The organism is Streptomyces sp. HP-A2021, from assembly GCF_022807935.1.
Lineage (GTDB): Bacteria > Actinomycetota > Actinomycetes > Streptomycetales > Streptomycetaceae > Streptomyces > Streptomyces afghaniensis.
Window position 1 is genome coordinate 4438395 of sequence record NZ_CP094344.1, and the last position, 114724, is coordinate 4553118.

Consider the following 114724-nt stretch of genomic DNA (forward strand, 5'->3'; position numbering starts at 1 on the left):
ACTCTAGCCGCTGCCGGAGAGGGGTCACGCGGCCGACCACGTCCCGGGCGTCCGCCCGCCTCGCCGACGGTTATCCACAGCCTCCGGCGTAGCCCGGGCACGGACTGGTTAGGCTCGAATACGTGAGCAGGCTCCAGGTCGTCAGCGGCAAGGGCGGTACCGGCAAGACCACGGTGGCCGCGGCCCTAGCGCTGGCCCTGGCCACGGAGGGGAAGCGGACGCTTCTCGTCGAGGTCGAGGGCCGCCAGGGAATCGCGCAGCTCTTCGAAACGGAGGCGCTGCCTTATGAGGAACGGAAGATCGCGGTCGCTCCCGGGGGCGGGGAGGTGTACGCGCTGGCCATCGACCCCGAACTGGCCCTTCTGGACTACCTCCAGATGTTCTACAAACTGGGGGGCGCCGGACGGGCCCTGAAGAAGCTCGGGGCGATCGACTTCGCCACCACCATCGCGCCCGGCCTGAGGGACGTACTCCTCACCGGCAAGGCGTGCGAGGCGGTACGGCGGAAGGACAAGAGCGGGCGGTTCGCGTACGACTACGTCGTCATGGACGCCCCGCCCACCGGCCGCATCACGCGCTTCCTCAACGTCAACGACGAGGTCGCCGGCCTCGCCAAGATCGGCCCGATACACAATCAGGCCCAGGCGGTGATGCGGGTGCTGAAGTCGCCGGAGACGGCCGTGCATCTGGTGACGTTGCTGGAGGAGATGCCCGTCCAGGAAACGGTGGACGGCATCGCCGAGCTGCGGTCGGCGCGGCTGCCGGTGGGGCGGATCATCGTGAACATGGTGCGGCCGGAGGTGTTGGACGCGGCCGATCTGGAACTCGTCCGGACGGTCCCGCGTTCCACGGTTGCGCGGTCGCTGTCGTCCGCCGGGCTCGGCGGGGCGCGGCGCGGCGGGCGCGCGGAGCGGCTGGTGGATCCGCTGCTCACGCAGGCCGAGGAGTACGCCGAGCGGTACGCGCTGGAGCACGAGCAGCGCGCGGTGCTCACCGAGCTGGGCCTGCCGCTGCACGAACTGCCGCTGTTCGCCGAGGGCATGGACCTGGCGGGGCTGTACGAGCTGGCCCGCGAGCTGCGCGAGCAGGGCGTGTCATGAGCCGGGCAGGCCGCGGCCCCGGGAACAGCACACAGGCAAGGCCCGTCATGAGTCGGAAGCAGGGGATGTCATGAGTCGTCCGGACCCGGCCCACACCCACGACCCGGCCCGCCATCTGTCCCCCGCGCGCGTCCTCGACGTCGATCCGCTGCTGGCGGACCCGAAGACCCGGATCGTGGTCTGCTGCGGCTCGGGCGGGGTCGGCAAGACCACGACCGCGGCGGCCCTGGGCCTGCGCGCGGCCGAGCGGGGCCGCAAGGTCGTCGTCCTCACCATCGACCCGGCCCGTCGGCTCGCCCAGTCCATGGGCATCGACTCCCTCGACAACACCCCGCGCCGGGTGAAGGGCATCGACGACTCCGCGGGCGGCGAGCTGCACGCGATGATGCTCGACATGAAGCGCACCTTCGACGAGATCGTCGAGGCGCACGCGGATCCCGAGCGGGCCGCCGCGATCCTGGGCAACCCCTTCTACCAGTCGCTCTCGGCGGGCTTCGCGGGCACGCAGGAGTACATGGCGATGGAGAAGCTCGGGCAGCTGCGGGCCCGGGACGAGTGGGACCTGATCGTCGTCGACACCCCGCCGTCCCGCTCGGCGCTGGACTTCCTGGACGCGCCCAAGCGGCTCGGGTCGTTCCTGGACGGGCGGCTGATCCGGCTGCTGACGGCACCGGCGAAGCTGGGCGGCCGCGCCGGGATGAAGTTCCTGAACGTCGGGATGTCGATGATGACCGGCACCCTCGGCAAGCTGCTCGGCGGCCAGCTCCTCAAGGACGTCCAGACCTTCGTGTCCGCGATGGACACGACCTTCGGCGGGTTCCGCACGCGTGCGGACGCCACGTACAAGCTGCTCCAGGCGCCCGGCACGGCGTTCCTCGTGGTCGCGGCCCCGGAGCGGGACGCGCTGCGCGAGGCCGCGTATTTCGTGGAGCGGCTGGCCGCGGAGGACATGCCGCTCGCCGGGCTGGTGCTCAACCGGGTCCACGGCAGCGGCGCCGGCCGGCTGTCGGCCGAGCGGGCGCTCGCCGCCGCGGAAAATCTTGAAGAGCCCCGCATTGTGGATCAGGAGGGCGGGAAAGCAGTACTTCGTAACTCCCTCGACACGTACGACAGTTCAGACTCTCCCGCATCCGAAACACCAGCTCCTGCTGCTGCTGAGGCTTCTGACGGTGGCTCCCCCGCCGAGGACGCCGAGAACACGGAGAACACCGAGCGGTCCGTCGACCAGCTCACGGCAGGCCTGCTGAGGCTGCACGCCGAACGCATGCAGCTGCTCTCCCGTGAGCAGCGCACGCGTGACCGCTTCACCGCGCTCCACCCCGAGGTGGCCGTGACGGAAGTGGGCGCGCTGCCCGGCGATGTGCACGACCTCGCGGGCCTGCGCGACATCGGCGACCGGCTCGCGGCGAACGAGCGCGAGCTTCCCGACCCCGCCGACGACTCCGAGCCGCCCCACGCGGACAGTCGACCCGAGGCGAGTGCCTGAGCACCCCAGCGCGAGTGCATGAGCAAGTGCCTGAGGGCAACCCGGCGATGGCGAAGGGCCCGTCAAGGGCCCTCGGACCTTCGAAGCTCCCGGAGGGAACCCCTCAGCTCACCGCCGCGTAGTTCTCGTAGACCTCGTCGTCGTCGAGGGGCACGATGCCCGTGCCGCGCTCGTACTCCGTACGCGCCGTCTCCAGCAGCCGGCGCCAGGAGGTCACGGTGGGACGCCTGCGCAGCAGTGCGCGGCGCTCCCGCTCCGTCATGCCTCCCCACACGCCGAACTCGACGCGGTTGTCCAGCGCGTCGGCCAGGCACTCCGTGCGCACCGGGCATCCGGTGCACACCGCCTTGGCCCTGTTCTGCGCCGCTCCTTGAACGAACAGTTCATCCGGATCGGTAGTGCGGCAGGCCGCCTGCGCACTCCAGTCGACTACCCAGCCCATACCGGCGCCGTCCTCTCCCGAATCGAGGCTCCCCCACGGCGGCAGCGGCATATTCACCGCCGCCAGTTGAGGACGTTACGGAAGGTGGGCACAGCGCAACACCCCCAGCGGGCCCAATCTTGAATGGTCCGAACGGACTATGGGTAAGCGGCAGATCACCCGGGGGAGTGAGCTGGCGACATACGTAACCTTCCCGGCAAACCAGGACAGTTCGCATGCGTCACAACGGACGCCGTATGACACACAAGGCGGATTCGGACACGACCCCAACAAAAAAGTTGGGGAACACCCGGAACGATTCGGGGTCGCCGGACGTATTGATACGTGGCCTCACTGCTGTGACAGTTGAGAGCAGCTTAGGCCAAGGCCTATACGCCTGTCCGGCGAATGAGAACGTAGGCTGCCCTCATGCCAAAGAAGCGCTCGGGCGGTGGTCTGTCACCCACGCAGCAGGCCGCCAAGTTCCTCGGTGTCAGTGTTCTCGCGGGAGCCGTGCTGGCCGGTATCGCGCTGCCCGCGGTGGGCGCGCTGGGGCTGGCGGCGAAGGGATCGGTCGAGAGCTTCGACGAGCTCCCGGCCAACATGAAGACCCCGCCCCTGAGCCAGCGCACCACGATCCTCGACGCCGACGGCGGCCAGATCGCCACGGTCTACTCGCGCGACCGCACGGTGGTCCCCCTCAAGGACGTCTCGCCGTACATGCAGAAGGCGATCGTCGCGATCGAGGACTCGCGCTTCTACCAGCACGGCGCGGTCGACCTGAAGGGCGTCCTGCGCGCCCTCAACAAGAACGCGCGCAGCGGTGAGGTCGCCCAGGGCGCCTCGACCCTGACGCAGCAGTACGTGAAGAACGTCTTCGTCGAGGAGGCCGGCGACGACCCGACGAAGGTCGCGCAGGCCACCCAGCAGACCATCGGCCGCAAGATCCGCGAACTCAAGTACGCGATCCAGGTCGAGGAGGAGCTCGGGAAGAAGAAGATCCTCGAGAACTACCTGAACATCACGTTCTTCGGCCAGCAGGCCTACGGCGTCGAGGCGGCGGCCCAGCGCTACTTCTCCAAGTCCGCCAAGGACCTGAACGTCCAGGAGGCGGCCCTCCTCGCCGGCATCGTCCAGTCGCCCAGCCGGTACGACCCGGTCAACGACGAGGCGGAGGCCACCAAGCGCCGCAACACCGTGCTCCGGCGCATGGCCGACGTCGGCGACATCTCCCGGGCGCAGGCCGCCGAGGCGATGAAGGCGCCGCTGGGCCTGAAGGTCAGCAAGCCCAAGAACGGCTGCATCACGGCGGTCAAGGGCGCGGGCTTCTTCTGCGACTACGTGCGCGAGGTCTTCCTCAACGACTCGGTCTTCGGCAAGACCAAGGAGGCGCGGGCGAAGGTCTGGAACCAGGGCGGCCTCACCATCCGCACCACCATGGATCCGCAGGCCCAGGACGCGGCACAGCGGTCCATCAAGGACCACGTCTACAAGAGCGACGAGGTGGCCACCGCCGCCTCCCTCGTCCAGCCCGGCACCGGCAAGATCCTCGCCATGGGCCAGTCGCGCCCCTACGGCTTCGGCAAGAACCAGACGCAGATCAACCTCTCCGTCGACCAGTCGATGGGCGGCGGCATGGGCTACCAGCCCGGTTCGACGTTCAAGCCGATCGTGGCCGCCGCGGCCATCGAGGACGGCATGCCGGCGAACAAGGTGTACCCCTCGCCGTACGAGATGCCGTACCCGAGCCCGGTCGCGGCCTGCGACGGCAGGACCTGGAAGAACGATCCGGCCTCCCCCGCCGAGGTCGCCAACGAGAACAGGTCCGAGGTCGGTCCGTACGACATGAAGGAGGCGACCGCAAAGTCGGTCAACACCTACTACGTGCAGATGATCAGCGACATCGGCATCTGCCCGGTGACGTCGATGGCGAAGAAGATGGGCGTCGAGCGGGCCGACGGCGACAAGATGCCCCAGGTGCCCTCCATCGCCCTCGGCACTCAGGAGATGTCGCCGCTGACCATGGCGAACGCGTACGCCACGTTCGCCTCGCGCGGCATGTACTGCACGCCGGTCGCCATCGAGTCGATCAGCCAGCGCGTCGGCGACAGCAAGAAGTCGCTCGAGGTCCCGAAGTCGACCTGCTCGCGCGCGATGTCGGAGAAGACCGCCGACACCATCAACACGCTGCTGCGGGGCGTCGTCGAGGACGGTACGGGCAAGAAGGCCGGCCTGGGCAGCCGCCCCAGCGCCGGTAAGACCGGTACGACGGACGAGCGCTACGCGGCCTGGTTCGTGGGCTACACGCCGAACATGGCCGGTGCCGTCTGGGTCGGCGACCCCGCGCACAAGCGGAAGATGGTCGGCATCACCATCGGCGGCGTCCCGTACGACAAGGTCTTCGGTGGCGAGGTCCCCGGACCCATCTGGGGCGACATGATGACCGGCGCGCTGGAGGGCAAGCCCGTCGAGAACTTCAACACCGTCCACATCCCCGACGGCATCGACCGGGACCGCGGCGACGGAAACGGCGACGACGAAGGCCGCGACGACGGGGACGACGGCGGCAACGACGACGGCGGCTTCATCGGCGGCCTGGTCGGCGGCAACAACGGCGGCGGAGGCGACCAGACCTTCCCGACGCCTTCGTTCTCCATCCCGGAAGGGTTCTTCCGGGGCCAGGGCAACGGGGGCAACGGGAACGGGGGGCGTGGCTGACCCGGCTGGCGCGGCTGCCGCGGCGTCCTGAACGCGGACGGCCCCTTCCCTCCGAACGGTCTTCGTACGGAGGGAAGGGGCCGCGAGTTTCTGTCAGCGCATGGGGTTCAGAGTCGGCTGAAGGCAACGCCCGACCGGTCGGTCAGCCCGCGAGGATCTTCTTCACGGCCGCGGCGACGCGGCCGCCCTCGGCCTGGCCCGCGACCTTCGGGTTCACGATCTTCATGACCGCACCCATGGCCCGCGGCCCCTCCGCCCCGGCCGCCTTCGCCTCCTCGACGGCCTGGGCGACGATCCGGTTCAGCTCGTCGTCGCTGAGCTGCTTCGGCAGGTACGCGGCGAGCACCTCGCCCTCCGCCTTCTCCCGCTCCGCGCTCTCGGCGCGACCACCCTGCGCGAAGGCCTCGGCCGCCTCACGGCGCTTCTTCGCCTCCCGGGTGATCACCTTCTGCACCTCGTCGTCCGAGAGCTCGCGCTTCTCCTTGCCCGCGACCTCCTCCTTGGTGATCGCGGCGAGGGTCAGCCGGAGCGTCGAGGAGCGGAGCTCGTCGCGCTCCTTGATCGCGGCGTTGAGGTCGTCCTGCAGCTTCGACTTGAGCGTGGTCATGGGGTTGATTGTCGCAGGTGCGGGCGGACAATCGCCCCTTGATTTGCGGGGTGCTGGTTCAAAGGGTGGCCGAAGGGCCGGTGACGTCAGGGGATTTCGGGCCGGTGACGTCAGTGCTTTCGGGCCGGTGACGTCACGGGACTTCGGGCACCGCCGGACGGAGGCAACCGGCGCGGTCTGACACGATGGTCGTATGCACGCGCGATACGGAGTCCCCCTGGGAATCGCGGCGGCTGGTGCCGCCGGTCTGTTGTACGCGGCGGGCTTCGAGGCCCGCTCCTTCCGCCTCCGCCGGGTCACGGTCCCGGTCCTGCCCTCGGGCATGCGCCCCCTGCGCGTGTTGCAGGTCTCCGACATCCACATGGTCAGCGGTCAGCGCAAGAAGCAGCGCTGGCTGCGCTCCCTGGCGGGCCTGCGCCCCGACTTCGTGATCAACACGGGTGACAACCTCTCCGACGCGGAGGGCATCCCGGAGGTCCTGGACGCACTCGGCCCCCTGATGGAGTTCCCGGGCGCGTACGTCTTCGGCTCCAACGACTACTACGGCCCGAGGTTCCGCAACCCCGCCCGCTACCTGTGGGAAAAGACGCAGGGCCGCCACGGCCTGAACGGCAACCCGCCGGCCGTCGGCGTGGCGCACATCCCGTGGGAGGACATGCGGGACGCCTTCGACGCGGCGGGCTGGCTGAACCTCACGAACACGCGCGGCACGCTCAAGATCGAGGGCGTCTCGCTGGAGCTGACGGGCCTGGACGACCCGCACATCAAGCGGGACCGCTACGAGCAGGTGGCCGGCGGCCCGTCGGACTCGGCCGACTTCTCCATGGGCGTGGTCCACGCGCCGTACCTGCGCACGCTGGACGCCTTCACGGCCGATGGCTATCCCTTGATCCTGGCCGGCCACACCCACGGCGGCCAGCTGTGCATCCCCTTCTACGGCGCCCTGGTCACCAACTGCGACCTGGACACGGACCGCGTGAAGGGCCTGTCCACGCACACAGCGGAGGGCCGTACGTCGCACCTGCACGTCTCGGCGGGCTGCGGCACGAACCGCTACACACCGGTACGGTTCGCATGCCCGCCGGAGGCGACGCTGCTGACGTTGGTGGGGCGAGAGTAGCGGGTGGACTAGCGGGGGATCTGCGGGCCCGTTAACCCACACAGCCCGCCCGCATCGCCCCCTATGTCCGTTTCTGTCAGCGTGGGGGCATGACCGCCCCGATACCCCGGGACATACCGGATCTCCCCGCGATTCCGGGCAAGCCCGCACTGAAGCCCTCCCCCGTCCCCGCCACGGCCGTCGTCACCCCGGTCCGCCGCCCGGCGGCCGCGGCCTTCCGCCTGCTGGTCGCCCTCACGGCGACCGTGGGCGTGACGCTCGAAGTACTCCTGGGCGACCCGTCCCGGACCCTCGGCTACTTCGCGATCCAGAGCAACATCCTCCTCGCGCTGGTCATGGCCCTCTCGGCCCGCCGCGCGTGGACGGCCAGCCGCCCGCTCCCAGGAGCCGTACTGGGCGCGACCCTGCTCTACGTCGTCATCGCGGCCCTGGTCCACCACCTGCTTCTGATGAACGAGGCGAGCCCCTTCTCCCTCACGGGCGAGGCAGCCGCCCCGACGGGCTGGCAGGCCCTCGCCCACCACACGCTCCACACGGTGACCCCGATCGCGGCGGTACTGGACTGGCTCCTGCTCACGGGCCCCGGCCGCCTGCACCTGCGCCAGGCCAGCACGTGGCTGCTCTACCCCCTGGCGTACCTGGCCTTCTCCCTCATCCGAGGCGAGCTGCTCCTCCCGGGCACCTCCGACCGCTACCTCTACCCCTTCCTGGACGTCGACCAGGACGGCTACAAGAAGGTCCTCGGCAACGCCCTCCTCCTGGGCCTCTCCTTCTACGCCCTGGCAATCCTCCTCGTGGCCCTCGACCACGCCCGCCCGAACCCTCTCCGCTACCCCTGGAAAACCGGATTTCGTCTCTAGCCACCAGTGGGCTAAAGTAAACGTCGTCGCCGCGACAGCAGCGACATCGGGGTGTAGCGCAGCTTGGCAGCGCGCTTCGTTCGGGACGAAGAGGTCGTGGGTTCAAATCCCGCCACCCCGACAGTGAGTACCAGGTCAGGGGCCTGATCCAGTGAGTGGATCAGGCCCCTGACGGGTTTCTGGAGATCGTTTTGGCCAGGTCGCGTCGCAGGTGCACGTGTGCTGTTCTGGAAGCAGCCGCAGGAGACAACACCGATGCGTCGCAGCCGGACTACCGCCTTCGTACCCACCCGGTCGCCCGCCCCCACCGGAGCGGGCGGGGGGTTGCTGCCCACGCGGGATCTCGCGGCCGCCTGGATCCTCGTCGTCCTGATCGCGGTGCCCGCCTGGGCGCTGACGATCGGACAGGCCCGGGACATGGGGGTCGAGCCCGGCACCATGGGGATGGCGCTGCCCCTGTTCCTGCTGCTCTGGGTGACGATGATGGCGGCCATGATGCTGCCGTCCATGGCACCGGTGGCCCTCACCTGGGTGCGGGGCATCGGACGGCAGTCCTCGGGCTGGACCCGGGCCGCCCGCTCCATCGAGTTCGTGGGCGGATATCTGTTGGTGTGGACGGCCTTCGGACTGCTCGCCTACGCGGCCCTGGCCTTCACCGGCGGCTTGGTGAACGACCATCCGACCACCGGACGCTGGATCGGCTCGATCGCCTTCCTGCTGGCCGGCCTGTACCAACTCGGCCCCCTCAAGCACGTCTGTCTACGGCACTGCCGCGACCCGCTGAGCCATCTGGTGCGCTACGCCGGCTTCCGGCGACCGGCCCGCGACCTGCGGGTGGGCGTCCACCACGGCGCCTACTGTGTCGGCTGCTGCGCCGGACTGATGGTCGTCCTCATTCCGCTCGGCGTGATGAACGTGGCGGCGATGGCCGGACTGGCCTTGGTGATCTTCATGGAGAAACTGTGGTCCCGGGGCTTGCTTCTCACCAGCGTCATGGGCGTCGCCTTCCTCGTCATGGCCCTGCTCGCCCCGTTCCAGGACTGGCTGCTGCCGGGGCTGCAGGGCTCGATGCCGTCAATGGACGGCATGTGATCAGCCCTGTACGTACCGGGTCACTGTTGCCGACGTGGTCCGGTTTCCCGACCGGGACGTGAGGTGCAAGCTGGAGGCGAGGCCACCCTCCCGATCCCGGGAGCGGGCTCGGGATACGCGGTCTCGCCACTCCGAGTGAGCTCTTTCGGGCTCGGCAGGAGGGAAGCGAGATGACAGAAAAGGCCACCACCGTTACGCGCTGGCACCTGGCCGGCGACTGGTTCGACGTGTGCAAGTGCGCCATACCCTGCCCCTGCACGTTCGCGCAGCCCCCGACCTACGGTGACTGCGAAGGCGTACTGGTCTGGCACATCCGGGAAGGCAACTTCGGCGACGTACAGCTCGACGATCTCAACGTCCTGATGCTCGGCTCCTTCGAGGGCAACCCGTGGGCCGGCACGCATACCGATCCGTACGCCGCGGTCTTCCTCGACGAACGCGCCGACGACCAGCAGCGGGCTGCACTCGGGGCCGTTTTCGGCGGTGAGGCGGGCGGATGGCCGGCACAGTTCGGGGAGATGTTCCACCCCGAGATGCGTGGCATGGACATCGCCCCCATCCACGTGGAGATCGACGAGGACCTTGCCACCTGGCGAGCGGAGATCCCAGGCCGTGTCACGGCGACCGCCGAGGCTCTCACCGGCCCGACCACCCCGAACGGCACACGCGTCCAGGTCCACAACGCCCCAGGCGCCGAAGTGGGGCCGGGCCAGATCGCCACGTGGGGCCGGGCCACCGTCGACCGCGCCGACGCATTCGGCTTCTCCTGGGAACGCTCCGGCAAATCGAGCAAGTACTTCCCATTCGACTGGAGCGGCCCTGACTGAAGAGACAGCGGGCGACGCCTCACGCGCAGCGGCGCCCGCGCGCCCTCGGAGCGCGACCTTCTCGATTGGTGTTCCGCTGTGGGAGCGCACCGAGCGCTTCCGCTGGAAGCAAGCGTCGAATTGATCTCGGCACATCTCAACGTCGTCAGGACAGCGCCCCGGCCAGCGTCCCCGCCACTGTGAGCGTGAGGAAGGCCGCGCCCCAGGCCATCGCCCGGCGTGTGCAGCGGTACTTGAGCCGGGCGGTGCGGGACAGGGCCTCCAACTGCGTCACGTCGGAGGAAGAGGAACAGGAGGCCTGGGGAGTGCGTCGGGGGGATACGGCCAGGCCGAGGAGGACGAGGGACGGGGCGCAGGCGGCGCAGCCGGACCAGACCAGGAGTTGTGGGATCACGGCGTACTGGCCCGGCACGATGAGGCCGCCGGCGATCGCGCCGAGCAAGGCGGTCAGGGCCGCGCCCAGTGTCGCCAGCGTCAGTCCGGCCTTGCTGTCGGCCTTCGCGAGTTGCTCGCGGGCCTCGGTCAGGAGGTCTCGGGTGGGTTCCGCCGCGCGGTCGGGCCGCGTCCCGGTCTCGCGAGTCGATGTGGTCATGCCTCCCCCTCGCTGATCAGCGAGATTCCCGGGTACCCGGAAGTGGCTCTTCTAGTACGCGGCGTGGTGACAACTGGTACGCGGGGCTCAGGTGTTCCACGTCTCGTCGTACGGGTCGGACGGTGTCGGCACGGGTCTGGCGCTGGTGACTTCGAGGTACGGGATCGGGCCGTCGTTGACCGGGTCCTTGGTCCGGCGGGGTGTGTAACGGCCGGTGATCTCCAGCCAGGTGTCCGGGCTCAGGACCGGGGGGATGTCGCCGGTCAGGGCGATCTTGACCGGCTGGGCGTCCGCCGCGCAGCAGTTGAGGCCCATGCGGACCAGGTAGGGGGTGCCCGACCGGTCCAGGGTGACGAAGCCGGTGATCTTCAGGTCGCGGTCGCGGAGGGAGCGGCCGTCGTCGTACACCGCTCGGCCCGCGTAGTCGGCCACGCCGAGGCGGAGGGGTCCGCCGGCGGGGAGGTCCGGGAAGCCGAAGGGCTTCGTCAGGGCCGTGCCCGTGTGGGCCGCGCTGTAGGAGCCGAGGGCCGGCGGGGAGACCAGGATCAGGGCGAGGACGGGGAGGGTGAGGAGCCAGGAGATACGGGGCTCGTGGTGGTGGTGTTGCTGTTGCTCGCGTGCCCGGCGGCGTTCGTACCAGAGCGTCGCCACCGCTGTCGCGATCAGCACCACGCCCGCCAGCAGCACCAGCGGGCGCAGGCCCGCCTTGACGTAGCGCAGGTAGAGGTCGGTCAGGCCGGCGTGCAGGAGTGTCGCGCCGAGCAGGAAGAGGAGGGCCGTCTGGGCCAGGCGGTTCACAGCAGGACCGTTCCGGTCAGGGCCGACACGACGACGGCCAGGGCGAACGTCGCGGGGGCGAAGCGCAGGGCGAAGGCCCGGCCGAAGGTGCCCGCCTGCATCGCGAAGAGCTTCAGGTCGATCATCGGCCCCACGACCAGGAACGTCAGACGGGCCGTCAGCGAGAACTGGGTCAGGGACGCCGCCACGAACGCGTCCGCCTCCGAGCAGATGGACAGCAGGACGGCGAGCACCGCGAGGGCCAGCACCGAGAACACCGGGTTCCCGGCCGCCGCGCGCAGCCACTCCTCCGGCACGACCGCCTTCAGCGTCGCCGCGGCCATCGCACCGATCACCAGGAAACCACCCGCGTGCGTCACGTCGTGGCGCACCGAACCCCAGAAGGCCGCTCCCTTGCCCTGCCCCTCGTACGTCGGTCTGTCCGGCGGGCGCAGCCAGTCCGTGCGGCCGACGCGGTGCCAGAGCCAGCCCATCGCGCAGGCCACCAGCAGGCTCGCGACGAAGCGGGCCAGCACCATCTCCGGGTCGCCGGGGAAGGCCACGGCCGTCGCCGTCAGCACGATCGGGTTGATGGCGGGCGCCGAGAGGAGGAACGCCAGCGCCGCCGCCGGTGTGACCCCGCGGCGGACCAGCGCCCCCGCCACCGGCACCGACGCGCACTCGCAGCCCGGCAGGACCGCGCCCGCCACGCCCGCGACCGGGACGGCCAGGGCCGGGCGCTTCGGCAGGGCCCGGGCGAAGAAGGACGGCGGCACGAACACCGCGATCGCCGCCGACAGCAGCACGCCGAGCACCAGGAACGGCAGCGCCTGGACCATGACCGCGACGAACACCGTCATCCAGCTCTGCATCACCGGTGCGGACAGGGCCCCGCGGATCGGGCCCTGGAGCATCACCGCCGTGAGCAGGAAGAGAGTGAGCAGGAGGGGGGAGTTGAAGTGGCGGGCCTCGTCGGGGCTCGGTTGGCGGGCGTCGTCCGGGCTCGGGTGGCGGGCGTCGTCCGGGCCTGGGCCCTTGTCGGCGACCGGTTCGGTGGTCTCGTGTCCGACCGTCTCGTCGGTCTCCTGCGGGGCGGGGTTCGTGGTGGCCACGGGCCCGGTACCTCCGGTCGTGCGCACGGGCATTGCCTCCCCTTCTGTACGGCCGGGCCACGCCGGGCGTTCAGCCACCGCTGTTCCCTTCTGGAACCGGCCGTCCCGGTGAGGCAGTCTTCTCCCTTGTGGGGAGCGTTCCGAACCAAGGTCTGCCAGGTGATCCGGCCACGCACATGATCGTGTGCGGGGACGACGGGCTCGCGCACCGGCTGGCCGCCGAACTGCGAGGTGTGTACGGCGAGCAGGTCACGCTCGTGGTGCCGCCCTCGGGGCGCCGGGTGCGGCAGCCGGTGGTCGGCCGGGCCCGGGCCGCCTCGGCGGCCCTGCTCGACCGGGTCAGCGCGGCCGTCAACCGCACGGGCACGGCCGGCGCCGAACCGGCCGCGAACGAGCAGATCGTGGAGACCCCCGAGGTCACCGAGGCCGTACTCACCGACGTGGGCGCCGACCGGGCGGCCGCCCTGGCGCTCGTGTACGACGACGACGAGACCAACATCCGCGCCGCACTCACCGCCCGCCGGCTCAACCCCCGCCTCAGGCTCGTACTGCGGCTGTACAACCGGCGGTTGGGCCAGCACATCGAGGAACTGCTCGACCAGACGGCGGCGGTGGCCTCCGGCACGGGGCCGGGCACGGGCGGTGGACTGGACGCGTCGACGACCGTGCTGTCCGACGCCGACACGGCCGCTCCCGCGCTGGCCGCGACCGCCCTCGTCGGCACCAGCAAGGTCGTCCAGACCGAAGGGCTCGTCCTGCGTGCCGTGGAGCGGCAGCCGCCGCGGCCGGGCGAGGTGGCCGACCCCGGCCTGTGCACCCTGGCGCTGCTGTCCGCGACCAGCAACGACCCGGCCGGGGCGGACGGTTCGGAGGGCAGCGGGGAGCAGGGGCCGCAACTGCTGCCGGACGAGACGGCGGTGGCGTCGGCGACCGGGCGCGGGACCGTCGTCCTGGAGCAGGTGTCGTACTCCGGGCCGTCCCTGCCGACCGGGCGGGGCGGTGTGCCGCCGTTCGCCTCGCTGTTCTCACGCCGGCTGCGGTGGTCGCTGGCCGGTCTCGTGGGGTGTGTGCTCGCGCTCGCCGTCGCGTTGATGTTCGTGACCGGGGAGCATCCGCTGTACGCCACGTACGTCACGCTCCTCGACCTGTTCGGCATCAACGATCCCGCGTACCACAAGTCGACCGGGCGGCAGGTGCTGCAACTGCTGTCCGGGCTGGTCGGGTTGCTGCTGCTGCCGGTGCTGCTGGCCGCGGTGCTGGAGGCACTGGGCACGTTCCGCAGCGCGTCGGCGCTGCGGAAGCCGCCACGGGGGCTCGGCGGGCATGTGGTGCTGCTCGGGCTCGGCAAGATCGGCACGCGGGTGCTGACGCGGCTGCGGGAACTGCACATTCCCGTGGTGTGCGTCGAGTCCGATCCGGAGGCCAGGGGGATGGCCACGGCGCGGCGGCTGCGGGTGCCGGTGGTGCTCGGGGACGTCACGCAGGAGGGGGTGCTGGAGGCCGCGAAGATCCATCGGGCGCATGCGCTGCTGGCGTTGACCAGTGCGGACACGACGAATCTGGAGGCCGCGCTGTACGCCCGGTCCGTGCGGCCCGATCTGCGGGTCGTGCTGCGGCTGTACGACGACGACTTCGCGACCGCGGTGTACCGGACGCTGCGGGCCGCGCATCCCTTCGCCCTCACGCGGAGCCGGAGTGTGTCCCATCTGGCCGCGCCCGCGTTCGCCGGGGCGATGATGGGGCGGCAGATTCTGGGGGCGATTCCGGTCGAGCGGCGGGTGTTGCTGTTCGCGGAGGTGGATGTGGCCGGGCATCCGCAGTTGGAGGGGCGGACGGTGGGGCAGGCGTTCCGGGCGGGGGCCTGGCGGGTGCTGGCGCTCAACACGGCACCTCCTGGGGGGCGGCGGGGCGAGGGTGAGAGTCCGGAGGAGGAAGGGGCGCCGGCTTCGGGGCTGGTGTGGGATCTGCCTCCTACGTATGTGCTGGGGGCCGGTGATCGGGTGGTGCTGGCGGCTACGCGGCGGGGGTTGGCGGAGTTGCTGGGGCGGAGGCGGCGGGAGCGGGCGGGGGCGTGATCGCCGAGCGGTGGGCGAGGCGCGGAGTTGCGCAGCCCGGCGTTATGAGGTGCTCGGCGTCGGGGCTGGAGCCGGGGCGTGGCGCAACCCGGCGCAGCGGGGTGCCGCCCGCGCCCACCCGTGCCGCCCCAGCGGCACGACTGCCCGCGGGCTGGGACGGCTACGCACGGCGGGCGGCGCGGTTACTTCTTCAGGTGCCTCTCCGCGAACTCCAGTTCCAGCCTCACCTGCTTGATCCGTTCGTCCACCACCAGTGAGCCGTGCCCGGCGTCGTAGCGGTACACCTCGTGGACCGCGCCCCTCGCCTCCAGGCGCTTGACGTAGTTCTCGATCTGGCGGATCGGGCAGCGCGGGTCGTTGACGCCGGCCGAGATGTAGACCGGGGCCTTGACCCGGTCGACGTAGGTGAGGGGAGAGGAGGCCTCGAAGCGGTCGGGGACCTCCTCGGGGGTGCCGCCGAGGAGCGTGCGGTCCATCGCCTTCAGCGCTTCCATCTCGTCGTGGTACGCCGTGACGTAGTCGGCGACGGGGACCGCCGCGATGCCCAGGGACCACGCGTCGGGCTGGACGCCGAGGCCGAGGAGGGTGAGGTAGCCGCCCCAGGAACCGCCGGTCAGGACGAGGCGGTCGGGGTCCGCGAGGCCGGAGGTGACGGCCCATTCGCGGACCGCGGCGATGTCCTCCAGTTCGATGAGGCCCACGCGGTGCTTCAGGGCGTCCGTCCAGGCACGGCCGTAGCCCGTGGAGCCGCGGTAGTTGACACGGATCACCGCGTAGCCGTGGTCGACCCACGCCGCCGGGCCCGCCGCGAAGGAGTCGCTGTCGTGCCAGGTCGGGCCGCCGTGGATGTCGAAGACCGTGGGCAGCGGGCCGCTGCTGCCCTCGGGCTTCTGGACGAGTGCGTGGATGCGGCCGCCGGGGCCCTCCACCCACACGTCCTCCACCGGCACCGAGCCGGGCGACTTCATGCCGGGCGGGTCGAGCACGACACCGCCGGACGTGGAACGGACCGCCGACGGCTCGGCGGCCGAGGACCACAGGTACTCCACGCTGCCGTCGGGCCGGGCCGTGGCTCCGGACACCGTGCCGGGAGGGGTCGGGATCTCGGTCAGGGCGCGGCTCGCCAGGTCGTAGCGGAACAGCTCGCTTCGGGCCTCGAAGCTGTGCGCGATGAGCAGGCCGGTGCCGTCCGGGTACCACTCGGCGCTGACGTCGCCCGGCAGCTCCAGCGCCAGGTCCGTCTCCTCGCCGGAGGCGACGTCCCAGACCAGCGGCTCCCAGCGGCCCCGGCGCTGGTGGCCGATGAGGAGGCGGGTGTCGCCGTCGACGGGAGCGAAGCCGAGGACCTCCAGGCCGAGCTCGCGCGTACCGCCCTCGGTGTCGTCGAGGTCGGCGACCGGGGTGCCGTCGGTGCGCAGGACGCGCAGGGCGGAGTGCATGGCGTCGCCGTGCTCGGTGTGCTCGATGGCGATGAGCGAGCCGTCGTGGGAGAGGTCGCCGACACCGGCCGACTCGCGGTGGCGGTAGATCTCCACCGGCTCCTCGCCCGTGCGGACCAGGTGGATCGTCGTGCCGTCCTCGTCGGTCGAGCGGCCGATGACCGCCGTACGCCCGTCACGGCCGAGGGCGAGGCCCGCCGGGTAGGAGGCGTCCAGGCCCTCGGCGGCGAGCTCGTCCGCGCCGCCAGCGAAGGGCTGGCGGCGCCAGACGCCGAACTCGTCGCCGTCCTTGTCGTCGAACCACCAGATCCAGGCGCCGTCCGGGGACAGCACGCCGTCCGTCGTGCCGTTCGGCCGGTCCGTCACCTGGCGCTGCTCGCCCGTCTTCCGGTCCCAGGCGTACAGCTCGTACGTCCCCGTCGCGTTCGACACGAACAGGGAGCGGTCCGGCGCGTCCTCCGCCCAGTCGGGCAGGGACACCCGGGGCGCCCGGAAGCGCTTCTCCCAGTCCGGCATCCGCTCCTGCTGTGCCGCCCGTACCTCTTGCTCCTGCTGGTCCCGCTGATCCCGCGCGTCGGATCCGTTGCTCTCAGTCATGGCCCCATACTGCCCGCCCTCACCGACAATTCGCTGGCGAGGTCCTCAGCCTGTGGATAACCTCCACCGGTCCCCCTTCCCAGCAGGTCAGGAGACACCCCCTATGTACTCCCCCGCCCCGGCCGACTGGCACGAGGCCAACCGCGCCCACTGGGACGAGCGTGTCCCGCTGCACGCCGCGGGCGACTTCTACGACCTCGACTCCTTCCGCGCCGGCCAGGACCCCTTGCGCGACTTCGAACTCGCCGAGGTCGGCGACGTCTCCGGCCGCTCGCTGCTGCACCTCCAGTGCCATATCGGCCTCGACACCCTGTCTTGGGCCCGGCACGGCGCCGACCGCGTCGTCGGCCTCGACTTCTCCGAACCGGCGGTCGGCATCGCCCGCGACCTCGCCCGCGATCTCGGCCTCGGCCAGGACCGGGCCGCCTTCGTCGCGGCGGACGTGTACGACGCGGCCACCGCGGTTCCGGACCCGTCGTACGACATCGTCTACACCGGCGTCGGCGCGCTGTGCTGGCTGCCCGACATCGGGCGCTGGGCCGAGACGGCGGCCTCGCTGGTGGCACCCGGCGGGTTCCTGTACCTGTCCGAGTTCCACCCGCTCACCGACGTCCTCGACGACGAGACCGGCTCGCGGATCACGTACGACTACTTCGCCCGTGACGCCTGGATCGAGGAGAGGCCGGGGTCGTACGCGGCCGAGGGCACCGAGTTCGTCCACAACCGGCGCGTGGAGTGGCAGCACCCGGTCGGCGAGGTCGTCTCGGCGCTGGCGGCGGCCGGGCTGCGCATCGAGTTCCTGCACGAGCACGACGTCTCGCTGTTCCGGCGGTTCGGGTGCTTCGAGCGGCGGGACGGCTACTTCCGCTATCCGGCGGACCGGCCTCGGATCCCGCTGATGTACTCCGTCCGGGCCCGCAAGGACTGACGGCCGACCCCGCGGGCCGGGTCCGCCCGGCTGCCCCGTACCGTAAGGGTGTGTACCGGTTTCTGCTGACGCCCCGATGGTGGGGGATCAACGTCTTCGTGCTGTTGTCCATCCCCTTCTGCATCTTCATGGGGTCCTGGCAGCTGGGCCGGTTCGAGGACCGGGTGCAGGACCACCGCACGGCGACCGAGCAGGTTTCCGAGGCGCGGCACGAGGCGCCCCGGCCGCTCGGCGAGATGCTGCCGGTGACCAAGGCGACGTCCGGCAAGCTGGTCACCGCGACCGGCCGCTACGGCAAGCAGCTGCTGGTGCCCGGCCGGGAGCTCGACGGCAAGCAGGGCTTCTACGTCCTGACGCTGCTGCGTACCGACTCGGGCGAGGCGCTGCCGGTGGTACGGGGCTGGCTGCCCGGGGCCGCCGACGCCGCGAAGGCGCCCGCCGCGCCCACGGGTGAGGTCACGGTCACCGGGGCGCTCCAGGCGTCCGAGACGCCGGGTGACAACGGCGTCAGTGCGCAGGGCGGTCTGCCGTCCGGGCAGACCGGGGCGATCAGCGCGGCGTCCCTGGTGAATCTGGTGCCGTACGACGTGTACGACGCGTGGGTCACGTTGGCGAAGGGTGACTCGGGGATGAAGGCGGTGCCGGCGAGTGCGCCGCCGGACACGGGGCTGGACCTGAAGGCGTTCCAGAACCTCGGTTACACCGCCGAGTGGTTCGCCTTCGTGGGGTTCGTGATCTTCATGTGGTTCCGGTTGCTGCGGCGGGAAATCGAGTTCGCGCGGGATGCGGAGCTGGGGCTGGTGGCGGAAGAGGAGCAGCCTGTCGCTGCGGACGCCGGAGCGAAGTGACTCGGCGTCGCCGCTGAGGGCGGGTGGGTCCGCAGCCCGGCGGAGCGGGGTGCCGCTGCGCCCACCCGTGCCGCCCCTAGCGGCACGATTGCCCGCAGCGAGGCAGCTACGCGGCTACGACGCCGCCAGTACGCCCGTCCAGTAGACCGTGCCCGCGCACGCGTTGGTCACCGTCACCGAGGTCGCGCCCGAGCCGGTCGCCGGGGTGTACGTCACCGTCACGCTGCCGTCGGCCGTGCCGTCCTCCGTGGCCAGTTGCGGGGCCGTGCCCGTGTCGCCGCCGGTGGAGGTGCCGCCCGTGGTGCCGCTGTCCGGCGTCGGTGTGGGGTCGGGAGTGGGGTCGCCGGGGTCGCCCGGGTCGCCGCCGGGGGTGGGGCAGGTCTCCGTGGGGACCCACGCGAACTTCACGTCGTAGGCGACGCCCGGCGCGAGCACCAGCTGGGCGGCCTCCAGGGACGGGTCGGGGAGGCCGGCCGCCGCGTCCCCGGCCGTGTGCCGGACCGAACCGATCTTGGTGGCGTCGGCCGAACCCTGCGCCAGCGCGCTCACGTCGCCGGGGCCGGTGACCGTACAGCTCGCCGCGGAGACGTTGGTGACACGGAACGAGCCGTAGACCGCGCCGGTGGAGTCGGGGGCGACGCTGCTGCCGGAGGCGGGGCCGAGCTGGGCGGCGGTGCACGCCGGGATGCCGGCGGCGGTGGTGGAGGACGGGCCGACGCCCTGGGACGCGCCGGTCGAGGCGCCGCCGGTGGCCTTGCCTTCCTTCTCCTTCTCCTTCTTGTCGCCCTTGCCCTTGCCCTCGGTCTTGCCGGGGGAGCTGCCCGCGGTGCTCTCGCCGCCGTCCGGGCCCTTGCCCTGGCTGGAGCCGCCCTGGGTCTCGGAGGCGTGGCCGGCGACCGACGGGTTGGCGTCGGAGCCGGTGGAGTTGGAGACGTGCACCAGGGCGGGGATGGCCGTGCCGATGAACAGCGCGGCGGCGGCCATGCCGACGACGGCCTGCCGCTTGCGGGCCCGGCGCTGGGGCACCGCCTTCCGCAGATAGTCCAGGGTGCCGTCGCGCGGCTCCACCTCCTGCACCACCTGGTGCAGCATCGTGCGCAGGTCCAGCTCGTCCGAGTCGAACCCCTCGGGGCTCTGGTCGTCCAGGCCGTGGTTCACAGTTCCGTTCCCAGCGTGCGATTGCTTCGGATCTTGCCCGTGCAGCCTTGTCGGCTCGTGCCACTCGAAAGGTTCGTGCCGGTCGCGCCCGTCGCGGGGCACGCCGTTGCCGTCGCTCATGCCGGCGCCTCCATGGCCAGCCGGAGCGCCGCGATGCCGCGCGAGCCGTAGGCCTTGACCGAGCCCAGGGATATGCCGAGGGTCTCGGCGACCTGGGCCTCCGTCATGTCCGCGAAGTAGCGCAGCACCAGCACCTCGCGCTGGCGGCGCTGGAGGCCCTTCATCGCCTTGATGAGGGAGTCGCGCTCCAACTGGTCGTAGGCGCCTTCCTCGGCGCTCGCCATGTCGGGCATGGGCTTCGACAGCAGCTTGAGGCCGAGGATGCGGCGGCGCAGCGCGGAGCGCGACAGGTTGACGACCGTCTGCCGCAGGTAGGCCAGGGTCTTCTCGGGGTCGCGGACGCGCTTGCGGGCCGAGTGGACACGGATGAAGGCCTCCTGGACGACGTCCTCGCAGGAGGCCGTGTCGTCGAGGAGGAGGGCGGCGAGACCGAGCAGCGAGCGGTAGTGCGCCCGGTAGGTCTCGGTGAGGTGGTCGACGGTGGTCCCGGCCGCGACACCGTCCTCGGCGCCGTCACGCTGGTTCGGGATGCGGGCCGGCCGCGCTGCGGGCACGGGCGCGATCACCGGCATGCCACCGGCGGTACCGGGCATGCGGGGTCGTAGAGCCGCCGGACGGGGCGGTCGGAGGACCGTGCCGCGTGCCGCGCTGAAGTCGAGTACCTCTGCCACGTCTGTTGGACACGCTCCCCCCCGTGAGGGTTGTACGTGCCGGGCATCACTTTCACGCCGACCTTGGCCGTCGACGGTCTACCCGCGTCAGGCAGCACAACCGGTGGTGCCTCAAATGCCCTCATGCGTCCCGCTCTTCCCCTATGTCCATTTGTGAACGGGCGTCCCCACGCCCGGTTCCAGGCGTCCCCACGCCTGAATGCACGTCCCGCGGCCCGGAAGGGCGACCGCAAAGACGCTCCCCGCCCTCCGCGTGGTTGCGGAGGGCGGGGAGGTAAATCCTCGGATGCCGATGGGGTCCGGGACAAGTGGTCCGGACCATCGATCGGCTCACATGTCGTACACAGATCCTACAAACCGCCTATGACAGGCGGCGGGGGTTTCGGCGTGGCGAAACTTCCCGAAAACCCGGCGGCCACCACGCCGGCCCGTCGCGAAGGCCGACGACCACCCATCCGGCACACCACGAAAGATCGACGAGGCGTCGGCCCGGAGCGGTACGCGCTCGCGGAGGAGAGCCTGGCCGGCGGTCCGGCCCGGCTGGTGAACTCGGTGCCCGAGCAGGACGTTGGCCCGAGGACCGGGAGCCGGGCCGACGGCCATCACATCGGCCCGCCACGAAAGCCGGTGACCGCCGTCCGGCACGTCACGAAAGCTCGACACCCGCCGCCCGGCACGTCACCAAAGCTCGACACCCGCCATCCGCACGGCACCAAAGCTCAACGCCCGCCGCCCGGCACGTCACCAAAGCTCAACGCCCGCCATCCGGCACGTCACCAAAGCTCAACGCCCGCCGCCCGGCACGTCACCAAAGCTCGACGGCCGCCGCCCGGAACGTCAAGAAAGCTCGGCCGCCACCAGTTCGGCGATCTGGGCGGTGTTGAGCGCGGAGCCCTTGCGCAGGTTGTCCCCGCAGACGAACAGTTCGAGCGCCGTCGGGTCGTCCAGCGCCCGCCGCACCCGGCCTACCCACGTCGGGTCGGTGCCGACCACGTCGGCGGGGGTCGGGAACTCCCCCGCGGCCGGGTTGTCGAACAGCACGACCCCGGGCGCCGTGGCGAGGATCTCGCGGGCCTTGTCGACGGTGACCTCGCCCTCGAAGCGGGCGTGCACGGTCAGCGAGTGCGTGGTGATCACCGGTACGCGCACGCAGGTGACGGCCACGGGCAGGGCGGGCAGCCCGAGGATCTTGCGGGACTCGTCCCGGACCTTCAGCTCCTCCGACGACCAGCCGTCCTCGCGCGGCGACCCGGCCCACGGCACGACGTTCAGCGCGACCGGCTCCGGGAACGGCCCGGTGCCGTCCCCCACGGCCCGCCGTACGTCACCGGGACTGGTCCCCAGCTCCGTGCCGGCGACCAGGGACAACTGCTGCCGCAGCGTCGCCACGCCCGCGCGGCCGGCGCCGCTGACCGCCTGGTACGAGGAGACCACCAGCTCGCGCAGCCCGAACTCGGCGTGCAGCGCGCCCAGGGCGACGATCATGGAGAGCGTCGTGCAGCTGGGGTTGGCGATGATCCCGCGCGGGCGCATCCGCACGGCGTGCGGGTTGACCTCAGGCACCACGAGGGGCACCTCCGGGTCCATCCGGAACGTGCCGGAGTTGTCGACCACCACCGCGCCCTTGGCGGCGGCCAGGGGCGCCCACCGCTCGGCGACCTCGTCGGGGACGTCGAACATGGCGACGTCGACCCCGTCGAAGGCCTCCTCGGTGAGCGCCACGACCTCGGTCTCCTCGCCGCGCACGGACAGCTTGCGGCCGGCCGAGCGCGGGGAGGCGATCAGTCGGATCTCGCCCCAGACGTCCGCCCGCTGGGACAGGATCTGGAGCATGACCGTGCCGACGGCCCCGGTCGCTCCCACGACGGCGAGCGTCGGCCGTCCGGACCGGCCGGGCCCGTCGGCCCGTCGGAGGTCGGCCATCAGCGGCCGGTGCCTCCGTAGACGACGGCCTCGTCGCTGTCGGAGTCGAGCCCGAACGCGGTGTGCACGGCACGGACGGCCTCGGGCACGTCGTCGGCGCGCGTGACGACCGAGATACGGATCTCGGAGGTCGAGATCAGCTCGATGTTCACACCGGCGTCGGACAGCGCCTTGAAGAAGTCGGCCGTGACACCCGGGTTGGTCTTCATCCCGGCGCCGACGAGGGAGATCTTGCCGATCTGGTCGTCGTAGCGCAGGGAGTCGAAGCCGATGGTGCCCTTGTTCTTCTCCAGGGCGTCGATGGCCTTGCGGCCCTCGGCCTTGGGGAGCGTGAAGGAGATGTCCGTCAGCCCCGTGGAGGCGGCGGACACGTTCTGCACGATCATGTCGATGTTGATCTCGGCGTCCGAGATCGTCCGGAAGATCGCGGCCGCCTCGCCCGGCTTGTCCGGCACGCCGACGACCGTGACCTTGGCCTCGGAGGTGTCGTGCGCGACACCGGAGATGATGGCCTGCTCCACCTGCTTGTCCCCTTGCGTAATCGGCTCACTGCTGACCCACGTCCCCTGAAGTCCGCTGAAGCTGGACCGGACGTGGATCGGGATGTCGTACCGGCGGGCGTACTCCACGCAGCGGTGGAGCAGCACCTTCGACCCGGATGCCGCCAGCTCGAGCATGTCCTCGAGGGAGATCCAGTCGATCTTCCGGGCCTTCTTCACCACGCGCGGGTCGGCGGTGAACACGCCGTCGACGTCGGTGTAGATCTCGCACACATCGGCGCCGAGGGCGGCCGCGAGGGCCACCGCGGTGGTGTCGGAGCCGCCGCGGCCGAGCGTGGTGATGTCCTTGGTGTCCTGGCTGACGCCCTGGAAACCCGCCACGATCGCGATGTTGCCCTCGTCCACCGAGGTCTTGATCCGGCCCGGCGTGACGTCGATGATCCGGGCCTTGTTGTGGACCGAGTCGGTGATGACACCTGCCTGGCTGCCGGTGAACGACTGGGCCTCGTGGCCCAGCTTTTTGATCGCCATGGCCAGCAGTGCCATGGAGATCCGCTCTCCGGCGGTCAGCAGCATGTCGAGCTCGCGCCCGGCAGGCATCGGGGAAACCTGCTCGGCGAGATCGATCAGCTCGTCCGTCGTGTCGCCCATCGCGGAAACGACGGCAACCACCTGGTTGCCGTTCTGCTTCGCTTCCACGATCCGCTTGGCGACGCGCTTGATGCCCTCGGCATCGGCTACGGAGGAGCCTCCGTACTTCTGCACGACAAGGCCCACGTGCGCTCCTCGCTCAATCCGTCTCTATCCGCTCATACGCATTCGTACTGCGGTCGGCTCAGTCTAACGAGCGTCCGAAAAACCCCTCCGCGATATCGCATGGTGAGACTTCCCGGGGTACTCGTTCAGGTCTGCTCATGCCCATCTGGGCACAGGCCACGCGAGAAAGTGCCCGGCGTCACAATTGCACGCGCCCGCTCACGGTGGCTCAACTTTCAAGCACTAGGGTTCGCCTGTGCGCGTACTTCTGGTGGAAGACGATGAACCGGTCGCCGAGTCCCTCAGGCGGGGCCTGAAGCGCTACGGCTTCGAGGTGGAGTGGGTCACCACGGGCCGGGCGGCGCTGGACCACACCGGCCCCTACGACGTCGTCCTGCTGGACCTCGGCCTGCCCGACACCGACGGCCTGGACGTCTGCAAGACGCTGCGCGCACGCGGCGACGTCCCGATCATCGTGATCAGCGCCCGCAGCGACGAGACGGACCGGGTGGTGGGCCTGGAGATCGGCGCGGACGACTACGTCTCCAAGCCGTTCGGCGTCCGCGAGGTCATCGCCCGCATCCGGGCCGTCATGCGCCGCGCGCAGCCCCGCACCCCCGCCGCCGGGGCGCCCGGGAGCGGCTCCGACCGCTACGGCCCCCGCCTGACCGTCGACCGCAAGGCGGCCCGGGTGCGGCTCGACGGTGAGGAGGTGGCCCTCGCTCCCAAGGAGTACGACCTGCTGGCCTTCCTCACCGAGGAGCCCGGGGCGCTGATGTCGCGCGAGCAGATCATGGAAGCGGTCTGGGACGCGAACTGGTTCGGGCCCACGAAGACGCTGGACGTGCACGTGGCGGCGCTGCGGCGGAAACTCGCGGGCGCGATCACGATCGAGGCGGTGCGCGGGGTCGGCTTCCGGCTGGAGATCGTCGAGGACGGCGACGGCGACAAGGGCAGCGGCGGCGACGCGAGCACGGACAGCGCCGCCTCATGATCCGCCAGCTCGTCCGCAGCTACATCTTCCTCGTCGCGATCGCCATCGCCCTGTTCACGGTGCCGGTGGCCTTCTCCCTCACCTCCCAGCTGCGGGGCGACACCGAGGGATCCGTGCTGCGCGAGGCCGAGACCATGGCGCTGCTGCTGGCCAACGGCGACTCCACCTCGTGCGAGGCGCTCCAGAAGATGGCCACCGCGTACGCCGCCGAGACGCCCGGCGACGTCCAGGTGACCGGAGCTGCGGGCTGCGCACCGGACCTGCCCCGCCCGAGGCAGGACGCGGCCCTGACAGCGGCCCTCGACCGGAACGATGCCACGACCGACTGGGGCTCCTCCTTCATCTGGGGACCCGAGCTGGTGATCACGGTCCCCGCCCAGGCGGCCGCCGAGGACCGGGTCGTCGGTGCCGTGCGCATCGTGTACTCGACGGACGAGATGACCGACCGCCTGTGGACGATCTGGGGCTTCCGGGCGATCCTCGCGGTGCTGGTCCTCGTGGTTGCCGCCCTGCTCGGCGTGGGGGTGGCGCGGCGCCTCACCCGCCCGCTGCGCCAGCTCAACGACATGGCGAGCAAGTTCAGCGACGGCGACCTGACCGCCCGCTCTCCCGTGACGGGCCCGCCGGAGACCCAGACGCTGGCGCGCACCCTCAACCAGGGCGCGGAACGCCTGGACACGCTGGTCGCGGCCCAGCGCATCTTCGTGGCGGACGCCTCGCACCAGCTGCGCACGCCGCTCACGGCCCTGCGGCTGTCCCTGGACAACATCGCGGACGGTGTGGACGACGAGTTCGTACGGGAGGACGTGGAGCAGGCCACCGCCGAGGTCGTCCGGATGAATCGCCTGGTCAACGGCCTGCTGGTGCTGGCTCGGGCCGAGGCGAAGGTGACGGCCGCCGAGCCGCTCCCGCTGCTGGAAATTGTGCGGGAGCGGCTCGCCGTGTGGAGGCCGGCCGCCGACGAGCGCGGAGTCACCGTCGCGCTCAGGGGGAGTATCGACGGCCGGCCGTCTGTACTGTCCGGCCCCGGTCATCTGGACCAGATGCTGGACAACGTGCTCTCCAACGCCCTGGAGGTCTCACCGGACGGCGGGACGATCACCGTGCGGGTGGATCCCCGGGGCGATGTGGTGGGGGTGTCGGTCCTGGACGAGGGACCCGGCATGTCGGACGCCGAGAAGTCCCGCGCCTTCGACCGCTTCTGGCGCGGCCAGGGACTGACCGGGAAGGGCGGCTCCGGTCTCGGTCTCGCCGTCGTCAAGCAACTCGCGACGGACGACGGCGGGACCGTGGCTCTCACGGACGCGCCCGGGGGCGGTCTGTGCGTGACCATCACCCTCCGGTCGGTCAGCTCTCGGGCATCTTCGAGGAGTGGTGGTTGACGATCAGCCACTTGCCGTCGGCCTGCTTCTCGTAGGCGTACGTGTAGCGGGCCTTGACGGTGTTCTTCGCGCCCGTCTGGGGGTCGGTGAGCGCGAACTCGTACACACCGGTGTCGATGGCGGTGTCCCGGTCGAGAACATTGACGACCGACTCGACCTTCGTGCCGGCCGGCTTGTTCTGGAGGAAGTGCTCGAAGTAGTCGACGATCTCGGCTCTGTCCGTACGGACGTTGTTCGAGACGGTCGGCAGCAGGACGGCGTCCTTCGCGTACAGGCCGGCGACCTTGTGCGGGTCGCCGGTCTGCAGCGCCGCGTTCCACTGGTCGAAGAGTCCGAGCACCTGGGCCTTGGTGGCCGTCTTGGCGGACTTCTTCCCGGAGGCGCCGCGCGAGTCGGCTCCGGCGACTCCGGCGCCGACGGCGAAGGTGCCGGCGGCGAGGACGGCGACGGCGGTGGTGACGGCGACGCGCTTGCGTATGGACGGGGCCGCGAGGCGACGGGTCATCTTCATCTCCGGTGAGTTCGAGGGGAGTTGGTGAAGTGCCTCCAGACTCGCGTGTCACCGGTTAGGGGCCGTGCAGCTGTCGTACAGGGGACGGCCAGGACGGGGCCAACTCACTCAGGGTGAGGTGTCCGTCACGTCGAGGAGAGGCGCGAACTCCTCTCGGAGCTGCCGCACATAAGCGGTATCGCCGAGCACGCGTTCCCAGTCGGCGAGCAGGGGGACGAGCACCTGGCGGGCGCGCGCGGGGTCGTCCACCGCCCTCCAGAGGAACCGGACAAACCAGGTGCGGGAGGTCAGGGCGTACCTGTCCGTCGCCCCACGGCTGCGGATGCTGCTCTCCACGAGCTCGGCGTACATGGCCGTGGCGCCCGTGGTGTCACCCACCAGCCGCCTGGTCCATGCCAGTTGGAGCCGGAGCTGGAGGCAAACGGTGCTGTCCCGGCCCGTGGCGGCCACTGCCCTGGGGAGCAGCTGCTCGATGGCCTCGCGGGCCTGCGCCGCGTGCCGGTCGGGATCCTTCGCGGCCGCGTCCGCAAGCGCCGAGGCCCGGGCCGACCAGGCACGCAGAGCCGCGTAGGCGTCTTTGCCCAGCACGCGCTCTGCCTTCTTGGCGTTCCTCTCCGCGAGCGCCAGCCCGTCCCCCAGACGTCCCGCCCCCGAAAGCGCCCGGGCCAGCTCCGTCCTCGCCTCGAAGGTCCGTTCGTCCCGGCGCCCGAACACCCGCCTGTGGTCGGTCACGTTCCGTTCGAGTAACCCGATCTCGCGTTCTTTGTCACCGGCGACCCCGTACGACTGCGCCAGGTCCCTGCGCACACGGAGTGTGACCTCGCCACGAGGGCCGTACACGCGCTGCGCCGCCGCCAGGGCTCTTTTGTGGAACGCGATGGCGCGGGTGACGTCGAGATGGGTGTAGCTGAGCCCGCTCGACTCGAACAGCCAGACCTCGCCCTCCCCATCGTCCTCCGGTGCCACGTGCGAGGCCATCGCGTCGACATGGGTGAGCCACCTGAGCTCAGCGGCCATGTCGCGCGTCTTCGAACCGAGCAGCAGCTTGGCAGCACCGTGGGCGGATTCCACTCCCTCCGCCCGTGTCACCGCCTGCACCAGCCGGTGCACGGAGATCGTGCCGTCGTCGTGCAGCGAGATCATGCTGTACGCCGCCAGCCGCCGGACGGCGTCCGTCACCTCGACCGGGCTGCCCAACGGCTCCAGATACGCCCGCGGAATCCCTTCCGGCGCCCACCAGGCGATGATCCGCAGGATCGCTCCCGCCAGCGGCGTGTCCGAGAGCCGGTCGAGTGTCACACGCCAGACCCGGGCCACCGTGCGCTCACCGTCCGACCCCTCCGCCGACTGCGCGAACACCTCCTCGGGATACTCGGCCAGCAGCTCCCGGTAGCGCCCGGGGGCGATCCCGGCCTCGGCGCAGTAGGCCGCCGCCTGTTCCACGGCCAGGGGCAGACAGCCGAGTTCCCTGCACAGCTCGGTGACGTCCGGGTCCTCACCGTGACCGCTGATACGGCCGAACAGCTCGACGGCCTCGTCCAGTTGGAGGACGTCCAGCGACAGCGGCTCCGCGATGCCGTGCCACCCGGTCGCCCGCCGCGTGGTGATGAGGAAACGGCCGCCTGCCGCTCTGGCCAGGAGTGGCTTGACGTCGTTCGGGGACGTGACGTTGTCGAGCACGACCAGCCAGCCCTCGTGCGCCGCGAGCCACTGCACGGCCCGCTCCCGCAGCGCCTCCCGGGACTGTACGTCCCGCAGGGCGGGCCGCAGGGCGACGGCGAGGTCGGCGAGCCCGGCGTCGAGGTCGGCGGGGGTCTCGGCGTTGATCCACCACACCGGGTTGAAGACGTCGGTACGCCCTGCCGCCCAGCGCGCGGCGAGCGTCGACTTGCCGATGCCGCCCAGCCCGTGAACAGCCTGGACGACCACGCCACCGGTCGATCGCAAGGCCTCGTCGAGCAGGGCGAGTTCCCGGGTCCTCCCGACGAACAGGGCTGCCGCGTCGGGCAGGTTGGCCAGCCCCGGCGGCGCGACGTCGGGCAGGGTGAAGGCCTCCGGCGGCAGGGCGAACGACTTCTCGGTGTACATCCCGACCGCGCCGTCCCCGGAGAGCGCCTGGCGGATGCCGTGCCCGGCGGCGATGGAGCGGTCCCCGGAGGCCTCCGCCGAGGTGCTCATGTATCGCCCGTGGAGGCGGAACCGATGTCACCGCCCGCGGCGATGGAACGCTCGCCGGAGGCGGTGACGTTCCGAGGCTGCGGAGGCGTGGAAGAGGGCGGGGGCGGGGTCGAGGAGTTCGCCGGCGGGGCGGGTGCGGGGGTTCCCGCGCCGTCGCCGGTCGAGACGGTTCCGATGCTCCCGCCGGCGGCGACGGACCTCGTACCGCTCGCGTTCACCGCCGTACCAGAGGTACCAGCACCACCGGACGTACCGGACGTACCCGCCGAGCCCTGGAACCCCGCGTACACCGCGAGCGCCAGGCCGATCAACGCGGCGACGCCGCCGGACACACTGGCCCAGGGATCCGCCGCCTCCACGTCCAGGACGGCGCCGACGACGAGCCCCAGGGCCCCGGCGGCGCAGAGCCCGATGCCCGTCCACATCAATGCCTTCGACTGACCGGTCATACGGCCATCATCGCGCTCGGGGACGGGCTGTGGTGCGAAAAGCCGTGGAGGCGGGGGCGGTTACTTGGCCGGGCGCAGGCCCAGCGGGCCCGCGATCTCCTCCGCCATCACCCTGCCCGCCTCGATCTCCAGGGTGTCGTCGCCCATGTCCTGGTCCGTGTCGAGGCCGTCGAGTTCGGCCAGGGGCTGATTCAGGCGGACGTGGGCGAGGACCGACTGCAGGGCCCGGAGGGTCGCGGAGGCGGTGGAGCCCCAGTTGGAGAAGTAGGAGAACTGCCACCACCACAGGGCCTCCGTGGTGCGGCCCGCCCGGTAGTGGACCATGCCGTGTCGCAGGTCGGTGATGACGTCGGTGAGGTCGTCGGAGATCCGGGCCGGGACCGGAGCCTTGCGCGGCTCGTAGGGGTCGAAGACCTCGGAGTAGACGTCGACGGGGTCGAGGAGGCGGGCCAGGTTCTCGCGGAGTTCGTCGACGTCCGGCTCGGGGCCCGGGTCGGGCTCGTAGCGCTCGTCGGGCACGATGTCCTCGTGCGCGCCGAGACGGCCGCCGGCGAGGAGGAGCTGGGAGACCTCCAGGAGCAGGAAGGGGACCGCCGATTCCGGCTCGTCGCCCTTCGCGATCTCCGTGACGGCGACCAGGAAGCTCTCGACCTGGTCCGCGATCTGGACGGCGAAGTCGTCCGGGTTCTGGTCGGTCGCGTGCAGCGTGGCGTCAGACATCTAGGAGTCGTCTCCCCTCGAAGGCGCGACCGAGGGTCACCTCGTCCGCGTATTCCAGGTCGCCACCCACCGGGAGGCCGCTGGCCAGGCGGGTGACCTTCAGGCCCATGGGCTTGATCATGCGGGCGAGGTACGTGGCGGTCGCCTCGCCTTCGAGATTGGGGTCCGTGGCGAGGATGAGCTCCGTGACCGTGCCGTCGGCCAGGCGGGCCAGGAGTTCCCTGATCCGCAGGTCGTCCGGCCCCACCCCGTCGATCGGGCTGATCGCGCCGCCCAGGACGTGGTACCGGCCCCGGAACTCACGCGTGCGCTCGATCGCCACGACGTCCTTCGGCTCCTCGACCACGCAGATGACGGCGGGATCGCGGCGGGCGTCGCGGCAGATGTTGCACAGCTCCTCCTGCGCGACGTTGCCGCAGGTCGCGCAGAAGCGGACCTTCGCCTTGACCTCCATGAGGGCCTGGGCGAGCCGCCGTACGTCCGTGGGCTCCGCCTGCAGGATGTGGAAGGCGATCCGCTGGGCGCTCTTCGGACCGACGCCGGGCAGCCGCCCCAGCTCGTCGATCAGGTCCTGGACCACGCCTTCGTACAACGGACTGCCTTTCCTGGGTCATCGAGGTCGTTCGCGCCGTACGGCCTTCCCGTACGTACCGTAGTTGTCAGCCGCCTGTCCGAGGAAGGCGGCGGGCGTCTCAGAACGGCAGACCGGGGATGCCGCCGCCGCCCAGACCCTGCGCGAGCGGGCCCAGCTTCTGCTGCTGGAGCGCCTGCGCGTTCTCGTTGGCCGCCTGCACTGCCGCCACGACCAGGTCGGCGAGGGTCTCGGTGTCTTCCGGATCCACCGCCTTCGGGTCGATCTTCAGGTTGCGCAGCTCGCCGGCGCCGGTGACGGTCGCGGTCACGAGTCCGCCGCCCGCCTGGCCGTCGACCTCCGTCTGCGCCAGTTCCTCCTGCGCCTGTGCCAGGTCCTGTTGCATCTTCTGGGCCTGCTGGAGCAGCTGCTGCATATTGGGCTGGCCACCACCGGGGATCACGATCAGCTCCTTGCTCGGTACGGGTTTTCCCGTTCGGCACGAGCCTACGTGGTCGGGCCTGCCGTCGCCCCAGCACTCTTTCGAGTGAGTTCCCCTCGCGCCCTATAACTGATCAAGGAATACTTCCGGGCGGAAAAGCGGCGAAAGCTACATCTCGCCACCCGTTGGGGGGTAGGAAGGGTCCGGCGCGTGTGCGTCATGTGTGTCGCTTGTCACGCAGCGTGGTCAGTTGGGAGTGCCGGGTGGGTCAGCCGGAGATGCAGCCCGAGGGGCCGCCGCAGGACGGACGGGGCGAGAGGGCGGCCCGGCTGGGGCCGGGCGATCTGACCGGGCGGGCCTTTCCGCTCGGGGACTGGGGGGAGCCGGCGGTCCGGCTGGACGAGCTGTACCGGTGGGTGGAGCGCGGGGCGCTGCAGACGGCGGCCTGGTATCTCGAGGACCGGGTGTGGAAGCGGCGGGGCGCGCGGATGCTGCGCTGTGGGGCCGCGGCCGGGGCGGTCACCGGGGTCGCGCTGCCGCTGCTGGATCTGACCGGGGCCGCGGGCGGGATCGCGCCCTGGGGGTGTCTGGCGCTGCTGCTGGGGGTGGCGTGTGTGGCCGTCGACCGGTACTTCGGGGTGACGTCGGGGTGGATGCGGGACGTGGCCACCGCGCAGGCCGTGCAGCGGCGGTTGCAGGCGCTTCAGTTCGACTGGGCGGCGGAGTGCGTGCGGGAGGTTCTGGGGCCGGCGGAGGGCACGGCGAGTGAGGCGGCGGAGCGATGTCTCGGGGTGCTGCGGAGGTTCTCCGAGGATGTGAGTGAGCTGGTGCGCGGGGAGACGGCGGAGTGGGTGGGGGAGTTCCGGAGCGGGGGTGCGCCCGTGGGGTTGCAGGCGGCGGTGTTCCCCGGAGGCGGGCGCGGGGCCGAGGCGGCGGGTTTCAACGGGCGGTTCTCCGTGCCCCCTGCGGGGGGCACGCGGCCGAACATGCCCCGGCAGCGGCCGCCGGAGCCCAGATGACCGGTGGGCCGGGGTTCAGTCCTGCGCGCACAGGGTCAGGCCCTCGGGTGTCCAGCACGGCAGGTGGCCGTGTGTGCGGATGACGTCCTGGCCGTTGCCGCGGGCGAGGTAGGTGAGGAAGCTCGACGCCAGGGAGTCGGCCGGGGGCCGGCCGTAGGTGTAGGCGTACTCGATCTCGCGGTAGGGGTAGTCGCTCGTGCCGTGTTCGATGGCGTCGGCGGAGGCGGGGTCGCCGTCCAGGCGCAGGGAGTGCAGGCCCTTGGCGCGGCCGGCCAGGTTGAGTTCGCTGTAGCCGATGGCGCCCGGCAGGTCGGCGACCGTGGTCAGCACCTGGTCCGTCGAGTCGAGTTCACAGCGGATGACGGCCGCCGTCGGGTCGTCCTTGTGGACGCAGTCGACGGAGGAGTTGGCGATCTCGCCCCGTCCCAGCACCCGGCGCTGGAACACCTGTCTCGTCCCGGAGTTGGCGTCCCGGCTGACCAGGTGCACGGGCAGGTCGGGGCCGCCGAGCTGCCGCCAGTTGCGGATCTCGCCTCGGTAGAGGCGCCGTACGTCGTTCGTGGACAGGTTCGTCAGGCGTACGTCGTCGTTGACCACGAGCGCGAAGACCGACACCGCCACCCTGTTCTCGCGCAGTTCGGGCAGGCCGGCCGGCTTGGGGCCGTCCGACAGGGCGACCACCGGCGGTGAGCCCTGCCCGTCCCGCCCCGCCTGCGCGCCGGCCGCCGCGAGCTCCCGTATCCCGGACGTCGAGCCGTGCGGGTCCACGTCGATGACCGGGTCGCCGCCGCAGTCCCGCTCGTACTTCGCGGCCACCTCGCGCAGCACGGGCGCGAACGCGGTCGAGCCGGTGAGGGTGAGCCTGCCGCCCGCGCAGCCGATCGGGGGCGGGGTGTCGTCCTGGGCGACGACGATCGCCGCCAGGGTGACCACGCACAGCGTGAGCATGATGGTGATCAGCCGGGCGGCCCGGCTGAAAAGCGGTGGTGTGTCGTCCGGGGCGGCGGCGCGGTTGGGGCGCACCTCGCCCTCCCGCAGACCCCCGGTCAGCCGCACCTCCCGGCCCACGTCGCCGCCGGACAGCAGCACGAGGAGTTTGAAGTGGTCGCCGCGGTTGAGCGGGACGCGCGGGATGCGCAGCGTGTTGTCCTCGTAGCCGAAGCCCCGGGCCGCGGTGAAGTGGTCCATGAGGTGCTCGGTGTCGGAGGGCTGGGTGACCGAGACCCCGCGGATGGTGCGGTCGGTGAACACCGCGGTGAGGCCGTGGACTTCGGGGCCCGTGTAGTCGTCGCGGTCGATGGCCAGTGAGCCGTCGTTCTCTATGCGCAGCAGGACCAGGGTCGCGTCCGTCATGTCGGGCGCCTCGTCGAACAGCCCCAGTCTGCGGTTGGCGCGGCCCGAGCGCACGTCGTCGCCGATGGGGTTGTCCATCTGGACGCGGTAGCCGATCCTCTTGCGGCGCGGCACCCGGCGTTCGTACCAGACCATGACGCCCGAGGCGATGATGCCGAGGACGGCCGTCGCCACGGCCACGAGGTTCTCCGCGCTCAGCCACTCCATCGTCGGTGCCCCCGCCGCCGCCCGGACGATTCGATCGTCTGGTCACCGTACGGCCGTGCGAGCGCCTCTCCGGTCTTCGTCGGCCGGAATTCGCCCAACGTTCAACCACCCCGTGCCCACGAGGAGTTGGTCACTGTCTCGTGTACGTCAGCCGCTCCCCGCTGCTGGTGTTCACACGCTGGAGCGTGCCGTCCGGCAGGAGGGTCACCTCGGTGGCCGCGCCCGGGCTGCAGGCGGAGCGCGGCTGCCCGACCTTCACGGTGGACGGGCCGATCCTCAGCGCGCCGTCGGTGCCGGGTTCCGCGGTCAACTGCCCCTCGAACACGCAGTGGTAGGTGCCGCCGCCCTTGGTCGGGCCGTCGGCCACGAGGGACAGGACCGTGTCGCCCGGGTCGCCCTGCTGGATGGTGAGCGAACGGCTGTGCTCACCGTCGGCGTTGTCGATGGTCGTGCTCCAGGTGCCGAGGTACCCGGTCGGGATCGTGCCGTCCGCCGGGGAGGGGGAGATGTCCGGCTGCGAGGTCGTCGGCGACGGGCCCGGGGTGGTCGGGGCCGCGTCCGTGCTGTGCGTGGGGCCGGGCCCGCCGTCGGCCCGGTCGTCGCCGCCCTGCATCAGGGCGTACACCGACCCGCCCGCGGCGAGCGCGACGACCAGGGCGATCACCACGAGCAGCGCGGTGGAACGGCCGTCCCTTCCCCGCTGCGGCTGCGGGGGGCCGTACGGCGGGGTCGTGCCGTACGGCGGCGGGCCGTAGGGCGGGGTGGAGCCGAGGCCGCCGTAGGCCGGGTAGGGCTGGGCGATGCCCGGGGCGCCGGGCTGGGGGTGCTGCTGGGGGTAGCCGTAGGCCGGGTGCGGTTGCGGGGGCATCTGCGGCTGCGCCTGGGACGGGACGCCCGGGAGTTGCCGGGGTGCCGGGGGCGCACTCTGACCGGCGACCATGGTGGGCAGATGGTTCACCGGCGGGCCCTCGCCGGGCAGGCCCGGCGGGGGCGGGCCGGCGGCCGCAGGTGCCGTCGCGGGGGCCGGGGGCAGCGCGGGGCGCGGCGACGACTCGTCGGCGGCGGGGGCGTGTTCGGGGGTGGGGCCGGGGCCGGGGTTCTCGTCAGGGCCGGAACCCCGCTTCTCGGCAGGCGGCGGCTCGGGAGAATCCAATCCCTCGGCGGAGCCTGCTCCCTCCGGATCCTCCGCGTCCAGCAACCGCACCGCGTGCCGCCCGAGCTGGGCGACCAGGCCGCTCGGCAGCCAGGGGTCGAGGGCGCGGCCGTCGGAGACGGTGTCGTCCGCACCCGTGCGTTCCAGGACGCGGTCGAGGGACGGGCGTGCGGCGGGATCCTTGCGCAGGCAGTCGCGGACGAGGTCGGCGATGCCCTCGGGGACGCCCTCCAGGTCCGGTTCCTCCTGGGCGATGCGGAACATCAGGGCGTGCACGCCGCTGTTGGCGGTGCCGAAGGGCAGGGCGCCGGTGGCGGCGTAGGCGAGGACCGAGCCGAGGCAGAAGACGTCGCACGCCGGGGTGATGCGGTCGCCGCGCACCTGCTCGGGCGCCATGAAACCGGGCGATCCGACGAGCGCGCCGGTGCGGGTGAGCCCACCGTCCGTCACGGTCTGCAGGGCCCGGGCGATACCGAAGTCGATGACGCGCGGGCCGTCGATGGTGACCAGGACGTTGGACGGTTTGAGGTCACGGTGGACGATGCCGGCCGCGTGGATGTCCTTGAGCGCGTGCGCGAGCCCGGCCGCGAGGATGCGGACCGTCCGCTCGGGCAGGGCACCGTGGTCGTGTCCGACGACCTGCTGGAGGCTCGGCCCGGCGACGTACCCGGTGGCCACCCAGGGCACCGCCGCCTCGGTGTCCGCGTCCAGCACCGGCGCCGTCCAGTACCCGCCGACCCGCCGCGCGGCCTGCACCTCCTGCCGGAAGCGCTCCCGGAACTCCTCCTGCGCGGCCAGCTCCTCGCGCACCAGTTTCACGGCGACCGTACGGCCCCGCTCCGAGCGGGCCAGATACACGTGCCCCATGCCGCCCGCACCGAGCCGCGCCAGCAGCCGGTAGGCACCGATGCGCTGCGGATCCCCGGGCCCCAGCTTCTCCATCGCTCAGCCGCCTTCCCCCCACACGCGAGCAATAGATCGAGAATAGTGCGGGGCCCGGGCGGGGCAGGCCCGAACGACCCCTACGGTTCCGTAACAGGCGGCCCCACCTCGTCGAGCACCTTCGACAGCCGTTCCAGCATCTGCACCGCCTCCGCCAGGTCCGCCTCTCCGAACGCCTCCGCCAGCCGGTCGGCGAAGGCCGCGTGCCCCGGGTCGATACGGGCGATCGCCGCGCGCCCCTGGCCCGTCGGTGCGAGGAGCTTGGCGCGGCGGTGCGCGGGGTTCGGCCGGTACTCGGCGAGCCCGCGCTCCACCAGCAGGTCGGCGATGCGCTGCACGCTCTGCCGTGTGATGCCCATGGCGCGGGCGATGCCGGAGACGGGCAGCGGCTCGCCCAGGACCGCGCCGAGCACCTGCCACCAGGCGGCGGTGAGCCCCGCGGGCCGGGCCAGTTCCTCCGCCACGGCGAGGAACTGGCCGTTCAGCCGGAACACCCCGAGGGCGCTGCGGCTGAGCAGGTCCTGACGCTCCCGGCTCATGCCGCCCCGGCCTTCTCCAGCACGGCGTACGCCGCCGCGTCGGAGTCGTGGAACAGCCGGTACCAGGCGTCGAGCACCTCGCCCTCGTACACCCCGAGCAGCCGGAAGACCTCCCGGGCGAAGGCGACGGGCTCGGTCGGTCCCGCGGTGACCAGGTTCTGGTCGGTGACCGCGTCGGTCTCGACGTAGCGCTCGCCGCCCGCGTAGCCGGTCGCGGCCAGGTAGAAGGAGACCGCGCTCGTGTGGTCGCGGTCGTCGAGCAGGCCCTCCCGGGCGAGCCCGGCGGTGGCCCCGCAGATCGCGGCGACCGGCACCCCCGCGTCGAGGAACGCCCGGGCCTTGCGGGCGAAGGGCGCGAGGTCGCCGGATGTGTCCCAGAGGTCCGCGCCCGGGAGGATCAGCAGGGAGCTGTCCTCGGGCCGTACGTCGTCCAGGGCCGTGTCGGGCTGGATGCGCAGTCCGCCGATGCTGGTGACCTGGTCCGTGGACGGGCCGACCGTCCGGATCCGGTACCCGGCGCGGGCGAGATGGGCCGTGGCGTGGCCCGTCTCCCAGTCGGCGAGGGTGTCGTAGACGGCGAGATGGACGGGCTTGCGTTCTGCGGTGGCGTTCATGGTTCCTCCTCGGGCCCCTGTGCCATATGACAACATGCTGCCATCTCGACAGCACGCTGTCAATTGATTCCGCCCCGCCTGGACAACCTGTCGCGGAATGCCGCCGACGGCAGACAGGCCGCCGATTTCACCGCCCTCTCCCCCGCACCTACGCTCGCCCGCATGACCCCTCAGCCGAACCCCGAAGCCGGTGCCGCCGTCAAGGCCGCCGACCGTGACCACGTGTTCCACTCCTGGTCCGCTCAGGAGCTCATCGACCCGCTCGCCGTCGCCGGGGCGGAGGGGTCGTACTTCTGGGACTACGACGGCCGGCGCTACCTCGACTTCTCCAGCGGGCTCGTCTACACGAACATCGGCTACCAGCACCCCAGGGTCGTCGCCGCGATCCAGGAGCAGGCGGCGAGGATGACGACCTTCGCGCCCGCCTTCGCGATCGAGGCCCGGTCGGAGGCAGCCCGGCTGATCGCCGAGCGGACGCCGGGCGACCTGGACAAGATCTTCTTCACCAACGGCGGCGCCGACGCCGTCGAGCACGCCATCCGGATGGCCCGGCTGCACACGGGCCGCCCGAAGGTGCTCTCGGCGTACCGCTCGTACCACGGCGGTACGCAGCAGGCCGTGAACATCACCGGCGACCCGCGCCGCTGGGCCTCCGACAGCGGCACCGCCGGGGTCGTGCACTTCTGGGCGCCCTACCTCTACCGCTCCCGCTTCTACGCGGAGACCGAGGAGCAGGAGTGCGCGCGGGCGCTGGAGCACCTGGAGACGACGATCGCCTTCGAGGGGCCCTCGACCGTCGCGGCGATCATCCTGGAGACGATCCCGGGGACGGCCGGGATCATGGTCCCGCCGCCCGGCTATCTCGCCGGGGTGCGGGAGCTGTGCGACAAGTACGGGATCGTCTTCGTCCTGGACGAGGTCATGGCCGGGTTCGGGCGGACCGGTGAGTGGTTCGCGGCCGACCTGTTCGGCGTCACGCCCGACCTGCTGACCTTCGCCAAGGGCGTGAACAGCGGGTACGTGCCGCTGGGCGGGGTCGCGATCTCCGGCGCGATCGCGGAGACCTTCGGGAAGCGGCCGTACCCCGGCGGCCTGACGTACTCCGGGCATCCGCTGGCGTGCGCCGCCGCCGTCGCGACGATCAACGTCATGGCGGAGGAGGGCGTCGTCGAGAACGCGGCCCGGCTCGGCGCGTCCGTCGTCGGTCCGCAGCTGCGCGAGCTGGCCGCGCGCCACCCGAGCGTGGGCGAGGTGCGCGGTGTCGGGATGTTCTGGGCGCTGGAGCTGGTGCGGAACAGGGAGACGCGCGAGCCGCTGGTGCCCTACAACGCGGCCGGGGAGGCGAACGCGCCGATGGCCGCCTTCGCCGCCGCCGCGAAGGGCAGCGGACTGTGGCCGTTCGTGAACATGAACCGGACGCACGTGGTGCCGCCCTGCACCGTCAGCGAGGCGGAGCTGAAGGAGGGCCTCGCGGCCCTGGACGGGGCGCTGTCGGTGGCGGACGAATACACGCGGTAAACAGCTGTCATTCCGCCAGTAGCCGACCACAACCCGTCAGTAGCCGACCACCTCGAACCTCGTTCGAACGCGTAGGGTGGCGTGGCCGTAGACATATACGTGCACGCCACCCGAACGCGACGAGGGAGACGCCCTGACCATGCCCCGCAGCTCCGGCAACGGCGCCGTGACGCGCAGCACCCTGCGACAGCAGATCGCCGACGCGCTTCGTGACGAGGTTCTGGCGGGGCGGCTCCAGCCGGGGCAGGAGTTCACGGTCAAGGAGATCGCCGACCAGTACGGGGTGTCCGCCACGCCGGTCCGGGAGGCGCTGGTCGACCTCTCCGCGCAGGGGCTCCTCGACGCCGACCAGCACCGCGGCTTCCGCGTCCACGAGTACTCGGCCGAGGACTTCCGCGGCATGATCGAGGCCCGCGACCTGGTCATCGAGGGGATGTTCCACGCCCTCACCACCGGGCAGCACGCCTCCGGGCAGCCGGGCGACCCCCGGGTCGCCGCCGTGCTCGCCGGGGTCCGGCGCCGCGGCGAGGAGGCACAGCGGGCCGCCGCGGCCGGCGACCTCACCGTCCTCATCGGCTACGACCTGCGCTTCTGGCGCGAGCTCGCCGCCCTCTTCGGCAACCCCTACCTCGCCGACTTCCTGCACCGGCTGCGCGTGCAGACCTGGGTCTGCGCGGTGCAGCACCTGCGCCGGCTCAGGGACCTGCGGGGCGAGCTGTGGGCCGGCCACACCGAGCTGGTCGACGCCCTGGGCGCCCGCGACACCGCCACCGCCCGGTCGATCATCGCCGGCTACAACGCCCACTCCATCGCCCTGATCGAGCGCCTCGCCTCAGGATGACTGCGTCGCAGCTGTCCGTATGGGTATGGGACATGCACGGCAGGGGCCGCTTTCCGTGCCGCACCGATACCCTTCCCTGACCACCGCGCCACCGACCCACCGAGCTGAGCGAGGAGCCTTCTTTGGCCTGTGACCTGTGGCTGGTACCGCTCGTCGACGTGTTGTGCCACACGCCGGACAACCCGTTCGCCGAGGAACTCGCGCAATACAACAAGGTGCTCGCCGAGGCCGGGCTGCCGCCGGTGCCGGTGTACCAGTACATGCCGGGACTGTCGGGCGACGTCGCCCCGGTGGCGGGCTTCGACTACGACGCGCTGCACTTCCTGCGCCGCGCCTACCTGCTCCAGATGTGCGGCCTGCCGGTGACCCCCGTGGACGAACTCGGCGGCGACTACGAGCAGTTGCTGGAGATGTTCGAGTCGACGGCCCAGCAGTCGCACCTCGTCTGGCACTACGACCACGCGGGCGCGTACGTCCCCGTCGACTTCCCCAGCCCGCTCGCCGACGACGAACTCCTCGCGGGCGGCGGTCCGCTGGGCTCCTCCCACGCCCTGCTGCGGGAACTGGAGCTGGTCGCCCCGGCCATCGGCATCGACCCGGCCAACCCGCCGGCCGCGCCGCAACCGCCGCTCGTGCCCACGGAGCTGGAGGAACCCGCCGTCCCGCCTCCGTACGATCCCAGCCCCTTCGCCCGGGAACGCCACGTCTGGCTCGGTCTGCACGCGGCCGTGACGCGGAGTCTGGCCCAGGGGTCGATGATCGTGTTCAGCTGAGGGTCAGCGCAGCTGGGACAGCCCCTTTTGCAGGTCGTCGCTGTTCATGATCGGGAACACCTCGATCTCGGCACTGAGGTCGGTGAAGAACGGCTCCAGCGCGGGAGGCATCTGGGAGCTTTCCTGCATGTCGAAGACGAGGAAGCAGGTCCTGCGACCGCCCGCCGGGCCGAAGTAGGCCGCCTCCGGCTTGAGCTTCTCCATGGCCTCCTGCATGATCTGCGGCATCTTGCCGCCCCGGATCGCCTCGTTGCCCTTTTCCGTGTCCAGCGTCGCCTTGAGCATCACACGCATGGCTCTCACTCCTTGTGTCCCGTCGGGGTGTGACTGCCGCGTTCGGCAAGCACAGCGTATGACCCGATTTGCCCGATAAGCCTCCTTTGACTGCTCCATCGGGAGCAGACAGCAGAACGTCCCGGCGACCACGAGGGTCGCCGGGACGTAGGACGTATGCCGCTCGGTCCGGCTACAGGAACGAGTTGATCTGGATCGTCTCGTCCCGGCCCGGGCCCACGCCGATCGCGGAGATCGGGGCGCCGGACATCTCCTCCAGCGCCTTGACGTAGCTCTGGGCGTTCTTCGGCAGGTCGGAGAAGGACTTGGCCTTGCTGATGTCCTCGCTCCAGCCCGGCAGCATCTCGTAGACCGGCTTCGCGTGGTGGAAGTCGGTCTGGGAGTACGGAAGCTCCTCGACGCGCTTGCCGTCGATCTCGTACGCCACGCAGACCGGGATCTGCTCCCAGCCGGTGAGGACGTCGAGCTTGGTGAGGAAGAAGTCCGTCAGGCCGTTCACGCGGGTCGCGTAGCGGGCGATCACCGCGTCGAACCAGCCGCAGCGCCGGTCACGGCCGGTGGTGACACCGCGCTCGCCGCCGATCCGGCGCAACGCCTCGCCGTCCTCGTCGAACAGCTCCGTCGGGAACGGGCCCGCGCCGACGCGGGTCGTGTAGGCCTTCAGGATGCCGATGACACGGCTGATCTTCGTCGGGCCGACCCCCGCGCCCGTGCAGGCGCCGCCCGCGGTCGGGTTGGAGGAGGTGACGAAGGGGTACGTGCCGTGGTCGATGTCCAGGAGCGTGCCCTGGCCGCCCTCGAACAGGACGACCTTGTCCTCCTCCAGCGCCTGGTTGATGACCAGGACGGTGTCGGCGACGTACGGCGCGAGCTTGTCGGCGTAGTCCAGCAGCTCCTCGACGACCTGGTCGACGGCGATCGCGCGCCGGTTGTAGAGCTTGGTGAGGATCTGGTTCTTGACGTCGAGGGCCGCCTCGACCTTCTGCGTGAGGATCGACTCGTCGTAGAGGTCCTGCACACGGATACCGACGCGGTTGATCTTGTCGGCGTAGGTCGGGCCGATGCCGCGCCCGGTCGTGCCGATCTTCCGCTTGCCGAGGAAGCGCTCCGTCACCTTGTCGACCGTGACGTTGTACGGCGTGATGATGTGCGCGTTTCCGCTGAGGAGGAGCTTGGAGGTGTCGACACCACGCTCGTTCAGACCGCTCAGCTCGGAGAGCAGGACCGACGGGTCGACGACGACACCGTTACCGATGACCGGCGTGCAGCCGGGGGACAGGATTCCGGAAGGGAGGAGGTGCAGTGCGTACTTCTGGTCTCCGACGACCACCGTGTGGCCGGCGTTGTTGCCGCCCTGGTAGCGCACTACATAGTCCACGGATCCACCGAGCAGGTCGGTGGCCTTTCCCTTGCCTTCGTCACCCCACTGAGCACCGAGCAGCACAAGTGCGGGCACGCGCGTACACCCCTTCCGGGCGGGGCATGTCCATGGTCGAGGGCGAACGCGGAGGTAGCAAGCCGCGTACACCGCGACCGCCGTTGGCCGCCAACCGTCGGACCGGATGCCCCGGAATAGACGAAGCCCCTGGCGCAATAGCGCAAGGGGCTCTTGCACAAAGATGCTACCCGAGGAAGCGAGGCATGGCCGAGGTGGCGACTTCCGCGACGTCCGAGCAGCTGCTGGTGGTGGTCGACCCGGTCGCCCGTCGGTCCGACGGCGAGTCCGTACGGATCGCGAAAGACGTGCTCGGAGCGGGTGCGGCCGTGAAGCTGTGCCTGCCGGAGGGGCCGGAGGAGTTCGCCCGGGCGCTGGCCCGGCGGGGCTCGCGGCGCCCGGTGGTGGTGGGTGACGACCGGGCCCTGATCCGCGCGGTGTCGCTGCTGCACCGGCATCGGGAGCTGGCCGGATGTGCGCTGTCGGTGGTGCCGGTCGGGGGCGCGCTGTCCCTCGCCCGGTCGCTGGGGGTGCCGACGGGGACGGTGGCGGCGGCGCGGGCGGTGCTCGACGGGGTCGAGCGGCGGATGGACCTGATGGTGGACGACAGCGACGGGGTGGTGCTGGGCGCGCTGCGGATACCGCCGGTGACGGCCGACGCTCGGGCGCCGGATACCGAGGACGCGCCGGGCCGCCCCTGGCTGCGGACCTGCCAGTCCCTGGTGCGCACGCTGGTCCCGGCCGCCCGCCCGTCCCGGCTCGCCTCCGCACCGGAGCCCGGCCCCTCCCGGCTGCGGGTCGAGGTCGACGGGGAGACCCTCGTCGACCTGGACCAGCCGGTCGAGGCGGTGTCGGTGTCGCCCTCGGCCTCCGGTGTGGCGGCGGTGGAGGTCCGTCCGGTGTCGGTGGGCGCCGAGGCCTCGCCCTTGTTCGCGGAGGGCCGGACGGTGACGGTGTCGGGGGCCCACTTCCGCTACCGGGCGGACACGGTGGTGTCCGGGCCGGTACGGACCCGGACGTGGGTGGTCCGGGAGGGGGCCTGGGGGCTGACGGTGCCGGCGGCACCGTGAGCCGCACCCGCGCGTCATTCCGGGCCGAACGTCTTCTCCCGGTGCACCCGCCAGCGCTCCATCATCTCCACGATCTCGGCTTCGATGAACTCGAAGAACGCGAGCGTTTCGGCCATGCGGCGGCCGGCCGGGGTGTCGGCGCCGAGGCTGGTGACGCCCTCGCGCAGGGCGCCTTCCCAGCGCTTGATGACGGCCTCGCGGTTGGTCAGTGCCTCGTACCACTGGTTGCCGTGCACGCGGTAGCGCTCGCGGCGCGAACCGGGCTCCCGTTCGCGCGAGACCATGTGCGTCTGGGCCAGGTAGCGCACCGCCCCGGACACCGCCGCGGGACTGATCCGGAGCTGTTCGCCCAGCTCGGCCGAGGTCATCGAGCCCTCGTCCGAGGAGAGGAGCGCGGCGAAGACCCGGGCGGGCATCCGCTGCATCCCGGCCTCGACGAGCTGCGCCGCGAAGGACTCGACGAACCTCGACACGGCCTCCGCGTCCCGCGCGCCCCTGGCTGATTCCGTCATGTGGTTCATCCTATCCACGCTTCATACGCTTCCTTAACTTCACAAATTTCTGAAGGAACCGTACGTTCTGAAACATGACGAAGGCCATCACCGTCTCCGGACTGCACAAGTCCTTCGGACGGACGCACGCACTCGACGGGCTCGACCTGGAGGTCGCCTCCGGCGAGGTCCACGGCTTCCTCGGCCCCAACGGCTCGGGCAAGTCCACCACCATCCGGGTCCTGCTCGGCCTGCTGCGCGCCGACTCGGGCGCCGCACAGGTGCTGGGCCACGACCCCTGGACGGACGCGGTGGAGGCGCACCGCCGTATCGCCTACGTCCCCGGGGACGTGACGCTGTGGCGCAACCTCTCCGGCGGCGAGGTCATCGACCTGTACGGCAGGCTGCGCGGCGGGCTGGACCCCCGGCGCCGGGCGGAGCTGATCGAGCGGTTCGAGCTCGACCCCACCAAGAAGGGCCGCACCTACTCCAAGGGCAACCGGCAGAAGGTCGCCCTGGTCGCCGCGTTCGCCTCGGACGTCGACCTGCTGATCCTGGACGAGCCGACCTCGGGCCTGGACCCGCTGATGGAGGAAGTCTTCCAGCGCTGTGTGGCCGAGGAGCGCGACCGGGGCCGCACGATCCTGCTCTCCTCCCACATCCTGAGCGAGGTCGAGGAGCTGTGCGACCGGGTGAGCATCATCCGCAAGGGCCGCACGGTCGAGAGCGGTTCGCTCGCCGACCTGCGCCACCTGACCCGTACCAGTGTCGTCGCCGAACTCGCGGGCCCGCCCAACGGGCTGGCGAACCTGCCCGGCGTCCACGACCTCGACGTACAGGGGCGCCGGGTCCGGCTCCAGGTCGACACCGACGAGCTGGACGCCGTCCTGCGGTCCCTGAGCGAGTCGGGCGTGCGGTCACTGACGTCCACGCCGCCGACGCTGGAGGAACTGTTCCTGCGGCACTACCAGGACGAGGCGGCTGCCTGATGACGACCTTCGCGCTTCGGGCGAGGCCCGGCAGCTCACGCCAGCTGGCCGGGACGGGCACGCTGCTGCGGTTCGCCCTGCGCCGCGACCGGCTGATGATGCCGGTGTGGATCGCGGTGAACGCCCTGATGGTCCTCTCCATGCCGAACACCCTGGAGAGCCTCTACGGCACCCCGGCCGAACGCGCCGACCTGATCCGGCAGATGGGGACCAACTCCTCGCTGCGCGCGATGGTCGGCCCGGTCTTCGGCGACTCGCTGGGCGCCCTGACGGCCTGGCGGGTCGGCGTCTACGCGGGCGCCCTGGCCGCCGTGATGAGCCTGCTGGTCGTCGTCCGGCACACCCGGGACGAGGAGGAGAGCGGCCGTCAGGAGCTGGTGGCGTCCGGGACGGTGGGCCGCCGGGCCTCCCTGACGGCGGCGCTGCTGGCGGCGGCGGTCGCGAACGGGGTACTCGCGCTGCTGCTCACCGCCGGCCTGGCCGGCCAGGGTACGACCGGGGCACTGGCCCTGGGCCTCGGCATCGCCGGAGTGGGGATGGTCTTCGCCACGATGGCGGCGATCGTCGCCCAGCTCACGGAGAGCGCGCGGCTGGCGCGTGGTCTGACGGCGGCGGTGCTGGGCGCCGCGTTCGTGCTGCGCGCGGCGGGCGACTCGGCGACGGACGACGGCTCGTCCGTCCTGACGTGGGTGTCGCCGCTGGGCTGGCTGGAGAACCTGCGCCCGTACGCGGACGAACGCTGGTGGGTGCTGGCGCTGCTCGCCGGTGCTGTCCTGCTCCAGGGCGCGGTGGCGTACGGGCTGGCCGGCCGCCGGGACATCGGCATGAGCTTCCTGCCCACCCGGCCCGGCCCGGCGACCGGGCGCCTGGGCAGCGCGGGGGCGCTGGCCTGGCGGTTGCAGCGGGGCAGCGTGCTGGGCTGGAGCATCGGTTTCCTCCTCGCCGGGGTCGTCTACGGCGGCATGACCGAGGGCGCGGCCGACCTGGTCGGCGACAACGAGAACGCCCGGCGGATCTTCGAGCGGATGGGCGGCCGGTCCGGCCTGACGGACACGTTCCTGGCCTCGATGACCGGCATGCTCGGCCTGGTCGCGGCGCTGTACATCGTGGCGTCGGTGCTCCGCCCGCACGGCGAGGAGACCTCCGGCCGGGCGGAACCGGTGCTGGCGAACGCGGTCGGGCGACTGCGGTGGGCCGCGGGCCACCTGCTGATCGCCTTCGGCGGTTCGGCGCTCATCATGCTCCTGGCCGGCCTCGGCCTGGCGGCCGGCTACGGCAAGGAGACCGGCCCGATCCTGGGGGCGTGCCTGGTGCAGCTGCCGGCGATCTGGGTGATCGGCGGGGTGGCGGTGCTGCTGCACGGGGTGCTGCCCCGCGCAGCCGCGGCGGCATGGGGCGTGGCCGGGACGGCCCTGCTGATCGGCTGGGTCGGCCCCGCACTGGACGTCCCGCAGGCGGTGCTGGACGTCTCGCCGTTCGGGCATCTGCCGAAGCTGCCGGGCGGATCCATGGAGTGGGGGCCGGTGGTGGTGCTGACCGGGCTGGCCGTGGTGCTGGTGGCGGCGGGGCTGGCGGGGTTGCGCAGGCGGGACATGACCACGTGATCAGTCGACGTACTGCTTGATCAGCCGTGATCCCTCCACTTGATCAGCAGTGATCACCCCACCTCGACCGGCAGCCCCTCCAACCCCCGGATCACGAAGTTCGGCTTGCGTGCGGGCTCGGCGGCCGGTCGCAGCGTCGGTGCCCGCTCCAGCAACGCCCCCATCGACGCCGCCAGTTCGATACGGGCCAGGGGGGCGCCGATGCAGTAGTGGATGCCGGCGCTGAAGGAGATGTGGGGGTTGTCCGGGCGGGTCAGGTCCAGGGCGGACGGGTTCTCGAACACCGTCGGGTCGTGGTTGGCGGAGCCGAAGAGCAGGGCGACCTCCGCGCCGCGGGGGATCGTCGTACCGTCGAGTTCGATCTCGTCCAGGACCCAGCGCTCGAAGAGCTGGAGCGGGGTGTCATAGCGCATGAGTTCCTCGACGGCGGAGGGGATCAGCGTGTGGTCCGCGCGCAGCAGCTCCAGCTGGGCCGGGTTGCGGAACAGGGCGTACCAGCCGTTCACCGTGGCGTTCACCGTGGCCTCGTGGCCGGCGTTGAGGAGGAGGACCGCCGTCGAGATCATCTCCTGCTCGGTGAGGCGGTCGCCCTCGTCGTGGGCCGCGATCAGGCCCGAGATCAGGTCCTCGCCGGGCTCCTTGCGGCGGGCCGCGATCAGTTCGCGCAGGTAGTCGGAGAACTCCACCGACGCCCTGACCGCCTTCGCCGCCGTCTCCTCGGTCGGGTTCAGCTCGTACATTCCGCAGATGTCCGCCGACCAGGGGCGCAGCGGGGCCCGGTCGGACTCCGGGATGCCGAGCATCTCGGCGATCACCGCCACCGGGAGGGGCTCGGCGACGTCCTTCAGCAGGTCGCCGCCGCCCGCTGCGACCAGGGCCGAGGCGAGCTGCTCCGCCAAACCCCGCACATACGGCTTCAGCCGCTCCACCGTGCGCGGTGTGAACGCCTTCGACACCAGGCGCCGGATCCGGGTGTGGTCCGGCGGCTCCAGGTCGAGCATCCCGTGGTCGTTGAGCGTGTGGAACGGCTCCTGCTCCGGCGGGGGCGGCGTGCGGCCGAACTCCTCGTGGGTGAACCGGTGCTGGTACGTCCGGCCCAGGCGCCGGTCGCGCAGCAGCGCCGAGACGTCCGCGTGCTGCGGGACGAGCCACTGGTTCGTGGGCTCGTAGTAGTGCACCCGGCCCCGCGCACGCAGCTCGGCGTAGGCGGGGTACGGGTCGGCGAGGAACGCCGGGTCCCACGGGTCGAACGCGAGGTCGGAAGCAGCTGCCATGGACGGACGCTAGCTCCACATCCCCCTGTCTGACCAGGGACGACCAAGATCGTTAAGCTGGGCGGGCCGCCTGAGCGGCATCTGACTTCTCAAGGAAAGAACGTCATGACACAGCAGCGAGCCAAGCTCCGCACCCGCGTCCCCGCCCGTCTGGCCGCCTCGGCCGTGCTGGCCCTGTCGCTGACCGCCGGCGCGGTCGCGACCACCGCCCCGGCCGCCACCGCCGCCGAGATGCCGTGCAAGCCGCGCGTCTACTACTACGTCTACAAGAGCAGCGGCGTGAACTTCCGCACGGGCCCCGGCACCGGCTACAAGTCCAAGGGCATCCTCCACAAGGACGACTGGGGCAAGAAGGTCGGCACCAAGGGCTCCTGGATCAAGCTGAAGCTGGGCCAGAAGTCCAAGAGCGGCCTGGCCAAGGGCACCACCGGCTGGGTCTCCAAGTCGTACGTGAGCGACTGCACGCCGATGCAGCTGGACTGATCCGGCCCGTCGCCCCCGGCCCGCGGGCCTGCGGGGCGACACCCCGGCTAGCCGGGCGTCACCAGCCGCGCCTCGTACGCGAACACCGCCGCTTGCGTCCGGTCCCTGAGCCCCAGCTTCACCAGGATCCGGCTGACATGCGTCTTGATCGTCGACTCGGCGACCACCAGCCGCTCGGCGATCTCCGCGTTCGACAGGCCCTGCGCGATGAGGACCAGCACCTCCGTCTCCCGGTCGGTGAGGTCGCCGTACGCCGCCTGCGCGGAGGGCATGAGGCGCGGGGTCTCGGAGAGCTTGGAGAACTCGGTGATCAGCCGCCTGGTCACCGACGGGGCCAGGAGGGCCTCACCGGCGGCCACGACCCGCACCCCGTCGGCGAGCTGCCGGGCCGAGGCGTCCTTGAGGAGGAACCCGGAGGCCCCCGCGCGCAGCGCCTGGTAGACGTACTCGTCGAGGTCGAAGGTGGTGAGCACCAGCACCTTGGCCGCTCCGTCGGCGGCGACGATCTCGCGGGTCGCCTCGATGCCGTTCAGCTCGGGCATGCGGATGTCCATCAGCACGACGTCCGGGGCGAGCTCGCGGACCTTCGCCACGGCTTCCCGGCCGTTCACCGCCTCGCCGACGACCTCGATGTCCGGCATCGCGTTCAGCAGGACCGAGAAGCCCTCGCGCACCATCATCTGGTCGTCCGCGATCAGCACGCGAATGGTCATGCGTCGTCCTCGTCCGGCAGGGCGACCGGCAGGAACACCGCCACCTCGTAACCTCCGTCGTCCGTGCCGCCCGCCGTCATCCCGCCGTTCAGCATCGTCACACGCTCCCGCATGCCCGTGATGCCGTGCCCGGCGCCCGGCGAGGGCTTGATCAGGCTGGGGTTGGGCGGCGGGCCGTTGACTATGCGCAGGCCCAGGCCGCCGAGTACGTACCCGATCTCGACGCGGGCACTCGCACCCGGTGCGTGCCGCAGCGTGTTGCTCAGGGCCTCCTGCACGATCCGGTACGCCGACAGCTCCACACCCTGCGGCAGCTCGCGCACCGCGCCGGTCACCACCTTCTCGACGCCCAGACCGGCCTCCCGCACATTGGCCAGCAGCCCCTCCAGGTCGGCGAGCGTGGGCTGCGGGGCGTCCGGCGCCTCGTAGTCCTCGGCGCGGACGACGCCCAGGACGCGGCGCAGCTCGGTCAGGGCCGCCACCGCGTTCTCCCTGATCGTGGCGAAGGCCTTCTCCAGCTCCGGCGGCGGGTTCTCCACCCGGTAGGGCGCGGCCTCCGCCTGGATGGCGACCACCGACATGTGGTGGGCGACCACGTCGTGCAGTTCGCGGGCGATCGTCGTGCGCTCCTCCAGCAGCGTGCGGCGGGAGCGCTCGTGCGCGGTGACCGTCTGCTGCGCGGTGACCTCCTGCTCCGCGTGCCGGCGGATGTGCCAGACGGTGACGGCGAGGAGGACGAACGCGGAGACGACGAGCATGGGGCCGGTGTTGGTGCCGTAACGGCCCGCCGAGCCGAAGAGCGTCTCCGCGAGGATGCCGTAGACCGCGGTCAGCGCCCACATCCAGGCGGCCGTGCGCGGCCTGGTGCGGATGGCCACGACCGTCAGCACCGTCAGGTGGCAGGCGAAGCTGCCCGGCAGCCACGGCCAGCCGCCCCACTGGTCACCGAACGGGAGGGCCAGCGGGGTGGCGGCCATGGACACCCAGAACGCACCGACCGGCCGGGCCATGGTCAGCAGGATCGGGATCACGGCGAGCAGGCCGAGCGCCAGGGCCATGCCCTGGTCGACCGTGGCGATGGCCAGGGTGAGCAGGGCTGCCGCGCAGATCACGGCGTGCGGCGTGAAGGCCGCGTACTCCCGCAGGCGGCCTGGCAGCCTCCTGGTCAGCGGGCCGTCGACGCGCATGCGCGGCAGCAGACGGTAGGCGAAGGCGTCGTGGAGGAGGTCCTGTCGCAGCCCGCGCAGGGCGTCCACGGCCAGCCGGTACTCCGGGCTGCGGGGCTTGTCCTCGCCCGCCGGCGGCGTGATCTGCGGATGAGTCGTCTCGGTCACGTACAGAACGGTATGCGCCCTCCGGGGCGTGGTCGTCCCCAGTGAGAGGGGTTCCACAGCGTCCTTCTCAGGTACTACGGGGCCCCGGGGCCCTCCCTCAGTACCCCGCCGGCCGGACCAGCCCCGACTCGTACGCGAACACCGCCGCCTGCGTCCGGTCCCTCAGACCCAGCTTCACCAGGATCCGGCCCACATGGGTCTTCACCGTCTGCTCGGCGACGAACAGGTGCTTGGAGATCTCCGCGTTCGACAGGCCCTGCGCGATCAGGGCGAGCACCTCCGTCTCGCGCTCGGTCAGGTCACCGATCCGTTCCTTGAGAGGGGCGCGGGGCCGGTCGTCCAGCCGGGAGAACTCGGCGATCAGCTTGCGGGTGATGACCGGGGCGAGCAGCGCGTCGCCGGCCGCGATCACCCGGACCGCCTCGGCGAGCTGCTCCGACGACGCGTCCTTGAGCAGGAACCCGGAGGCTCCGGCGCGCAACGCGTCGTACACGTACTCGTCGAGGTCGAAGGTGGTGAGCACCAGCACCTTGATGTCCGGGTTGGCGGTCGTGATGCGCTCGGTGGCCTCGATGCCGCCGATCCCGGGCATGCGGATGTCCATGAGGACGACGTCCGGGGCGGTCTCGGCGGCCCTCGCGACACCGCCCTCTCCGTCCTTCGCGTCGCCGACGACCTCTATGTCGGGCTGGGTGCCGAGCAGCACGGTGAAGCCCTGCCGGACCATCGCCTGGTCGTCGACGATGAGAACCCGGATGGGTCGGCCGGAGCTGCTCGTCATGAGGTCCTTCCCCGGGGATCGGTGGTGTTCTCGGTGGAGCGGGCGGTGCCCGGGGCGTCGGCGGGCGGGACGTCCGGGAGGAACGCGGTGACCTTGAAGCCGTCCCAGTGCCACGGGTGCGCCGTCATGGTGCCGCCGAGCATCGCGACCCGCTCCCGCATGCCGAGCAGTCCGTGTCCCGCTCCCGTCGACGGCGGTGCGGGTCCGGTCGGCCGGCCGTTGACGACCTCCACCTCCAGCCCGTCCGGCTGATACGTGAGACGGACCGTGGCTCTCGCGCCGGGCGCGTGCCGCAGGACGTTGCTCAGCGCCTCCTGCACGATCCGGTACGCGGACAGCTCCACGCCGGGCGGCAGCGGCCGCCGCTCGCCGTTGATCTCGGTGATGACCTCGCGGCCGGCGGCCCGGGTGTTCTCCACCAGCGCGTCGAGCCGGTCGAGGGTGGGCTGCGGGGCGTGGCCGGCGATGCCGCCGTCCGGGCCGGCGGGCTCCCCCGGCCCGGGGTGCTCCGAGCGCAGCACGCCCAGCACGCGGCGCAGCTCGGTCAGCGCCTCCAGGGCGTTCTCCCGGATGCCGGCGAGGTTCTCCTTGAGCTCGTCGGGCGGGTTCTCCACCAGGTGCGGGGCGACCTGCGCCTGGATGGAGATGACCGACATGTGGTGGGCCACCACGTCGTGCAGCTCCCGGGCTATGCGGCTGCGCTCCTCCAGCAGGGTGCGCCGGGTGCGCTCCTCGGCGGTGAGCGTGGTCTGCTCGACGAGTTGCGCACGGGCCTCGCGGCGGCCGCGCAGGGCTGTGCCGACGACCACGACGACGGTGAACAGGGTGACCGCGAGCACCCCGGTGGGCGAATAGCCGCCCGCGCCCAGCAGCCCCTGGATGACGTAGGTGACGAGCACGGTCAGCGCGAGCGCCTCGACGGACACCCGGGTCCGCACCCGCAGGGCGAGCAGCAACAGCACCGCCATGTGTCCGATGATCCCCGCCGACGTCCAGGGCCAGGTGAAGTCGGGGGCGCCACCGGCCAGCAGCTGGCGACGCACCTCCAGGGCGCACAGCACCATGGCCGTCGTCGAGAGCCACCACGCCGGGATGGGCCGCCACAGCGAGAGCACCACGGCACCGCCCTGCGCCAGCCCGAGCAGGAAGGCGATCTGCGGGCCCACCCCTCCGTTGTCGCCGAGCTGCGCCATCCCGCCGAGGGCGACCCCGAACGCGACCAGGCACAGCACGCCATGGGGAAACCAGCGCAACCACACGGAGGGCGGCAGCGGATCCGCCCGGACCGTCCACAGGTCCTCGCGCAGCACCCGCCGCCAGCTCTCGACGCGCGCCCGCAGCGCGCGGCCCACCCCCGTGTCCGTCACGCGCCCCAGCCTAGACATGGCGTGCTTCCATCGCTGTCCCCCGGTCGGACGGACGGTGCGCCCGCACCACCCGCGACCTGCGGCCCCGGCCGCCCGCGCCCTGCTCGAAGAACCGGAAGGCGGCCCAGCACACGGCGAGGGCCAGCGCGAACACGGGCAGCCAGAGCAGCCGGGCCCCGACCCAGCCGAGGCTGTCGGGCGGCGTGTGCAGGCCCGGGAGGTGCCCCGCGAGGAGGCCGGTGGCCGTCGTGGCCATCAGAGCCGTCTGGTGCCACAGGAAGACGGTCATCGCGGCGAGGTTGACGAGGGCCACCGCCGCCCACGCCACGGGCCGGCGCATCGCCCGCCGCAGCCGCTCGCGCAGCAGCAGGGCGAGACCGCACTGGGCCAGCCCGAAGGTGACGACGGCCAGCGTCGGCGGGTCCAGGTTGGACATGCCCTCGCCCGGGACGCCGACCATCGACGCCGGATAACCCGCCCACGCGACGAGCCCCGCGGTCGCCGCCGCACCGCCGGCCAGCAGGACCCAGCCCGCGTGGCGGCGCTCCAGCTCGCCCCGGGTCCAGGCCGCGCCCAGCGTGTAGGGCACCAGCCAGCCCGCCGCCACGTTCACCCAGCCCAGCCAGGAAGGGCCGCCGAGGCCGAAGCGCAGCAGGTCCACATGCAGGACGACGGCCAGCGGCCAGAGCGGGTGGAGCCGGGTCAGCAGCGGGGTCGCCGCCGTCAGGGCCGCGAACACCACGAGGAACCACAGCGGGGACAGGGCCAGCTTCACCAGCGTCCGGACCGTCCCGAACTCGGCGCCCGACAGCAGCAGGGCGAGCGCGGCGATTGTCCACAGGGTGAGGACGGCGGCGACCGGTGCGAACAGCCGGGTCAGCCGGGCCGTCAGCCAGTGGTGGTACGGGATGCCACGGGCCCGGGCCGAGGCCAGGCCGCGGGTCGCGACATGCCCGCCGACCAGGAAGAACACGGCGAGCGTCTGGAACATCCAGGAGACGGGCGTCAGCCAGGGCATGCGCTGGAGGGGGCTCGCCGTGCGCAGGGTGCCGCTGTCGGCGACCAGGGCCGTGACCAGCCAGTGCCCGAGGACGACGCCGAGGACCGCGGCGGCGCGCAGGGCGTCCACGGCCCGGTCACGGTCGGCCGGGGTGGCCGCGGCGACGCGTTCGGCGCCGCGGCGCACCGCATGCCGGACACCTCGCACTCCGAGTACTTCGCGTACTCCGACGTCAGTCATGGGTCACCGCCTTGGTCTCGCCCAGGACGATCCGGGTCAGGTTGGTCAGGGAGGTCGAGCCGGGTCTGAAGTAGTCGCTGTGGCCGCCGTCGCCGGCCGCGAAGACCCGGGCGCCGAAGGCCGGGGAGACGGGATCGGTGCCGAAGCCGACGGTGGTGCCGAACAGGTCCGCGCTGAGGTGCGGGATGTTCTCCACCCAGTCGTCGCCACCGCGGGCCGCCCAGACGCGGGCGCGGGTGTGCAGGGCGGCCACGGAGTCCGCGCCGGTGCCGGGGCTGCCGACGAACACGATGTCGTCGACGGCGAGCCCGGCGGCGGCCCGGCCGCAGACGACCGAGCCGTACGAGTGGCACAGCAACGAGATGCGCGGTGCGCCGCCCGCTATGGCACGCAGGTCGGCGACGAGCGCGCGCAGCCGCGGCGCCGCCTGCTCCGCCCTGCCGGTCGTGGTGACCGTCGCGCTCACCGTGCCCGGCGTCTCGTAGCCCAGCCAGGCCACGACCGCCGTGCGCGTGCCCGCGGGGGCCTGCCGGACGAGCTGCCCGTACAGGGCGGCGGCTGCCGCGTGGAACCGGCCGTAGGTGTCGAGGCTCGTGTCGGAGCCGGGGACCAGGACGGCGATGCGGTCGGCGCGGGCGAGGTCGCCCAGGACCTCCGCCACCCGGCCGGAGCCCCGGCCGTCGAAACGGAGGAGGTGGCGGGCCGGGGCGGCCAGCTGACGGTCCGTCGCGGCCCGGTCCCGGTCGTGGTGGGCGGCGGCCATGCGGGCCGCTTCGGCGGCGTTGGCACGGTTGGCCGCGTACGCCTCGTCGAGCGTCGACGCGCTGAGGGGTGCGAGGGACGCGGGGGCCGGAGCGGGGATCTCGGGGCGTCCCGCCGCGGAGAGGGGGAACACCACCGCACCCGCGATGAGGGCGGCGAGTGCGGCACGACGCCATCGGTGGGCGCGGCGCCGAGCACCTTCATCCAAGCGGTACTCGGCCGCGAACCCCATGGTCGTCCCCCTCCGCGCACCCGGCCATCGGGTCCGTACGGAAGGGAAGTTACGGATCGGGACTCGTCGTTCGCGTCACACCGGGGAGCTCACTTGCGGCCTGGCTCTCAGGTACTACGGGTATGACCTAAGGGGGAGGCTCGCTCACCACGCCAGTTGCGCGATCTCCTCTACCACCACCGCGCACGCGTCCGCCGCCGGGTCGATGAGCGGGAAGTGCCCCACGTCCTCCAGCAGCGTCACTCCCACCATCTCCCCGGCCTTCGCCGCCGCGTCCGCGTACGACTCGGCGACCGCCTGCGGCACGGTGAGATCCGTGCGGCCCTGGACGAGGGTGGTGGCGATGCCGGTGGGCAGCAACAGCGCCGGGTCCGCGTACGGCTGCCGCTCGGCGAAGTGCTCGTCCCCGCCCAGGAGTTGCCGTACGGCCCCGCCGCACACGTCCAGCTTGTCGGCGACCGCGAGGTTCGCGATCGGAGCGAGGGCGACCACGCCGCGCAGGGCCGTCGGGCTGTCGCTGCGCCAGGGCGAGCCGGCCGGCAGGACGTGCCGGGACGCGGCCCACAGCGCGAGGTGCCCGCCCGCCGAGTGACCGGTGAGGACCGTACGGCGCGGGTCGGCCTGCGGCAGCAGCTCCCGGACGAGCCCGGGAAGGGCGTCCAGCGCCGCCGCGACGTCGTCGAACGTGTCGGGCCAGCGCCCCGCGACGGAGTCGTCGTCACCACCGCGCCGGTACTCGGCGCTGGCCACGGCGAACCCGCGCCGGGCGAGGAAGTCCGCGAACGGGCTGATGTGACGCCGGTCGTAGGGCGCCCGCCAGGCACCGCCGTGCAGCACGAGGACGACCGGGGCGGGCCCGCCCGGGCCGCCCTGCGCGCGCGGGGCGTAGAAGTCGATCACCTGGTCGGGGTGGTCGCCGTAGGCGGCGGTGGCGTCGGGGGCGACGGGCGCGTGGGAGAACGCCGACTTCTCCTCGGCGGCGGCCCGTGCTGCTGCGACGTCGTCCGTCATGCTCCAACCTCTCAGCGATCAAACGTAGATGGCGGACCAGGCGGGGGTCCGGCCGTTGGCCGGGACGGTATCAGGCGCGTGACATGCGCGGACACGGGGATGTCACGCTGGGTGAAGACCGAAACGGCCCCCGCGGCGGCAGGGGCCGTTCGTCACGGGGAACTCATCCCAGCGTCTGAGCCAGCACCCGCGCCGCCCGCTCCACGTCGGCGAAGCCCACGTACAGCGGTGTGAAGCCGAAGCGCAGTACGTCCGGCGCCCGGAAGTCGCCGACCACCCCCTGCTCGACGAGCCGTTTCATCACGTCACCGGCGTCGTCACAGCGCAGGGCGATCTGGCTGCCCCGCTCCGCGTGCGGCACCGGCGTCAGGCACTCGACCCTGCCCTCGGGCACGTACTCCGCCACGCACTCCAGGAAGAAGTCCGTCAGCGCGAGCGACTTGGCCCGCACCGCCTCGACCGGCACCCCGTCCCACACCTCCAGGGCCGCCTCCAGGGCGAGCATGGAGAGGATGTCCGGCGTGCCGACCCGGCCGCGCAGGGCGCCGGGGGCCGGCTCGTACCCGCTGCGCATCCCGAACGGCTCGGCGTGGGAGTTCCAGCCGGGCAGCGGGGAGTCGAAGCGGTCCTGAAGCTCCCGGCGCACGTACAGGTACGCCGGTGAACCCGGACCGCCGTTCAGGTACTTGTAGGTGCAGCCGACCGCGAGGTCCACGCCGTGCTCGTCCAGCCCCACCGGCAGCGCGCCCGCGCTGTGGCACAGGTCCCAGACGGCGTACGCCCCCGCCCCGTGCGCGGCGGCCGTCAGCGCCGGCAGGTCGTGCAGCCGGCCGGTGCGGTAGTCGACGTGGTTGAGGAGCACGGCGGCGGTACGGTCGCCCAGCGCGCCCGGCACGTCCGCCGGTGCCACCGGCCGCAGCGTGCAGCCGGTCATCCGGGCGGCGGACTCGGCGATGTACCCGTCGGTCGGGAAGGTCGTGGCGTCGACGAGGATCTCGTCGCGGCCCTCCCCGGCCATCCGCACCGCCCCCACAAGTGCCTTGAAGACATTGACACTCGTCGAGTCGCCCACCACGATCTGGCCCGGCGCCGCCCCGACCAGCGGGGCGATCCGGTCACCGATCCGCTCGGGCGCCGTCCACCAGCCGCTCTCCTCCCAGGACCGGATGCGCAGCTCGCCCCACTGGCGGCGCACGACGTCCTCGACCCGCCCGGGGACGACGGCCGGCAGCGCGCCGAGCGAGTTGCCGTCGAGGTACACCACGTCGTCGAGAACGAAGGCGTCCCGCTTGCCGCGCAACTCGTCGGCGGCGTCCAGCTTCTCCGCGCGCATCGCGAGTTCAGACATAGGACCGCGCCGTCCACAGCTCGGGGAACACGTGCTTCTGCGCCCGCTTCTCCAGCCAGGCCACTCCGGCGGAGCCTCCCGTGCCGGTCTTGGCGCCCATCGCGCGGCGGGTGGCGACGAGGTGGTCGTTGCGCCAGCGCCACACCAGCTCGGCGACATCCGTCAGCGCCTCGCCGAGCCGGGCGAGGTCGCCGCTCTCGTCACCCGAGTAGACGGCCGTCCAGGCGGCCTCCACCTCCTGGGACGGCTCGTAGCGGAGCGACACGTCACGCCCCAGCACGGCCTGGGGGATGTCGTACCCGCGCCGCGCGAGCAGCCGCACCACCTCGTCGTACAGGCTCGGCTCGTGCAGCGCCTTCTCCAGCTCGGCGTGCACACGCGGCGCGCCCCGGTGCGGGACGAGCATCGACGCGGACTTGTCGCCGAGCAGGAACTCCATCCGCCGGTACATCGCCGACTGGAACCCGGAGCCCTCGCCGAGGGCGGACCGGTACGAGTTGAACTGGGCCGGCGTGAGCTGGCCGAGCGGCTTCCAGGAGGCGTTGAGCGCCTCCAGCTCGCGCACGGACCTCTTCAGCGCGGCGGTCGCGGTGGGGACGTCGTCGCGGCGCAGCGCGTGTGCCGCCGTCTCCCACTCGTGGACGATGACGGTGAACCACAGCTCCATCACCTGGGTCGTGACCAGGAAGACCATCTCTCCGGGGTCGTCGGAGAGGGTGTGCTGGAGGTGGGTGAGCACGTCCGCCTTGACGTAGTCCTCGTAGGGCGTCGTGCCGTGGAAATCGAGATGCGGGGTCTCGGGCTCGTGAGCCTCGTGGGACATCGCTGTCTCCTGCTTTGTAACTCCGGGTAGCGGTCCGCCCCTGCCGATGCCGGCACGGGGGCCCCGGTCCCCACGGGCATACTCCGCAATCGTCCCCCGAAACCGCAAGGCCCGCCCGCTCGGCGGACGGACCTCACGCACACGGACCGCCGTCAGCCCAGGACCTGCGCCGCCTCCGGCGAGGAGTCCTTGAGGAACTGGGAGCAGCGCTCGTACTCCTCCTGCTCGCCGATCGCCTGTGCGGCACGGGCGAGGGCGTGCAGGGCACGCAGGAAGCCGCGGTTCGGCTCGTGCTCCCACGGGACGGGGCCGTGGCCCTTCCAGCCGTTGCGGCGCAGCGCGTCGAGGCCGCGGTGGTAGCCCGTACGGGCGTACGCGTACGACTCGACGGTCGCGCCCCGCTCGAACGCCTCGTCGGCGAGCTGCGCCCAGGCGAGCGAGGAGGTGGGGTGCGCGGCGGCGACGTCGACCGGCGCGGTACCCGACGCGAGCATTTCCCGTGGCCCGGGGTCGTCGGGGAGGTGGGTCGGGGGCGGGCCCCCGAGGAGGTTCTCGTGAATGGACATGGGTCAAGTCTGCCGCAGCCGTGAGCTGCGGGCAGTCGTGCCTCCCTCAGTGCTTTGAAGGCCTGGGAGGTACCCCCGGGGCGGCACGGGTGGGCGCAGCGGCAGCCCGCCCCGCCGGCTGCGCAACGCCCCCGGCCTCAGCACCAACCTCCCGGGCCCCTACGACAACCGCTTCCGCACCGGCTCCCCCTCCAGCGGCGGTGCCGTCACGCCCCCGTGCCTCAGACACTCCGGCCGCTTGCAGCCCGGCGGCGGCCTCCGTACGACCGCCGCCGCGACGACCGCCCCCACCACCAACGCCCCCGCACACCACGCCATCGCCTTTCCGAAGGCGACGTCGAACGCCTCCGGCTCCCGGTACGCCTCCTCCCCCATCCCCGCCAGCAACGGCAGCGCCGCCACCGCCACCAGCCCCGCCGCCCTGGCCGCCGCGTTGTTGATCCCGCTGGCCAGCCCCGCCCGGGCCACGTCCACCGACCCCAGCACGGTCGCCGTCAGCGGCGCCACCAGCGTGACCATGCCCAGCCCGAGCACCATCAGCGCCGGCAGCACATCGGCCACGTACGACGCCCCGGGCCCGACCCGCAGCATCAGCAGCATCCCGGCCGCGCACAGCAGCGGCCCCACCGTCAGCGGGATCCGCGGTCCGATCCGGTCAGCCAGTTCCCCGGACCGCGCGGACAGCAGCAGCATCAGCACGGTCGTGGGCAGCAGCGCCGTACCGGCGGCGAGGGCCGAGTAGCCCACGACCACCTGGAGCTGGAGCGCGGCGAGGAAGAAGAAACCGCCGAGGGCCGCGTACACGCACAGCGTGACGAGGTTGACGGCCGTGAACTGGCGGGACGCGAAGATGTCGGTCGGCATCATCGGATCGGGCCGGCGCCGCTCGACGACCACGAACGCGACGGCCGCGGTCAGCCCGGCCACCGCCGAGACCGCCACCACCGCACCGTCCCCGCCGGCCTCGATCAGCGCGTAGGTCACCAGCGCGAGCGCCAGCGCCCCCAGCACGGCTCCGAGCACGTCGAACCGCCCGTGCACCCGCTGGTCCCCCGACTCGGGCACGTGCCGCAAGGCGACCGGCACGCACAGCAGCGCCAGCGGAACGTTCAGCAGGAACACCCACCGCCAGCCCGGCCCGTCCACCAGCCAGCCGCCGACGAAGGGCCCGACCGCCGCCCCGACCCCGCCGAAGCCGGACCACAGGCCCACCGCGCGGCCCCGGTCGTCGGGGTGGAAGGACGCCTGGATCAGCGCCAGCGACCCCGGTGTGAGCAGGGCGCCGCCCACCCCTTGCAGGGCACGCGCGGCGATCAGCACCCCGGCGTTCGGCGCGATCCCGCACAGCAGGGACGCCACCGCGAACCACACCACGCCGACGACGAACACCTTCCGGCGCCCGAAACGGTCGCCCAGCGCACCGCCCAGCAGGATCAGCCCGGCCAGCGTGACCATGTACGCGTTGACGGTCCACTGCAGGGCGGCCAGGTCCGCGTCGAGGTCACGGCCGATGCGGGGCAGCGCGATGTTGACCACGGTCGAGTCCAGCAGGGCCATGCTGGAGCCGAGGACGGTGGTGAGCAGGATCCACCGGCCCTGGGGCGAGGCGATCCGCACATCGGGCATGCAGGGAGCATACGGAAGAGCCCGGCACCAGGAGAGGTGCCGGGCTCGAACGCGTGGACCGAACCGGACTTACTTGATCTTGGTGCCGGTCGAGCGGAGGTGGCCGCAGGCCTCGACGACGCGCTGGGACATGGAGGCCTCGGCCAGCTTGCCCCAGGTGCGCGGGTCGTAGGTCTTCTTGGAGCCGACCTCGCCGTCGACCTTCAGGACACCGTCGTAGTTGCGGAACATGTGGTCCGCGACCGGACGCGTGAAGGCGTACTGCGTGTCCGTGTCGATGTTCATCTTGACCACGCCGTTCTCCAGCGCGGTGCGGATCTCCTCCTCCGAGGAGCCCGAGCCGCCGTGGAAGACGAAGTCGAACGGGGAGGCCTTGCCGAACTTCGCGGCGACGCCCTCGTTCAGCTCCTTCAGCAGGTCGGGACGGAGGACGACGTTGCCCGGCTTGTACACGCCGTGCACGTTGCCGAAGGACGCGGCGAGCAGGTAGCGGCCCTTCTCGCCCAGGCCCAGGGCCTCGGCGGTGCGGATCGCGTCGTCGACCGTGGTGTAGAGGGAGTCGTTGATCTCGTGGGAGACACCGTCCTCCTCGCCACCGGTCGGGGTGATCTCCACCTCGAGGATGATCTTCGCGGCGCGGGCCTGCTCCAGCAGCTCCTGCGCGATGGAGAGGTTGTCGGCGAGGGTCTCGGCGGAGCCGTCCCACATGTGGGACTGGAACAGGGGGGCCAGACCGGCGTCGACGCGCTTCTTGGAGAGCGCCAGCAGCGGGCGTACGTACCCGTCGAGCTTGTCCTTCGGGCAGTGGTCCGTGTGCAGCGCGATGTTCACCGGGTACTTCTCGGCGACGATGTGCGCGAACTCGGCCAGGGCGACCGCGCCGGTCACCATGTCCTTGCTGTACTGGCCGCCCAGGAACTCGGCGCCACCCGTGGAGATCTGGACGATGCCGTCGCTCTCCGCCTCGGCGAAACCGCGCAGTGCCGCGTGCAGGGTCTGGGTGGAGGTCACGTTGATGGCCGGGTAGGCGAACTTTCCTGCCTTCGCCCGGTCCAGCATCTCGTTGTAGACCTCGGGAGTTGCGATGGGCATGCGTCCGCTCCTTGTATCTGCGGGTTGGCGTACTGCGTTGTCGGCCCTGACCTAGACCTTGGGGTGCGACGTCATCGTCGGCCCCATCTTTCCAGACTTGGCCGGAAGGTCCAGGCCACCGTCCACGCCCTGGTCAGTCGAGGCCCAGCTCGTCCTTCGAGAAGGCGAAGAGGTACGGCACCCCGGCGCCCTCCTGGATCTTCTCCGCGGCGCCGGTCGCCCGGTCGACGATGGTCGCGACGGCGACGACCTCGGCCCCGGCCTCACGCACGGCCTCGACGGCGGTGAGCGGGGAGCCGCCGGTGGTGGAGGTGTCCTCGACGACCAGCACCCGGCGGCCCGCGATGTCCGGGCCCTCGACACGCCGCTGCAGGCCGTGCGCCTTGGCGGCCTTCCGTACGACGAAGGCGTCCAGGCGCTGCCCGCGCGCGGCGGCGGCGTGCAGCATCGCGGCGGCGACCGGATCGGCGCCCATGGTGAGCCCGCCCACCGCGTCGAACTCCAGCTCGGCGGTCAGGTCGAGCAGCACCTGCCCGACCAGCGGCGCGGCCTCGCCGTCGAGGGTGATGCGCCGGAGATCGACGTAGTAGTCGGCCTCCAGACCCGACGACAGGGTCACCTTGCCGTGCACCACGGCCTTGTCCTTGATCTGCTGCAGCAGCGCGCCGCGTACATCCGTCATGCCGCCCAGCTTAGAGGCGGCGCCAGCTCCAGGTCGTGCTGGCCTCCAGCGGCTCCAGGGGCGTGACCAGGCGCGGCGCGGTGTTGAGCCCGTTGGGCGGGCCGGTCTGCGGCTCCACGCACACGGCCGCGTCCTGCTCGTCGTAGACGACGACCCACTCCTGGCGGCTGGTCACCTTCAGCTCCAGCTGCCCGGGCCAGGTGAGGGTCACGTCGACGCCGCCGGGCATCCCGAAGCAGTCGTCCCAGGGGCCGGGCTTCGGCTCGACGCGGTTGCCGGTGGGCAGGTGGTCGTCGCCGCGCTCCTCCTGCCACGCCGGGTCGAAGTCGAGTGTCACGTCCTCGCCGCCGAGGTTCCGGTTGAACCACGGGTGCCAGCCGATCTGCGCCGGGAACGACGACTCGTACGTCTCCACGGACATGGTCAGCGTGAGCGCGTCCTCGGTGAGGGCGACGACCTGGGTGACGCGGCCCGGGTGGGGCCAGGGGTCGACGAGCTCGTAGGTGATGACGGCCTCGGCCGTGCTCGTGCGGGCGGTGCGCCAGGCGCCGTCGCGGGCGGTGCCGTGGATGGCGTGGGGCGGGGCGTTGAGGGGCATCTGCCGCACGGCGGCGCCGTCCAGGAACCGCCCGTCCCGGATCCGTCCGCACCAGGGCACCATCGGGAAGCAGCCGAACCGCTGCCCCTGCCGGAGCAGCTCCACGCCGCCGATCCGCAGCCCTCCGACCCGGCCGCCGTTGCCCGGCTGCACGGTCACCTCCGCGTCGCCCGCGGTCAGCGTGATGTCTTCGTCACTCACGGGTCGACCCTACTGGGGTGATCAAGAGGGCCTCACGTGGTGCGGGGCGTTTTCAGCGGCGTCGGCGCAGGGCCCGGACCGCCACGACGGCCGACGCCAGCGCGAGTGCCGCGGCGGGGGCCGCCCAGCGCAGCGGGGCCGAGGGCATCACGGTCTGCGGCGCGGGCACCGGCGCGTACCGCCCGCGCGGCGGCGCGTGATCGACCTCCTCGGCACTCCGCCCGATCATCGTCCGCCGCGCATGCGCCGCCTCGGCGATGTCCTCGTCGTCTTCGTCGTCCATGTCGTCCTCGTCCGTGGGCCCGAGCGAAGACGGCGGAACATCGGCGCCGAAGGTGGTGGGGGCTCGGGGGCAGGGGCGGGGGGTTCGTCGGCGGGGGCGGAGGCGGAAGCGTCGTCGCCGGGGGCGGGGGCAGGGGGCGCGTCGTCCGCGTCCGGGGTCGTTTCGTAGTCGGTCGTGGCGCGGGGTTCGAAGTCCTGGGTGGCGATGGGCGCGGTCGGGTCCGGGGCTGCCGCGGCCAGGTGTTCCGCGAAACGGTTCAGCAGGCGGGTGACGGCGCCCTCGACCGCATCGGCCGGGAGGTCCTTGATCCGTCCGTCCCCGGCGGCCGTACCGTCGAACACGACCGTCGTGCCGTCCTCCGCGTCCCGCAGGGCGATCCGCAGGGCCAGCTTCACCGAGCCGGTGCCGCGGGCCTCGATGGCGTCGCCCTCGACGGCGTACGCCCCGTCGTCCCCCATGGACACCCGTACGGCACCCCGGTACGTGACCGAGTGGCTGCCGACCCGGATCTTCAGCCGCCCGGCGACTGGCTCGGCGCCGGCGTCCTGCTGGAGCCCCGGAACCGCCCGGGCGACCCGCGCGGGGTCGTCCAGCACCTCCCTGAGCCGCTCGGCCGGAACCGGAACGAACACCTCGTGCTCCATGTGGACGGACTCTACCCAGCACGCGCCGAAACGCACCCCCGCCTTCGGGATTCCCCCTGATCCGCCCCCCGCCAGGCGTATCCTCCGCGCCCGCATCCGCCTCACCAGGCCGTCCCGGCCCGCTCAGTAGCGCGGATGCACCAGCGTCGACGCGGGCAGCCCCGCGATCCGCGTGGCCCGCGCCGCCCGCTCCCCCGCCGCGAGGGACGCGTCGTCGACGACGTACGGGCGCGGGCCGTCCGGGTCGAGGCGCGGCCGCGCCTCCGTACGGGCGGCCAGGACGAAACCCCAGTCCCGGGGTGCCCGGGAGCGGTCGGTGGGTGTGCGGTCGGGGCCGACGGCGAAACCGGCGTGTCGGCCGCCCGTGCCGTACGGGGCGGTGCGGAAACCGGCCGCGCGCAGGGTCGCGTCCACCGTCCAGAACACCCGCGGGCTGGACGCGACGGGCCCGGCGTGCACCACGAGCCGGCCGCCGGGGGCGAGCACCCGCCGCGCGAGGCCGTAGAACTCCTGCGAGTACAGCTTCGTACTCGCCGTGATGCCCGGGTCCGGCAGATCCGAGAGGACCACGTCGTACGCCCCCGGGGGCGCTCCGCGCAGCCAGCCGAAGGCGTCCTGCGTGGTCACGCGCACGCGCGGGTCGCCGAACGCGTGCCTGTTCAGCGCCGACAGGGCCGGGTCGGTGCGGGCCAGCCGCACCACCTCCTCGTCGAGTTCGACGACGTCGACCCGTTCCACCCGGGGATGCCGCAGCACCTCGCGTGCCGCCAGTCCGTCACCGCCGCCGAGGATCAGCACGCGCGCGTGCGGCCCGGTCATGGCCGGGTGGACGAGGGCCTCGTGGTAGCGCAGTTCGTCGCGTCCGCTGACCCGCAGCCGGCCGTCGAGGAACAGGTCGAGGGGCCGGCCGTCCGTACCGCCGGCGAGGACCACCTCCTGTACGCCGGTCTGGAGCGCCACGCGTACGTCGCCGCCGTACACCGCCTGCCGCGCGGCCCGTTCGAAGTCGTCGACGAGGACGGCGGCCGAGGCGAGGACCGCCAGCACGAGCGCGTTGGCGGCCAGCAGCAGCCAGCGGGCGCGCCGGGTCAGGTCCCGGCGGAACAGGCCGAGGACCAGCGCGCCCCCGACGACCGCGTTGACGGCGCCGGTGAGCAGCGCGCCGGTCAGCTGGCCGAGGAACGGCAGCAGCAGGAAGGGGAAGGCGAGTCCGCCGACGAGCGCACCGACGTAGTCCGCGGCGAACAGGTCGGCCACCGCGCCGCCCGCGTCCTGACGGCGGATGCGCTGGATCAGCTCCATCAGCAGCGGGACCTCGGCGCCGATGAGCAGCCCGGTCGCGAGGGAGAAGGCGACCAGGAGGCAGCGCGGCCCGCTGGCCCACATCCCGCCCCAGTCGCCGGTCCAGGCGAAGACCGCGTACAGGGCCATCGCGCTGCACCCGCCGACGAGGGCGAGGGTCGCCTCGACCGCGCCGAAGCCGGCCGCGGCGAGCCCGCGCAGCCGCTTCGCGGCGAGGGAGCCGATGCCCATCGCGAAGACCATGACGGACAGCACGACGGACGCCTGGGTGACGGAGTCGCCCATCAAGTACGAGGCGAGCGCGACGAGTTCCAGCTCGTACACCAGTCCGCAGGCCGCGCAGACGAACACGCCCGCGAGGACCAGGAACCGTCCGGTGCCGGGCCGGACGGGCAGCCGCGCCGGGCCGCCGGGGCCGGCCGGGGCGCTCCAGGGCGGCGGGGAACCGGGCGGGGCGGGCGCGTGCGGCTCGATCACGCTGCGACGTTACGTCACGCCTCGACTGCGGTTCGTCACCCACACGTGTGGTGCTGGTTTACAGAGGGCCGATCACGGTGCGAGATCGGGTTCGCCGCGTGCGTGCCATGTGGGCGGAGATTCAGTTGGCGGTGGCCGCCGCCGGCATCCGTACGCCCACCTTCGTGCGGGTCGCGACCAACTGGCCGTCCTGCGGGTACGCGTGCCAGGTCCGCCAGTGCACCTGGCCCTCGTGGTACTGGGCCAGCAGTGCCGTGAAGGCGTGCGGGCTGCCGGGGAAGACGCCGGCCAGACCCTGCGGGTGGTCGGAGACGAGGGCCAGCAACTCCTGGGCGCGGCCGGCGAAGGAGCCTGGCGAGAGGACCTCGACCCGGGCCGCGAACTCGTACTCCCAGTCGCCCACCCGCTTGGCGACGCCGAGCGGGAGCGGAGTGCTGCTGCCCGGGATGCACGCCACCGTCTCCGAGCAGATGCCCCGCTCCTCCTCCAGCAGGACCTGGTGGGACGCGCCGAGAAGTCGCAACTGAAGTTTGACGCCCGCCAGTTCGAGGTCCAGCGTGGCCAGTGCGGGAAGCGGCTCGCGCCCCAGGGCCCAGGCGAGATCGGCCGCGCGCGTGTCGGTGTAGGCGGTGTTCAGGGTCGTGAGCATGGATCGGCTCCGCAAGCACACAAGGAGAGGGAGATGGGTCCGCTGCACCCCGGTCGCACCGGGGGATTCGGCCCGGGGCAAACCGGTCGGCCGGTTTCGGGAAGGTGTCCGCAGAACGTCCGAGAGGCTGCGTTGGTGATTGAGAGGGAATCATGAACTGTCGCGCCGCAACAGCGTTTTTACCCAAGTTCGTAGGGTTTCCATCCCTCAGAGGGCTCCACAGCTCAACTGTTCAACTACGGCGTGCGCCGGTTGCGGGGAGGCGTGCGCCGGTGCGCCGTGACTCCCGCCTGGAGCGGGGACGGACGGGCGCCCGGGCCACGGACGGGCCCGTGAAGTGCCCGCTTGACGGGCGCAGTTGCCGCAGTCACGCCTCGCCGCGGCGCTCCATGGCAACAGTTGTCCTACAGGCATGCGAAGTTGCCAGAACGCACTCCGAGTCACCCGACAGAGGTTCGACTCTTCCACCGGACGGGAACCTCGGACTCCGTCCGCACGGGATCCCTGGTCCTGGGGCCGGCACGAGCCCCAGCGCCGGGCTCGGCGTGCTGCCCCCCCGGCCGCACGGCCCCGGACATTCGGGCCCGCACAGGCCCCCGGCCCTCCGCCGACACGAAGACTCGGGGCCTCAAGCGCGCACACGCCCCCAGACCTCCCGCCGACACGGAAACCCCGGACACCCCGCCGGCACTGAGACCCCGGACCTCAAGCCGCACACGCCCCCGGGCTTCCGGCCCGCACGGGCCCCGGGCCTCCGACCCGCGCGGGATCCAGGCCTCGGTCCCGCACCCGCCCCCGGCCCTCGGGCCCACACACCCTCGGCCCCCCGGCCGGCACAGAAACGCAACGCGGGGCCCGCCCCAGGTGCGGACCCCGCGTTCGGTGGTTGCGGCTTCCCCGTCGGGAGCGCGGCCGACGTGTGTCAGCTGCCTCCGCCGCCGCAGCCACCTCCTCCACCACCCCCACCGCAGGACGACCCGCCGCCGCAGGACGAGCCGCCGCCGCAGGAGTGTCCCCCGTGGTGTCCGCCGGACGAGCCGGAGTCTCCGCCCCCGGCCCACCAGCTGCCGCCGCTGTCGTGGCGCGACGACCCGGTGGACGCCCACCCCCCGCGACGGGCCGTCCGTCCGGATCCGCCGCTGCGGGCCTTCGATACCAGCGCCCCGACCAAAAGGACTCCGATCACCGCCAGGATGATGCCGACGACCATGGCGTCACCCTCCTTCCGTTTCCCCCGAAGCGGCCCCCCGTGGGCGCCTCGCTCTTGCGTGAACTGGGGATGCCCGCCCCTCGCACGCCCCAAAGCAGAGTTGAGGAACTCCAGAGCTTCGGCGGAGGATGGCCCGCATGACCTCCAGCGCGCGCCCCCTCCTCAACCGCCGGCTCGCCGAGTTCGGGACGACGATCTTCGCCGAGATGTCCGCCCTGGCCCTGAGCACCGGCGCCATCAACCTCGGGCAGGGCTTCCCCGACACCGACGGCCCCGAGGAGGTCAGGGAGGCCGCCGTGCGGGCGCTGCGGGACGGCCTCGGCAACCAGTACCCGCCGGGCCCCGGCGTCCCCGAGCTGCGTACCGCGATCGCCGCCCACCAGCAGCGGCGCTACGGACTGTCCTGCGACCCGGACAGGGAGGTGCTCGTCACCGCGGGCGCCACGGAGGCCATCGCCGCCTCGCTGCTCGCCCTGCTGGAGCCGGGTGACGAGGTGATCGCCCTCGAGCCGTACTACGACTCGTACGCGGCGTGCATCGCGATGGCGGGCGGGCGCCGGGTGCCGGTCACGCTCCGCCCGGACGACGACGGCTTCCGCCTGGACCTCGACGAGCTGCGGGACGCCGTCACCGACCGCACCCGGCTGCTGCTGATCAACACCCCGCACAACCCGACCGGCACGGTCCTCACCCGCGCGGAGCTGGCCGCGATCGCCGAGCTCGCGGTGGAGCGGGACCTGCTCGTGGTGACGGACGAGGTCTACGAGCACCTGGTCTTCGACGACGCCGAGCACGTGCCGCTGGCGACGTTCCCGGGGATGCGGGAGCGTACGGTCACCATTTCCAGCAGCGGCAAGACGTTCTCGTTCACCGGCTGGAAGGTCGGCTGGGTGACCGGCACCCAGGAACTCGTGACCGCCGTCCGGACGGCCAAGCAGTACCTGACCTATGTCAGCGCGGGCCCGTTCCAGTACGCGGTCGCCGAGGCGCTGCGCCTGCCGGACTCGTACTTCGACGGCTTCCGCGCCGACCTCCGCCGCAAGCGCGACCTGCTCGGCGACGGCCTGCGCACGGCCGGCTTCGAGGTCTACCAACCCAAGGGCACCTACTTCATCACCACCGACATCACCCCCTTCGGTGAGAAGGACGCCCACCGCTTCTGCCGCGCACTGCCCGAACGCTGCGGCGTCGTCGCCATCCCCAACTCCGTCTTCTACGACGACCCGGCCGCCGGCCGCAGCCAGGTCCGCTTCGCCTTCTGCAAGAGGGACGACGTTCTCCACGAGGCCGCCGTTCGGCTGCGGCGCCTGGCTTCGTGACATCACCTTCCCCTGCCGGCACGACCCGCCCAACGTCCGGCCAGAAGCGCGCCCGCATGATCGGGTAACAGGTTCTTCAAAGGTTCTTCATCACCTCCGGCCTACGGTCGGGCTGCCCGCCGCGCCCGCGGTCGGGCCCGACAGGAGGCGGGAGAACCGATGAGGACGAACCGGGTGCTGATGGCCGTGGTGACGGCGTCGGTCATGGCGATCACCCTGGCCGGCTGCGGCGGCGAGGGCGACGCTCCGAAGGTCCCCACGGCCGGCGGCGACAACGCGTCCGCGGGGTCCGGCAAGACGGCCGCCCCGGGCGGCGGCGACGACGTGGCCGCGTACGTGAGCGCCCAGCGGGAGTGGGTGAAGTGCCTGCGGGAGAACGGGGTCGACGCCCCCGACCCGGACGCCAAGGGGCAGGTCGACTTCGGCGACAACGCGGCGCTGAAGAAGGACACGAAGTTCCTGAACGCCTCCGAGAAGTGCGCCTCGCTCGTGGCGGCCGTCCCCGAGAGCCTGGAGAACGCCAACCAGCCCAAGCTCACCCCCCAGCAGATCAAGGTCAAGCGGGACTACGCCGACTGCATGCAGAAGAACGGCGCCCCCGACTTCCCCGATCCCGGCCCCGACGGGACCGCGCAGGGCTCCGAGTGGGACCAGACGTCGGCGGGGGCCAAGCGTGCCACCCGTGTCTGCGCTCCGATCATCGGCGACCCGGTGGACCAGCCCGAGGGCAAGGGCTGACGATGACGGAGACGGTCATGCAGACCGATCACGAGCGCGGGGCGGCTCCCGCGCCGCCGCCGCGCGGGCGGCGCGGCCGGCGTACGGTCCTGGTGGCCTCGGCTCTGGTCGTCGTGACGGCAGTCGCCGTGGTCGGTGCGCTGGGCCTCGGCGGAGGCGGGGCGGAGGACGGCTCCTCCGCCCCGCCCCGCTCGGGCTCCACCGTCCCGGTCACCCGGGCAACGCTGACCGAACGCACCACGGTGGACGGCCAGTTGGGCTACGGCACCGAGATACCGCTGCCGATCAAGTCGACGGGCACCGTGACCTGGCTGCCCACGGAGGGCAGGACGGTGAAGCGCGGCGGCACTCTGCTGCGCGTCGACGACCGGCCGGTGGTGCTGCTGTACGGGACGCTGCCGATGTACCGGGATCTGGGCCTGACCGCGGGCACCGGACAGGGCGCCCGGCAGGACGCCGGGAACGCCGGGAACGCCGGGAACGCCGGGAACGCCGGGAACAAGGGGGACGCCCAGGGCGCCGGTGACCAGGGCCTCACGGACGACACCTCCAGGGCCCCGGCTCCCTCCGGATCGCCGACGCCGGGTGGCGCCGGGGCAGGAGGGACACGGAGCACTCTGCGCGGGATGGACGTCCTGCAGTTCGAGAGCAATCTCGCCGCTCTCGGCTACACGGGCTTCACGATCGACGAGGAGTTCACCGACGCCACCGCCCGCGCGGTCAAGCGCTGGCAGAAATCCCTCGGGCTTCCCCAGACCGGCACGGTCGGCGTCGGGGACGTCGTCTACTCCGCCGGCAAGGTGCGGATCGGCCACGCGGGTGTCCGGCTCGGCTCGGCGGTCACCGAGGAGGTCCTCACGTACACCGGTACGTCTCGGAAGGTCGTCGTCAACGCCTCTGCGGCGGAGGACTCCTGGGCCGTGCGCGGCGCCGCCGTCACGATCGGGCTGCCCGACGGGACATCGGTGAAGGGCGAGGTGGCCTCGGTGGGGAAGAAGGCGACCGACCCCGAGGAGGGAGGCGGGGAGGGCGGCTCCGGGGCACCGACGGTTCCGGTGACCATCACCATCAAGGACCAGAAATCCGTGGGAAGGCTGGAGAGCGCGCCGGTCACCGTCGAGTACGTGGGGCGGGAACGGGCGGACGTCCTCACCGTCCCGGTCGCCGCGCTGGTCGCCCTTGCCGAGGGCGGCCACGGCCTGGAGACCGCGGACGGCCGGTTCGTCGCGGTGAAGACCGGGCTCTTCGCGGACGGCCGGGTGGAAGTGAGCGGAAGCGCGGTTCGCGAGGGCATGAAGGTGAGGATCCCCGAGTGAGCGGAGCGTCGGCGGTCGTGGAGTTCGACGGGGTCTCCAAGACGTACCCCGGTGGTGTGGCGGCGGTACGGGACGTGAGCCTGAGCATCGGGCGCGGCGAACTCGTCGCGGTCGTCGGCCCGTCGGGTTCGGGCAAGTCCAGCATGCTGAACCTCATGGGCAGCCTCGACCGGCCATCCGCCGGGCGGGTGCTGGTCGACGGCCACGACGTGGCGAAGCTGACGGACCGTGAGGTGTCGGCACTGCGGGCCACCCGGATCGGCTTCGTCTTCCAGCAGTTCCATCTGGCGGTGGGGGTTCCGGTCCTGGACTCCGTGGCCGACGGGCTGCTGTACGCCGGGGTACCGCTGCGCCGCCGCCGGTCCAGGGCGGCGGTGGCGCTGGAACGAGTCGGCCTCAGCCACCGCGTCCACCACCTCCCGCACCAGCTGTCCGGCGGCGAGCGCCAGCGGGTGGCGGTGGCCCGGGCGGTGATCGGCGAACCGGCGGTCCTGCTGGCGGATGAACCGACCGGCAACCTGGACTCCGCTTCCGGGGAGGCCGTACTCGGTCTGCTGCGCGAGCTGCACGCCGCCGGGACCACGGTCGTGATCATCACCCACGACCGGGAGATCGCGGCCGGGCTGCCCCGCCGTATCGAGATGCGCGACGGCCGCGTGGTGGCGGACACCGCGACCACTGCCGCGCCTAGCGAGGCGGTCCGATGACCGACGGCACGACGAACGGCCTCCCCATGGACGACGCCCCACCCACCCTGCCGTCCGGCCCCCGCAGGGGCGCCGGGCGTGGCCGCGGACGAGCGCGCGGTGCCGTCGGCGGCACGGACGGCGGGCTGCGGGCCGCCCGGCTCGGTCCCCAGGACATCGTGCGACTCGGCGGGACCGGGCTGCGGACTCGTCCCCTGCGGGTCTTCCTCTCCGCGCTCGGGATCGCCATCGGCGTCGCCGCCATGATCGCGGTGGTCGGAATCTCCGGCTCCGGCCGGTCGGAGGTGGACCGCCGGCTCGACGCGCTCGGCACCAACCTGCTGCGGGTCGCCCCCGGCGACGCGCTCGACGGCACCGAGGCCAAACTGCCCCACGAGGCCGTCGCGATGATCGGCCGCGTCCCGCCCGTGCAGCAGGTCGCCGCCACCGGCGCGACCGCCGCACACATCTACCGCAATGAGCACATCGCCATCGGCCGCACCGGCTCCCTCGAGGTCCTCGCGGCCGACAGGCACCTGCTGCCAGCCGTCGGCGGCCAAGTCCGCCGAGGCCGCTGGCTGGATTCCGCGACCGAGAAGTACCCGGCGGTCGTGCTCGGTTCCACGGCCGCGGGGCGGCTCGACGTGTACACGCCGGGGACCCGGGTCTGGCTCGGCGGCCGCTGGTTCTCCCTCGTCGGCGTCCTCGATCCCGTACCGCTCGCGCCGGAGCTCGACAGCGCGGCGTTGGTCGGCTGGCCGGCGGCCCGGACGTACCTGCGCTTCGACGGCCATCCGTCCACGGTCTATGTCCGCGCCGAGGACAGCCAGGTCGCGGAGGTACGGGCCGTGCTGCCGGCCACGGCGTACCCGGAGAAACCGGGCCAGGTCCGCATCTCCCGGCCCTCCGACGCGCTCGCCGCCCGCGAGGCCACCGAGTCGGCGCTGACCGGGCTGCTGCTCGGCCTCGGTGGCGTGGCCCTGCTCGTCGGTGGCGTGGGGGTCGGCAACACGATGGTCATCTCGGTCCTGGAGCGGCGCCCGGAGATCGGCCTGCGCCGGGCGCTGGGGGCGACCCGCGGCCAGATCAGGACCCAGTTCGTCACGGAGTCGCTGCTGCTGTCGCTCATCGGCGGCCTCGGGGGGACGGTGCTGGGGACCGCGATCACGGCGGCCTACGCCCTCAGCCGCGACTGGCCGACGGTCGTCCCGGTGTGGGCGAGTGCGGCGGGGATCGGCTGCACGCTCGTCATCGGCATGATCGCCGGACTGTATCCGGCGGTACGGGCGAGCCGGCTGTCCCCTACGGAGGCCCTGTCCGGCTCCTGAGCGGCCCGCCCGTCGTACGGGTCAGGGGCGGCCTCGGTGAGACCGCCCCTGACCCACTGTCAGTCCAGCCTGCTCAGCACTCCCGCGGGAGTGCCGGCGGGGTGCTAGAAGCCGCAGTAAGTGAGGCTGCCGCCGTCGTTCAGCAGGTCGTCGCGGACCCAGCCGGTCGTACCGGTGGTGTCGTTCCGGAGGTACGTCCAGGTCTCACTGGTGTTCCCGATGCGCGTGTAGCAGTGGTAGTCGAGGTTGTGCGTGTTGTAGGCGATGCCGAGGATGGCACAGCCGGTGCTGGAACCGCTTCTCTGGTTGGCGCCGTTGGCCGTCCTGTCCCAAGAGCTGCTGTCCATGTCGGAGGCGGTCCTGCCGCAGGACGCGGCCGCGGAGGCCGGGGTGGAGAGGGCGAGCGGGACGGCCATGGCCACCGCCGCAAGGGCAGGTACGACAGCCGCAAGTCGACGCTTCATTTCTGTACCCCCACGAATCCATTTTCTGTTGGCACTGCTTCCCCGGGCACCGTTTGATACCTGAGCAAAACAGCCACCACTGCATCAATCGGTGTGCAAGTGGCGTCAGTACAATCGCAGTCACAAAAATCCTGAAGAAAGAATTCCGCCCACAACTGTCCGGATCCCGTCGACGGGGGACCGAAAATGTCAGGAGCGAAAATGCGCCGCTCTCCAGCCTTTTTGGCCCATGGCGCCCCCTTGACGGGCATCCGACGCCCGCACCTCACCACTCCCAGTGGTGGCACGCGATGAGCTTCCGGCTCCGGGTACTCGGCCTGCTGATGCTGGTCGCGATGGCCGCGACCGCCGCCACCGCCTGGCTGACCCTGCGTCAGGCGAACCGCCAGGTCCAGGAGAGTGTCACCGCAGGACGGCAGGAGGTCTCCCGGATCACCGGCGAGCTCCGCGCGTACGGGGTCGCGCACGGCACCTGGGAGGGCCTCTCACCGACGGTGAGCCGCCTGGCCGAGGACACCGGCCAGCGCATCCGGGTCGCCACCGAGAACGACGTCCTGCTCGCCGATTCCGACGCGCTCCAGGGCCGTGCCCCCCGCCCGGTGAGCAGCCAGCCGCCGGTGCTGGTCGACCCGCGTCCCCTCCTGCGGATCCCCGCGGGACAGATACCGCGGACCTCGATGAAGCGGACGGCGACAGCGATCGCCCAGTACCGCGCCGAAGCGGCGTACGCGGCCTGTCTGACCCGGGCGGGGGCCAAGGTGACGGCCCGGCCGGACGACACCGGCGTGCCGCGGATCCGCACGGAGCGCCGGCCGAAACAGTGCGAGGAGCCGACAGGCGAACCCGACCCGCGGACTTCGCAGGACCTCGAGGCGATCAGGACATGCGAGTCCGAGCAGCAGTTCATCGCCTGCCTGCAGCGGGTGTTCAACGAGCGGGTGGGCTCCGCCGCCCCGCCACGCCTGGAGATCCGTCTCGGCGTCCGGGACGAGTCCCCGCCCACCCTGGCCGCAGCACCCACGGTGGCCGTCGCGGGGGGTGTCGCCCTCGCCGCCGTGGTCGGCGCCCTGCTCCTGAGCCGGGCGGTGCTGCGCCCGGTCCGTGCCATGACCCTGGCCGCCGGGGGGCTGGGCGAGGGAGACCTGGGGCGGCGGGTGCCCGTCTCCGGCCGGGACGAGATCGCCCAACTCGGCCGTGCCTTCAACCGGATGGCCGACTCCATACAGGCCGGCGAGGAACGCCAGCGCCGCCTCACCGGGGACATCGCCCACGAGCTGCGCACCCCGCTGGCCAATCTGCGCGGCTATCTGGAGGCCCTGCGGGACGGGATCGTCGAACCGACCCCCGAGCTGCTCGATTCCCTCCACGAGGAGGCACTGCTGCAGCAGCGGATCGTGGACGACCTGCAGGTTCTCGCGCTGGCCGAGGCCGGTGCGCTCACCTACCACCGCGCGCGCGTCGACCTGCGCGAGCTCCTCGAAGCCGCCGGCACGGCCCACCGCGCCCAGGCCGACGCGGCGGGTGTCGCGCTGCGACTGGAGGCGCCGCAGCCTGTGTACGTCATCGCCGACGCCGACCGTCTGCGCCAGGTCGTCGGCAATCTGGTCGGCAACGCCCTGAGGGCCACGGCACCGGGCGGCACGGTGACACTCGCCCTGGTCCACAGCGGCGATCTCGCGATCGTTCAGGTGCGGGACACCGGCAAGGGCATACCCGCCGAGGACCTGCCGCATCTCTTCAACCGCTTCTGGCGGGCGGACGCGGCACGGGGCCGCGCCACCGGAGGGAGTGGCCTCGGGCTGTCCATCGCCCGCCAGATCGTGACCGATCACCAGGGGACGATCGACGTGGAGAGCGCCGTCGGCGTCGGCACGACCTTCACCGTCGCGCTCTCCACGGCCCGGCCGCAGGCCCACGCCGACTGATCAACCCCGGTCAGGATCCCGGGAGCACTCGGGTGGGGGCCGAGCCGTCCAGCAGGCGGTACCCCCGGCCGTAGACGGTCTCCAGGTGGCGTGGCCGGGCCGGGTCGTCCCCCAGCTTCCGGCGCAGGTTGCGCACATGGGCGTCCACCGTGCGCTCGAGTACATCGCTGTCGAAGCCGAAGGCGCACTCGATGATCTGGGCCCGGGTGAACACCCGTCCCGGCTTGCGGGCCAGAGCCTCCAGGATGGAGAACTCCTTGGAGGTCAGCGCCACCGGACGGCCCGCCACCCGGACCTCGAAGCGGGCGGTGTCCACTTCGATCGCGCCGACTCGCAGCACCTCGCTCCCGGCCACACCGCCTTTCCTGGAGCGCCGCAGCAGCGCCCGTACCCGCGCGGTGAGTTCGCGGGGACTGTAGGGCTTGGTGAGGTAGTCGTCGGCCCCCAGATCGAGGCCGAGAAGCATGTCCTCCTCGGTGCTGCGGGCGGTCAGCAGCAGAATCGGCACCTCGGAGGCCTCGGCACGCAGAATGCGGCATACGTCGAGGCCGTCGACGAGCGGCAGCATCACATCGAGAACGATGAGATCCAGCCCCGTCGAACGCGCCCGTTCCAGCGCTGCCCTGCCGTCGGCCACGACCTGCACGGCGTTGCCTTCCCGTTCCAGATAAATCCGGATGAGACGAGATTGTTTCTCGTCGTCTTCGGCGACCAGGATGCGCGCGCTCAACGATTCTCCTCAGCGAGGCCCAGCACGATTCCATCACCGTTGATACCAACGCACCCCCGGAATTCCCACCTCCGGGAAACTCCCGGTTCCCGCGCCGGTCGGCGATCTCGTGGCAGATGCGCTCCTGTGGGCCACAACGGAGGACGTGAGCCTCGGCGACTGCGATGAAGGGCACCGAGGGCTGCCCCGTGCGCAACGGCTCGACCTGGTGCACCAAGGGCGCCCCCGCAGCCCTGCCCTTGAGCCACGAGTGGAGCGTCGACTGCGGAATTTCCAGGTAGGAGGCTGTTTCCGTGGGAGTCAGGAGTCCGTCCCTGAACCTGTCGACCATACCCACCGGCTCAGCCGGCCGCACGCAGGCGTTCCTCGCCAAAGCGCTCCCGGCAGCCCCGGCAGTGTCCGGGCACAGGGGCGCGGAAGGCACGCTCGCAGCCGTCACAGGTCTGGAAGGGCAGTGCGGCCGGGCGCTCGACGTTCGGGGGCAGTGGAAACGGAGGAGGCGCCGGCAGCGGTGTCTCCCGGAGCCGGAAGGCGAGGACGCTTGCCGGTCGGGCGCGGAAACGGTCGGGGAGCCGTACGGTCAGCAACTCCGTGATCTCCCGTGGTCCGACACCGGCCGCCAGCCACTCCGCGACGGCCGGCGCCAGTCGGGCGGCCTCCTGGGCGGACAGGACGAGACGAGGGTCGACCCGGCGCAGGGCGGTCAGTACGGCGACCGCCTTCGGGTCGGCGTCGGCGAGTGTGGGTGCCCGGCTCTCGGTCTCCTCAGGACCGTAAGCGGGCGCCGCCTCCCGTCGGGGCGCGGCCTCCCGGACAGCGGGCCGGGGGCGGGGCGGCTCGGGCGGGTCGTCAGGGCCTTCGCCGCGGGGGACGTCGTAGAAGTACGTCCTGGTACGCACCTGTCCGGTGGGCATCCGTTCGCGACGGCGCTCCAGGTATCCGGCTGCTTCGAGCTCCCTGAGCGCCCGCGAGACGAGGATTTCGCCCTCGCTGAAGTGCTCGCACAGAGCGGTGATGGTCACCGGGGAGCCGTCGGGCAGAGAGGCGATATACGCCGCGACACCGACCGTGACCGCGCTGCCGCGTCGCTGGGCGAGGGCGTTGGAGATCACGGTGAAGTCGGCCGTCAGCCGGGTTCGTACGTGGATCACGCCGGAGGTCGGAGCTCCGGCGTCAGCGCGCAGGCGCGCGTTAGACTGCGGTTCAGCCATCGGGAAGTGCACTCTTCCTGATCGGTCAGGCCCTCGATCGGGATTGCCGTCCCGGCCGGGGGCCGTATCTGTTTGCGGTTGTCGCGGCGAACGTAATGGTCCGTGTCCCGCCCCTGCAAGCCGGTCACTCGCACGGGTGACGCCCGCCCGCCGGCGCGGGGAGGGTGGGTGGGCGGGTAGTTCTTTCCCCGGTTCTTTGAGGAGGTCAGCGGCCGACCGGACCCTCGCCGACAAGGGCCCGGTGAGTCCGGGAGCCGCCTCAGGGACGGTGGTGCCCGGCCTTCAACTCGCCGGTGCCGTGTCACCGGGCCTGCCGGCACCGGCCCCGAAAAAGGCATACGGCGCGTACAGCACGTACCTGCTCGTACGCGCCGACGCGCCGCTGGGGCGGAGGCCTGCCGGCCTACTCCTCGTCCTCGGGCTTCTCCGCCTCGTTGATCTCCTCCTCGAGACCGAGCTGCTCGATGAGCCACTTGTCGAACTCGATCGCGGCCCGCACCCAGCTGACCGTCGAGGAGACGAAGTGCTCCAGGCTCACGCCCATGCCGATCAGCATCTGGGCCTCGCCGATGAGGCGGACCGTGCCGTCGTCGTGGGTGTGGCTGTAGACCTTGGGCCACAGGGTGCGGCGGTTCCAGTCGTCGATGGACTCCAGGATCTGCGGCTTGGCCTCGATCTCGTGGGGCCGGTCGTAGAACGTCCGCACGGAGAAGACCTGCTGGTCTCCCTCACCCCGGAACATGAAGTAGGTGCGGAACTGCTCCCACGGCGCCGCGAGGTCTCCCTCGTCGTCGACGACGTACTTGAGCTCCATCTGGTCGAGGAGCTGCTTCACGAGGTCCTGATCCGGGACGACGGGGCCCGCCGGTCCTTGCGGCTGCGGCTCGGGCTGGCCCCCGAAGTTCGGAATCGAGGACGGGTCGATGGTCACCGTGAATTTCCCTTCGTACGGATTCCGCCATCCTCCCCCATGCGGGGAGGGGGGTGGCAAGCCCAGACAGACCCTCTAAGCCCATGGCTGACACGATCCGGTCAACCGCAACCTCCAGGTGCCGCACACCGTCCTCCTGAATGACGGACGGAGGGGGTCACGGTGGCGGAACCGGGCAGGGGTCACACGCGGTGGCGGCTGATCCTGCCCGTCCTGGCCGTGCCGGTGCTCGTCCTCGGGTTCCTGACCGCCGGCCTCTTCACCTGGGCCCTGTCGGACGAGGGGGATCCACGCGAGGGGGCCCTGCAGGAGGTGCCCTGCGCGGAGGCGCTGGCCTTCGGCGGTGCCTCGTCCCCGGCCCACGCCCAGGTCGGGAACTGCACGGTGCAGCAGGGCATCGACACCGCGTACACGGCGGTGCTGCGGATGCCGCGCGAGGACGTGCGCGGCTGGCTGCGCGAGACGTACCCGAACGCGCCCGAGGCCCGCTCGGACGCCTCCTGCGGGGCGCTCTGTCTCGACGTGAGCCACGAGGACGGCCTGCCCGCCGCGGCCGGGGCGCACGTGGTGCAGGTGCGGGTGGAGTACGAGAACGCCGAGACAGCGCGGGTGCGCTTCTCGGCGTTCACGATGTGATCGACGGTCCTACAACGTCTTGCCCGTCGCCGGGCCCACCAGCAGTTCGTCGCCGACACGGTCCACCCGGACCGTGTCGCCGTCCTTGATCTCGCCGGAGAGGATCTCCTTGGCGAGGCGGTCACCGATGGCGGACTGGACGAGGCGGCGCAGCGGGCGGGCGCCGTACGCCGGGTCCATGCCCTCCTCCGCGAGCCAGGCCAGGGCCTCGGGCGTGATGTCCAGGGTGAGGCGCCGCTCGGCGAGCCGCTTGGCCAGGCGTTCGATCTGGAGCTTCGCGATGCGCTCCAGCTCGGGCTTGGTCAGGGCGGCGAAGACGACCAGGTCGTCCAGGCGGTTGAGGAACTCCGGCTTGAAGGAGGTCCGCACCACCTCCAGGACCTGCTCCTTCTTCTCCTCCTCGCTGGTGATCGGATCGACCAGGAACTGGCTGCCCAGGTTCGACGTCAGCACCAGGATGGTGTTGCGGAAGTCGACCGTGCGGCCCTGGCCGTCCGTGAGACGCCCGTCGTCGAGCACCTGGAGCAGGATGTCGAAGACCTCGGGGTGGGCCTTCTCCACCTCGTCCAGCAGGACGACGGAGTACGGACGGCGGCGCACCGCCTCCGTGAGCTGGCCGCCCTCCTCGTAGCCGACGTATCCGGGCGGGGCGCCGACCAGCCGGGCCACGCTGTGCTTCTCGCTGTACTCCGACATGTCGATGCGGACCATCGCCCGCTCGTCGTCGAAGAGGAAGTCGGCGAGGGCCTTGGCCAGCTCGGTCTTGCCGACGCCGGTCGGACCGAGGAAGAGGAAGGAGCCGGTCGGGCGGTCGGGGTCGGAGATCCCGGCCCGCGAGCGCCGCACGGCATCGCTGACCGCGCGCACGGCCTCGGTCTGGCCGATGAGCCGCTTGCCCAGCTCGTCCTCCATGCGGAGCAGCTTCTGGGTCTCGCCCTCCAGCAGGCGCCCGGCGGGGATGCCGGTCCAGGAGGCGACGACGTCGGCGATGTCGTCGGCGCCGACCTCCTCCTTGACCATGGTGTCCCTGGCGACCTCTTCCTCGGCCTCGGAGGCGGCCTCCAGTTCCTTCTCCAGGGCGGGGATCTCGCCGTAGAGCAGCTTGGAGGCGGTGTCGAAGTCGCCGTCGCGCTGGGCGCGCTCGGCCTGGCCGCGCAGTTCGTCGAGGCGTTCCTTCAGCTCGCCGACCCGGTTGAGGGACTGCTTCTCCTTCTCCCAGCGGGCGGTCAGGCCGCGCAGCTCCTCCTCCTTGTCGGCGAGGTCGCGGCGCAGCTTCTCCAGGCGCTCGCGGGAGGCCGGGTCGGACTCCTTGCCGATCGCGAGCTCCTCCATCTTCAGCCGGTCGACGGCGCGCTGGAGTTCGTCGATCTCGACGGGGGACGAGTCGATCTCCATCCGCAGCCGCGAGGCCGCCTCGTCGACGAGGTCGATGGCCTTGTCGGGCAGGAAGCGGGAGGTGATGTACCGGTCGGAGAGGGCGGCGGCGGCGACCAGCGCACTGTCGGCGATCTGCACCTTGTGGTGAGCCTCGTACCGTCCCTTGAGGCCGCGCAGGATCGCGATGGAGTCCTCGACGCTCGGCTCGGCGACCAGCACCTGCTGGAAGCGCCGCTCCAGGGCGGCGTCCTTCTCGATCCGCTCCCGGTACTCGTCCAGCGTGGTGGCACCCACCATGCGCAGCTCACCGCGGGCGAGCATGGGCTTGAGCATGTTGCCCGCGTCCATGGCGGAGTCGCCGCCGGCGCCGGCCCCCACGACGGTGTGCAGCTCGTCGATGAAGGTGATGATCTGCCCGTCGGAGTCCTTGATCTCGGCGAGGACGGTCTTCAGCCGCTCCTCGAACTCGCCGCGGTACTTCGCGCCCGCAACCATGGCGCCCAGATCGAGCGCGACGAGCCGCTTGTCCTTGAGGGACTCCGGCACGTCCCCCTTGACGATCCGCTGGGCGAGCCCTTCGACGACGGCGGTCTTGCCGACGCCGGGCTCGCCGATGAGCACGGGGTTGTTCTTGGTGCGGCGGGACAGCACCTGCACCACGCGCCGGATCTCCTGGTCCCGTCCGATGACGGGGTCGAGCTTCCCTTCCCGCGCGGCGGCGGTGAAGTCGGTCCCGAACTTCTCCAGGGCCTTGTACTGCCCCTCGGGGTCTGCCGTGGTCACGCGCCGCTGTCCCCGCGTCTTCTGGAAGGCGTCCTGCAGCTTCCTGGCGTCGGCGCCCTGCTGGGACAGCACCTCGCCGGCCGCGCCGCCCTTCGCGGCGATGCCGATGAGCAGGTGCTCCGTGGAGAGGTACTCGTCCCCGAGGTCCTTGGCGCGGGCCTGCGCGTCGGCGACGACGGCGAGCATCTCGCGGTTGGGCTGGGGCGGCGCCACGGTGGAACCGGTCACGCTGGGCAGCCCGGCGAGCACGCGCTCGGCTCCGGCGCGTACGGCCGCCTGGTCGGCGTCGACCGCGGCGAGCAGGTCGGTGATGTTCTCGTTGTCCTGCCCCTGGAGCAGCGCGAGAAGCAGATGGGCTGGGGTGAGGTCGGGGTGCCCCTCGGTCACGGCCCGGTTGCTGGCCGCGTTGATGGCGTCCCGGCTCCGGTTGGTCAGCTCGGCGTCCACGTTCGCGTTCTCCTCCTTGCACTGACCCGAACGACTTGCACAAAGTTGAGTCTAGTGCACTCAAGGAAGGTTCGGGGCGGAGACAGGGGCTAAGTTCCGGGGCATGGCGACCAAGTACTCCGTCGATCCGGGTGCCCCGGACCCGCCGTATCTCGCCTTCTGGCGGGAGCGGCACGTGTGCACCCTGACGACTCCCCGCCCGGACGGCACTCCGCACGTGGTACCCGTCGGGGTCACATACGATCCCGAGGCCCGGCTCGCTCGGGTGATCACGAACAAGGCGAGCGCCAAGGTGCGGCACGTGCTGGCCGCCGGGGAGCAGGGAGCGGCGGTCGCCGTCTGCCAGATGGAGGGCCGGCGCTGGGCGACCCTGGAGGGCCGGGCCTTCGTCCGCACGGAACCGGAGCGGGTGGCGGAGGCGGAGCGCCGCTACGCGGAACGCTACGGACGGACCCCCTCACCGAACCCCGCGCGCGTGGTGATCGAGATCCAGCTGACGCGAGCGATGGGGCGAGGGTGAGGGCGATGGCGGTGGCGATGGCGCGGCCGACGGAGAAGTTGATCGAAGTGAAAATCCACACCGATGATCGATTGGATCCGGCCACTGCGCGACTCGGGTGATACCCGGAAATGTCCCCAGAAACTGCAGCGGCGTCACCGTGTTCAGGTCACGGTGACGCCGCTGCGGGGAAGCACCTGAGCGATCTGTTACGACGGGGGAATCGCGTCAGGCACTGCGGGGGGTGGCAGAGATGGTCCTCGGGACAGGAGAGTCGGCTTCCACCTGCTCGTGGTCCCTCTGGTCCAGGTTCACAAAGATCATTCCGTACCGTACGGCACACCGCACGGGCTGCGGCGCCCCCCGAGGCCGCCGCAGACACCGGTAAGCCCGTACGTCCTCGTCCTCGTCCCGCGTGACGACCACCGGCTCGCCGAAAACGGTCACCATCAACGAGTCGCCGCTGTGGGGGATGGCGGTGACCAGGTCGATGAAGTGCCAGCCGGAGCGGTAGGCGGTGGCCATTTCGCGGCGGAAGGAGCGGTCGTCGGGTGGAGTGGTCACGGTCAGCTCCCGGCTTCGTCAGCACCGGAAGCCGTGGGGTTTCCACTGCTGACGGTGTCGGCGTTCACCGCCACCGAAGGCCAGGTACTGTTCGCCCGCACCTCGTCCTTCGCGTCGGAGAAGCCCCCGAGCACACCCAGGGCCACGGCGGCGGAGAAGGCGGCGACAAGCACCGAGCGAAGCATTCTGCTGCACATAGTCGGCTTCGTCCTCACTTGAAGGTCCCCTTTTCCCCCGTCAGATACGACGATGGCTCATTCGGGCACGTCATGGCCACAGAATCAATGCATCATGTTCCTGCATGTTCAGGACCCTGGGGGGTGGAGATTTGGGATCGAATCAGACTAATGCGACACATCCCCATCCGATTACGGAGTTGTGCGAGGAAGGCGGCCGTCTATACACCATCGCGCTGCGCGCCGGACGCCTGGCGCGCGAGGACGCCGACCCCGCTCCCTGCCTGATCGAGCTGGCCCTGCTCCACCCCGATCCCGACGACCCGACCTGGCTTCGGCCGGTTCCCCCTGTGGTGGCCCTCTCCCGGCAGCTCAACCCCTTGGAACAGGAGATAGCGGCGCGCAGGCGGCGGGCGGTCGAACTCGCAGAGACCTTTCAGCCGTTCATGACGCTCGGCGCCCAGATGGCCACGACCAGCGACTCCATCACCGTCCTGGAGGGCGGCGAGCGGATCAACGCCGCGCTGAACATGGCCACGTCCCAGTGCCAGAGCGAGATGCTCACGCTGCAACCGAGCGACCGCGTGTCCGAACACAGCCTCCTCCAGGGGATGAAGCGCGACCGGCCGTTGATAGAACGCGGTGTGCGGATACGCACGGTGTACCAGCACACCGCCCGGTACAACCCGGAACAACTGGCCTACTCCGCCCGGCTCGCCGACGGCAAGGCGGAGTACCGCACGATCGACGAGCTGGTGGAACGCCTGATCATCTGCGACGAGACCGTCGCTTTCATCCCCACCCGCGACGACCAGCAGGTCGCGCTGGAGCTGCGGCACCCGGGGATCATCCGCTACCTGATCAAGGTGTTCGAGTTCATGTGGAACCGTGCGGTCCCGCTGAGCGAGAGTACTCCCTACGAGATCGCGCCGGACGGCATCACAGAGATCCAGTACTCCATCGCCAAGCTCCTCGTCGAGGGCCACGTCGACGAGGCCATCGCCCGCCGTCTGGGCATGAACGTGCGTACCTGCCGAGCCCACATAGCCAAGCTGGCCTCGCTCCTGGGCAGCGGCAGCAGGGCCCAACTCGGCTATCTCATCGCACAGTCGGGGATCCTGGAACGGGAGGGAGTGCCCGAGTGAGCGCGCCGCACCGCGAGCACGGCATGGAGGACCTGTGCTCCGCGGGCACGGAGTTGTACGAACGGGCCCTGCGGCTGGGGCAGTTGCCGACGGAGGACGCCCAGGCCGCCCCCTGCCTCGTCGACCTGGGGTTGCTGCACCCTGCCGTCGACGAACCGATCCGGCTGGAGCCCGTCGCCCCGGTCGTCGCGCTGCACCGGCTGCTGCGGACCTCCGAGGAGCGGATCGCGAGCGAGCGGCGGCGTGAGGCTCGGCTGGCCGAGACATTCGGCTCCCTCATGAGGCTCGCCGGCCCGCACCCCGCGGTCACCGACACCCCGACGATCCGGCTGCTCACCGGCACGGAGCGGATCAACCAGGCCATCACCGAAGCCATGGCCGAAGCCTCTGAGGAAACCGTCACCGTCCAGCCCCGCGCCGGACTCACCGGCGAACGCGGCCAGGTGGCCGACGCCACGGCGTTCGACCGCGATCAGGCCGCGCTGGACCGCGGCTGCCGCCTGCGCACCCTGTACCCGCACACGATGCGCCACTTCCCGACGATCACCGCCCGTCACGAACGTCTGAAGGGCGATGTCGAAGCGCGCTCGCTGGACGAAGTCCCCGACCGTCTCATCCTCGTCGATCGCACCGTGGCCTTCGTCCCGGCCGACAAGGACGGCGGACTCGCCCTGGAGATCCGGCAACCGGCCATCGTCGACCACCTGGCCACCACCTTCGACCGCCTCTGGCGCCTGGCCACCCCGATGTTCCCCGAAGCCGCACCCGAGCCCTCCCCGAAGGGCATCACCGCACGCCAGCGCGCCATCGCAGCCCTCCTCACCGAAGGCCACACCGACGCCGTCATAGCCGACCGCCTCGGCATGAACATCCGCACCGCCCGCGTCCACATCGCCAAGCTCGCGGCGACGCTGGGCAGTCAGAGCAGAGCCCAACTGGGCTATCTCATCGGGCAGTCCGGGATTCTTGACCAGGAACGCTGAGGGGCGGGGAGACGGTCGGCCGCGGCGCACCGTCGAGTCCCGCCTGGGCGATCCGCACACCCAACTGCGTCCGGCTCGCCGCCCCCAGCGTCTCCGACAGCCGGGCGATGTGCGCCCGGCACGTCCGCACGCTTATGCCCAGCCGCTCCGCGATCACCGCGTCCTGGTGTCCCTCCGCCAGCAGCGCCGCGATCGACTGCTCCCGGTGGGAGATGCCCTCGATGCCGGTGTCGGGCAGCGGCGCGGTCAGCGGGATGGCCAGGCGCCAGAGCCGCTCGAACACCGTGACCAGGTACTCGACGATCGCCGGGTGCCGTAGCTCCAGGGCCATCGTGCGGTCGGTGTTGGCGGGGATGAAGGCCACCGTCCGGTCGAAGAGGATCAGCCGGTCGATCACCTCGTCCAGCGTGCGGGCCTCCACGGCGTCGCCCATCAGCTCCAGATAGTTCAGCAGCCCCTGCCCGTGCCGGGCGACATGCGTGTACAGATCCCGCATCCGCACGCCCCGGCTGCGCAGCGCCAGCGCCCGGTGCAGCCCCTCGGAGAGTTCCGCCTCGCGCCGGATGCCGCCCGGCTGCACCGTGAGCACCTCGGTCGTGCACGCCTGGGTCGCCTCGTCCATCGCGGCCTGGATCCGGGCGAGCCCGTCCAGCACCCGGATCGCCGAGCCCTCGGCCGCGGGCGGAGCCGGCTGCACCTGACGCCCCAGCCCGGCGTACCACTCGAACGCCGCCACGGCCGAACCCACCCGCCGCTGGCTCGCGCTGACCTCGTCGTACATCCCGCGCAGCAGCCGGGTCATGACCTCCTGAGGGGAGGTCGGCACCAGCCAGTCCATGTCGTCGGGGTCCGGATGCAGCAGGGCGAGTTCCAGCAGGCAGGGCACCGGATCAGCGTCCCGGCGCGGCACGCGGCCCCGCCGTACGGCCCGGGAATACACCCGATCCCCGGCCTCGCACAGTCGGTCGGCACCATGTGGATGCTCTTCCACCCCGTGCCCGGCCATCGCCGATCCCACCCCCGGTTTCGCCGTCCTTCGCAGCGCAACTATGCGCGGACCGGACCTGCTCCGCAACACGGCTTCACGACACCGGCACCGCTCTTCGCCCCACTTACTTCCTGTATGTGCAGCCCCCTCATGGGCTGTTACAGCAAGATGGGGTGGTGCGAATGCAGCCGATCTGCAACCGGGCAGGTCTACCGGCGGCGGGAGGCCCCGTGAGCATGCGGACACGAGTCGGCCTTCGGCGTCTTCCCGCCGTCGACGCGTTACGCGGTTTCGCCCTGCTGGGCATCCTTACGGTCAACAGCGCACAGATCATGAGTCCCTATGTGTCGGAAGGGGTCCGCGAGCCCGGGGCGCCCCTCGGGGACCAGGTCGCCATGTGGCTGGTGACGGCGTTCGCGGCCAGCAAGTTCTACCTCTTGTTCTCGTTCCTGTTCGGCTACAGCTTCACCCTGCAGACGCTCTCCGCCGAACGGGACGGAGCAAACGTCACCGCACGCTTCCTGCGCCGGTCCCTGGGCCTGGTGCTGCTCGGTGTGGTGCACGCCGTCCTGCTGTACGACGGCGACATCCTCATGGCGTACGGCGTCCTGGGACTGGCCCTGTTGTGCGCGCGGCGGATCAGGCCGGCCACCGCCGTGAAGGCCGCCGCCTGGATCTACGGGGTCTTCGGTGTCCTCCTCACCGGGCTGGGGGCGCTGGCCGGGTGGGCGGACGACGAGGAGTCCGCCCCTCAGCAGGAGATCGAGAGGGCCGTGGCCGCCTACCACGGCAGCGCCGGCACGGTCCTGCGGGAGAACCTGGACCGGCTGCCCCTCGCGCTCCTCGGCGTTCTCCTCATGGCTCCGGGCGTGCTCGCCGCGTTCTTCCTCGGCCTGGCCGCGGGAAAGCGGCGCCTGCTCGCACCGGGCGGAGCGGAGCGCTCTCAGCTGCTCCGGATCACGGCCGTCGGACTGGTCGTCGGAGTCCCGGGGGCCGTCTTCTTCGCCTCCGCCGCACAGGGGCCGCTGGACGACCGATGGCACTTCCTGGGCATCGGCATCGGCATGCTGACGGCACCCGCCCTGTCGGCCGCGTACGCCGGCCTGGTGCTGCTCCTCCTGGAGTCGTCGTGGGGAGACCGGCTCCAGCGGCTGTTCGTCCCGGCGGGCCGCCTCGCCCTCACGAACTACCTCGGGCAGTCCCTCATCATGATGTTCGTGGCCACGGCGTACGGCCTGTCCCTCTACGGGCAGGTGGGAGCGGCTGCCGTGCTGGTGCTCGCGGGCGCCGTGTACGCGCTCCAGCTCGCTCTCAGCACGGCGTGGACACGACGCTTCCGGCACGGGCCCGCCGAGTGGCTGCTCCGGGCGATCACGCTGGCCGGACGCCCGGGACGGGCCGGCCCGGCGCGAGCGTCCGAACCCGATCCGGCCCTGCCTACTTGAGGCCGATCGCCTCGCAAGCCGACTCGTACTTCGCCGTGCAGATGTCCGACAGCTTGTAGATGTCGTCGGCGACGACCGTGTCCTTGATGTTGGACTTGGTCAGGGCGACCACCGGCACGAGATGGGCGGGGATGCCCTTGTGGGTGGGGCTGTCGACCTTGTCGCGGGCGAGGGCGGCGAACTGGATGTCCCGGCCCTGGACCTTGGCCACGGCCATCTCCGCGGCGTTCTCGGCCTCCTGCGGGTACGACTTGTACACGCTCATGTACTGGTCACCGGTGATGATCCGCTGCACCGCCGGGAGCTCCGCGTCCTGCCCGGTGATCGGCGGCAGGTCGGTCACGCCCGCGGCCTGAAGCGCCTTGACGATGCCGCCCGCCATGCCGTCGTTGGCGGAGTACACCGCGGCGATGTCGTCCTTGCCGATCTTCCCGATCGCCTCGGCCATGTTGGCCTCGGCGTTCTCCGGCTTCCAGTCCTTGGTGTCGAAGGACTGCGCGATCGTCACCTGGCCGTTCAGCTCGGACATCGCACCGGCCTTGAACTGCTTGGCGTTCGGGTCCGTCGGCGAGCCGTTCATCATCACGATCTTGTCGGAGAGGCTCGCCTTCTCGCCGATCGCCTCCAGCAGGGTGCGCCCCTGGACCTCGCCGACCAGTTCGTTGTCGAAGGAGATGTACGCGTCGATCGGGCCCTCGGCCAGCCGGTCGTAGGCGATGACCGGGATGCCGGCGTCCTTGGCCTTCTGCACGCCGCCGGCGATGGCGTGCGAGTCGACGGCGTCCAGCAGGATCACGTCGACCCGGTCGTCGATCATCTGCTGCAGCTGGGCCGCCTGCGTGTCGGCGCTCGCCTCGGCGTTGGCGTACTCGACGCGGCCCCGGTCGTTGGTGAGGGACTCGACCTTCCTCTTGATGATGGGGTAGTCGAAGTTCTCGTACCGGGTGTTCGCCTTCTCCGGGAGCAGCAGGCCCACCGTGATGTCGTTGCCCTTGGTCGGGCTCGCCTCGTCGCTGCTCCCGGTCGCGTTGAGCACGCCGCAGCCGGCGAGCGTGACGGACATCGCGGCCGCGGCCACGGATATGGAGATACGACGGCGCATGCGGGAGCTCACTTCGCGTGTGATTCGGACGTGGGCGCACTTTGTGGCCCATGTGACTGAAAAGCCAACGCGGGTGCGCCCCCCAGCGTCAAGCGGAACCACTTAACGAGATGACAACACCACGCTCCGCAGCAGTTGTGAAGACTCTGCGGAATCACCGCCAAGTGACTTGCACCATCCGGTCATCCACAGGAGGCCCGGCGAAAGCGCCCCAAGACAGCCCAAGACATAGGAAAGGGGCCGGGAGTCTCCTCCCGGCCCCTTTCACAGGCGTACGCGCGTCAGTCGCGTCAGTCCGACTGCTGCTGCCGTTTCGGCCGCCACACCACCAGCGCGCTGGTCTGCTGGACCTCCTGGTACGGCACCAGGTCCCGGCGGTACGACGCGTGCACCGCCGCCTCGCGCTGCCGCATGGCCGCCGCCGCGCCGTCGAGCGCGTCCTCCAACTCGGCCACCCGGGCCTGGAGCGCGGCGACCTGGTTCTCCAGTTCGATGATGCGCTTGATGCCCGCCAGGTTGATGCCCTCGTCCTGCGACAACTGCTGGACGGTGCGCAGCAGTTCGATGTCGCGGGCCGAGTAGCGGCGGCCCCGGCCCGGAGTGCGGTCCGGAGACACCAGGCCCAGACGGTCGTACTGGCGCAGGGTCTGCGGGTGCAGGCCGGACAGCTGGGCCGCCACCGAGATGACGTAGACCGGGGTCTCCTCGGTCAGTTCATACGGGTTGCGTCGACGACCGTCCATCTGACTCATGCTCCCTTCGCGGCCTGGAACAGCTCCGCCCGCGGATCCTCACCCGCGGTCGCCTCGCGATACGCCTCGAGCGCGTCACGAGCCTTCCCCGTCAGGTCCTTCGGAACACTCACCTCGACGGTGACCAGGAGGTCGCCGCGGGTGCCGTCCTTGCGGACCGCGCCCTTGCCCCGGGCGCGCATCGTACGGCCGTTCGGCGTGCCCGGCGGCAGCTTCAGCGTGACGGGCGGGCCGCCCAGCGTCGGCACCCGGACCTCGCCGCCGAGGGCCGCCTCGGCGAACGTCACCGGGACGGTGACGGTGAGGTTGTCGTCCTTGCGGCCGAACACCGGGTGGGAGTCCACGTGCACGACCACGTACAGATCGCCCGCCGGGCCGCCGCGCTCGCCCGGCGCTCCCTTGCCGCGCAGCCGGATCCGCTGGCCGTCGCTGACGCCCGCGGGGATGCGCACCTGCATGGTCCGCGAGGACTTGGCCCGGCCGCTGCCCTTGCAGACCTCGCAGGCGTTCTCCGCGATCAGGCCGCGGCCCTTGCAGTCCGGGCAGGGGTCGGTGAGGGAGAAACCGCCGCCGCTGCCCCGGGCGACCTGCCCGGTGCCGACGCAGGTCGGGCACACCCGCGGTGTGCCGTTCTTGTCGCCGGTGCCCGAGCAGGCCTTGCAGGGCGACTGCGAGGACATCCGCAGCGGGACGGTCGCGCCCTCGATCGCCTCGGTGAAGCTGAGCGTGACCTCGGACTCGATGTCCTGGCCGCGCCGCGGGTGCGTACGCGTCCCCGGTCCGCCCGCGCCGCCGCGGTTGAACAGGCCCCCGAAAACGTCACCGAGTCCGCCGCCGAAGCCGCCGGCTCCCTGGCCGCCGCCCTGGGCGCCGCCTCCGAAGAGGTCGCCCAGGTCGAAGTTGAAGGAGCCGCCCGCGCCGCCCGGCCCCGGGCGGAAACCGCCGTTGCCGAAGAGGGCGCGCGCGTCGTCGTACTCCTTGCGCTTCTTGGGGTCGCCGAGGATGTCGTTGGCCTCGGAGATCTCCTTGAAGCGCTCCTCCGCCTTGACGTTGCCCTTGTTGGCGTCCGGGTGGTACTCGCGGGCGAGCTTCCGGTACGCCTTCTTGATCTCGGCCTCGGTGGCGTCCTTGGGGACGCCGAGGACCTTGTAGTAGTCCTTCTCGATGAAGTCCTTGGTGCTCATCCTCGACGCCCCTCCTTCCCTTCGTCCGCTATGACGTCAGCCCTCTTCCGGGCCACCGCTCTCCTTGTCGTCGGCTTCGGCGGACTCGTCCGCCTTGACCGTCTGCGCCCCCGGCTGGGGCTCGGCCACGGCCACCCGCGCGGGGCGGATGGTGCGCTCGCCGATCCGGTACCCGGGCTGCAGGATCGCGACGCACGTCGTCTCGGTGACGTCCGGTGCGTAGCTGTGCATCAGGGCTTCGTGGATCGTCGGGTCGAAGGGCTCGCCCTCCTTGCCGAACTGCTGGAGGCCCATCTTGGCCGCCGTGCTCTCCAGCGACTCGGCGACGGACTTGAAGCCGCCGACCAGTTCGCCGTGTTCACGCGCGCGGCCGATGTCGTCGAGCACGGGCAGGAGCTCGGTCAGGAGGTTCGCGATGGCGATCTCCTTGACCGCGATCCGGTCGCGCTCGACCCGGCGGCGGTAGTTCTGGAACTCGGCCTGGAGGCGCTGGAGGTCCGCCGTGCGCTCGCTGAGCGCCGTGCGGGCCTGGTCCAGCTGGGCCACCAGAGCCACGTCCTGGCCCGTGTCCCCGGCCGGGGCCGCCTGCTCCTCCGTCGAGGGGGAGTCGGCGGCCTTCGGCTCGGCGTCATCGGAGGTGGCGCCGGAAGGGACGTCGGGCTGCTGCTCGTCGAAGCCCGGGGTCTCCTCCGTCACGCGGCACCGTCCTTCCGCTCGTCGTCCACGATCTCGGCGTCCACGACGTCGTCGTCGGCCTTGGCGTCACCGGCACCGGCACCCGCGCCGGCTCCGGCGGAGTCGCCGCCGGCGGCCTGCGCGGCGTTCGCGTCGGCGTACATGGCCTGGCCGAGCTTCTGCGAGACGGCCGCGACCTTCTCCGTGGCGGTGCGGATCTCGGCCGTGTCCTCGCCCTTGAGCTTCTCCTTCAGCTCGGCGACGGCTTCCTCGACCTCGGTCTTGATCTCACCGGGGACCTTGTCCTCGTTGTCCTTGAGGAACTTCTCCGTCTGGTAGACGAGCTGCTCGCCCTGGTTGCGGGACTCGGCGGCCTCGCGGCGCTTGTGGTCCTCCTCCGCGTACTGCTCGGCCTCCTGGCGCATGCGGTCGACCTCGTCCTTCGGCAGCGAGGAGCCGCCGGTGACGGTCATCTTCTGCTCCTTGCCCGTGCCCAGGTCCTTCGCGGTCACGTGCATGATGCCGTTGGCGTCGATGTCGAAGGAGACCTCGATCTGCGGGACGCCGCGCGGCGCCGGGGGCAGACCGGTCAGCTCGAACATCCCGAGCTTCTTGTTGTACGCCGCGATCTCGCGCTCGCCCTGGTAGACCTGGATCTGCACGGACGGCTGGTTGTCCTCGGCCGTCGTGAAGATCTCGGACCGCTTGGTCGGGATCGTGGTGTTGCGCTCGATGAGCTTGGTCATGATGCCGCCCTTGGTCTCGATACCGAGGGACAGCGGGGTGACGTCGAGGAGCAGGACGTCCTTGACCTCGCCCTTGAGGACACCGGCCTGCAGGGCGGCGCCGATGGCGACGACCTCGTCCGGGTTCACGCCCTTGTTGGCGTCCTTGCCGCCGGTCAGCTCCTTGACGAGCTCGGCGACGGCGGGCATACGGGTCGAGCCGCCGACCAGGACGACGTGGTCGATCTCGCTGATGGAGATGCCGGCGTCCTTGATGACGTTGTGGAACGGCGTCTTGCAGCGCTCCAGGAGGTCCGCGGTCAGCTGCTGGAACTGGGCGCGGGTGAGCTTCTCGTCGAGGTGCAGGGGGCCCTCGGCGGAGGCGGTGATGTAGGGCAGGTTGATCGAGGTCTCGGTGGACGAGGACAGCTCGATCTTCGCCTTCTCGGCGGCCTCGCGCAGACGCTGCAGGGCCATCTTGTCCTTGCCCAGGTCCACGCCGTGGCCGGACTGGAACTGCTGGACCAGGTAGTCGACGATGCGCTGGTCCCAGTCGTCACCACCGAGGTGGTTGTCACCGTTGGTGGCCTTCACCTCGACGACACCGTCGCCGATCTCCAGCAGCGAGACGTCGAACGTACCGCCACCGAGGTCGAAGACCAGGATGGTCTGGTCGTCCTTGTCGAGGCCGTACGCCAGCGCGGCCGCGGTGGGCTCGTTGACGATGCGCAGCACGTTCAGACCGGCGATCTCGCCGGCCTCCTTCGTGGCCTGGCGCTCGGAGTCGTTGAAGTACGCCGGGACGGTGATGACCGCGTCGGTCACCTTCTCGCCCAGGTAGGACTCGGCGTCCCGCTTCAGCTTCTGGAGCACGAAGGCGCTGATCTGCTGCGGGTTGAAGGGCTTCCCGTCCAGCTCGATCTTCCAGTCGGTGCCCATGTGCCGCTTGACCGAGCGAATGGTCCGGTCCACGTTGGTGACCGCCTGACGCTTGGCCACCTCTCCGACGAGCACCTCACCGTTCTTGGCGAAGGCGACGACGGACGGCGTGGTCCTGGCGCCCTCGGCGTTGGTGATGACGGTGGGCTCGCCGCCCTCCAGAACGCTGACGACGGAGTTAGTCGTGCCCAGGTCGATGCCGACCGCACGTGCCATGGTTGATTCCTCCAGCTGACTTGAGTGGAACGGACTCAAGTGTGCACGACGGCTCCCAACCGGTCAACAGAGCTGAGTCGACCGGGCTCAACTCTTATCCGTTCCTTACGCGCAACGGCGCTCTGACCTGCGGCGATACGGTGTGTCGATCGGCGTACACGGGGACACACAAAAGGGCGAACACGACCAGGAGAGCCCCTCCCGCCACCCACCACAGGGCGTCACCCCCGACCCGGCCGATGTGCGCGAGTACCCCGACGAGCGCCGCGGAGAACGCGCCGGTCCCCAGCAGCAGAGCCGCTCCCGGCGCGGTCAGCCCGATCCGCCGCAGCCGGTGCGTGAGATGATCCGGCCCGCTGCGGACGACGGGCCGCCCGCCCAACCGCCGCGAGAGCAGGACGAGTACGGCATCGGCGCCCACCACCGCGGTCAGCGCGAACAGCACCCCGGCGCTCTCCCCGACGCCGAACCCGGCACGGACGTGCACGGCACTCACGGCGATCACGAACCCCGCGGACATGGACCCGCAACTTCCCAGCGCCACGCGCGCGGGGTGCCAGTTGTGCAGCAGGAACCCGGTCAGCGCGGCGGCCAGCACGCTCATCAGCACCGCGATCCCGTCCATCACGTCGACGGCGGCGCAGGCCGCCACCCCGAACGCCGCGACGACCCCGGCCGTCCCCGCGAGCCCGTCGGCATGGTCGAGCCCCCGGAACCCGAAGGTCACCCCCACGACCCATACGGCCCCCAGCAGCCCGGTCCCCACGCCCGCCTCCGCGTACGGCACGACACACGCGGCCGCCACAGCCGTACCGGCGACCAGCACCCGCCGCCGCAGCCGCCACACGTCGTCGATCAGCCCGAGCAGGGCGACCACGCCGCCGGCGACGAGCAGCCCGCCGATCCCGCTTCCGGCCGACGCCCCGTCCTTCAGGGCGACGACCGACCCGGTGACGGCCACCACCGCCACGCCCCCGGACAACGGCACCTCCCGCTGCCGTCGCCGGTCGAGGACGCGCAGGCGCAGGACGGGGACCCGGAGGAGGGCCGCGAGCAGGGCGGTGAGGAGAAGGGCGGTGGCGGCGGCGACGATCCCGTAGAGCACGGATATAAGTTAGGCGTCACTATGACAATTCGGTATGAATAACACGACGAGATCACGACCGGATCGGGGGCATTTTCTGAGGCAACCCTGAGCGATTCAGATCACTGCCCACCCGGCTACAGTGCGGCGGAAGATAGGGGTAGTCTCAGACGGACTGCATAAGTTACCGCTTAGTAATCTCGGGGAACCCTCGATAACGACAGGTTCCCCCGACAGACCCTCGCAGGCCCGAGGAGCCCCCATGCAACTCGCCGCGATCATCGTGTCGCTGGTCTTGACCGTGGTCGGCGTCGCGCTGCTCGCACGCGCGATCGGCCAGTTCGTCCGGTACTTCAAGCTGGGCCAGCCCGTGCCCGCCGGTACCCGGACCGACAACCCCTACCAGCGCAGCGTGACGCTGGTGAAGGAGTTCCTCGGCCACACGCGCATGAACCGGTGGGGCATCGTCGGTGTCGCCCACTGGTTCGTGGCGATCGGCTTCCTGACGCTGCCGCCGACGATCATCACCGCGTACGGCCAGCTGTTCCAGGCCGACTGGACGCTGCCGGTGCTCGGCGGCTTCCTCCCGTACGAGCTCTACATCGAGTTCATCGCCGCGATGACCACCCTCGGCATCGCGACCCTCATGGTCATCCGCCTGCTGAACCTGCCGTCGCGCCCGGGCCGCAAGTCCCGCTTCGCCGGCTCGAAGATGGGCCAGGCGTACTTCGTCGAGTACGTCATCCTCACGATCGGCCTGGCGATCTACGTACTGCGGGGCCTGGAGGGCGCACTGCACCACGTGGAGGGCTATGAGGCGGCGTACTTCGCCTCGTACCCGCTGGTCCTGGCCTTCAAGGGCCTGAGCGTGGCGGCGCTGCAGAACCTGGTCTACTTCTTCGCGATGATCAAGCTGGGCACGACCATGATCTGGATGATCACGGTCAGCCTGAACACCAACATGGGTGTCGCCTGGCACCGCTTCCTGGCGTTCCCGAACATCTGGTTCAAGCGCGAGGCGACGGGCGGGACGGCACTGGGCGCGCTCCAGCCCATGACCTCCGGCGGCGAGCCGATCGACTTCACCGACCCGGGTGAGGACGACGTCTTCGGCGTCTCCCAGGTCGAGCAGTTCTCCTGGAAGGGTCTGCTCGACTTCTCCACCTGCACCGAGTGCGGCCGCTGCCAGTCGCAGTGCCCGGCGTGGAACACGGGCAAGCCCCTCTCCCCCAAGCTGCTGATCATGTCGCTGCGCGACCACGCGCACGCCAAGGCGCCGTACCTGCTGGCCGGCGGCGGCAAGACGATGGAGGGCGAGGAGAAGGCGTCCGAGGAGCAGCTGAAGGACGTGCCCGCGGCGGCTCTCGCCGAGGCCGAGCGCCCGCTGATCGGCACGGCCGAGGACAACGGCGTCATCGACCCGGACGTCCTGTGGTCCTGCACCACCTGCGGTGCCTGTGTCGAGCAGTGCCCGGTGGACATCGAGCACGTCGACCACATCGTCGACATGCGCCGCTACCAGGTGATGATCGAGTCCGCGTTCCCGTCCGAGGCGGGCACGATGCTCAAGAACCTGGAGAAGAAGGGCAACCCCTGGGGCCTGGCGAAGAAGCAGCGCCTGGAGTGGCTCAAGGAGGTCGACTTCGAGGTCCCGGTCGTCGGCAAGGACATCGAGGACCTGTCCGAGGTCGAGTACCTGTACTGGGTCGGCTGCGCCGGCGCCCTGGAGGACCGCGCGAAGAAGACCACGAAGGCCTTCGCGGAGCTCCTGCACATCGCGGGCGTCAAGTTCGCCATCATGGGCGGCGACGAGAAGTGCACCGGCGACTCCGCCCGCCGCCTGGGTAACGAGCCCCTGTTCCAGGAGCTCGGCATGGAGAACGTCATGGCGCTGAACATGGCGTTCGGCGAGGAGATGGACGACGAGGGCAAGGTGACGCCCGAGTCCGCGAAGCCCAAGTCGGCGAAGAAGATCGTCGCGACCTGCCCGCACTGCCTCAACACGCTCGGCAACGAGTACCCGCAGCTCGGCGGCGACTACGAGGTCATCCACCACACGCAGCTGCTCCAGCACCTGGTGGACGAGGGCAAGCTCATTCCGGTGACCCCGGTCGAGGGCATCATCACGTACCACGACCCCTGCTACCTGGGCCGCCACAACAAGATCTACACGCCCCCGCGCGAGATCATCGCCAGCGTCCCCGGCATCCGCAACGAGGAGATGCACCGCCACAAGGAGCGGGGCTTCTGCTGTGGCGCGGGCGGTGCGCGGATGTGGATGGAAGAGCGCATCGGCAAGCGCATCAACAACGAGCGGGTGGACGAGGCGCTGTCCCTGAACCCCGACATCGTGTCGACGGCGTGCCCCTTCTGCCTCGTCATGCTGACCGACTCGGTCAACGGCAAGAAGAACGACGGCAAGGCGAAGGAGTCCATCACGGTCGTGGACGTCGCCCAGCTCCTGCTGGACTCGGTGAAGACGCCGGTCCCCGCGGAGGGCGGGGACGACGACGGCGGCGAGCCGCCGGCGGGGACGTCGGACTCGGAGAACGCGCCGGAGCCGGAGCCGGTGAAGTAGACGGTCACCGCGGGTTGTTGTCGACGCCCCCTGTCCGAGTTGTCGGGCGGGGGGCGTCGGTGCTTCCTACCGTTCACAGGCCCGTAGGACTCACGCTGTTGTACCTGTGTCAGGCGCATTCACAGTGTGGCTGGAGCAGGATGCCGAAGGCGAAGGGCAAGGGCAGGTCGCGGGTCTGGCGGCAGTCGGCGTGCAGGTCGTGGTAGCTGGGGCGGGTGGCGAGGGTGCACTCGGGGGACAAGGGCGCTTCTGACGCCGCGGCACTCATCGGCAGGACCGCTCCTTATTGCCGCATGGCCTCGCCCGCCGGCTCTCGGCGATGCGAAGTGGTCACGAAGGGCTTCGGTCAGGCGCTCGGCCAGGCTAACTGGACCTCTTCTGCGATGTCGGCCAGGCGAGACACACGTCCACCGTCGCCGTCCGTGATCAGGAAGCACGGCTTGGCCTCCGGGCCCGTCCATGGCAAGAGACGGAGCCTGCGGCGTGGATGGGCGCTCTCGGGTTCTGCCGCATCGTCCTCTGTTGTCATAGGGCCCCCACCACCCTGTGGAGCCAGTAAGGCCTGCTGCTGGCGACCGCGTAGCGAGCCAAGCCGGTTCATGACGCCGTTGCCACTGCTCCTGAGCGACGAGGTAGGGACGCACGGCCACCGTGGAGGAGCCGTCGATACGCGTGTCCAAGCCGTACGGGCTGCGATGAGCGGGCAGAGGAGCGGGGGCAGGGGACGCCGGAACGGCATACGAAGGCAGCGAACGGGTGGGCATCCGGTCGACGCCCCGCCATCCGCCTCCTGGCGGCCGACATGGCCGCCCGTGACCACCGACGTACGCTGCCGGAACTGCACCGCTTCAGCCACCGACTGGGAGTCCCCGCGTGACCGAGTCCACCGTGCAGGGAAAAAGCCCTTCCTGTACGTCGTCGTGTGCGCGGCCGGAGTCGCCGGCGGTGTCGGCGAACTGATTACGCAGGCACAGGAACGGCACCGAGACGTGGGCGTCATCGCTACTCCTCATGGCCTCGGCTTCCTGGACACCGAGGCGATCGAAACCCAGACCGGCTACCCGATCCGCTCCGCCTGGCGCACACCCGGCGAAACCCGCCCGCTGCCACCCGCCGACGCCATCGCGGTCGCCCCGGCGACCTTCAACACGATCAACAAGTGGGCGGCGGGCATCTCGGACACTCTCGCCCTGGGAATCCTGTGCGAGGCATACGGCATGGGCATCCCCACAGCCGCACTCCCCTACCTGAACAGGGCCCAGGCTGCGCACCCCGCCTACCACCGGAGCCTGGAACGACTGCGAGAGATGGGCGTCCTGATCGGCTCCTACGAGCCCCACCGCCCCAAGGCCGGCGGAGGCGCAGATCGATTCCGTTGGAGGGAGGCAATCGACCTATTGGAGCCAAGGCCTACTGACCGTTTCAGAATGAGTTGAGCTGTGCGTCTTGTGTTCGACGATCTTGGTCGGCAGGTGTCCGGGGTTCGTGTTGATCTTGTTCCTGACGACCTGTGGGAGCGGGGAGCTCGGCTGTTGCCCCCTGCTCCCGAGCGCTGGACTTGGACGACTGTGCCGTGGACGGCTCGCGCATCCGGGCCCTCAAAGGGGGGGACCTCGTCGGTCCTTCACCGGTCGACCGGGCCTGACCCGGCTCCAAGCACCACCTGATCGTCGATCGGCACGGGACCCCGCTCGCCGTCACACTCACCGACGGCAACCGGCACGACGTCACCCTGCTTCTGCCCCTGCTGAAGGCGGTTCCCCCGATTCAGGGCCTGCGGGGACGCCCTCGACGCAAGCCCCGGCGACTGTAAGCCGACCGGGGCTATGACTTCGACAAGCACCGCCGCCTCCTGTGGAAACGCGGCATCAAACCGCTCGAACTGGCATGCAGCCTCATATGCCTCCGCCGCCTGCGGACCTCGCTGTGAAACGATCAGTCAGTCGCCGAGGACCCGCTCCCACAGCAGCGCGTCCCGCCAGTTCTCGTCGAGGAAGATCGAGGAGTGCGCGACACCGTACGGGCTGAAGCCGTTGCGGCGCAGCACTCGCTGCGACGGCAGATTCTCCAGGTTGGTGGACGCCTCGGCGCGGTGCAACCCGAGTTCGTCCGTCATCACCCGGAGTACGAGCCCGACGCCACGCCCGGCGTGCCCTTGATTCTGGGCGACGCTGGCGATCCAGTATCCGACGGAGCCGCGGCGCAGGTGCGGCTGCGGCAGGATGCCTCCGACGGTGACCTGCCCGATCACCTGGTTGTCGGCGAGTACCACGCCTGGCCAGACCGTGCCGGCCCGGTATCGGGCCAGCAGCCCCTCGATCCGCTCCGCCTGGCCCTCCGGGGTGAAGAAGTCGGCCGGCTGGTCTGGTTCCCACGGCCGGAAAGCCTCGAAGTCCCGCACCCGGTGCGCGGCGATCGGGGCGGCATCGGTGGGCTCTATCAGGCGGATCCTGGTGCTGTTGTGCATGGGCCGATCCTCGTCGCGGTGCGTCGGATGAGACCGGCCAGCCTATGCAAGCCGAAGGAGCCGGCACCTCTGGCCAACCGGTTCATTCTGAAACGATCAGTTACTCAGGGGCTTTGATGGATGGAGACTCGCGTCGGAGCAGGGCACAGCAGGCGACTCGGGCGAGGTCTCAGCGGTCTTGGCCACTTTCACCGTGGTGCCCCACTGTGCGCCCTGTGGTTGCTGGTGCGGGTGCCGGTGCGGGCGATGAGGCCACCGGCGATGCGAGGCGCCGAGGCTGATGACGTCGGGCGAGCCACAGCACGAGCGCGGCGTAGAGCAGGGTCGTTGCCACGTCCGCGAGGGCGAGTTGCCAGGGTGAGTCGGCGGCGGTCTCGTCGGACGACAGCCCGTCGACGACCGCGGCGGCGACGCCGAAGCCCAGCAGGTTGTTCAGGACGTGCAGGGCGACGGCCGCCTCCAGACCCCCGGTACGGATGGTCAGCCACCCGGCGACCACACCGAAGACCAGCAGGCCGAGGAAGCCCCACGTGGTGCCCCAGCCGTGGGCGGCGGCGAACAGCGGGGCCTGCGGGAGCACCGCGAACCACGGAGAACGGACGAAAGCGCCGACCGCCTGCGTCAGCCAGCCCCGGAAGACGTACTCCTCGGCCGCGGCCTGCACCGGGACGAGGACGGCCAGCACGGCCAGGGAGGTGAGGAACGACCGCCAGCCCACCCATGCGCCGAACTCCCCCGAGTCGCTCCCGCTGTCGGGCAGGAGGGCGGCGGTGACCGCCAGCACGGCCACGGGGAGCACCGCGGCGAGCAGACACCGGGCCAGCCAGCGCCACCGCAACCGTCCGTCGACCGACGACAGGGTGCCCGGCGGTCGCCGCCCCGGCCACCACACGGCAAGCAGAATCAGGGGCAGGGCGATCGCGATGGACGTCAGGTCCAGGGCCGTGTTGGCAAGCGGCCCGAAGTCATGGCCTCCGTCGGGCAGTTCACGGAGCCCGGCCGCTGCCCCGACGCCGTAGGAGAGGGCGAACAGCACGAGGCTGAGTACAAGGTAGGCACCGAGAAACAGCAGAGTGCCGAGCAGGGGCCGCCACCAGCGGTGACGGCCCGTGCAGTGGCCCATGCGGTGGTAGGCGAGGCCGGTGGGGTGCGGTAACGGCGCTGTCATGATCCCTACTATGCAGTGGATCACCTTGATCAGCACCGTAGTTGGGGCCGTGATCGCCACCGGGTCCGCCATGCTGCTCGAAGCGCGCCGGTGGCGACGGGAGAGTTCGGACCGTGAGACACAGATGCGGCGCGGCGCAACGCACGACCGCCCGTGAGGCGTTCGGCCCCTGCATCGGGATGCGGTACCAGATGACCATCACCGCGCCGTCCCCAGTCGTGGACAGCTCCGAGGACGCCTTCCGCCGGCTGCGGGCCCTCCGCGACCGCGTCATGGAGGGGGTGCTGGCCGATGATCCGGCGTACCTGGAGGGACGCCGGGACTACGACGACGCGCTGGCGAGGCTACGGGTCCAGATGCGGGAGGACCTGCGCGGCAGGGGAGGCGGGGGCGGCAGCGGCGGCAGCGGCGGCAGGGCTTAGACGCGAGTATCGACTGGAGCGGGCAGGCGCAGCCCCCACTTGTCAGTGCCACCGGCTACGTTTCGTACGCGCGGTCGGCTTCCGAGGTGTCCAGCTCTGCAGAGCAGCTGCATCCCCGGACCTGTCGGGGGCGGCCCGGTAACCAGCCCGGGACCCAACCGACGACCGGGCTTCGTCGATGGCCAAGAGGAGACCTGCCAGCGCCGACCGCGCGCCCATCGCTCGTTTCCCACTGGAAGGCGGCGGCAGCGGGCAAGAGGACCATGACGAAGGCCCCGACCCGACCGGCCGGGGCCTCCACCCGCTGTCGCGATACGTCAGCGGCGCACCTTCACGGCCTCCGACGTCGCCCCGCGGAACGACTCCGTCGCCTCGAAGACCGCGCGGAAGTAACCCCGCCGCGCATCGGCGATGTCGGCCGAGAAGGCGTGACCGCCGCTGCCCGACCAGGTCGCCTCCGTCGTGAGCAGGTCCGTCCACTTCGCGCCGTCACGCGAGTACTGGATGTGCACCGGGATGGTGGCGGGCGTCCAGCCGTCGGGGAAGTCCATCAGACCCTCGACGTGCACGCCGCGGTCCTGCGTACGGGTCGCCGAGAACGAGGTGAAGACCGAGGCGCGCAGGACGGTGATCTCGGCGCTGTTCGAGGAGGCGGAGGCGATGAACGGGTCGTCGCTGTGCGACGTCACACGGAAGGTGCCCGTCTCCCACGGTGTGTGGGTGAAGCTGACCTTGCCGTCCTCGCCGGTGGTGAAGTAGCCGACGCTGGCCCAGTGGGTGCCGGAGGAGGCCTCGTAGAGCACGCCACCGCTCTGGCCCTCGAACGGAACCCAGCCCTGCGGGGTCTCGCGCTCCAGCGTCGCCGTGACGGTGACCTCTTGGCCGTAGTCGATCGTCCGGGCCTGAGCCGGGGCCTGGATGGTCCAGCGCGTGGCCACCTGCCGGATGCCGATCCGCGTCGACTCGGACTCGCCGTACAGGACGAACGGGTGAGCCGTGTCGTGCCGGTAGACGGCCTGGACCGGTACCGCGTCGTTCACGGTGACCGTGCCGGAGAAGTGTCCCTCGGCGTCGGTGCGGACGGTGTTCTCCGTCCAGTTGTCCACGTCGAGGTCCACCCGGTGGTCCGCCAAGGGCTTCAGCTCACGGGTCCCCGGCCAGCGTCCCTTCAGCGTGCCGTCGACGCGCACCTGGCGGTGATCGGTGTCGATCTCCGTGCGGTCGGGGCGCACGTCCTCGAACACCGCCGCCACGTAATAGGCGAGAGTGCCCGCGGAGTTGTCGACGGTGTGGTCACCGTCGGCGTCCGTGGTTTCGATGCGCACGGTGTAACTGCCCAGGTCCGGAAGGTCCAGGGGCTGCTTCGTGCGCCACACGCCGTTGTCCGGTGTGCCCGAGGCGAGGTCGAACGCGTCGTTCTCCACGACGGCGACTTCCTGCTGGGTGGCCGCGGAGACGATGTGCGCCTTGATCGCCGTGATGGCGCTGTCTGAGCTGATACCGACTTCCAGCGTGCCGAGGTCGTCCGAGACGCTGTGCGCCCACCGGACGTCAGGAGCCTGGCCCTCCGCGGCGTTCGCCGCCGGAGTGCCGGTCAACAGGAGTGCGACGGTCCCGATGGCGGCCCAGGCCGCCCGAGTTCTGAACAAGGTCCCCCCACAGGGATTGTGTCGAAAGCCGCGCCTTGCGGTCCGTCCGCGTGTCTGCGCGACGGGCGGCGCGTTCGAAAGCCTTTTCTATCGCACGGCTGTGGAAGTGGTCCCATGAGTTTCACGGGGGGTGGTACAGGGGGCGTACGTGGTGGCGTACGGACTTCGCGAGTGCATCCGGCCGCGCCTCGCTTCCTGGAAGCGCGCCGTGCTGGAGATGTGAAGATCAATTTTTCGGACCTTGCTGCGTCGACGCTTCGCACCCCCCGCGCTTGACCTCCGCAACGCGTGCGTGCGGTCCACCGGAGCGGGTCGCGAACCACCTCGTCAGTAGCACTTGACCGGGCGTCATCCCGCAACGCGGCTCATCCCCACGGCGCTTCACAGATATCGAAACAGTAAACAGGGTTCCGTTCAGCGAATTTTTGTTGAACCATGAAGGTCCACAAATGAGGGGGGTTTGTGAAGGTCGCTGGTTGCGCTTCGCGCACGCTCGGGCAGGGGGCCCTGGCAGACCGGTGACGCGCGGTGGTGGTGCCGTTCCCACACCGCTTCTCACGCAGTACCACGCCACGGCCGCCTGCTTCAGGAACGGGCGGCCGTACTTCAGGGTTGAGGAAAACCACCATGCACGTTTGTGTGCTGGGGCAGGGCTATGTCGGCCTGCCCCTGGCCGTGAGGGCCGCCGAGGTCGGGCACACCGTCACCGGCTACGAGCCCGACCGGGCGCGTTGCGCCGCGCTGGCCGCCGGGTCGTCGTACGTCGAGGACATAGGTGACGACCGGCTTCAGGCGGTGCTCGGTTCGGATGCGTATTACGCGAGCTCCGACCCGCAGGACCTCAAGGGGTTCGACGTCGCGGTCATCACCGTCCCCACGCCGCTCACCGACCGCGCCCCGGACCTGAGTTGCGTACGGGACGCCGGTCGCGTGCTCGCCGAGTGGATCGAGCCGGGCGCCACCGTCGTCCTCGAGTCGACGACTCACCCCGGTACCACCCGTGACGTGCTCGTCCCGCTGCTGGAGGAGGGCTCCGGGCTCGTCGCCGGGCGGGACTTCCACGTCGGGTTCAGTCCCGAGCGCATCGACCCGGGCAACGCCGACTGGCGGCTGGAGAACACGCCGAAGATCGTCGCCGGGCTGACCGAGGGCTGTCTGGAGCGTGTGAAGGAGTTCTACGACAGCGTCACCGACGTCACCGTACCCGCCTCCGGGCTCGAAGAGGCCGAGCTGGCCAAGGTGTTCGAGAACACCTACCGGCACGTCAACATCGCCCTGGTCAACGAGCTGTCGCGGATGGCCCACACGTTGGGCGTGGACGTATGGCACACGCTGGAGCTGGCGGCGACCAAGCCGTTCGGGTTCACCAAGTTCCTGCCCGGGCCCGGCGTCGGCGGGCACTGTCTGCCCATCGACCCGGTCTACCTCAGCCATCACGTCAAGGCACGGCACGGTCAGACCTTCCGGCTCATCGAGCTGGCCCAGGACATCAACGAGAGCCAGCCGGACTATGTGGTGCGCCGGCTTCAGGACGCCCTCAGCCGACGCTTCCGGCGGAGCATGCACGGGGCGCGCGTCCTCGCGCTCGGGGCCGCCTACAAGCCGGGCACCTCGGACGCCCGTCAGTCGCCGGCCGTCGAAGTCACCGACCGGCTGCGGGCGATGGGGGCGGACGTCACCGTCGTAGACCCCTATCTGCCGGAGGCGGACGGCGGTTGCCGCGACATCCCCTTCGGCGCGGGCACGGACACCGTCGGCGACTTCGACGCCGTCGTCCTGCTCACCCCGCACGGCGAGTTCGACCTCGACCGGCTCGCCGCCGAGGCCGCCTACGTGCTCGACACCCGCGGCGTCATGGCCGCCGCACCCCACATCGAACGGCTCTAGAGAGCCCTGGAAACCCCTGGAATCCCCGGGAAACCGGGAACCCCGGAAAGAAAGAGGAACAACATGTACGGACAGAACGGTGTGGGCGCCGCGATCGGGACCGCCACCGGCGGAGCCGCCCTGGCCGCCACCGGCGGAACCGCGCTCGGGTGGATCGTGCTGGGAGCCATGCTCCTCGTGATCGGCGGCGTCGCGGTGTTCCGCACGGCGACCCGCGGCAAGCGAGTGACCGCTTGAGCACGTTGCCGGGCCGCGCCTCACGCATGAGGTTCACGGTGGTGACGACCGTGGTGGTGGCGGCTCTGGCCGCTGCCACCGTGGTGGTGCACCTCCAGTCGAAGAGCCCGATCCTGACGTTCTACTGGTGGCTGGGCATGTCGGTGATCGTGCTCTGCCTGGTCTCGTTCCTGAAGGGCCGGTCCTTCACCCACCTCCCGGTCGCTCCGGGCCGGACGGTGGCGATCATCCCGGCCTTCGAGGAGCCCTCGGAGAACCTGCACCGCACGGTGCGGTCGCTGCTGGCGCAGACGCACCCGGTCGACGAGATCCATGTCATCGACGACGGCTCCCGGCAGCACCCCGTGGAACCCTTCGAACACCCCCGGGTCTTCTGGCACCGGCAGGAGAACAAGGGCAAGCGCGGGGCGCAGGTCACCGTGCTGCGGCACCTCCAGGAGCAGCAGAAGCACTTCGACTACGTCCTCACCATCGACTCCGACGGCGAGCCCTTCCCGGACGCGCTCGAACACCAGCTGCGGGCCATGAGCAACCCGCGGATCCAGGCCACCACCGGCATGATCTACATCCGCAACTTCGAGGAGACCTGGGTCTCCCGGGCCGCGGACATCGACATCGGCACCTCCTGCGTGATGATGCGCTCCTCGCGCTCCATGCTCGGAGCCCTGGAGACGACCTCGGGCGCGCTCGCGCTCTACCGGGCCGAGCTGCTCTACGACCACCTGGACGCCTACGAGGTGGAGTGCGGCACGGGCGACGACCGCTGGCTGGCGCTGAGGGCACTCATGCGCGGCGAGGTCGTGGCCGTCAACGAGGCCGGCGTCGTCACCGACATGCCGACGACGCTGAGGAAGACCTACCGGCAGCGGCTGCGCTGGGCCCGGTCCTGGTGGTGGATGCTGCCGTTCGTGTACGCGCGGCTGTCGCTGAAGCAGCTCATATCACCGACCTTCGGGCTGCTCCAGCTCGTCGTCACCCCGGTGATGCTGGCCTGGATCGTCGTCATGACGCTCATGACCCTGGGCGGGCGGTACCACAACCCGGGCATCGCCCTGGTGTACCTGGCCGTGTACCTGGTCGTCCGGTTCGGCCAGTCCGGGCTGTACGTGCTCATGCGGCCGGACATGACGGCTCGCCAGCGGTGGCGCTCCTGGCTCGTCGGCACCCCGACCGCCGTCTTCATGAACATCGTGCTGCTCTGTCCCACCCGCTACTGGGCCCTGTTCAAGCTCCGCGACAACGCCTGGCAGTCGCGCGGCCTGACGGCGAAGACGGCGCTGCCGAAGGGTGGCCGTCACCGTGCCGGTTCCGAGGACCTGCTGAACGCCTGACGGCCTCGTCCGGAAATGGTGGTGGTGTCGCACCGGCCCCGGCCCGACGGGTGGCACCCGGACGCGCCGTTCCACTTGGTCGACGGTGTGGAGGCGGCCGTCGCCAAGGCCAAGGAGCTGACCGGGGAAGACCGTGACGTGGGTGTGGCGGCGGGCGACGTCGGCGGGCAGGCGTTCGCGCTCGGGCTGGTCGACGAGGTGGCGATGGACGTCGTGCCGGTGGTGTTCGGCTCGGGCAAGCGGTACTTCGGGTCGGTCGACGCCCGGCATCTGCTCGAGGACCCGCACATCGTCATCCAGGGCGACCGGGTGCTGCGCCTGCGCTACCGGGTCCGCAAGCAGCCGTGACCACGGGTTCCGGCTGTTCGGCACCCCTCGAGAATTAACCGAACTCACGTACAACCCTTACGTCCCCACACAGGTCTCCTGATCGCCGACCACCCGTGAACGCCCGGACAACTCCCGGCGAACGCGGACAGTCCGGCCCTCCATCGACTGTGGATGCCCGCCAGGCATCCCCGCATGCAGCAGGAGACCTCGCATGCATCAGCACGAGCGCCCCGCCGGGCGCCCGCACGCGCACCCGTTCCGCCGCCCCCGCCTGCGCCTCGCCCTGGCGACCGCCGCCGCGGCCGCCCTCACCGGCACGCTGCTCGCGGCCACGGCCGGTACGGCGACGGCCGCGGACCCGACGCAGGCCCCACGGGCCGACTTCAACCACGACGGCATCGGTGACGTGGCGTTCTCCGCCTCCGGCGCGTACGTGAACGGCAAGAAGGACGCCGGCCAGCTCGTCGTCCTCTATGGCACGAAGACCGGGGTGTCCTCAGCGAAGCGGTCCGCCATCAGCCAGAACACCGCCGGCAACCCGGGCACCGCCGAGAGCGGTGACGTGTTCGGCGCCGACAGCGCCTACGCCGACTTCAACGGCGACGGCTACGACGACCTCGCCGTCTCCTCCCCGCTGGAGGACGTCGGCAGCGACAAGGACGGCGGCGGTGTCGCGGTCCTGTGGGGCTCGGCCCAGGGCATCACCGGCAAGGGCGTCTCGATCGCGGACCCGGCCCCCACCAAGCACGACCGGTGGGGCAGGAACCTCGCCGCCGGAGACTTCGACGGCGACGGCAAGGCGGACCTGGCCGTCGGCACCACCTCCAACGTCGTCTACGTCCACAAGGGCGGCATCAGCGCCTCCGGCACCGCGGTCAAGGGCCGGTACAGCGTCAAGGCACCGATCCAGGCGTCGGGCGACGGGTCCGGCCCGCTCAACCTCACCGCGGGCGACGTCAACGGCGACCACCGCACCGACCTGGTCGTCGACGGCTTCGAGACCGCCACCGGCCAGTACTGGAACGCCAACTACCTCCTCCTCGGCACGGGGTCGGGGCTGTCCGCCGCCGACGCCCGGCCGCTGAAGGCCGGTGTCATCACCGGCATCGGCGACATCAACGGCGACGGCTACGGCGACATCGTCACCGGCATGCACTGGAACCGGACCGACGACGACGGGGTGTCCTTCCCCGAGGCCTCCGACGGCGGCAAGGTGTGGGTCACCTACGGCGCGCCGGCCGGCGTCGGCTCCACCACCGGCATCACCCAGAACACCGGCAACGTCCCCGGCAGCTCGGAGCGCAACGACTACTTCGGCTACGAGCTGGACCTCGGTGACATCAACGGCGACGGCTACCAGGACCTCGTGGTCGGTGTCGCGGGCGAGAACATCGGCTCGGTCGCCGACGCCGGCCAGCTCGTCGTGCTGTACGGCTCGGCCTCGGGCATCGACACCTCCACCGGCACCCAGTCCTTCGCGCAGAGCACCGCGGGCGTCCCCGGCTCGGACGAGAAGGGCGACTTCCTCGGCACCGACGTGAAGCTCGACGACGTCACCGGCGACGGCCGCGCCGACCTGATGGCCGGCTCGTACGAGAACGACGGCAACGGCGCGGTCCTCTACCTGCCGTCCAGCGGCACGAAGATCACCGCGACCGGTTCCCGCACCGTCTCCCCCAGCTCCTCGGGCGTCTCGACGACGGGCTACCCGAACTTCGGCGCGAACTTCGCCGACTGAGCCACCCCGCACCCCCGGGGCCGGGCCTCCCAGGTCCGGCCCCTTCCCACCCGGAGCCCCCTCTTGCGCAAGCGCACCCTCCTCCTGGCCGCCACGCTCACCACCGGCCTGCTCACCGTCACCCCGGCCGCCGCCGCGCCCTCGGGCCTCGCCGGGGACTTCAACGGCGACGGGTACCGGGACGTCGCCGTCGGCGCCCCGTGCACCGACGTGGGCTCGATGTCCTGCGCCGGCGCCGTCGTCGTGCTCTACGGCTCGTCGTCCGGCGTCTCGGCCACCCGTAAGGCGATCATCACCCAGAACTCCCCCGGCGTCCCGGGCACCGCCGAGTCGACCGACCTGTTCGGCTCCGCCCTCGCCGCCGCCGACCTGGACCGCGACGGCTACTCCGACCTCGTCGTGGGCGCCACCGGCGAGAGCATCGGCGACCGGGACGGCGTCGGCTCCGGCACCGTCCTGTGGGGCGGCACGTCCGGCCTGTCCGGCGGCAAGGGCCTGCCGCAGCCGGCCGACCTCTCCGAGTGGGGCGGCTTCTCCCGGGGCATCGCGACAGGCGACTTCGACGGCGACGGCGACACGGACGTGACGCTCACCGGCCAGAGCCACATCCGCCTGTACCAGGGCCCCTTCACCCGCACCGGCGGCCCGCTGAGCCACTACCGCGCCGGCGAGCTCGGCGGCGGGTACGAGGTGATCGCGGGCGACATGACCGGCGACGGCGCCGCCGAGCGCGTCCACCCGCACGCCGTGGACGGCGACTCCGGCGGCCAGATCTGGTACTACCGCTGGACCGGCACGAGCTACAAGTTCGCCGAGCTGCCGAACGCCGACGGCTTCCCCGGCTCGGTCGGCGACATCAACGGCGACGGCTACGGCGACCTCGTCCTCGGTGACTCCACGGACCCGTCCAGCCACAAGCCCGGCGGCCACAAGGGCGGCCAGATCACCGTCTGGTACGGCGGCCCGAACGGCCCCGACCCGGCGCAGACGCCGACCGTCGTACACCAGGACACCACCGGCGTGCCCGGCTCGGGCGAGACCGACGACGCCTTCGGCTCGGCCGTCAGCACCGGCGACATCAACGGCGACGGCTACGCCGACGTCGCGGTCGCCGCTCACGGCGAGGACCTCGGCACCGTGGCGGAGGCGGGCTCCGTGACCGTCCTGTTCGGCTCCGCCTCCGGCCTGAAGACCAGCGGCGCCACGTCCTACACGCAGGACACCAGCGGCGTCCCCGGCACCGCCGAGGCCTGGGACCGCTTCGGCTCCGCCGTCGACCTGACCGACCTCACCAAGGACGGCAAGGCGGACCTGGTCATCGGCGTCGACGGCGAGAACGGCTCCGGCGGCGTCTGGACCCTGCGCGGCACCTCCACCGGCCCGACCACCACGGGCTCCACGGGCCTGACCGCCACCGGCGTCTCCCTGAAGGCCGGCAACGGCTTCGGCTCGGTGATCGCCCAGTGACATCCCGTCAGCTCACTCCCGGAGCCCTCATGCGCCCCCGTGTCACCGCCGCCGTCCTCGCGGCGGCCCTCACCCCGCTCGCCCTGACCCTGTCCGCACCCGGCGCCCACGCCGCCACCGCCGCCGCCCCGTACGACTTCAACGGCGACGGCCGCATCGACCTGGCCATCGGTGCGCCGGGGGCCACGGTCGCCGGGAAGGCGAAGGCGGGCGCCGTGTCCGTCGTCTACGGCAGCACCAGCGGGCCGAAGAGCTCGACGCGCACGCTCCTCACCCAGGACACGGCCGGAATGCCCGGTGCCGCCGAGGCCGACGACGCCTTCGGCTCCGCCCTCGCCTCGGCGGACCTCAACACCGACGGCTACGCCGACCTGCTGATCGGCACGCCCGGCGAGGACGGCAGCGACACCAACGACGGCACCGTCACCATCGTCTGGGGCTCCACGTCCGGACTGTCCGGCGCCCGTTCGCTGTTCACCTTCTTCAGCACCGACTACGACCGCTACGGCCAGTCCCTGGCCGCGGGCGACTTCGACAACGACGGCGACCTCGACGTGGCGGTCGGCTCCACCGGCCCGGTCACCCTCTCCCTCGTCGCCGGACCGCTGACCAAGACCGGCCCGCACAACGGTGGTTCGGGCTCCCGCAACGACTCGTGGTCCACCTCGTACGGCATCACCCACGTCTCGTCCGGCGACATCACCGGCGACGGCCACCCCCGGGTGGTCCTGCACGGCCGCACCGCCGGCACCGACGACGCGACCACCGCCCTGGCCGACCTGGAGATCGGCAACTACAACGACTGGCTCCAGGACCTGCCCGCCGGACACGTCTCGGCCGTGGGCGACATCGACAAGGACGGCTACGCCGACATCGCCGTCGGCAACGACCGCGACACCTCCGCCGACCCGGCGGGAGCCCTCGGCGGCAAGGTCACCGTCGTCCACGGCGGTCCCGGCGGCCGCGACACCAGCCGCGCCCCCCTCGTCCTCACCCAGGACACCGCAGGGGTGCCCGGCGCCGCCGAGAAGGGCGACCGCTTCGGCAGCGACGTCTCCCTCGGCGACATCAACGGCGACGGGTTCGCCGACCTGGCCATCGGCACCGCGGGCGAGAACTCCGCCGCCGGTGCGGTCACCGTGCTGTACGGCTCGGCGTCCGGCCTCACCACCAAGGGCGCCACCTCGTACACCCAGAACACCGCGGGCGTGCCCGGCGGCTCGGAGAAGGGCGACCGCTTCGGCGAGCGCGTCACCCTCACCGACCACACCGGCGACCGCCGCGCCGACCTGTCCGTCTCCGCGCCGGGCGAGAACGCCGGCGACGGCGCGGTCTGGTCCCTGCGCTCCACCACCACCGGCCCGACGGCCACCGGCTCCGTCAGCTTCGGCCCGGGCACGACCGGTATCTCCACGGCCGGCACGCCGGGCTACGGCACGGCACTCAACTCCTGATCACGACACCTGGGACTCGACAATGCGCAAGCGCACCCTCTTCCTGGCCGCGACCCTCACCACCGGCCTCCTCACCACCCTGCCCGCGACACCGGCCACCGCCGCGCCCTCCGGCCTCTCCGGCGACTTCAACGGCGACGGCCACCGCGACCTCGCCATCGCCGCCCCGCTCGGCAAGATCGGCGGCAAGACCGCGGCCGGCTACGTCGCCGTCGTCTACGGCACGGCGAACGGCCTCGACAGCTCCAAGCACCAGATCATCAGCCAGGCCACCGACGGCATCCCGGGCGTCCCGGAGACGCAGGACTACTTCGGCGACCGTCTCACCACCGGCGACCTGGACGACGACGGCTACACGGACCTGATCGTGGGCGTGCACGCCGAGCACATCGGCTCCACCGACGATTCGGGCGTACTCACCGTCGTCTGGGGCGGCGCGAGCGGCCTGAAGACAGCGACCGACATGTCCGCCCCGCTCCCGGAGAACCGCAACGAGCTGGGCTGGTCCGTTGCCACCGGCGACTTCGACGGCGACGGCGACACCGACCTGGCCGCCGCCAACCTCGCCTACCCCGAGCTGAACATCTTCAAGGGCCCGATCAGCCGCACCGGCAAGGCCACCGAGCTCACCGGCATCGACACCTCCGCCCAGACCGGTATCAACACCGACAACATCGTCGCGGGTGACGTCACCGGCGACGGCAAGGCGGACCTGCTGGTCATGGGCCAGGAGGAGGCCGGCGACGGCTACCGCACCCGTAGCGTGCTGTACAAGGGCTCGGCAACCGGCCTGACGGCGGGCGGCAAGCTCGCCGGGGGCTACGCGGCCGTCATCGCGGACGTGAACAAGGACGGCTTCGGCGACATCGTCACCGGCAACTTCATGGAGAAGTCGGCCACCGAGCCGAACGGCGGCCCCGGCGGCGCGATCACGGTGACGTACGGCGCGGCCGGCGGCCTCAGCACCCGCACTCCCGTCCGCATCACCCAGGACACCACGGGCGTGCCCGGCGCCGCCGAGCGGAACGACCGCTTCGGCTGGAGCCTGTCGGCCGGCGACACCAACGGTGACGGCTACGCCGACATCGCGGTCGGCGCCCCGTACGAGGTCATCGGCTCGCTGAAGCAGGCGGGCACGGTCACGGTGCTGCGCGGCTCGGCCTCCGGCCTGACCGGCAGCGGCGCCAAGTCCTTCTCCCAGGACACCGCGGGCGTCCCCGGCACCGCCGAGGCGTACGACTCCTTCGGCTACGCCGTGCGGCTCACCGACGCGAGCGGCGACGGCCGCGCGGAGCTGGTGGCGAGCGCCTCCGCCGAGAACACCGCTGACGGCGCGGTCTGGCTGCTGAAGTCCACCGCGTCCGGCGTCACGGCCACCGGGTCCAAGTCCTTCGGCGCCGCGACCGTGGGTGGCCCGGCGGGCGACGCGTACTTCGGTGACGTACTCGCGGGCTGACCCCCCGACGTACCTCACAGCCCCTACCAGGAGGAACACTCATGCGCAGGCACACCGCGGCGACCCTCACCGCCGCCGCCCTGCTGACCGCCGGTATCACCCCGCTCACCCTGGCGGCCCCGGCCTCCGCCGCCCCCGCCGAGCATGCCGACGACTTCAACGGCGACGGCTACCGCGATCTCGCCACCGCCGCCCCCTACGCCCCCGTCGGCGGCAAGACCGACGCGGGCGCCGTCGTCGTCACCTACGGCTCCGCGAGCGGCATCAGCGCCACCCGCCGCACCGTCCTCACCCAGGACACCGCCGGCATCCCCGGCACCGCCGAGCAGGGCGACCGCTTCGGCAAGTCCCTCACCTCCGGCGACCTCAACGCCGACGGGTACGCCGACCTCGTGATCGGCAGCGTCGGCGAGGACGTCGGATCCGACGCCGACGGCGGCTCCGTCACGGTGGTCTGGGGCGGCAAGAGCGGCCTGTCCGGCGGCATCGGCGTCCCCGACCCGGCCGTGTCGGCCCACGACGAGTACGGCATGTCCCTCACCGTCGGCGACTTCGGCGGGGACGGCCGCCCCGACCTCGCCGTCGGCAGCACCGGCAGCGACATCTGGATCCACGAGGGCTTCACCAAATCCTCCGGCCCCGGCTCCCGCCACGAACTCGCCACCGGCCTCCAGACCGGCAGCAGCATCTACGGCGCCCAGGACCTCTCCGCCGGCGACCTCGACAACGACGGCGCCGACGACCTGGTCGTCACAGGCAGCGAGGCGTCGACGTACGACGACGGCAACATGATCTACCTCGGTTCCGACGGCGGCCTCACCTACCAGACGTTCCTCAAGAGCGGCGGCTGGGAGCTGGCCACCGTCGGCGACCTGAACGGCGACGGCTACGACGACGTCGTCTCGGCGGCGTACGGCGGCGACGGCAAGAGCCTCGGCGGCTCCGTCAGCGCGTACCTCGGCAGCGCGAACGGCGTCCGCACCCAGCCCCAGGCCACGATCGACCAGGACACCGCCGGGGTCCCGGGCGCCGACGAGGAGGGCGACTGGTTCGGCAACGCGCTCTCCATCGCCGACGTCAACGGCGACGGCTACGGCGACCTGGCCGTCGGCACGCTCCACGAGACCGTCGGCACCGCGGAGATCGCCGGCAGCGTCACCGTCCTGCGCGGCTCGGCCGCCGGCCTGACCGCCACCGGCGCCCAGTCGTTCACCCAGAACACCGCCGGCGTCCCCGGCACCGCCGAGTCCGCCGACCGTTTCGGCGCGTCCGTACGCCTGTCCGACCTCACCGGCGACGGCAAGGCGGACCTGTCCGTGGGCTCCGACGGCGAGAACCACCCCTCCGGCGCCGTCTACAGCCTGCGCGGCTCGGCCTCGGGCGTGACGACGAAGAACGCGATCAGCGTCGGCCCCGGCTCGCTGGGCATGTCGACGACCGGCTACCTGAGGCTGGGCCAGGACATGCTGGGCTGACGCCCGGGCGAGGGCCGAGGCGAACCCCGTACGGCCGAACCCCTACAACCCACGGACACCCAAAGGCCCTTACCCCCTAGGGGATGTCACAGCTCGGCCGCAAAGCCGGGCCCGGAAGCCCGGGCCCGGCACGCCACCGCCCGGGACCAGGTACGTTCGAAGACGTGGCTGGATTCAGGATCGGACGCGGCCGGAACAACGGCGCTCCTCAGACGCGACCGCACAACCCTCCGAACGGGCAGCAGACGCCGCAGGGACCGTCGTACGGCTACCCGCCGGCGCCGCAGCCGTACCCGCAGCAGCCGCCCTACGGCAACGGCGGCGGCCCCACCTGGCCGCAGCCGAACGCCGGGCGGCCGGGCGGCGGCTACGGCGACCAGGGCGAGCCGGAGTACTTCGGCGACGGCGCGTACCCGCCCGGCCCGCAGGGCCCGCACGACCCGTACGCGGCGAACAACCCGGGCCACACCCAGGCCTTCTCGGTCGGCGAGGACCCCTACAGCCAGGGCGACACCTACCGCGCCGGCTCGGCCGCCCCGCCGCCCGGCCCGGTCGGCCCGCGCCTGCACTGGAAGGCCCTGCTGAGGGGCATCGTCCTCGCCCCCAACCAGACGTTCCTCCAGATGCGGGACTACACGATGTGGGGCCCGGCCCTCATCGTCACGTTCCTCTACGGCCTGCTCGCCGTCTTCGGCTTCGACGGCGCCCGCAAGGATGCGATAAACGCCACACTCTCGAACGCCATCCCCATCGTCCTGACGACGGCGGTCGCGATGGTGATCAGCGCGTTCATCCTGGGCGTGGTCACCCACACCCTGGCCCGCCAGCTCGGCGGCGACGGCGCCTGGCAGCCCACGGTCGGCCTGTCCATGCTGATCATGTCCCTCACGGACGCGCCCCGCCTGGTCTTCGCCATGTTCTTCGGCGGCGACGCGACGTTCGTGCAGCTGCTGGGCTGGGCCACCTGGGTCGCGGGCGGCGCGCTGCTGACCCTCATGGTCGGCCGCTCCCACGACCTGCCCTGGCCGAAGGCGCTGGGCGCGTCGGCGATCCAGCTGATCGCACTGCTGTCGATCGTGAAGCTGGGCACGGTCTGAGGTCTGCCGCACGGCATAAGAAAAGGGGCTCCCCGGAAGGGGGAGCCCCTTTTCTCTGTGTCTCTCGGAGTGGTGTCAGGCGTCGAGCACCTGGTCGGCCCGCCGCACCACGGGCGGCTCCACGGACCACGGGAAGTTGATCCACTCGTCGGTCCGCTTCCACACGTACTCGCACTTCACCAGCGACTGGGACTTCTCGTAGACGACGGCGCTGCGCACCTCGGCGACGGTGTCGAGGCAGAAGTCGCGGACCAGCTTGAGCGTCTTGCCGGTGTCGGCGACGTCGTCGGTGATCAGCACCTTCTTCTCGGAGAAGTCGATCACGTTCGGGACGGGAGCGAGCATGACGGGCATCTCGAGCGTCGTCCCCACACCCGTGTAGAACTCGACATTCACAAGGTGGATGTTCTTGCAGTCGAGGGCGTAGGCGAGCCCGCCGGCCACGAAGACACCGCCGCGGGCGATGCTGAGGACTATGTCGGGCTCGTACCCGTCGTCGGCGATGGTCTGCGCGAGCTCGCGCACGGCGACGCCGAACTGCTCGTAGGAGAGGTTCTCCCGCACTTCACTCATGCTCGGGTCACTCACACCTGGGTCCGATGGAAGTTGAGGAAGGACCGGGAGGCGGTCGGCCCCCGCTGCCCCTGGTACCGCGACCCGTACCGCTCACTGCCGTACGGGAAGTCGGCGGGCGAGCTGAGCCGGAACATGCACAGCTGCCCGATCTTCATCCCCGGCCACAGCTTGATGGGCAGGGTGGCCAGGTTGGACAGCTCAAGGGTGACGTGTCCGCTGAACCCGGGGTCGATGAACCCGGCCGTCGAATGCGTGACCAGCCCGAGCCGCCCGAGCGAGCTCTTCCCCTCCAGCCGGGAGGCGAGATCGTCGGGCAGCGAGATGACCTCGTACGTACTGGCGAGCACGAACTCCCCGGGATGCAGGATGAACGGCTCGTCCCCCTCCGGCTCGACGAGCCGGGTCAGATCGGCCTGCTCGATCGAGGGGTCGATGTGCGGGTACCGGTGATTCTCGAACACCCGGAAATAGCGGTCCAGCCGCACGTCGATGCTCGACGGCTGCACCATG

At 71.3% G+C, this 114724-nt stretch carries 103 protein-coding genes, 1 tRNA gene and 4 pseudogenes (1 of these 108 running past the window's edge); 47 read left to right on the forward strand and 61 right to left on the reverse strand.

What is annotated here, in order from left to right; genetic code table 11:
• Window positions 1-122: 122 nt before the first annotated feature.
• Both MQE23_RS20110 and MQE23_RS20115 read left to right on the forward strand, forming a co-directional pair.
• Window positions 123-1100 carry an ArsA-related P-loop ATPase gene (locus MQE23_RS20110; RefSeq protein WP_020271807.1) on the forward strand — a complete coding sequence of 326 codons (978 nt, stop codon included), beginning with the start codon at window positions 123-125 and terminating at the stop codon, window positions 1098-1100.
• 70 nt (window positions 1101-1170) lie between these two features.
• Window positions 1171-2586 (forward strand): ArsA family ATPase, encoded by a 1416-nt coding sequence (locus MQE23_RS20115; protein ID WP_020271806.1) that lies wholly within the window; start codon window positions 1171-1173, stop codon window positions 2584-2586.
• A 103-nt stretch (window positions 2587-2689) separates the two neighbouring features.
• Here MQE23_RS20115 and wblA read toward each other — a convergent pair whose 3' ends face one another.
• A complete protein-coding gene (gene wblA, locus MQE23_RS20120; protein WP_010031964.1) occupies window positions 2690-3028 on the reverse strand; it encodes a transcriptional regulator WblA in 339 nt (112 codons plus the stop codon).
• Window positions 3029-3436: 408 nt separating this feature from the next.
• On the opposite strand from wblA, the gene MQE23_RS20125 reads away from it, so the two are divergent.
• Window positions 3437-5725 carry a transglycosylase domain-containing protein gene (locus MQE23_RS20125; protein WP_020271805.1) on the forward strand — a complete coding sequence of 763 codons (2289 nt, stop codon included), beginning with the start codon at window positions 3437-3439 and terminating at the stop codon, window positions 5723-5725.
• Between the two features lie 142 nt (window positions 5726-5867).
• Here MQE23_RS20125 and MQE23_RS20130 read toward each other — a convergent pair whose 3' ends face one another.
• On the reverse strand, window positions 5868-6332 hold the full coding sequence (locus tag MQE23_RS20130; RefSeq protein ID WP_020271803.1) for a GatB/YqeY domain-containing protein: 465 nt from the start codon (window positions 6330-6332) through the stop codon (window positions 5868-5870).
• Window positions 6333-6525: 193 nt separating this feature from the next.
• On the opposite strand from MQE23_RS20130, the gene MQE23_RS20135 reads away from it, so the two are divergent.
• From MQE23_RS20135 to MQE23_RS20155, 5 genes are all read left to right on the forward strand, one after another.
• Window positions 6526-7452 (forward strand): metallophosphoesterase, encoded by a 927-nt coding sequence (locus MQE23_RS20135; RefSeq protein WP_243379746.1) that lies wholly within the window; start codon window positions 6526-6528, stop codon window positions 7450-7452.
• 89 nt (window positions 7453-7541) lie between these two features.
• On the forward strand, window positions 7542-8312 hold the full coding sequence (locus MQE23_RS20140; protein WP_243379747.1) for a Pr6Pr family membrane protein: 771 nt from the start codon (window positions 7542-7544) through the stop codon (window positions 8310-8312).
• 47 nt (window positions 8313-8359) lie between these two features.
• Window positions 8360-8433, forward strand: a tRNA-Pro gene (locus tag MQE23_RS20145).
• Window positions 8434-8567: 134 nt separating this feature from the next.
• Window positions 8568-9404 (forward strand): DUF2182 domain-containing protein, encoded by an 837-nt coding sequence (locus MQE23_RS20150; RefSeq protein WP_243379748.1) that lies wholly within the window; start codon window positions 8568-8570, stop codon window positions 9402-9404.
• A gap of 170 nt (window positions 9405-9574) precedes the next feature.
• The gene (locus MQE23_RS20155) at window positions 9575-10231 is read left to right on the forward strand and encodes a DUF1326 domain-containing protein (protein WP_020271798.1); all 657 of its coding nucleotides are present in this window, start codon (window positions 9575-9577) and stop codon (window positions 10229-10231) included.
• Between the two features lie 145 nt (window positions 10232-10376).
• Here MQE23_RS20155 and MQE23_RS20160 read toward each other — a convergent pair whose 3' ends face one another.
• The 3 genes from MQE23_RS20160 to MQE23_RS20170 form a co-directional block, all read right to left on the reverse strand.
• The gene (locus MQE23_RS20160) at window positions 10377-10823 is read right to left on the reverse strand and encodes a hypothetical protein (protein WP_243379749.1); all 447 of its coding nucleotides are present in this window, start codon (window positions 10821-10823) and stop codon (window positions 10377-10379) included.
• 87 nt (window positions 10824-10910) lie between these two features.
• The gene (locus MQE23_RS20165) at window positions 10911-11621 is read right to left on the reverse strand and encodes a TIGR03943 family protein (RefSeq protein ID WP_020271796.1); all 711 of its coding nucleotides are present in this window, start codon (window positions 11619-11621) and stop codon (window positions 10911-10913) included.
• On the reverse strand, window positions 11618-12712 hold the full coding sequence (locus MQE23_RS20170) for a permease (RefSeq protein WP_243379750.1): 1095 nt from the start codon (window positions 12710-12712) through the stop codon (window positions 11618-11620). The genes MQE23_RS20165 and MQE23_RS20170 overlap by 4 nt, the downstream gene beginning before the upstream one ends.
• Window positions 12713-12888: 176 nt before the next feature.
• Between MQE23_RS20170 and MQE23_RS20175 the strand changes: the two genes are divergently transcribed.
• The gene (locus MQE23_RS20175; RefSeq protein WP_243379751.1) at window positions 12889-14787 is read left to right on the forward strand and encodes an NAD-binding protein; all 1899 of its coding nucleotides are present in this window, start codon (window positions 12889-12891) and stop codon (window positions 14785-14787) included.
• Between the two features lie 182 nt (window positions 14788-14969).
• On the opposite strand, the gene MQE23_RS20180 is transcribed toward MQE23_RS20175, so the two are convergent.
• Entirely contained in the window at window positions 14970-16823 is a 1854-nt protein-coding gene (locus MQE23_RS20180; protein WP_020273031.1) for a prolyl oligopeptidase family serine peptidase, read from the reverse strand.
• 103 nt (window positions 16824-16926) lie between these two features.
• Between MQE23_RS20180 and MQE23_RS20185 the strand changes: the two genes are divergently transcribed.
• Window positions 16927-17751 carry a class I SAM-dependent methyltransferase gene (locus MQE23_RS20185; protein ID WP_020273032.1) on the forward strand — a complete coding sequence of 275 codons (825 nt, stop codon included), beginning with the start codon at window positions 16927-16929 and terminating at the stop codon, window positions 17749-17751.
• Window positions 17752-17801: 50 nt separating this feature from the next.
• Complete coding sequence (locus MQE23_RS20190) at window positions 17802-18599, forward strand: SURF1 family protein (protein WP_020273033.1); 798 nt, start codon at window positions 17802-17804, stop codon at window positions 18597-18599.
• Between the two features lie 114 nt (window positions 18600-18713).
• Here MQE23_RS20190 and MQE23_RS20195 read toward each other — a convergent pair whose 3' ends face one another.
• The 4 genes from MQE23_RS20195 to MQE23_RS20210 all read right to left on the reverse strand — a co-directional run bounded on the left by MQE23_RS20195 (window position 18714) and on the right by MQE23_RS20210 (window position 23748).
• Window positions 18714-19757, reverse strand: coding sequence for a hypothetical protein (locus tag MQE23_RS20195; protein ID WP_347710139.1), 1044 nt, complete (start codon window positions 19755-19757; stop codon window positions 18714-18716).
• A 116-nt stretch (window positions 19758-19873) separates the two neighbouring features.
• A complete protein-coding gene (locus tag MQE23_RS20200) occupies window positions 19874-20449 on the reverse strand; it encodes a SigE family RNA polymerase sigma factor (RefSeq protein ID WP_010032008.1) in 576 nt (191 codons plus the stop codon).
• A gap of 936 nt (window positions 20450-21385) precedes the next feature.
• Window positions 21386-22471 carry an aspartate-semialdehyde dehydrogenase gene (locus MQE23_RS20205; RefSeq protein WP_243379753.1) on the reverse strand — a complete coding sequence of 362 codons (1086 nt, stop codon included), beginning with the start codon at window positions 22469-22471 and terminating at the stop codon, window positions 21386-21388.
• Window positions 22471-23748: an aspartate kinase gene (locus MQE23_RS20210; protein ID WP_020273037.1), complete on the reverse strand. Its 1278-nt coding sequence runs from the start codon at window positions 23746-23748 to the stop codon at window positions 22471-22473. The genes MQE23_RS20205 and MQE23_RS20210 overlap by 1 nt, the downstream gene beginning before the upstream one ends.
• 235 nt (window positions 23749-23983) lie before the next feature.
• Here MQE23_RS20210 and MQE23_RS20215 point away from each other — a divergent pair, with 235 nt between their 5' ends.
• Window positions 23984-24721, forward strand: coding sequence for a response regulator transcription factor (locus MQE23_RS20215; protein ID WP_037669571.1), 738 nt, complete (start codon window positions 23984-23986; stop codon window positions 24719-24721).
• Entirely contained in the window at window positions 24718-26103 is a 1386-nt protein-coding gene (locus MQE23_RS20220; protein WP_243379754.1) for a HAMP domain-containing sensor histidine kinase, read from the forward strand. The genes MQE23_RS20215 and MQE23_RS20220 overlap by 4 nt, the downstream gene beginning before the upstream one ends.
• On the opposite strand, the gene MQE23_RS20225 is transcribed toward MQE23_RS20220, so the two are convergent.
• The 6 genes from MQE23_RS20225 to MQE23_RS20250 all read right to left on the reverse strand — a co-directional run bounded on the left by MQE23_RS20225 (window position 26069) and on the right by MQE23_RS20250 (window position 30995).
• Window positions 26069-26608: an SgcJ/EcaC family oxidoreductase gene (locus tag MQE23_RS20225; protein ID WP_037669575.1), complete on the reverse strand. Its 540-nt coding sequence runs from the start codon at window positions 26606-26608 to the stop codon at window positions 26069-26071. The genes MQE23_RS20220 and MQE23_RS20225 overlap by 35 nt on opposite strands.
• A 114-nt stretch (window positions 26609-26722) precedes the next feature.
• Complete coding sequence (locus MQE23_RS20230) at window positions 26723-28792, reverse strand: NB-ARC domain-containing protein (protein ID WP_243379755.1); 2070 nt, start codon at window positions 28790-28792, stop codon at window positions 26723-26725.
• Window positions 28789-29241, reverse strand: coding sequence for a hypothetical protein (locus MQE23_RS20235; RefSeq protein ID WP_243379756.1), 453 nt, complete (start codon window positions 29239-29241; stop codon window positions 28789-28791). The genes MQE23_RS20230 and MQE23_RS20235 overlap by 4 nt, the downstream gene beginning before the upstream one ends.
• 60 nt (window positions 29242-29301) lie before the next feature.
• Window positions 29302-29961, reverse strand: a complete 660-nt coding sequence (locus MQE23_RS20240; protein WP_020273043.1) for a DUF5063 domain-containing protein — start codon at window positions 29959-29961, stop codon at window positions 29302-29304.
• Window positions 29954-30553 (reverse strand): recombination mediator RecR, encoded by a 600-nt coding sequence (recR, locus tag MQE23_RS20245; RefSeq protein ID WP_030897911.1) that lies wholly within the window; start codon window positions 30551-30553, stop codon window positions 29954-29956. The genes MQE23_RS20240 and recR overlap by 8 nt, the downstream gene beginning before the upstream one ends.
• A 100-nt stretch (window positions 30554-30653) precedes the next feature.
• Window positions 30654-30995 carry a YbaB/EbfC family nucleoid-associated protein gene (locus MQE23_RS20250; protein ID WP_082319878.1) on the reverse strand — a complete coding sequence of 114 codons (342 nt, stop codon included), beginning with the start codon at window positions 30993-30995 and terminating at the stop codon, window positions 30654-30656.
• Between the two features lie 242 nt (window positions 30996-31237).
• On the opposite strand from MQE23_RS20250, the gene MQE23_RS20255 reads away from it, so the two are divergent.
• Window positions 31238-31993: an SLATT domain-containing protein gene (locus MQE23_RS20255; RefSeq protein ID WP_243379757.1), complete on the forward strand. Its 756-nt coding sequence runs from the start codon at window positions 31238-31240 to the stop codon at window positions 31991-31993.
• A gap of 15 nt (window positions 31994-32008) precedes the next feature.
• Here the strand turns inward: MQE23_RS20255 and MQE23_RS20260 are convergent, their stop codons facing one another.
• The 4 genes from MQE23_RS20260 to MQE23_RS20275 form a co-directional block, all read right to left on the reverse strand.
• Window positions 32009-33553 (reverse strand): substrate-binding domain-containing protein, encoded by a 1545-nt coding sequence (locus MQE23_RS20260; RefSeq protein WP_243379758.1) that lies wholly within the window; start codon window positions 33551-33553, stop codon window positions 32009-32011.
• 130 nt (window positions 33554-33683) lie between these two features.
• On the reverse strand, window positions 33684-35648 hold the full coding sequence (locus MQE23_RS20265; RefSeq protein WP_243379759.1) for a serine/threonine-protein kinase: 1965 nt from the start codon (window positions 35646-35648) through the stop codon (window positions 33684-33686).
• A gap of 80 nt (window positions 35649-35728) precedes the next feature.
• Window positions 35729-36187, reverse strand: a complete 459-nt coding sequence (locus MQE23_RS20270; protein WP_020270352.1) for a MarR family transcriptional regulator — start codon at window positions 36185-36187, stop codon at window positions 35729-35731.
• Complete coding sequence (locus MQE23_RS20275; RefSeq protein WP_020270353.1) at window positions 36184-36801, reverse strand: type 1 glutamine amidotransferase family protein; 618 nt, start codon at window positions 36799-36801, stop codon at window positions 36184-36186. Before MQE23_RS20275 ends, MQE23_RS20270 begins: the two co-directional genes overlap by 4 nt.
• A gap of 162 nt (window positions 36802-36963) precedes the next feature.
• On the opposite strand from MQE23_RS20275, the gene MQE23_RS20280 reads away from it, so the two are divergent.
• The 3 genes from MQE23_RS20280 to MQE23_RS20290 all read left to right on the forward strand — a co-directional run bounded on the left by MQE23_RS20280 (window position 36964) and on the right by MQE23_RS20290 (window position 39933).
• A complete protein-coding gene (locus MQE23_RS20280; protein WP_037667331.1) occupies window positions 36964-38319 on the forward strand; it encodes an aspartate aminotransferase family protein in 1356 nt (451 codons plus the stop codon).
• Between the two features lie 139 nt (window positions 38320-38458).
• Window positions 38459-39160, forward strand: a complete 702-nt coding sequence (locus MQE23_RS20285) for a GntR family transcriptional regulator (RefSeq protein WP_020270355.1) — start codon at window positions 38459-38461, stop codon at window positions 39158-39160.
• 122 nt (window positions 39161-39282) lie between these two features.
• Window positions 39283-39933, forward strand: a complete 651-nt coding sequence (locus MQE23_RS20290; protein ID WP_020270356.1) for a hypothetical protein — start codon at window positions 39283-39285, stop codon at window positions 39931-39933.
• A gap of 3 nt (window positions 39934-39936) precedes the next feature.
• Here MQE23_RS20290 and MQE23_RS20295 read toward each other — a convergent pair whose 3' ends face one another.
• Together MQE23_RS20295 and MQE23_RS20300 are read right to left on the reverse strand one after the other, a co-directional pair.
• A complete protein-coding gene (locus MQE23_RS20295; protein ID WP_020270357.1) occupies window positions 39937-40227 on the reverse strand; it encodes a DUF3303 family protein in 291 nt (96 codons plus the stop codon).
• Between the two features lie 172 nt (window positions 40228-40399).
• Window positions 40400-41683: an adenylosuccinate synthase gene (locus tag MQE23_RS20300; protein ID WP_037667330.1), complete on the reverse strand. Its 1284-nt coding sequence runs from the start codon at window positions 41681-41683 to the stop codon at window positions 40400-40402.
• Window positions 41684-41868: 185 nt separating this feature from the next.
• Between MQE23_RS20300 and MQE23_RS20305 the strand changes: the two genes are divergently transcribed.
• Window positions 41869-42732, forward strand: a complete 864-nt coding sequence (locus MQE23_RS20305; RefSeq protein WP_020270359.1) for a diacylglycerol kinase family protein — start codon at window positions 41869-41871, stop codon at window positions 42730-42732.
• 14 nt (window positions 42733-42746) lie between these two features.
• Here the strand turns inward: MQE23_RS20305 and MQE23_RS20310 are convergent, their stop codons facing one another.
• Window positions 42747-43244 (reverse strand): MarR family transcriptional regulator, encoded by a 498-nt coding sequence (locus tag MQE23_RS20310; RefSeq protein WP_037667333.1) that lies wholly within the window; start codon window positions 43242-43244, stop codon window positions 42747-42749.
• Between the two features lie 74 nt (window positions 43245-43318).
• Here MQE23_RS20310 and MQE23_RS20315 point away from each other — a divergent pair, with 74 nt between their 5' ends.
• Together MQE23_RS20315 and MQE23_RS20320 are read left to right on the forward strand one after the other, a co-directional pair.
• On the forward strand, window positions 43319-44212 hold the full coding sequence (locus tag MQE23_RS20315; RefSeq protein ID WP_020270361.1) for an ABC transporter ATP-binding protein: 894 nt from the start codon (window positions 43319-43321) through the stop codon (window positions 44210-44212).
• Window positions 44212-45816, forward strand: coding sequence for an ABC transporter permease (locus tag MQE23_RS20320; protein ID WP_243379760.1), 1605 nt, complete (start codon window positions 44212-44214; stop codon window positions 45814-45816). The genes MQE23_RS20315 and MQE23_RS20320 overlap by 1 nt, the downstream gene beginning before the upstream one ends.
• Window positions 45817-45869: 53 nt before the next feature.
• Here the strand turns inward: MQE23_RS20320 and MQE23_RS20325 are convergent, their stop codons facing one another.
• The gene (locus tag MQE23_RS20325; protein WP_020270363.1) at window positions 45870-47090 is read right to left on the reverse strand and encodes a cytochrome P450; all 1221 of its coding nucleotides are present in this window, start codon (window positions 47088-47090) and stop codon (window positions 45870-45872) included.
• 105 nt (window positions 47091-47195) lie between these two features.
• On the opposite strand from MQE23_RS20325, the gene MQE23_RS20330 reads away from it, so the two are divergent.
• On the forward strand, window positions 47196-47573 hold the full coding sequence (locus MQE23_RS20330; protein ID WP_243379762.1) for an SH3 domain-containing protein: 378 nt from the start codon (window positions 47196-47198) through the stop codon (window positions 47571-47573).
• Between the two features lie 47 nt (window positions 47574-47620).
• Here MQE23_RS20330 and MQE23_RS20335 read toward each other — a convergent pair whose 3' ends face one another.
• From MQE23_RS20335 to MQE23_RS20415, 17 genes and pseudogenes are all read right to left on the reverse strand, one after another.
• Entirely contained in the window at window positions 47621-48286 is a 666-nt protein-coding gene (locus tag MQE23_RS20335) for a response regulator transcription factor (protein ID WP_020270365.1), read from the reverse strand.
• Entirely contained in the window at window positions 48283-49620 is a 1338-nt protein-coding gene (locus MQE23_RS20340) for a histidine kinase (protein WP_020270366.1), read from the reverse strand. Before MQE23_RS20340 ends, MQE23_RS20335 begins: the two co-directional genes overlap by 4 nt.
• A gap of 97 nt (window positions 49621-49717) precedes the next feature.
• A complete protein-coding gene (locus MQE23_RS20345) occupies window positions 49718-50401 on the reverse strand; it encodes a response regulator transcription factor (protein WP_243379763.1) in 684 nt (227 codons plus the stop codon).
• Entirely contained in the window at window positions 50398-51786 is a 1389-nt protein-coding gene (locus tag MQE23_RS20350) for a sensor histidine kinase (protein ID WP_243379764.1), read from the reverse strand. The genes MQE23_RS20345 and MQE23_RS20350 overlap by 4 nt, the downstream gene beginning before the upstream one ends.
• A complete protein-coding gene (locus MQE23_RS20355) occupies window positions 51779-53008 on the reverse strand; it encodes an acyltransferase (protein ID WP_243379765.1) in 1230 nt (409 codons plus the stop codon). The genes MQE23_RS20350 and MQE23_RS20355 overlap by 8 nt, the downstream gene beginning before the upstream one ends.
• Window positions 53001-54002, reverse strand: a complete 1002-nt coding sequence (locus tag MQE23_RS20360) for an alpha/beta hydrolase (protein ID WP_243379767.1) — start codon at window positions 54000-54002, stop codon at window positions 53001-53003. The genes MQE23_RS20355 and MQE23_RS20360 overlap by 8 nt, the downstream gene beginning before the upstream one ends.
• A gap of 144 nt (window positions 54003-54146) precedes the next feature.
• Entirely contained in the window at window positions 54147-55013 is an 867-nt protein-coding gene (locus tag MQE23_RS20365; protein WP_020269563.1) for an alpha/beta hydrolase, read from the reverse strand.
• A 163-nt stretch (window positions 55014-55176) separates the two neighbouring features.
• Window positions 55177-56361, reverse strand: a complete 1185-nt coding sequence (kynU, locus tag MQE23_RS20370; protein ID WP_037666746.1) for a kynureninase — start codon at window positions 56359-56361, stop codon at window positions 55177-55179.
• Window positions 56354-57184 carry a tryptophan 2,3-dioxygenase family protein gene (locus tag MQE23_RS20375; RefSeq protein ID WP_020269565.1) on the reverse strand — a complete coding sequence of 277 codons (831 nt, stop codon included), beginning with the start codon at window positions 57182-57184 and terminating at the stop codon, window positions 56354-56356. The genes kynU and MQE23_RS20375 overlap by 8 nt, the downstream gene beginning before the upstream one ends.
• Before the next feature lie 152 nt (window positions 57185-57336).
• A complete protein-coding gene (locus MQE23_RS20380; RefSeq protein WP_010032064.1) occupies window positions 57337-57750 on the reverse strand; it encodes a DUF3151 domain-containing protein in 414 nt (137 codons plus the stop codon).
• 159 nt (window positions 57751-57909) lie between these two features.
• A complete protein-coding gene (locus MQE23_RS20385; protein WP_243379768.1) occupies window positions 57910-59376 on the reverse strand; it encodes an MFS transporter in 1467 nt (488 codons plus the stop codon).
• 69 nt (window positions 59377-59445) lie between these two features.
• Window positions 59446-60468, reverse strand: coding sequence for a class II fructose-bisphosphate aldolase (fbaA, locus tag MQE23_RS20390; protein WP_243379769.1), 1023 nt, complete (start codon window positions 60466-60468; stop codon window positions 59446-59448).
• A gap of 133 nt (window positions 60469-60601) precedes the next feature.
• Complete coding sequence (pyrE, locus tag MQE23_RS20395; protein ID WP_020269569.1) at window positions 60602-61150, reverse strand: orotate phosphoribosyltransferase; 549 nt, start codon at window positions 61148-61150, stop codon at window positions 60602-60604.
• Between the two features lie 10 nt (window positions 61151-61160).
• Window positions 61161-61949, reverse strand: coding sequence for an aldose 1-epimerase (locus MQE23_RS20400; protein ID WP_243379770.1), 789 nt, complete (start codon window positions 61947-61949; stop codon window positions 61161-61163).
• A gap of 52 nt (window positions 61950-62001) precedes the next feature.
• Window positions 62002-62876 (reverse strand): annotated as a pseudogene (locus MQE23_RS20405) (SRPBCC domain-containing protein).
• A gap of 123 nt (window positions 62877-62999) precedes the next feature.
• Complete coding sequence (locus MQE23_RS20410) at window positions 63000-64655, reverse strand: polyamine aminopropyltransferase (protein WP_243379771.1); 1656 nt, start codon at window positions 64653-64655, stop codon at window positions 63000-63002.
• A 121-nt stretch (window positions 64656-64776) separates the two neighbouring features.
• Complete coding sequence (locus MQE23_RS20415) at window positions 64777-65304, reverse strand: DUF2617 family protein (protein ID WP_020269573.1); 528 nt, start codon at window positions 65302-65304, stop codon at window positions 64777-64779.
• A 1338-nt stretch (window positions 65305-66642) separates the two neighbouring features.
• On the opposite strand from MQE23_RS20415, the gene MQE23_RS20420 reads away from it, so the two are divergent.
• From MQE23_RS20420 to MQE23_RS20440, 5 genes are all read left to right on the forward strand, one after another.
• Complete coding sequence (locus tag MQE23_RS20420; protein ID WP_243379773.1) at window positions 66643-67833, forward strand: pyridoxal phosphate-dependent aminotransferase; 1191 nt, start codon at window positions 66643-66645, stop codon at window positions 67831-67833.
• 159 nt (window positions 67834-67992) lie between these two features.
• Entirely contained in the window at window positions 67993-68571 is a 579-nt protein-coding gene (locus tag MQE23_RS20425; RefSeq protein ID WP_243379774.1) for a hypothetical protein, read from the forward strand.
• A 17-nt stretch (window positions 68572-68588) separates the two neighbouring features.
• Window positions 68589-69887 (forward strand): peptidoglycan-binding protein, encoded by a 1299-nt coding sequence (locus tag MQE23_RS20430; RefSeq protein WP_243379776.1) that lies wholly within the window; start codon window positions 68589-68591, stop codon window positions 69885-69887.
• Window positions 69884-70594, forward strand: coding sequence for an ABC transporter ATP-binding protein (locus tag MQE23_RS20435; RefSeq protein WP_243379777.1), 711 nt, complete (start codon window positions 69884-69886; stop codon window positions 70592-70594). The genes MQE23_RS20430 and MQE23_RS20435 overlap by 4 nt, the downstream gene beginning before the upstream one ends.
• Window positions 70591-71901: an ABC transporter permease gene (locus tag MQE23_RS20440; protein WP_243379778.1), complete on the forward strand. Its 1311-nt coding sequence runs from the start codon at window positions 70591-70593 to the stop codon at window positions 71899-71901. Before MQE23_RS20435 ends, MQE23_RS20440 begins: the two co-directional genes overlap by 4 nt.
• A 104-nt stretch (window positions 71902-72005) precedes the next feature.
• On the opposite strand, the gene MQE23_RS20445 is transcribed toward MQE23_RS20440, so the two are convergent.
• Window positions 72006-72365 (reverse strand): hypothetical protein, encoded by a 360-nt coding sequence (locus MQE23_RS20445; protein WP_037666754.1) that lies wholly within the window; start codon window positions 72363-72365, stop codon window positions 72006-72008.
• A gap of 290 nt (window positions 72366-72655) precedes the next feature.
• Between MQE23_RS20445 and MQE23_RS20450 the strand changes: the two genes are divergently transcribed.
• On the forward strand, window positions 72656-74290 hold the full coding sequence (locus MQE23_RS20450; protein WP_020269583.1) for an ATP-binding protein: 1635 nt from the start codon (window positions 72656-72658) through the stop codon (window positions 74288-74290).
• A 10-nt stretch (window positions 74291-74300) separates the two neighbouring features.
• On the opposite strand, the gene MQE23_RS20455 is transcribed toward MQE23_RS20450, so the two are convergent.
• From MQE23_RS20455 to MQE23_RS20465, 4 genes and pseudogenes are all read right to left on the reverse strand, one after another.
• Window positions 74301-75020 (reverse strand): response regulator transcription factor, encoded by a 720-nt coding sequence (locus tag MQE23_RS20455; protein WP_243379780.1) that lies wholly within the window; start codon window positions 75018-75020, stop codon window positions 74301-74303.
• Between the two features lie 151 nt (window positions 75021-75171).
• A pseudogene (locus MQE23_RS43685) lies at window positions 75172-75351 on the reverse strand (DUF433 domain-containing protein); the annotation flags it as partial.
• Window positions 75352-75361: 10 nt separating this feature from the next.
• Entirely contained in the window at window positions 75362-76231 is an 870-nt protein-coding gene (locus MQE23_RS20460; RefSeq protein ID WP_243379782.1) for a hypothetical protein, read from the reverse strand.
• Window positions 76232-76634: 403 nt separating this feature from the next.
• Window positions 76635-77162 (reverse strand): YbjN domain-containing protein, encoded by a 528-nt coding sequence (locus MQE23_RS20465; RefSeq protein WP_010032094.1) that lies wholly within the window; start codon window positions 77160-77162, stop codon window positions 76635-76637.
• Between the two features lie 162 nt (window positions 77163-77324).
• Between MQE23_RS20465 and MQE23_RS20470 the strand changes: the two genes are divergently transcribed.
• Window positions 77325-77798, forward strand: coding sequence for a hypothetical protein (locus tag MQE23_RS20470; RefSeq protein WP_243379783.1), 474 nt, complete (start codon window positions 77325-77327; stop codon window positions 77796-77798).
• A 9-nt stretch (window positions 77799-77807) separates the two neighbouring features.
• Here the strand turns inward: MQE23_RS20470 and clpB are convergent, their stop codons facing one another.
• Entirely contained in the window at window positions 77808-80405 is a 2598-nt protein-coding gene (gene clpB / locus MQE23_RS20475) for an ATP-dependent chaperone ClpB (protein ID WP_020269587.1), read from the reverse strand.
• Window positions 80406-80508: 103 nt separating this feature from the next.
• Here clpB and MQE23_RS20480 point away from each other — a divergent pair, with 103 nt between their 5' ends.
• A complete protein-coding gene (locus tag MQE23_RS20480) occupies window positions 80509-80925 on the forward strand; it encodes a TIGR03618 family F420-dependent PPOX class oxidoreductase (protein WP_020269588.1) in 417 nt (138 codons plus the stop codon).
• Between the two features lie 207 nt (window positions 80926-81132).
• Here MQE23_RS20480 and MQE23_RS20485 read toward each other — a convergent pair whose 3' ends face one another.
• Window positions 81133-81468: a hypothetical protein gene (locus tag MQE23_RS20485; RefSeq protein WP_020269590.1), complete on the reverse strand. Its 336-nt coding sequence runs from the start codon at window positions 81466-81468 to the stop codon at window positions 81133-81135.
• 54 nt (window positions 81469-81522) lie between these two features.
• Between MQE23_RS20485 and MQE23_RS20490 the strand changes: the two genes are divergently transcribed.
• The 3 genes from MQE23_RS20490 to MQE23_RS20500 all read left to right on the forward strand — a co-directional run bounded on the left by MQE23_RS20490 (window position 81523) and on the right by MQE23_RS20500 (window position 83772).
• Window positions 81523-81687, forward strand: a complete 165-nt coding sequence (locus tag MQE23_RS20490) for a hypothetical protein (RefSeq protein ID WP_243379785.1) — start codon at window positions 81523-81525, stop codon at window positions 81685-81687.
• Window positions 81688-81769: 82 nt separating this feature from the next.
• Window positions 81770-82789, forward strand: coding sequence for a hypothetical protein (locus MQE23_RS20495; protein WP_051185449.1), 1020 nt, complete (start codon window positions 81770-81772; stop codon window positions 82787-82789).
• Window positions 82786-83772, forward strand: coding sequence for a helix-turn-helix transcriptional regulator (locus MQE23_RS20500; protein ID WP_020269593.1), 987 nt, complete (start codon window positions 82786-82788; stop codon window positions 83770-83772). Before MQE23_RS20495 ends, MQE23_RS20500 begins: the two co-directional genes overlap by 4 nt.
• Here the strand turns inward: MQE23_RS20500 and MQE23_RS20505 are convergent.
• Entirely contained in the window at window positions 83735-84778 is a 1044-nt protein-coding gene (locus tag MQE23_RS20505) for a LuxR C-terminal-related transcriptional regulator (RefSeq protein ID WP_243379786.1), read from the reverse strand. The two genes, MQE23_RS20500 and MQE23_RS20505, sit on opposite strands and share 38 nt — an antisense overlap.
• A 218-nt stretch (window positions 84779-84996) precedes the next feature.
• On the opposite strand from MQE23_RS20505, the gene MQE23_RS20510 reads away from it, so the two are divergent.
• A complete protein-coding gene (locus tag MQE23_RS20510) occupies window positions 84997-86205 on the forward strand; it encodes a DUF418 domain-containing protein (RefSeq protein ID WP_243379788.1) in 1209 nt (402 codons plus the stop codon).
• Here MQE23_RS20510 and MQE23_RS20515 read toward each other — a convergent pair.
• From MQE23_RS20515 to MQE23_RS20540, 6 genes are all read right to left on the reverse strand, one after another.
• A complete protein-coding gene (locus MQE23_RS20515) occupies window positions 86198-87319 on the reverse strand; it encodes a substrate-binding domain-containing protein (RefSeq protein ID WP_037666760.1) in 1122 nt (373 codons plus the stop codon). The genes MQE23_RS20510 and MQE23_RS20515 overlap by 8 nt on opposite strands.
• Window positions 87320-87597: 278 nt before the next feature.
• Window positions 87598-88050, reverse strand: coding sequence for a helix-turn-helix domain-containing protein (locus MQE23_RS20520; RefSeq protein WP_020269597.1), 453 nt, complete (start codon window positions 88048-88050; stop codon window positions 87598-87600).
• 5 nt (window positions 88051-88055) lie between these two features.
• Window positions 88056-89243 carry a molecular chaperone DnaJ gene (gene dnaJ, locus MQE23_RS20525; protein ID WP_020269598.1) on the reverse strand — a complete coding sequence of 396 codons (1188 nt, stop codon included), beginning with the start codon at window positions 89241-89243 and terminating at the stop codon, window positions 88056-88058.
• 36 nt (window positions 89244-89279) lie between these two features.
• A complete protein-coding gene (grpE, locus tag MQE23_RS20530; RefSeq protein ID WP_020269599.1) occupies window positions 89280-89939 on the reverse strand; it encodes a nucleotide exchange factor GrpE in 660 nt (219 codons plus the stop codon).
• Window positions 89936-91798 (reverse strand): molecular chaperone DnaK, encoded by a 1863-nt coding sequence (gene dnaK / locus MQE23_RS20535; protein ID WP_020269600.1) that lies wholly within the window; start codon window positions 91796-91798, stop codon window positions 89936-89938. The genes grpE and dnaK overlap by 4 nt, the downstream gene beginning before the upstream one ends.
• A 94-nt stretch (window positions 91799-91892) precedes the next feature.
• On the reverse strand, window positions 91893-92903 hold the full coding sequence (locus MQE23_RS20540) for an MraY family glycosyltransferase (protein ID WP_243379789.1): 1011 nt from the start codon (window positions 92901-92903) through the stop codon (window positions 91893-91895).
• A gap of 241 nt (window positions 92904-93144) precedes the next feature.
• Here MQE23_RS20540 and MQE23_RS20545 point away from each other — a divergent pair, with 241 nt between their 5' ends.
• Window positions 93145-95460 (forward strand): (Fe-S)-binding protein, encoded by a 2316-nt coding sequence (locus MQE23_RS20545; RefSeq protein WP_020269602.1) that lies wholly within the window; start codon window positions 93145-93147, stop codon window positions 95458-95460.
• Window positions 95461-95569: 109 nt separating this feature from the next.
• On the opposite strand, the gene MQE23_RS20550 is transcribed toward MQE23_RS20545, so the two are convergent.
• A complete protein-coding gene (locus tag MQE23_RS20550; protein WP_167337984.1) occupies window positions 95570-95728 on the reverse strand; it encodes a hypothetical protein in 159 nt (52 codons plus the stop codon).
• Between the two features lie 640 nt (window positions 95729-96368).
• On the opposite strand from MQE23_RS20550, the gene MQE23_RS20555 reads away from it, so the two are divergent.
• A complete protein-coding gene (locus MQE23_RS20555; RefSeq protein WP_243382695.1) occupies window positions 96369-96896 on the forward strand; it encodes a flavoprotein in 528 nt (175 codons plus the stop codon).
• A 116-nt stretch (window positions 96897-97012) separates the two neighbouring features.
• Window positions 97013-97390, forward strand: a pseudogene (locus MQE23_RS20560) (transposase); the annotation flags it as partial.
• Window positions 97391-97399: 9 nt separating this feature from the next.
• Here MQE23_RS20560 and MQE23_RS20565 read toward each other — a convergent pair.
• Both MQE23_RS20565 and MQE23_RS20570 read right to left on the reverse strand, forming a co-directional pair.
• A complete protein-coding gene (locus tag MQE23_RS20565) occupies window positions 97400-97927 on the reverse strand; it encodes a GNAT family protein (protein WP_020269605.1) in 528 nt (175 codons plus the stop codon).
• A 169-nt stretch (window positions 97928-98096) separates the two neighbouring features.
• Window positions 98097-99095, reverse strand: a complete 999-nt coding sequence (locus MQE23_RS20570) for a type II CAAX endopeptidase family protein (protein ID WP_243379791.1) — start codon at window positions 99093-99095, stop codon at window positions 98097-98099.
• 113 nt (window positions 99096-99208) lie between these two features.
• Here MQE23_RS20570 and MQE23_RS20575 point away from each other — a divergent pair, with 113 nt between their 5' ends.
• On the forward strand, window positions 99209-99517 hold the full coding sequence (locus tag MQE23_RS20575) for a hypothetical protein (protein ID WP_128092445.1): 309 nt from the start codon (window positions 99209-99211) through the stop codon (window positions 99515-99517).
• A 317-nt stretch (window positions 99518-99834) separates the two neighbouring features.
• On the opposite strand, the gene MQE23_RS20580 is transcribed toward MQE23_RS20575, so the two are convergent.
• Window positions 99835-101166 carry a hypothetical protein gene (locus MQE23_RS20580; RefSeq protein ID WP_243379792.1) on the reverse strand — a complete coding sequence of 444 codons (1332 nt, stop codon included), beginning with the start codon at window positions 101164-101166 and terminating at the stop codon, window positions 99835-99837.
• Between the two features lie 627 nt (window positions 101167-101793).
• Here MQE23_RS20580 and MQE23_RS20585 point away from each other — a divergent pair.
• The 10 genes and pseudogenes from MQE23_RS20585 (at window position 101794) to MQE23_RS20630 (ending at window position 113638) form a co-directional block, all read left to right on the forward strand.
• Window positions 101794-103053, forward strand: a complete 1260-nt coding sequence (locus tag MQE23_RS20585) for a nucleotide sugar dehydrogenase (protein WP_037666764.1) — start codon at window positions 101794-101796, stop codon at window positions 103051-103053.
• Window positions 103054-103116: 63 nt separating this feature from the next.
• The gene (locus tag MQE23_RS20590; protein WP_020269611.1) at window positions 103117-103290 is read left to right on the forward strand and encodes a hypothetical protein; all 174 of its coding nucleotides are present in this window, start codon (window positions 103117-103119) and stop codon (window positions 103288-103290) included.
• Between the two features lie 41 nt (window positions 103291-103331).
• A complete protein-coding gene (locus MQE23_RS20595) occupies window positions 103332-104621 on the forward strand; it encodes a glycosyltransferase (protein ID WP_243379794.1) in 1290 nt (429 codons plus the stop codon).
• Window positions 104622-104636: 15 nt separating this feature from the next.
• A pseudogene (locus MQE23_RS20600) lies at window positions 104637-104969 on the forward strand (dihydrofolate reductase); the annotation flags it as partial.
• Window positions 104970-105162: 193 nt separating this feature from the next.
• Window positions 105163-106689 (forward strand): VCBS repeat-containing protein, encoded by a 1527-nt coding sequence (locus MQE23_RS20605; protein ID WP_243379796.1) that lies wholly within the window; start codon window positions 105163-105165, stop codon window positions 106687-106689.
• Between the two features lie 63 nt (window positions 106690-106752).
• Window positions 106753-108156 carry an FG-GAP-like repeat-containing protein gene (locus tag MQE23_RS20610; protein ID WP_243379798.1) on the forward strand — a complete coding sequence of 468 codons (1404 nt, stop codon included), beginning with the start codon at window positions 106753-106755 and terminating at the stop codon, window positions 108154-108156.
• 29 nt (window positions 108157-108185) lie between these two features.
• Complete coding sequence (locus tag MQE23_RS20615; protein WP_243379799.1) at window positions 108186-109610, forward strand: FG-GAP-like repeat-containing protein; 1425 nt, start codon at window positions 108186-108188, stop codon at window positions 109608-109610.
• Between the two features lie 22 nt (window positions 109611-109632).
• Window positions 109633-111066, forward strand: coding sequence for an FG-GAP-like repeat-containing protein (locus tag MQE23_RS20620; RefSeq protein WP_243379801.1), 1434 nt, complete (start codon window positions 109633-109635; stop codon window positions 111064-111066).
• Between the two features lie 41 nt (window positions 111067-111107).
• Complete coding sequence (locus MQE23_RS20625; protein WP_243379802.1) at window positions 111108-112541, forward strand: FG-GAP-like repeat-containing protein; 1434 nt, start codon at window positions 111108-111110, stop codon at window positions 112539-112541.
• Window positions 112542-112624: 83 nt separating this feature from the next.
• Window positions 112625-113638 carry a Yip1 family protein gene (locus MQE23_RS20630; RefSeq protein WP_243379803.1) on the forward strand — a complete coding sequence of 338 codons (1014 nt, stop codon included), beginning with the start codon at window positions 112625-112627 and terminating at the stop codon, window positions 113636-113638.
• Between the two features lie 75 nt (window positions 113639-113713).
• Here MQE23_RS20630 and MQE23_RS20635 read toward each other — a convergent pair whose 3' ends face one another.
• Window positions 113714-114211: a phosphoribosyltransferase gene (locus MQE23_RS20635; RefSeq protein WP_037670125.1), complete on the reverse strand. Its 498-nt coding sequence runs from the start codon at window positions 114209-114211 to the stop codon at window positions 113714-113716.
• Between the two features lie 11 nt (window positions 114212-114222).
• Window positions 114223-114724, reverse strand: the 3' portion of a protein-coding gene (gene dcd / locus MQE23_RS20640) for a dCTP deaminase (protein ID WP_010032156.1). 74 nt of this gene lie beyond the right edge of the window; only the last 502 of its 576 coding nucleotides appear in the window; its start codon lies off the right edge, out of view; its stop codon occupies window positions 114223-114225.

Coding starts and splice junctions, on each gene's coding strand:
- MQE23_RS20355 (WP_243379765.1), bottom strand. CDS start 53,008: ATGACTGACGTCGGAGTACGCGAAGTACTCGGAGTGCGAGGTGTCCGG.
- MQE23_RS20425 (WP_243379774.1), top strand. CDS start 67,993: ATGAGGACGAACCGGGTGCTGATGGCCGTGGTGACGGCGTCGGTCATG.
- MQE23_RS20545 (WP_020269602.1), top strand. CDS start 93,145: ATGCAACTCGCCGCGATCATCGTGTCGCTGGTCTTGACCGTGGTCGGC.
- MQE23_RS20115 (WP_020271806.1), top strand. CDS start 1,171: ATGAGTCGTCCGGACCCGGCCCACACCCACGACCCGGCCCGCCATCTG.
- MQE23_RS20160 (WP_243379749.1), bottom strand. CDS start 10,823: ATGACCACATCGACTCGCGAGACCGGGACGCGGCCCGACCGCGCGGCG.
- MQE23_RS20130 (WP_020271803.1), bottom strand. CDS start 6,332: ATGACCACGCTCAAGTCGAAGCTGCAGGACGACCTCAACGCCGCGATC.
- MQE23_RS20625 (WP_243379802.1), top strand. CDS start 111,108: ATGCGCAGGCACACCGCGGCGACCCTCACCGCCGCCGCCCTGCTGACC.
- MQE23_RS20220 (WP_243379754.1), top strand. CDS start 24,718: ATGATCCGCCAGCTCGTCCGCAGCTACATCTTCCTCGTCGCGATCGCC.
- MQE23_RS20260 (WP_243379758.1), bottom strand. CDS start 33,553: ATGGAGTGGCTGAGCGCGGAGAACCTCGTGGCCGTGGCGACGGCCGTC.
- MQE23_RS20335 (WP_020270365.1), bottom strand. CDS start 48,286: ATGACCATTCGCGTGCTGATCGCGGACGACCAGATGATGGTGCGCGAG.
- MQE23_RS20350 (WP_243379764.1), bottom strand. CDS start 51,786: ATGTCTAGGCTGGGGCGCGTGACGGACACGGGGGTGGGCCGCGCGCTG.
- MQE23_RS20480 (WP_020269588.1), top strand. CDS start 80,509: ATGGCGACCAAGTACTCCGTCGATCCGGGTGCCCCGGACCCGCCGTAT.
- MQE23_RS20235 (WP_243379756.1), bottom strand. CDS start 29,241: ATGACCGGTCAGTCGAAGGCATTGATGTGGACGGGCATCGGGCTCTGC.
- MQE23_RS20150 (WP_243379748.1), top strand. CDS start 8,568: ATGCGTCGCAGCCGGACTACCGCCTTCGTACCCACCCGGTCGCCCGCC.
- MQE23_RS20585 (WP_037666764.1), top strand. CDS start 101,794: ATGCACGTTTGTGTGCTGGGGCAGGGCTATGTCGGCCTGCCCCTGGCC.
- MQE23_RS20155 (WP_020271798.1), top strand. CDS start 9,575: ATGACAGAAAAGGCCACCACCGTTACGCGCTGGCACCTGGCCGGCGAC.
- MQE23_RS20345 (WP_243379763.1), bottom strand. CDS start 50,401: ATGACGAGCAGCTCCGGCCGACCCATCCGGGTTCTCATCGTCGACGAC.
- MQE23_RS20240 (WP_020273043.1), bottom strand. CDS start 29,961: ATGTCTGACGCCACGCTGCACGCGACCGACCAGAACCCGGACGACTTC.
- MQE23_RS20280 (WP_037667331.1), top strand. CDS start 36,964: ATGACCCCTCAGCCGAACCCCGAAGCCGGTGCCGCCGTCAAGGCCGCC.
- MQE23_RS20505 (WP_243379786.1), bottom strand. CDS start 84,778: ATGGCCGGGCACGGGGTGGAAGAGCATCCACATGGTGCCGACCGACTG.
- MQE23_RS20570 (WP_243379791.1), bottom strand. CDS start 99,095: ATGACAGCGCCGTTACCGCACCCCACCGGCCTCGCCTACCACCGCATG.
- MQE23_RS20605 (WP_243379796.1), top strand. CDS start 105,163: ATGCATCAGCACGAGCGCCCCGCCGGGCGCCCGCACGCGCACCCGTTC.
- MQE23_RS20305 (WP_020270359.1), top strand. CDS start 41,869: ATGGCCGAGGTGGCGACTTCCGCGACGTCCGAGCAGCTGCTGGTGGTG.
- MQE23_RS20225 (WP_037669575.1), bottom strand. CDS start 26,608: ATGACCCGTCGCCTCGCGGCCCCGTCCATACGCAAGCGCGTCGCCGTC.
- MQE23_RS20315 (WP_020270361.1), top strand. CDS start 43,319: ATGACGAAGGCCATCACCGTCTCCGGACTGCACAAGTCCTTCGGACGG.
- MQE23_RS20135 (WP_243379746.1), top strand. CDS start 6,526: ATGCACGCGCGATACGGAGTCCCCCTGGGAATCGCGGCGGCTGGTGCC.
- MQE23_RS20460 (WP_243379782.1), bottom strand. CDS start 76,231: ATGGCTGAACCGCAGTCTAACGCGCGCCTGCGCGCTGACGCCGGAGCT.
- MQE23_RS20185 (WP_020273032.1), top strand. CDS start 16,927: ATGTACTCCCCCGCCCCGGCCGACTGGCACGAGGCCAACCGCGCCCAC.
- MQE23_RS20630 (WP_243379803.1), top strand. CDS start 112,625: ATGTCACAGCTCGGCCGCAAAGCCGGGCCCGGAAGCCCGGGCCCGGCA.
- MQE23_RS20295 (WP_020270357.1), bottom strand. CDS start 40,227: ATGCGTGTGATGCTCAAGGCGACGCTGGACACGGAAAAGGGCAACGAG.
- MQE23_RS20565 (WP_020269605.1), bottom strand. CDS start 97,927: ATGCACAACAGCACCAGGATCCGCCTGATAGAGCCCACCGATGCCGCC.
- MQE23_RS20275 (WP_020270353.1), bottom strand. CDS start 36,801: ATGAACGCCACCGCAGAACGCAAGCCCGTCCATCTCGCCGTCTACGAC.
- MQE23_RS20270 (WP_020270352.1), bottom strand. CDS start 36,187: ATGAGCCGGGAGCGTCAGGACCTGCTCAGCCGCAGCGCCCTCGGGGTG.
- MQE23_RS20310 (WP_037667333.1), bottom strand. CDS start 43,244: ATGACGGAATCAGCCAGGGGCGCGCGGGACGCGGAGGCCGTGTCGAGG.
- MQE23_RS20125 (WP_020271805.1), top strand. CDS start 3,437: ATGCCAAAGAAGCGCTCGGGCGGTGGTCTGTCACCCACGCAGCAGGCC.
- MQE23_RS20520 (WP_020269597.1), bottom strand. CDS start 88,050: ATGGACGGTCGTCGACGCAACCCGTATGAACTGACCGAGGAGACCCCG.
- MQE23_RS20450 (WP_020269583.1), top strand. CDS start 72,656: ATGAGCTTCCGGCTCCGGGTACTCGGCCTGCTGATGCTGGTCGCGATG.
- MQE23_RS20445 (WP_037666754.1), bottom strand. CDS start 72,365: ATGAAGCGTCGACTTGCGGCTGTCGTACCTGCCCTTGCGGCGGTGGCC.
- wblA (WP_010031964.1), bottom strand. CDS start 3,028: ATGGGCTGGGTAGTCGACTGGAGTGCGCAGGCGGCCTGCCGCACTACC.
- MQE23_RS20320 (WP_243379760.1), top strand. CDS start 44,212: ATGACGACCTTCGCGCTTCGGGCGAGGCCCGGCAGCTCACGCCAGCTG.
- MQE23_RS20420 (WP_243379773.1), top strand. CDS start 66,643: ATGGCCCGCATGACCTCCAGCGCGCGCCCCCTCCTCAACCGCCGGCTC.
- kynU (WP_037666746.1), bottom strand. CDS start 56,361: ATGTCTGAACTCGCGATGCGCGCGGAGAAGCTGGACGCCGCCGACGAG.
- MQE23_RS20385 (WP_243379768.1), bottom strand. CDS start 59,376: ATGCCCGATGTGCGGATCGCCTCGCCCCAGGGCCGGTGGATCCTGCTC.
- MQE23_RS20380 (WP_010032064.1), bottom strand. CDS start 57,750: ATGTCCATTCACGAGAACCTCCTCGGGGGCCCGCCCCCGACCCACCTC.
- MQE23_RS20200 (WP_010032008.1), bottom strand. CDS start 20,449: ATGCCGGTGATCGCGCCCGTGCCCGCAGCGCGGCCGGCCCGCATCCCG.
- MQE23_RS20590 (WP_020269611.1), top strand. CDS start 103,117: ATGTACGGACAGAACGGTGTGGGCGCCGCGATCGGGACCGCCACCGGC.
- MQE23_RS20285 (WP_020270355.1), top strand. CDS start 38,459: ATGCCCCGCAGCTCCGGCAACGGCGCCGTGACGCGCAGCACCCTGCGA.
- MQE23_RS20510 (WP_243379788.1), top strand. CDS start 84,997: ATGCGGACACGAGTCGGCCTTCGGCGTCTTCCCGCCGTCGACGCGTTA.
- MQE23_RS20330 (WP_243379762.1), top strand. CDS start 47,196: ATGACACAGCAGCGAGCCAAGCTCCGCACCCGCGTCCCCGCCCGTCTG.
- MQE23_RS20175 (WP_243379751.1), top strand. CDS start 12,889: ATGATCGTGTGCGGGGACGACGGGCTCGCGCACCGGCTGGCCGCCGAA.
- MQE23_RS20635 (WP_037670125.1), bottom strand. CDS start 114,211: ATGAGTGAAGTGCGGGAGAACCTCTCCTACGAGCAGTTCGGCGTCGCC.
- MQE23_RS20230 (WP_243379755.1), bottom strand. CDS start 28,792: ATGAGCACCTCGGCGGAGGCCTCCGGGGACCGCTCCATCGCCGCCGGG.
- MQE23_RS20180 (WP_020273031.1), bottom strand. CDS start 16,823: ATGACTGAGAGCAACGGATCCGACGCGCGGGATCAGCGGGACCAGCAG.
- MQE23_RS20415 (WP_020269573.1), bottom strand. CDS start 65,304: ATGCTCACGACCCTGAACACCGCCTACACCGACACGCGCGCGGCCGAT.
- MQE23_RS20205 (WP_243379753.1), bottom strand. CDS start 22,471: ATGGCCGACCTCCGACGGGCCGACGGGCCCGGCCGGTCCGGACGGCCG.
- MQE23_RS20495 (WP_051185449.1), top strand. CDS start 81,770: ATGTTCAGGACCCTGGGGGGTGGAGATTTGGGATCGAATCAGACTAAT.
- MQE23_RS20375 (WP_020269565.1), bottom strand. CDS start 57,184: ATGTCCCACGAGGCTCACGAGCCCGAGACCCCGCATCTCGATTTCCAC.
- MQE23_RS20140 (WP_243379747.1), top strand. CDS start 7,542: ATGACCGCCCCGATACCCCGGGACATACCGGATCTCCCCGCGATTCCG.
- fbaA (WP_243379769.1), bottom strand. CDS start 60,468: ATGCCCATCGCAACTCCCGAGGTCTACAACGAGATGCTGGACCGGGCG.
- MQE23_RS20440 (WP_243379778.1), top strand. CDS start 70,591: ATGACCGACGGCACGACGAACGGCCTCCCCATGGACGACGCCCCACCC.
- MQE23_RS20265 (WP_243379759.1), bottom strand. CDS start 35,648: ATGGAGAAGCTGGGGCCCGGGGATCCGCAGCGCATCGGTGCCTACCGG.
- MQE23_RS20360 (WP_243379767.1), bottom strand. CDS start 54,002: ATGGGGTTCGCGGCCGAGTACCGCTTGGATGAAGGTGCTCGGCGCCGC.
- MQE23_RS20615 (WP_243379799.1), top strand. CDS start 108,186: ATGCGCCCCCGTGTCACCGCCGCCGTCCTCGCGGCGGCCCTCACCCCG.
- pyrE (WP_020269569.1), bottom strand. CDS start 61,150: ATGACGGATGTACGCGGCGCGCTGCTGCAGCAGATCAAGGACAAGGCC.
- MQE23_RS20620 (WP_243379801.1), top strand. CDS start 109,633: ATGCGCAAGCGCACCCTCTTCCTGGCCGCGACCCTCACCACCGGCCTC.
- dnaJ (WP_020269598.1), bottom strand. CDS start 89,243: ATGAGCACCAAGGACTTCATCGAGAAGGACTACTACAAGGTCCTCGGC.
- MQE23_RS20430 (WP_243379776.1), top strand. CDS start 68,589: ATGCAGACCGATCACGAGCGCGGGGCGGCTCCCGCGCCGCCGCCGCGC.
- MQE23_RS20365 (WP_020269563.1), bottom strand. CDS start 55,013: ATGACGGACGACGTCGCAGCAGCACGGGCCGCCGCCGAGGAGAAGTCG.
- dnaK (WP_020269600.1), bottom strand. CDS start 91,798: ATGGCACGTGCGGTCGGCATCGACCTGGGCACGACTAACTCCGTCGTC.
- MQE23_RS20550 (WP_167337984.1), bottom strand. CDS start 95,728: ATGAGTGCCGCGGCGTCAGAAGCGCCCTTGTCCCCCGAGTGCACCCTC.
- MQE23_RS20325 (WP_020270363.1), bottom strand. CDS start 47,090: ATGGCAGCTGCTTCCGACCTCGCGTTCGACCCGTGGGACCCGGCGTTC.